Annotated in this window: 88 protein-coding genes and 3 pseudogenes (2 of these 91 cut by a window edge); 42 read left to right on the plus strand and 49 right to left on the minus strand. The window is 37.7% G+C overall.

The features are described 5' to 3' along the window. On the minus strand, positions 1-524 hold the start of the coding sequence (locus IPM92_14080; GenBank protein ID MBK9109460.1) for a YifB family Mg chelatase-like AAA ATPase. 1,033 nt of this gene lie to the left of the window's left edge; only the first 524 of its 1,557 coding nucleotides appear in the window; it begins with the start codon at positions 522-524; the stop codon falls past the left edge of the window. 338 nt (positions 525-862) lie between these two features. On the opposite strand from IPM92_14080, the gene IPM92_14085 reads away from it, so the two are divergent. Then, a complete protein-coding gene (locus IPM92_14085; protein MBK9109461.1) occupies positions 863-2,077 on the plus strand; it encodes an alpha/beta fold hydrolase in 1,215 nt (404 codons plus the stop codon). A 176-nt stretch (positions 2,078-2,253) separates the two neighbouring features. Next, entirely contained in the window at positions 2,254-4,020 is a 1,767-nt protein-coding gene (aspS, locus tag IPM92_14090; GenBank protein MBK9109462.1) for an aspartate--tRNA ligase, read from the plus strand. 706 nt (positions 4,021-4,726) lie between these two features. Here aspS and IPM92_14095 read toward each other — a convergent pair. The 9 genes from IPM92_14095 to IPM92_14135 all read right to left on the minus strand — a co-directional run bounded on the left by IPM92_14095 (position 4,727) and on the right by IPM92_14135 (position 13,819). Continuing rightward, complete coding sequence (locus tag IPM92_14095) at positions 4,727-5,158, minus strand: SRPBCC domain-containing protein (GenBank protein MBK9109463.1); 432 nt, start codon at positions 5,156-5,158, stop codon at positions 4,727-4,729. A gap of 34 nt (positions 5,159-5,192) precedes the next feature. Next, a complete protein-coding gene (locus tag IPM92_14100; protein MBK9109464.1) occupies positions 5,193-5,585 on the minus strand; it encodes a hypothetical protein in 393 nt (130 codons plus the stop codon). A 52-nt stretch (positions 5,586-5,637) separates the two neighbouring features. Further along, positions 5,638-7,080: a hypothetical protein gene (locus IPM92_14105; GenBank protein ID MBK9109465.1), complete on the minus strand. Its 1,443-nt coding sequence runs from the start codon at positions 7,078-7,080 to the stop codon at positions 5,638-5,640. 125 nt (positions 7,081-7,205) lie between these two features. Further along, the gene (locus IPM92_14110) at positions 7,206-8,045 is read right to left on the minus strand and encodes a VOC family protein (protein ID MBK9109466.1); all 840 of its coding nucleotides are present in this window, start codon (positions 8,043-8,045) and stop codon (positions 7,206-7,208) included. A gap of 1 nt (position 8,046) precedes the next feature. Then, positions 8,047-8,514 (minus strand): SRPBCC domain-containing protein, encoded by a 468-nt coding sequence (locus IPM92_14115; GenBank protein MBK9109467.1) that lies wholly within the window; start codon positions 8,512-8,514, stop codon positions 8,047-8,049. Continuing rightward, complete coding sequence (locus tag IPM92_14120) at positions 8,514-8,954, minus strand: VOC family protein (GenBank protein MBK9109468.1); 441 nt, start codon at positions 8,952-8,954, stop codon at positions 8,514-8,516. The genes IPM92_14115 and IPM92_14120 overlap by 1 nt, the downstream gene beginning before the upstream one ends. Before the next feature lie 119 nt (positions 8,955-9,073). Next, the gene (locus tag IPM92_14125) at positions 9,074-9,394 is read right to left on the minus strand and encodes a hypothetical protein (protein ID MBK9109469.1); all 321 of its coding nucleotides are present in this window, start codon (positions 9,392-9,394) and stop codon (positions 9,074-9,076) included. A 338-nt stretch (positions 9,395-9,732) separates the two neighbouring features. Beyond that, a complete protein-coding gene (locus tag IPM92_14130; protein ID MBK9109470.1) occupies positions 9,733-13,014 on the minus strand; it encodes a gliding motility-associated C-terminal domain-containing protein in 3,282 nt (1,093 codons plus the stop codon). Then, positions 12,956-13,819 (minus strand): hypothetical protein, encoded by an 864-nt coding sequence (locus tag IPM92_14135; protein MBK9109471.1) that lies wholly within the window; start codon positions 13,817-13,819, stop codon positions 12,956-12,958. Before IPM92_14135 ends, IPM92_14130 begins: the two co-directional genes overlap by 59 nt. Positions 13,820-13,973: 154 nt before the next feature. Here IPM92_14135 and IPM92_14140 point away from each other — a divergent pair, with 154 nt between their 5' ends. Beyond that, positions 13,974-14,654: a hypothetical protein gene (locus tag IPM92_14140; GenBank protein ID MBK9109472.1), complete on the plus strand. Its 681-nt coding sequence runs from the start codon at positions 13,974-13,976 to the stop codon at positions 14,652-14,654. A gap of 12 nt (positions 14,655-14,666) precedes the next feature. Here the strand turns inward: IPM92_14140 and IPM92_14145 are convergent, their stop codons facing one another. Continuing rightward, the gene (locus tag IPM92_14145; protein ID MBK9109473.1) at positions 14,667-15,728 is read right to left on the minus strand and encodes a serine hydrolase; all 1,062 of its coding nucleotides are present in this window, start codon (positions 15,726-15,728) and stop codon (positions 14,667-14,669) included. 254 nt (positions 15,729-15,982) lie between these two features. Between IPM92_14145 and IPM92_14150 the strand changes: the two genes are divergently transcribed. The 5 genes from IPM92_14150 (at position 15,983) to IPM92_14170 (ending at position 19,323) form a co-directional block, all read left to right on the plus strand. After that, positions 15,983-16,438 (plus strand): DUF1801 domain-containing protein, encoded by a 456-nt coding sequence (locus tag IPM92_14150; protein MBK9109474.1) that lies wholly within the window; start codon positions 15,983-15,985, stop codon positions 16,436-16,438. An 11-nt stretch (positions 16,439-16,449) separates the two neighbouring features. Next, positions 16,450-16,626 carry a DUF1272 domain-containing protein gene (locus IPM92_14155; protein MBK9109475.1) on the plus strand — a complete coding sequence of 59 codons (177 nt, stop codon included), beginning with the start codon at positions 16,450-16,452 and terminating at the stop codon, positions 16,624-16,626. A 33-nt stretch (positions 16,627-16,659) separates the two neighbouring features. Next, positions 16,660-17,220, plus strand: a complete 561-nt coding sequence (locus IPM92_14160) for a GNAT family N-acetyltransferase (protein ID MBK9109476.1) — start codon at positions 16,660-16,662, stop codon at positions 17,218-17,220. Positions 17,221-17,476: 256 nt separating this feature from the next. Then, complete coding sequence (locus IPM92_14165) at positions 17,477-17,863, plus strand: GxxExxY protein (GenBank protein MBK9109477.1); 387 nt, start codon at positions 17,477-17,479, stop codon at positions 17,861-17,863. A gap of 230 nt (positions 17,864-18,093) precedes the next feature. Beyond that, positions 18,094-19,323, plus strand: a complete 1,230-nt coding sequence (locus tag IPM92_14170; protein MBK9109478.1) for an MFS transporter — start codon at positions 18,094-18,096, stop codon at positions 19,321-19,323. 102 nt (positions 19,324-19,425) lie between these two features. Here the strand turns inward: IPM92_14170 and IPM92_14175 are convergent, their stop codons facing one another. From IPM92_14175 to IPM92_14210, 8 genes are all read right to left on the minus strand, one after another. Next, positions 19,426-21,180 (minus strand): PKD domain-containing protein, encoded by a 1,755-nt coding sequence (locus IPM92_14175; GenBank protein ID MBK9109479.1) that lies wholly within the window; start codon positions 21,178-21,180, stop codon positions 19,426-19,428. A gap of 49 nt (positions 21,181-21,229) precedes the next feature. After that, positions 21,230-24,145 carry a T9SS type A sorting domain-containing protein gene (locus tag IPM92_14180; protein ID MBK9109480.1) on the minus strand — a complete coding sequence of 972 codons (2,916 nt, stop codon included), beginning with the start codon at positions 24,143-24,145 and terminating at the stop codon, positions 21,230-21,232. A gap of 692 nt (positions 24,146-24,837) precedes the next feature. Next, entirely contained in the window at positions 24,838-25,422 is a 585-nt protein-coding gene (locus IPM92_14185) for an HD domain-containing protein (GenBank protein MBK9109481.1), read from the minus strand. Between the two features lie 43 nt (positions 25,423-25,465). Then, positions 25,466-26,776: a DUF2236 domain-containing protein gene (locus IPM92_14190; protein MBK9109482.1), complete on the minus strand. Its 1,311-nt coding sequence runs from the start codon at positions 26,774-26,776 to the stop codon at positions 25,466-25,468. Between the two features lie 57 nt (positions 26,777-26,833). Beyond that, entirely contained in the window at positions 26,834-31,936 is a 5,103-nt protein-coding gene (locus IPM92_14195; GenBank protein MBK9109483.1) for an AAA family ATPase, read from the minus strand. A gap of 6 nt (positions 31,937-31,942) precedes the next feature. Continuing rightward, the gene (locus IPM92_14200; protein MBK9109484.1) at positions 31,943-32,797 is read right to left on the minus strand and encodes a class I SAM-dependent methyltransferase; all 855 of its coding nucleotides are present in this window, start codon (positions 32,795-32,797) and stop codon (positions 31,943-31,945) included. A gap of 295 nt (positions 32,798-33,092) precedes the next feature. After that, on the minus strand, positions 33,093-33,842 hold the full coding sequence (locus IPM92_14205; protein ID MBK9109485.1) for a response regulator transcription factor: 750 nt from the start codon (positions 33,840-33,842) through the stop codon (positions 33,093-33,095). 140 nt (positions 33,843-33,982) lie between these two features. Further along, a complete protein-coding gene (locus IPM92_14210) occupies positions 33,983-35,353 on the minus strand; it encodes a HAMP domain-containing histidine kinase (GenBank protein ID MBK9109486.1) in 1,371 nt (456 codons plus the stop codon). A 428-nt stretch (positions 35,354-35,781) separates the two neighbouring features. Here IPM92_14210 and IPM92_14215 point away from each other — a divergent pair, with 428 nt between their 5' ends. From IPM92_14215 to IPM92_14230, 4 genes are all read left to right on the plus strand, one after another. Continuing rightward, the gene (locus IPM92_14215; protein MBK9109487.1) at positions 35,782-38,088 is read left to right on the plus strand and encodes a hypothetical protein; all 2,307 of its coding nucleotides are present in this window, start codon (positions 35,782-35,784) and stop codon (positions 38,086-38,088) included. A gap of 221 nt (positions 38,089-38,309) precedes the next feature. Continuing rightward, positions 38,310-38,558 carry a hypothetical protein gene (locus IPM92_14220; protein MBK9109488.1) on the plus strand — a complete coding sequence of 83 codons (249 nt, stop codon included), beginning with the start codon at positions 38,310-38,312 and terminating at the stop codon, positions 38,556-38,558. Further along, a complete protein-coding gene (locus IPM92_14225; GenBank protein MBK9109489.1) occupies positions 38,558-38,971 on the plus strand; it encodes a PIN domain-containing protein in 414 nt (137 codons plus the stop codon). Before IPM92_14220 ends, IPM92_14225 begins: the two co-directional genes overlap by 1 nt. A gap of 282 nt (positions 38,972-39,253) precedes the next feature. Beyond that, positions 39,254-39,748, plus strand: a complete 495-nt coding sequence (locus IPM92_14230; protein MBK9109490.1) for a TFIIB-type zinc ribbon-containing protein — start codon at positions 39,254-39,256, stop codon at positions 39,746-39,748. Positions 39,749-39,886: 138 nt separating this feature from the next. Here IPM92_14230 and phbB read toward each other — a convergent pair whose 3' ends face one another. Beyond that, positions 39,887-40,630 (minus strand): acetoacetyl-CoA reductase, encoded by a 744-nt coding sequence (gene phbB / locus IPM92_14235; protein MBK9109491.1) that lies wholly within the window; start codon positions 40,628-40,630, stop codon positions 39,887-39,889. Between the two features lie 587 nt (positions 40,631-41,217). Between phbB and IPM92_14240 the strand changes: the two genes are divergently transcribed. After that, positions 41,218-41,763 carry a hypothetical protein gene (locus IPM92_14240; protein ID MBK9109492.1) on the plus strand — a complete coding sequence of 182 codons (546 nt, stop codon included), beginning with the start codon at positions 41,218-41,220 and terminating at the stop codon, positions 41,761-41,763. Positions 41,764-42,007: 244 nt separating this feature from the next. After that, complete coding sequence (locus IPM92_14245) at positions 42,008-42,463, plus strand: hypothetical protein (GenBank protein MBK9109493.1); 456 nt, start codon at positions 42,008-42,010, stop codon at positions 42,461-42,463. 326 nt (positions 42,464-42,789) lie between these two features. Here the strand turns inward: IPM92_14245 and IPM92_14250 are convergent, their stop codons facing one another. After that, entirely contained in the window at positions 42,790-43,956 is a 1,167-nt protein-coding gene (locus tag IPM92_14250) for an SGNH/GDSL hydrolase family protein (GenBank protein ID MBK9109494.1), read from the minus strand. Positions 43,957-44,229: 273 nt separating this feature from the next. Here IPM92_14250 and IPM92_14255 point away from each other — a divergent pair. Continuing rightward, positions 44,230-46,796 (plus strand): annotated as a pseudogene (locus tag IPM92_14255) (cation-translocating P-type ATPase). A gap of 623 nt (positions 46,797-47,419) precedes the next feature. Here IPM92_14255 and bshA read toward each other — a convergent pair. Then, a complete protein-coding gene (bshA, locus tag IPM92_14260) occupies positions 47,420-48,544 on the minus strand; it encodes an N-acetyl-alpha-D-glucosaminyl L-malate synthase BshA (GenBank protein MBK9109495.1) in 1,125 nt (374 codons plus the stop codon). A gap of 77 nt (positions 48,545-48,621) precedes the next feature. Between bshA and IPM92_14265 the strand changes: the two genes are divergently transcribed. Continuing rightward, positions 48,622-49,530: a MerR family transcriptional regulator gene (locus IPM92_14265; protein ID MBK9109496.1), complete on the plus strand. Its 909-nt coding sequence runs from the start codon at positions 48,622-48,624 to the stop codon at positions 49,528-49,530. A gap of 1 nt (position 49,531) precedes the next feature. Further along, positions 49,532-50,191, plus strand: a complete 660-nt coding sequence (locus IPM92_14270) for a YceI family protein (GenBank protein ID MBK9109497.1) — start codon at positions 49,532-49,534, stop codon at positions 50,189-50,191. A gap of 205 nt (positions 50,192-50,396) precedes the next feature. Here the strand turns inward: IPM92_14270 and rfaD are convergent, their stop codons facing one another. Both rfaD and gcvP read right to left on the minus strand, forming a co-directional pair. Next, positions 50,397-51,359 carry an ADP-glyceromanno-heptose 6-epimerase gene (gene rfaD / locus IPM92_14275; GenBank protein ID MBK9109498.1) on the minus strand — a complete coding sequence of 321 codons (963 nt, stop codon included), beginning with the start codon at positions 51,357-51,359 and terminating at the stop codon, positions 50,397-50,399. Continuing rightward, positions 51,359-54,229, minus strand: coding sequence for an aminomethyl-transferring glycine dehydrogenase (gcvP, locus tag IPM92_14280; GenBank protein MBK9109499.1), 2,871 nt, complete (start codon positions 54,227-54,229; stop codon positions 51,359-51,361). Before gcvP ends, rfaD begins: the two co-directional genes overlap by 1 nt. Positions 54,230-54,540: 311 nt before the next feature. Here gcvP and IPM92_14285 point away from each other — a divergent pair, with 311 nt between their 5' ends. Next, positions 54,541-55,431, plus strand: coding sequence for a hypothetical protein (locus tag IPM92_14285; protein ID MBK9109500.1), 891 nt, complete (start codon positions 54,541-54,543; stop codon positions 55,429-55,431). Positions 55,432-55,664: 233 nt separating this feature from the next. Then, on the plus strand, positions 55,665-56,531 hold the full coding sequence (locus tag IPM92_14290) for a hypothetical protein (protein ID MBK9109501.1): 867 nt from the start codon (positions 55,665-55,667) through the stop codon (positions 56,529-56,531). A 10-nt stretch (positions 56,532-56,541) separates the two neighbouring features. Here IPM92_14290 and IPM92_14295 read toward each other — a convergent pair whose 3' ends face one another. The 4 genes from IPM92_14295 to IPM92_14310 form a co-directional block, all read right to left on the minus strand. Beyond that, the gene (locus IPM92_14295) at positions 56,542-57,126 is read right to left on the minus strand and encodes a DUF3828 domain-containing protein (protein ID MBK9109502.1); all 585 of its coding nucleotides are present in this window, start codon (positions 57,124-57,126) and stop codon (positions 56,542-56,544) included. Further along, positions 57,126-57,680 carry a hypothetical protein gene (locus IPM92_14300; GenBank protein MBK9109503.1) on the minus strand — a complete coding sequence of 185 codons (555 nt, stop codon included), beginning with the start codon at positions 57,678-57,680 and terminating at the stop codon, positions 57,126-57,128. Before IPM92_14300 ends, IPM92_14295 begins: the two co-directional genes overlap by 1 nt. 27 nt (positions 57,681-57,707) lie before the next feature. After that, the gene (locus IPM92_14305) at positions 57,708-58,145 is read right to left on the minus strand and encodes a hypothetical protein (protein ID MBK9109504.1); all 438 of its coding nucleotides are present in this window, start codon (positions 58,143-58,145) and stop codon (positions 57,708-57,710) included. A 133-nt stretch (positions 58,146-58,278) separates the two neighbouring features. Beyond that, entirely contained in the window at positions 58,279-58,578 is a 300-nt protein-coding gene (locus IPM92_14310; GenBank protein MBK9109505.1) for a hypothetical protein, read from the minus strand. 184 nt (positions 58,579-58,762) lie between these two features. Between IPM92_14310 and IPM92_14315 the strand changes: the two genes are divergently transcribed. Together IPM92_14315 and IPM92_14320 are read left to right on the plus strand one after the other, a co-directional pair. Continuing rightward, positions 58,763-59,140 (plus strand): hypothetical protein, encoded by a 378-nt coding sequence (locus IPM92_14315; protein MBK9109506.1) that lies wholly within the window; start codon positions 58,763-58,765, stop codon positions 59,138-59,140. 1 nt (position 59,141) lies between these two features. Further along, positions 59,142-59,762, plus strand: a complete 621-nt coding sequence (locus IPM92_14320; GenBank protein MBK9109507.1) for a hypothetical protein — start codon at positions 59,142-59,144, stop codon at positions 59,760-59,762. Between the two features lie 422 nt (positions 59,763-60,184). Here the strand turns inward: IPM92_14320 and mnmG are convergent, their stop codons facing one another. Further along, positions 60,185-62,050 carry a tRNA uridine-5-carboxymethylaminomethyl(34) synthesis enzyme MnmG gene (gene mnmG / locus IPM92_14325; GenBank protein ID MBK9109508.1) on the minus strand — a complete coding sequence of 622 codons (1,866 nt, stop codon included), beginning with the start codon at positions 62,048-62,050 and terminating at the stop codon, positions 60,185-60,187. Positions 62,051-62,157: 107 nt separating this feature from the next. Here mnmG and IPM92_14330 point away from each other — a divergent pair, with 107 nt between their 5' ends. From IPM92_14330 to IPM92_14410, 17 genes are all read left to right on the plus strand, one after another. Beyond that, positions 62,158-62,556 carry a hypothetical protein gene (locus IPM92_14330; GenBank protein ID MBK9109509.1) on the plus strand — a complete coding sequence of 133 codons (399 nt, stop codon included), beginning with the start codon at positions 62,158-62,160 and terminating at the stop codon, positions 62,554-62,556. Between the two features lie 96 nt (positions 62,557-62,652). Next, complete coding sequence (locus tag IPM92_14335) at positions 62,653-64,701, plus strand: S9 family peptidase (GenBank protein MBK9109510.1); 2,049 nt, start codon at positions 62,653-62,655, stop codon at positions 64,699-64,701. Between the two features lie 5 nt (positions 64,702-64,706). Then, positions 64,707-65,267, plus strand: coding sequence for a methylated-DNA--[protein]-cysteine S-methyltransferase (locus tag IPM92_14340; GenBank protein ID MBK9109511.1), 561 nt, complete (start codon positions 64,707-64,709; stop codon positions 65,265-65,267). Between the two features lie 147 nt (positions 65,268-65,414). Then, on the plus strand, positions 65,415-66,908 hold the full coding sequence (locus IPM92_14345; protein ID MBK9109512.1) for a hypothetical protein: 1,494 nt from the start codon (positions 65,415-65,417) through the stop codon (positions 66,906-66,908). Next, positions 66,898-67,944: a hypothetical protein gene (locus tag IPM92_14350; protein MBK9109513.1), complete on the plus strand. Its 1,047-nt coding sequence runs from the start codon at positions 66,898-66,900 to the stop codon at positions 67,942-67,944. Before IPM92_14345 ends, IPM92_14350 begins: the two co-directional genes overlap by 11 nt. A gap of 109 nt (positions 67,945-68,053) precedes the next feature. Beyond that, a complete protein-coding gene (locus tag IPM92_14355; GenBank protein ID MBK9109514.1) occupies positions 68,054-68,359 on the plus strand; it encodes a hypothetical protein in 306 nt (101 codons plus the stop codon). Between the two features lie 17 nt (positions 68,360-68,376). After that, positions 68,377-68,913: a hypothetical protein gene (locus IPM92_14360; protein MBK9109515.1), complete on the plus strand. Its 537-nt coding sequence runs from the start codon at positions 68,377-68,379 to the stop codon at positions 68,911-68,913. 12 nt (positions 68,914-68,925) lie between these two features. Beyond that, the gene (locus tag IPM92_14365; GenBank protein MBK9109516.1) at positions 68,926-70,293 is read left to right on the plus strand and encodes a phosphatidylserine/phosphatidylglycerophosphate/cardiolipin synthase family protein; all 1,368 of its coding nucleotides are present in this window, start codon (positions 68,926-68,928) and stop codon (positions 70,291-70,293) included. 10 nt (positions 70,294-70,303) lie between these two features. Beyond that, a complete protein-coding gene (locus IPM92_14370) occupies positions 70,304-71,017 on the plus strand; it encodes a hypothetical protein (GenBank protein ID MBK9109517.1) in 714 nt (237 codons plus the stop codon). Between the two features lie 31 nt (positions 71,018-71,048). Beyond that, entirely contained in the window at positions 71,049-71,435 is a 387-nt protein-coding gene (locus tag IPM92_14375; protein ID MBK9109518.1) for a hypothetical protein, read from the plus strand. Positions 71,436-71,438: 3 nt separating this feature from the next. Continuing rightward, on the plus strand, positions 71,439-73,724 hold the full coding sequence (locus IPM92_14380; protein ID MBK9109519.1) for a hypothetical protein: 2,286 nt from the start codon (positions 71,439-71,441) through the stop codon (positions 73,722-73,724). 120 nt (positions 73,725-73,844) lie between these two features. Beyond that, positions 73,845-77,450 carry a GMC family oxidoreductase gene (locus IPM92_14385; GenBank protein ID MBK9109520.1) on the plus strand — a complete coding sequence of 1,202 codons (3,606 nt, stop codon included), beginning with the start codon at positions 73,845-73,847 and terminating at the stop codon, positions 77,448-77,450. Positions 77,451-77,645: 195 nt separating this feature from the next. Further along, entirely contained in the window at positions 77,646-78,023 is a 378-nt protein-coding gene (locus IPM92_14390; protein ID MBK9109521.1) for a hypothetical protein, read from the plus strand. 11 nt (positions 78,024-78,034) lie between these two features. Further along, positions 78,035-78,763 carry an N-acetylmuramoyl-L-alanine amidase gene (locus tag IPM92_14395; GenBank protein ID MBK9109522.1) on the plus strand — a complete coding sequence of 243 codons (729 nt, stop codon included), beginning with the start codon at positions 78,035-78,037 and terminating at the stop codon, positions 78,761-78,763. Between the two features lie 372 nt (positions 78,764-79,135). Then, complete coding sequence (locus IPM92_14400; GenBank protein MBK9109523.1) at positions 79,136-79,645, plus strand: hypothetical protein; 510 nt, start codon at positions 79,136-79,138, stop codon at positions 79,643-79,645. Continuing rightward, entirely contained in the window at positions 79,633-81,744 is a 2,112-nt protein-coding gene (locus IPM92_14405; protein MBK9109524.1) for a zinc-dependent metalloprotease, read from the plus strand. Before IPM92_14400 ends, IPM92_14405 begins: the two co-directional genes overlap by 13 nt. A 354-nt stretch (positions 81,745-82,098) precedes the next feature. Further along, positions 82,099-86,280 (plus strand): T9SS type A sorting domain-containing protein, encoded by a 4,182-nt coding sequence (locus IPM92_14410; GenBank protein MBK9109525.1) that lies wholly within the window; start codon positions 82,099-82,101, stop codon positions 86,278-86,280. Positions 86,281-86,405: 125 nt separating this feature from the next. Here IPM92_14410 and IPM92_14415 read toward each other — a convergent pair whose 3' ends face one another. Further along, a complete protein-coding gene (locus IPM92_14415; GenBank protein MBK9109526.1) occupies positions 86,406-87,689 on the minus strand; it encodes a T9SS type A sorting domain-containing protein in 1,284 nt (427 codons plus the stop codon). Between the two features lie 239 nt (positions 87,690-87,928). Here IPM92_14415 and IPM92_14420 point away from each other — a divergent pair, with 239 nt between their 5' ends. Next, positions 87,929-88,564: a hypothetical protein gene (locus IPM92_14420; GenBank protein MBK9109527.1), complete on the plus strand. Its 636-nt coding sequence runs from the start codon at positions 87,929-87,931 to the stop codon at positions 88,562-88,564. Between the two features lie 578 nt (positions 88,565-89,142). Here the strand turns inward: IPM92_14420 and IPM92_14425 are convergent. The 11 genes from IPM92_14425 to IPM92_14475 all read right to left on the minus strand — a co-directional run bounded on the left by IPM92_14425 (position 89,143) and on the right by IPM92_14475 (position 99,960). Continuing rightward, the gene (locus IPM92_14425) at positions 89,143-90,426 is read right to left on the minus strand and encodes a DUF2130 domain-containing protein (protein MBK9109528.1); all 1,284 of its coding nucleotides are present in this window, start codon (positions 90,424-90,426) and stop codon (positions 89,143-89,145) included. A 755-nt stretch (positions 90,427-91,181) separates the two neighbouring features. Then, the gene (locus IPM92_14430) at positions 91,182-91,616 is read right to left on the minus strand and encodes a helix-turn-helix transcriptional regulator (GenBank protein ID MBK9109529.1); all 435 of its coding nucleotides are present in this window, start codon (positions 91,614-91,616) and stop codon (positions 91,182-91,184) included. A 173-nt stretch (positions 91,617-91,789) separates the two neighbouring features. Then, positions 91,790-92,743, minus strand: coding sequence for a PD40 domain-containing protein (locus IPM92_14435; protein ID MBK9109530.1), 954 nt, complete (start codon positions 92,741-92,743; stop codon positions 91,790-91,792). 96 nt (positions 92,744-92,839) lie between these two features. Beyond that, positions 92,840-93,265, minus strand: a complete 426-nt coding sequence (locus tag IPM92_14440) for a DUF1801 domain-containing protein (protein MBK9109531.1) — start codon at positions 93,263-93,265, stop codon at positions 92,840-92,842. Between the two features lie 297 nt (positions 93,266-93,562). Beyond that, the gene (locus tag IPM92_14445; GenBank protein MBK9109532.1) at positions 93,563-94,816 is read right to left on the minus strand and encodes an alpha/beta hydrolase fold domain-containing protein; all 1,254 of its coding nucleotides are present in this window, start codon (positions 94,814-94,816) and stop codon (positions 93,563-93,565) included. A gap of 226 nt (positions 94,817-95,042) precedes the next feature. Further along, the gene (locus IPM92_14450) at positions 95,043-95,585 is read right to left on the minus strand and encodes a cupin domain-containing protein (protein MBK9109533.1); all 543 of its coding nucleotides are present in this window, start codon (positions 95,583-95,585) and stop codon (positions 95,043-95,045) included. Positions 95,586-95,834: 249 nt separating this feature from the next. Next, positions 95,835-96,884 (minus strand): hypothetical protein, encoded by a 1,050-nt coding sequence (locus tag IPM92_14455; protein ID MBK9109534.1) that lies wholly within the window; start codon positions 96,882-96,884, stop codon positions 95,835-95,837. Positions 96,885-97,032: 148 nt separating this feature from the next. Continuing rightward, on the minus strand, positions 97,033-98,031 hold the full coding sequence (locus IPM92_14460) for an NAD-dependent epimerase/dehydratase family protein (GenBank protein MBK9109535.1): 999 nt from the start codon (positions 98,029-98,031) through the stop codon (positions 97,033-97,035). Positions 98,032-98,201: 170 nt separating this feature from the next. After that, positions 98,202-99,272 (minus strand): hypothetical protein, encoded by a 1,071-nt coding sequence (locus tag IPM92_14465; GenBank protein MBK9109536.1) that lies wholly within the window; start codon positions 99,270-99,272, stop codon positions 98,202-98,204. Between the two features lie 169 nt (positions 99,273-99,441). Next, on the minus strand, positions 99,442-99,732 hold the full coding sequence (locus IPM92_14470; GenBank protein MBK9109537.1) for a type II toxin-antitoxin system RelE/ParE family toxin: 291 nt from the start codon (positions 99,730-99,732) through the stop codon (positions 99,442-99,444). Further along, entirely contained in the window at positions 99,733-99,960 is a 228-nt protein-coding gene (locus IPM92_14475; protein MBK9109538.1) for a hypothetical protein, read from the minus strand. 333 nt (positions 99,961-100,293) lie between these two features. On the opposite strand from IPM92_14475, the pseudogene IPM92_14480 reads away from it, so the two are divergent. After that, positions 100,294-103,652: pseudogene (locus tag IPM92_14480) on the plus strand (isoleucine--tRNA ligase). A 338-nt stretch (positions 103,653-103,990) separates the two neighbouring features. Here the strand turns inward: IPM92_14480 and IPM92_14485 are convergent. The 8 genes and pseudogenes from IPM92_14485 to IPM92_14520 all read right to left on the minus strand — a co-directional run bounded on the left by IPM92_14485 (position 103,991) and on the right by IPM92_14520 (position 111,064). Beyond that, positions 103,991-104,182 (minus strand): hypothetical protein, encoded by a 192-nt coding sequence (locus tag IPM92_14485; GenBank protein MBK9109539.1) that lies wholly within the window; start codon positions 104,180-104,182, stop codon positions 103,991-103,993. Beyond that, positions 104,169-104,747, minus strand: a pseudogene (locus tag IPM92_14490) (zeta toxin family protein). Before IPM92_14490 ends, IPM92_14485 begins: the two are co-directional and overlap by 14 nt. Positions 104,748-105,142: 395 nt before the next feature. Next, positions 105,143-105,355 carry a type II toxin-antitoxin system HicB family antitoxin gene (locus IPM92_14495; GenBank protein MBK9109540.1) on the minus strand — a complete coding sequence of 71 codons (213 nt, stop codon included), beginning with the start codon at positions 105,353-105,355 and terminating at the stop codon, positions 105,143-105,145. A 601-nt stretch (positions 105,356-105,956) separates the two neighbouring features. After that, the gene (locus tag IPM92_14500) at positions 105,957-106,814 is read right to left on the minus strand and encodes an SRPBCC domain-containing protein (GenBank protein MBK9109541.1); all 858 of its coding nucleotides are present in this window, start codon (positions 106,812-106,814) and stop codon (positions 105,957-105,959) included. A gap of 690 nt (positions 106,815-107,504) precedes the next feature. Then, on the minus strand, positions 107,505-108,599 hold the full coding sequence (locus tag IPM92_14505) for an aminopeptidase (protein MBK9109542.1): 1,095 nt from the start codon (positions 108,597-108,599) through the stop codon (positions 107,505-107,507). Next, complete coding sequence (gene hflX / locus IPM92_14510; protein ID MBK9109543.1) at positions 108,599-109,807, minus strand: GTPase HflX; 1,209 nt, start codon at positions 109,805-109,807, stop codon at positions 108,599-108,601. The genes IPM92_14505 and hflX overlap by 1 nt, the downstream gene beginning before the upstream one ends. Positions 109,808-109,819: 12 nt before the next feature. Next, on the minus strand, positions 109,820-110,185 hold the full coding sequence (locus tag IPM92_14515; protein MBK9109544.1) for a rhodanese-like domain-containing protein: 366 nt from the start codon (positions 110,183-110,185) through the stop codon (positions 109,820-109,822). 66 nt (positions 110,186-110,251) lie between these two features. Then, positions 110,252-111,064: a sulfite exporter TauE/SafE family protein gene (locus tag IPM92_14520; GenBank protein ID MBK9109545.1), complete on the minus strand. Its 813-nt coding sequence runs from the start codon at positions 111,062-111,064 to the stop codon at positions 110,252-110,254. A gap of 243 nt (positions 111,065-111,307) precedes the next feature. Between IPM92_14520 and IPM92_14525 the strand changes: the two genes are divergently transcribed. Both IPM92_14525 and IPM92_14530 read left to right on the plus strand, forming a co-directional pair. Then, positions 111,308-114,184, plus strand: coding sequence for a CHAT domain-containing protein (locus tag IPM92_14525; protein ID MBK9109546.1), 2,877 nt, complete (start codon positions 111,308-111,310; stop codon positions 114,182-114,184). A 414-nt stretch (positions 114,185-114,598) separates the two neighbouring features. After that, a protein-coding gene (locus IPM92_14530; GenBank protein MBK9109547.1) for a CHAT domain-containing protein crosses the window boundary here: on the plus strand, positions 114,599-115,343 show its 5' portion. Its footprint extends 2,525 nt past the window's final position; 745 of the gene's 3,270 nt are visible here — the first part of the coding sequence; its start codon is at positions 114,599-114,601; the stop codon falls past the right edge of the window.

Here is a 115,343-nt window from a genome sequence, read left to right on the forward strand (position 1 = left end):
AGGCGGCCATCCAGAAAAGCGATCACATCTTTTAAATTATCTACAGCGATAATGTCCAGTTGATCGACGATGGCTGCTTCGCGGGCATTTTCTTTGGGAATGATAATCCCCTGGAACTGTTCTTTGTATGCAAGAATAGCCATTGGCAAGACACCCTTCACAGGCCTTACACCACCGTCCAGGCTGAGCTCCCCCATCATGAGATAATGGCGAATACGGTCTTCATTCATTTGAAGGGTAGCAGCCAATATTCCAATTGCAATGGGCAAATCATAAGCAGAACCCTCTTTGCGAATATCGGCTGGCGCCAGATTGATGATCAGCTTCAAACGAGGATAGTGATATGCACTCGATCGTATAGCAGATTCAATGCGTTGCGCACCTTCTTTTATCGCATTATCGGGCAAACCAACCGTAAAATAGTTGTTTTTACCTGGCGTAATGGCTCCTCCCGGATTCACTTCAATCGTGATAGGACAAGCATCCACACCATAGACGGCGGCAGAGTAAGACTTAACTAACATGTGTCAGTATTAGGGTGTTTTATGAACTATTTGAATTTCAAAGAAACAAGAAATTTAGCTATCAAATTAAGGCATTTATTAAAGTGGGTGATTTATTGATTAAATTGCGTGTAAGGCATATTTAAAAAATTAGTTAAGGTATTTATAGAAGAATCTAAATTTACGAAATAAAGTTCATTTAGTATTATCATCCTATAGTAATGGGAATTTGAGATATTTTATAAATTTATTATATTGAATAAATTGATATGGTTTTTTCAATTATCTTTTAATAAACCAACTCTGAAAATTAATAAATTTTGGACTAATTTTGCAAATAAATTTTAAACAAATATTAAGTGTTAAACCATATAACATATATTAAAGACAAAAGCCTTGATTGGATTTTATTGATACATGGATTTGGAGGATCAACCAATTCATGGAAAAATCAAATATCTTTTTTTAATGAGAAATATAATTTATTAATTGTGGATTTACCAGGTCATGGAAAATCTTTGGTAGATTCTAATGTTGACTTGACATTTGAAAACATTTCTGATTATATAAATGAAATATTATTATTTAATAAAGTAAATAAAGTTAATTTAATTGGTATTTCACTTGGAGCTACAATAGCTCTTTCTTTTGCAAAAATTAATCCTGAAAAAGTAACAAGTCTTATTTTATCTGGTGCCATAGTTTTTATAAATAAGAGACTATCTTTTTTAATATTAATTGCTTCTACACTTTCAAAAATTTTTGGACCAAGGCGAGTTTATAAACTTTCTGTGTTTTTAGTATTACCTAAAAAAAGTCAAGTCGAGTTTCGGAAAGAATTTATAAAAGAATCAATGAATTTAACGAAAGAAGATTATAAGAGTTGGGTTAAGTTGATATTGAACTTAAAGAATAATTTAAATAATTTGTTGTATACACCTTTAAATACTAAGTGTTTAATAACTATGGGAAAATCGGATTATTTCTTTTTGCCATCAATTAGGTATTTTATGGAGAACCATAAATATGTAAAGCTAAAATTGTTTAATAATAGTGGCCATGTATTAAACCTAGAAAACAATGAACTGTTTGTGAAAACATGTTTAAATTTTATTGAATGCAATTCGGGTATTATAGAAGCTGATAATAACATTTATAAAAATGATAAAATTGAATTATTATATAATTATAAATTTAGTGCAGTTAAGGAAGCTGGTGATGGATTGTTCAAAATATTGACTTTATATTTAACAGCGTTATCTGCTATAATTGTTTATATATTTTCTGAAAACCCGGATACCGAAAATATTTACTTTAAATTAATATTTAAAATACTATTTATGGTATCAATATTTGTAATGTTGATTACCCCCTTAATAGTTTATGGCATATTTAAAGGTGTAAAATCTATTGAAAGGTTATTAAAATTTTCGGATTATAGCTTATTTCAGGTTGCTAAAATGGATGAATTCACTCGACGAGGAGTTCGTACTATTTATTTTATTGGCTTAATGATGGTAGTTTTAATCTTGTGTATAATTTTTGTATTATGGCCTTTTATAAATATTCTGTAATAAAAATATTAAATATACTAATTTATAAATAGATGTTTGTTGGTTATTTTAACATATTATTATTTTTAGGAATAGAAAGCAATAAATAGTTCCTTGTTTAAGCAAATAGAGTCTAAATTAAATTCAATTTTAGTTTCATTGATTCAAAGGATTACCTTTGTTGAATATTTTTTACAATGTACAGAACACATACTTGTGGCGAATTGAGAATGCAAAACGTCGGACAAAAGGTCACGCTGGCAGGCTGGGTCCAGATATTGAGAAACCTGGGAGGTATGAGTTTTATCGACTTACGAGACCGGTATGGCATCACCCAGCTGGCGTTTAATATGGAAGATCAGGCGGAATTATGCAATAAGGCCAGACAATGCGGCCGGGAATACGTCATACAGGCCTCGGGCACCGTATGTGAACGCTCCAGTAAGAATCCCAATCGCGCTACCGGAGATATTGAAATCAAAGTAGAAGAATTGATCATCCTCAACAGTTCGGAAGTTCCTCCATTTACCATTGAAGACGAAAGTGATGGCGGTGACGAACTGCGACTGAAATACAGATATCTGGATATCAGAAGAACACCCATCAAAGAAAAAATCATGTTCAGACATCGCCTCGCTTTAGAAATCCGCAAATTTTTAAGCGAGCAAGGTTTTCTCGAAATAGAAACACCATACCTCATCAAATCGACACCTGAAGGTGCAAGAGATTTTATCGTCCCCAGCAGGATGAATCCAGGTCAATTTTATGCACTTCCTCAATCACCACAAACTTTCAAACAAATTTTGATGGTGGGTGGAATGGACAAATATTTTCAAATCGTGCGTTGTTTCAGAGATGAAGATTTGAGAGCAGACCGCCAACCTGAATTTACACAAGTTGATTGTGAAATGGCATTTGTAGAGCGCGAAGATATTTTGCAAATGTTTGAGGCTTTGGTCAAACATACATTCAAGATCTGTTTGAATGTAGAGCTTGGCGAATTTCCCAGGATGTTATACGAAGATGCCCTGGAATATTATGGTTCCGACAAACCGGATCTGCGCTTCGACATGAAATTTCATGACCTGATTTCCATGAAAGGAAATGGATTTTCTTTGATCGATGATGCCCAATGCATTAAGGGATTTGTCGCGACAGAAAGTGATACTTTTTTTACCAACAAAGAATTAAATGCCTTGACAGACTGGGTCAAACGGCCACAGATCGGAGCCAAAGGTTTAATTTATGTAAAATTCGGAAGCGAAGGAATCAAGTCCACCATTGGAAAATTTTATACAGACGAACAACTGTTAGTTATAGGAAATGCAATAGGTGCACAAACAGGAGATACCCTTTTCATCCTTTTAGGCGAACGGGACTCCACCTTAAAGCAATTGGGCGAATTGCGTTTGGAAGTTGCGCGTCGTTTGGATCGCATTCCGGCGGGCGTGTTCAAACCCTTGTGGGTATTGGATTTTCCTTTGTTGGAATGGGATGATGACGCACAGCGGTTTTTCGCCATGCATCATCCGTTTACCAGTCCACTACCGGAAGACCTTGACAAAATGCAAAGCAAAGAAAAAGAAGTGCTGGCCAGTATTCATGCAGCAGCTTATGACATGGTCATCAATGGTTCTGAATTGGGTGGGGGTTCTATCAGAATTCACAACCGGGAATTACAGGAACGAAATTTTGAGATCCTGGGCTTCACCAAAGAGGAAGCAGAGCGCCAGTTTGGCTTTTTACTGGGCGCTTTTGCTTATGGCGCACCCCCGCATGGCGGTATCGCTTTTGGATTGGACAGGCTTTGTTCGGTCATGGACGGAAGTTCTTCCATTCGCGATTACATTGCGTTCCCTAAAAACAACATGGGTCGCGATACGATGATTGATGCGCCTTCAGAAGTCGATGACAAACAATTGAATGAATTGAATATCGGAGTGATACGAACGAATGTTAGTTAGGATGAAGTGAGTAGCGGAGTTTAGGCAAAAGCTTAAAGGAAAAAGGCAGAAGAGGAAAAATATTTTTTATGGTAAGTTTAAATTCATTCCAGACGCTGAGCGTAGTCTTTATCCCGCTTTCTATGATTACTTAAAACCAATGGTGTGTTTAAAAGCGGGATCTGCTTGAATGATTGGAAAACTCCGTTTTCCGAACGAATGATAGATCGAAGTTTCAACATTTTTCATGTACATGGGATAATATTATTTATCCTTAAGTAAATGGATTCTTCAAAAGGCATTTCAGCATAACGGGCAATTTGAAAGTTAACGAATAGGAGATAAAAATTTCGGAAACGGAAATTGCTTTATTAGCTGAATATGGGAATAGTCTATCGCGATGTTCATCTTTTAAAAATGGATTATTTCTGTCTTTTTATGGAATCTGATTCCATAAAATTCCATTTTTTTATCAAATGATAACAAGAATTGCTGGGTAAAAGCTTATGGATCGGGCCTCTAAGTTCAAGGCTGTAGCTGTGACCGGGCCTCGTCAAACGGGGAAAACTACGCTTATTCAAAGTTTAAAGATAAAACTTGAATTTCAATATAAATATTTGCCATAGAAAGCAATCTAATTATAAGTAGGTTTAAAAATGCTTCGGGAATTCAAATTGTGAAAACAGGAACGCAATGGAATACACCAATTGGATTGATTAAATCCCCTTCACACCAAATCCCACAGCTCATAAGGTGTCTCTGCACCCTTTTCTAAATAAAGTTTCAATACCCTTAGATAAGTTGCCCAACAATAGGAAGAAACCCTGAAATGTTTATTGGCTTCTTTCCAATCGCGGTGGGCAAATTCAATTTCCGTGCCGTTATTAACAGAGCGCAATTGTAAACTAACGATTGTATGCATCCAGTCTTCTTGTGCATCTGTCATTAAAAATTCAATGTGGTGTGGGGGATTATAAATGCGGATGCTTCCCTTCCAAATATATTCAGGTGTAAAGAAAAATTCATATTCTTCTTCCGGACCCGGAGTTCCGCGACAGGATTGGGTCCACCATTTGTCTAATCCTGGGGCTTGTGAAACAGCTTGAAATACGGTTTCAAGGGGAGCTTGAATGTAAAATGCATGTAAAATGTCCGGCATAAATCTGAATTTACAAAGTTGATAAATATATAGATCAACGTATAAAATGTGACATCAGATACACAATATATGCAAATCCGGTAAGTGCTAATAACAAGGAAACGATTCCTGCTTTTTTCGAATGCAACCAGCCACTGAGTCCAATGCAGGTGATCAAAGCGACAATTCCCAAAAGAAACAACATGGAAAGTGTTTTGTGATGCTGTCTGAGTAATTCACCGATGTTTTCTGTTTCGCGATGTTCGTTGATGGCGATAAAAGACCAGCCCAATGTGCATACAAACATGCAAATGGTGGAAGCAATGGAAAGCATCAGCACGGGCATATAAATTTTATGTGGTCTGGGTTGAAAGACCACTGCAGCAAAGAAGGTAAATGCAAATCCTCCAAGGATGGATGATATCAGAGCTAATTGTTGGTAGATCATAAAATTTTAACTTCTGTGATCATGCAAATTTTAAAATAAATGTACATTTCATTCAATTTGAAATTAAAATAGGCTGGGTCGAAATGCGATGGTTGGTTTCCAAGCTTATGTAATAAACTGCATTTGACAAATGCGGATTAAAATTTAATTGATACATTGTGGAGAAACTTTTCGAATAAACGAGATGACCAAGGGTTGAAAATATTTTTACTTTTAATGAAGGTGTATAATTTTGAACCTGGATATTTATGATACCGTCTGGACCAAAGCTAATTTTGGCCAGATCATCACTCAATTGTTTATCATTTTGAGAGTTTGTAATCGTACAAGCAGGTATTTCATATACCCTGAATCCGGTATAGTTGGAATGAGGTGGAAAAAATGGAGACCAGATATAACTAAGATAAATCTTTTCATCAAAATAGTCTAATCCCCAGGTACCGTAGTCATCTGCAGCGCTTCCAACAATACCGCAGGTTTGTGGATTGGAAGGATTCTTTACATCCACGATCACGGCATCAGATTTTCCGGCAGATAAATAGATTAAATTACATATAGGATCATAGGCTATTTCATTTGCATGACCTTTGGAAGCGGCCCAGGTATTGAAATCATTGGTTGCCGGAGCCCAATCTTCGGGATGCCACCAGGCTTTGTGCCGGATATTTAAAGGATTCGAAATATCTAAAATTTCCATGCCGTAATAATCGATAGATACATAAGCCAGATGATGATCTATAATAATATGGTTGTAAGCAGTTGCGTAATTGATCAGATTTGAAAAACAATATTTAGAAACTTCTTTTGGTGAATCAGGTTTGGAAACATCAACTACTCTCAGACCACCTCTGTCATAACACACATAAGCATATTGATCTTTCACCCAGATGCCCCTCGCATTGTAGGCTGTAGCATTGCTCGAATCCTTATGTGGAAAATCATTTCCGAATTTGAGCTGGCTCACAAATTGGATATTTCTTTTGTCTTTGATATCCAGAATTATCAATCCATTGCTCATACCGGCGAGATATGCCAGGTCCCCATCTATATAAATGGCGGCCCCACCACCCGGCATCGCATCCAAAAACAGCGTATCGGCAATTTTAATTTGAGCGGGATTGCTTACATCCAGAATAGCAAAACCTACCGTTTCATTGGTATTCCAAATATCACCTAAACTCAAATAGACATAAGCTCCTTCCTGTTGAATAAAAATAACATCCCGGCTGCCGAAAGTGGCAGCATTCATTTGTTGTATCAATTGGGGAACGGTAGAAGTCGTCGAAAATATTTTTAATCCGCCATCTTTGCTTGTTGCATATAACAAATCTCGCCCCAAACGGTCTTTACGAAGCGATAGGAAATTGCCGAATGCGGGGTTGTCAAAATATTCAGTCTGTATTTTGATCTGTGAAGTATCTATTGAACATTGAGCCTTTAGATGAATACAAACAAAGACTAAAGAAATACAGATCCAGTATTTATAAAAAAACATCTAATACAAATGTACTCAATTTGCATTTAATAAATAAGCATCATGTTTTAGTTGATTGTTGAAGTAGTTTATTGGATTTTATTTGCAATTCTCCTTTACAACATTTTCAAGTATTGAGAAAGCCATCAAGCTCTGAGCAAAGCCTCAATCTCAAATTTTCGCATTTGCATAAAAGCGGCAATCACGCGTGGCGCTCTTTCAGGGTCCTGCATGAGTTCTCCAAGAATTTCCGGAACGATTTGCCAGGAAACTCCAAATTCATCTTTCAGCCAGCCGCACATACTTTCACTTCCGTTTTCTGTGAGCGCGCTCCAATAGCGATCTATTTCGGATTGGTCTGCGCATTCAACAACGAGCGATAAACCTTCTGTGAAATGAAAGGCATGCGGAATGGGGCTGTCCATAGCCATAAAGACCTGACCCGATAATGTGAATTGCGAATGTTTTACATAGCTTTCTGGGGCTTCTTCATTTGCACTAAAATTTAAAATACCAACGATGGAGCTCTTTTCAAAAACCGAGGTGTATTTATGGATGGCTTGCTGCGCTTTTCCGGCTTGTTCATTGGTAAACATGAGCAGCGGCGTAAACTTTTGACCTACTTCTTCCATTTTGCCCATATACAATTGCCAGCTTACACCAAATCTATCCTGTACCCATGCATATTTTTGACTCCATTCATATGTATCCAAAGGCATCAGGATGTTTCCGGAATCGGATAAGGAGTGAAAATATTTTTCGACTTCTGCGGCTGTTTCGCAGACTACAAAAAACGAAATGCTGGGATTGGGCGGATACTGTGGTCCGGCATTGAGAAACATAAACTTTTCTCCATGTAAATAAAGCATCAAAACCATCGGAGAATCCGTTTCAACAGTTCCATTTCCGAAAGTATCTATATAAAATGCAGCAGCTTCTTTTGCGTTTCCATTGGACCAAATGCAAGGATAAATTTTTTGTTTCATTTTATTCAGTTGAAATATTTCCTCGATAAATAAATGCGCCCTTTCGAAGATTAATTCCGTATTCCAAATATGCTTTCAAACAAGCTAAAAAATTAGACCAGCCCTCTGTATTTCCTTTTAACCAATCGATTCCCAGTTTTTCAGAATCAGCAGCTTGTTCAGAGATTTGCACAAGCGTAGAACCATCTTTTAAACTTTCAAGTCGCATTTCTACATTTAAATCAATACCGGCCTGATCCCATGTGTAGGAAATATATTCATTGGGGATAAGTTTTCCGATGCGTACCGGAATGTCCATATCAAATTCAGGAAATTTCCAGATCAGCGACTTGCCGGATTCCATCCTGCCGCTACTTTGTGAAATAAAATAGTTGCACATTTTTTCGGGATCGACGATCGCTTCATAAATTTCGTAAGCAGGTTTCTGAATCTGAATACCTACATCTACGGCAAATGATTTCATTTGCATTAAGAGGCTTTTTCTTCACAATTAAACATCCACTGCACGCCAAATTTATCGGTACAGCTTCCATAATAAGCGCCCCAAAACATATCCTGCAATTCCATTTCAACCATGCCGTCTTCAGATAAAGCATCAAATAATCTCTCCGTTTCTTCGCGGGTATCGGGTTCCAGATTGATGTATACATTATTTCCAAAACGCAGTTTGAAGCCCATGGATTCAGGGGCGTCGGTTCCCATCAAGCGGTGTCCGCCTGTGATGGGTAAAGTGATATGCATAACCAACTCCAGATCGGCTTCGTCTATCGGTGGCATTTCATCAGATGGAGGCAGGTCCTTAAACCTGGAGATCCCGCCTTCAAATTCTCCTCCAAAAACAGATTGATAAAACAAAAAGGCTTCTTCTGTATGCCTGGGGAAATTGAGATAAGTGCTGACACTTGCCATAAAACATTGAATTTTTTGGTGAAAAATGAAACACAAGATAAAAAAAAACACCTACCAAGCCATTCCAGCTTAGTAGGTGTAAAAGTTGTGTGGACAGGATTTATATCCTGAACGAAATCTTATTGTTGGTGGTAACCAGCGTTGTGAGCAAGGTCTGATCCGCATTTAGCGCACTTACCTTGAGCACCTGCTCCGCCCGGACATCCCTTAGGACAAGTATAATGCCAAACGCCTTTTGCATTTTGTGCAGGCTCTGCTGTTGGAGGAGCAGTTGTTGGCGGTGGTACAGTTAAAGCCGGATCTGCAGCTGGAGCAGCAGCCGGTGGAGCTGCTGTAGCCTCAGTAGTTTCAGCAGGAGCTTCTGTTTTACTTTGTTCTTTACAAGATGGTAAAACCAGAATTAATGCAAATAGAGAAAGAATGCTTAATATGTTTTTCATTTTCATAATTTTATCCGCAAAGATAGGAATTTCCAATAATTTTAGAAAAAAAATCAAGTTTTAAAGGGCCTGATGATCAGGACTTTTAGCATTAATGATCAAATGGGACCTGATTTTATGTTAAACTGATTTAAAATGATTTTATGGGATGGATTCATCTGCACGAATTATGGCCCGCAAATTTCGCAGATTTTACGCAGAGATCGATTTCTGCTTAATCTGCGAAATCCGCGGGAAACCACAAATTTTGTCTTGAAACGGAATTATAAATGTAAAAACGGATTGATCCAAGCCTAAACTAACATACGTTCGTATACCATAAATCAATGGTTGATCGACTAACGAATAAGTGTCAGATCTCCGCGAAGGATTTGATTGGCTCCTTTCTCAAATCCAACAACAGCCCGATACACATATACTCCCGGTAAAGCGTTTTCATTTTGAAATCTCCCATTCCAACCCAATTCCGGTTTATTGCCTTCAAAATGTTCTTTAGAGAAAACGCGATTTCCCCAGCGATCGTAAATTTCAAGCAGTTTGATCTCGCTGACGTTTCCGAAGAGTGTAAAAAAATCATTGATCTGATCTCCGTTTGGAGAGAATACATTAGGCGCAAAAACTTTTTGTTCGAAAATGCGAATACTTAACGAATCTGTTGCCAAACATCCGTCTTCATTGACAATTGTACAATAGACTTTTATGTTTTTAATAGCCTGCAATTCCGGATCCTCACAATTTTGACAACTCAAAACCACAGGACTACTCCAGTAAATCGTGGAATAATTTCCCGTAATCATCGCATTTAAAGCAACAACTTCTCTTTTGAGAACTTCCACATCCGGTCCCAATTCAAGTAAAGGAATGGCAGGTGCTTTCAAGTTTAAAAGGCTGTCGGTTGTACATCCAAAACCGTCTTTTATAGTTAGGAGATATGCACCTTCTCTCAAATTATAAAAACTGGAATCCTGTTGATAAGGACTTCCATTGAGACTGTATTGTACAGGGCCTGTAAGTGCAGGTACATTGGTGACATTCACAGCACCATAAGGGTTCAGGGCATCGCAAGGAATAGGAGTTAAATTGATATTTCCGAAAAGTGGAGCATTGGTAATGCGCAATAAAATAGTATCCGTGTATTTACATCCAAATTGTTGTGCCTGGATTATGAAGTGATAAATTCCGGGGGTCAAATTTTTGGCATCAACAGAATCCAATTGTATTGAGGGTCCATTCCAATTGTACGAAGGAAGTAAATCCTGAATGAGGGATGTTAAAGAAAAATTTTGCAATTGATTGGCACATTGGTGCAAAACAGTATCTCGCAATATGTTTCTCGGCGGACAGTCGGGCGATTTACAAAATTCTATACCGCTGCTAATCTCCGAGCAAGGGCCTTCATCTTCAAGGCTAAGTTGTATAGCTGCGCTGTCTGTCAAAAATCGCTTGGCAATTTGATAGGTCGTGTCATTGATAAAGGATCCGTTGTTGCCCTGAATGAGATTTAATTTATATTTTTTGACGCGTTGGATTTTTTTCCATCGGAAGACAATAAATGAATCGGTATTTTCACAAGTGATTTCCGGTGGTGGCAGATGTTCCAGGACTTCAATTTCTTTGATTGTTTCATCAAAACATTTGTATTGACTGAGTTTTAATTTCAGTTGTCTTTTTCCGGGAGTGGACCACCGCACATGAACTTCCTTATCGGCATTGAACAATTGAAAGATTCCGTCGCCAAGATCCCAATCAAATTTGGAGGAATCGGCTCTACTCCCATTAAAAAACAATGTGAGACTCGAGTCCTGACAAATAACACTATCCATTACAAAACTGGAAAATGGATTTTCACGAACTACTATAACATAAGATGTAAAATATTTGCAAGCTTGATAATCGAGCAACGCGTTTATTCGATGGTTTCCGGGACCTGCTAGCAGTGGATCAAAAATTCCACTCAAGCTATCAATAATACCTTTTCCCCGCCAGATATATAATCCACCGGAAAGAAGGCTATCACTAACAGCTGTTAGTTTTATAGGATTCATTCCGGGTACAATGCAAATCGTGTCGACGGGTAAAATGGATATAGAAATCGGCGGACAGGATTTGGATTGGCAATTTATTTCTGCAAACAACGAACCACAATATAACGAATGGGCTGTGACGCGGATCCGAATCTCCTGCCCTCTTGAAAGCGAATGAAATAGAATGCTGGTATCGGAAATTCTTAAAAAAGGCCCGCCCAACAAAGTGTCTATTGTATAGGTTTCACTCCCCATTTGATTCCATCTGAAGAACACAGTGCTGTCGGTTGAAAAACATTCGGGTAATGGGATTTGAGGCAATGGGTGAACCCGGAAAGTTGTACAACTCGAATCAACACAATTTTTTTCTTCTTTGCGAATGCAAATGGTAAAGCGGCCGGTATCTACTAAGGTAAAGGACACCGTGGAATCAGGATTTACCCACGGCTGTTCATTCTGTTGAAAACGGAAATAAATGTTTTCAGTGATGAATTTGTTATTTAAAATTAATTGCAAACTGTCATTCAAACAATAGTTCAATGAACTCAATTGGAATCCGGCATCCGGTATCCGCAGTGCTTTAAGCGTAAAACTTGTAAATTCAGGGCATGTGGCCGAATCGGGCAATACATAAATCGAACTATCCGCATTTAACACAAAAGGAGAGTTAACTGAGCAAGAACTATCTTTCATCGCACAATGGTAAAAGATTGGTCCCCCATTAAAATTTCCGTCTTTCGAATATTGAAGTTGATTTAAATCTACGGAAGTACCCTTACAAAAATCCAGATCATTTACATATATATGTTCAAGTGGCTTTATTGTAATTGGGATAGCGATTACATCTTGACAATGGGCAATCCGGGCTTTTAGATAGATAAGAGTGTCGTTAAAAAATTTTAAAGTGGTATCGGAAATCATGTTACTGCTATCACAAGGTAGATTTGTATGAAAAGTTCGCAATGCAAGCGTATTGTTTAAATCTGTTATCGGCAAACTGTAAAGATTTATATCAGACCCCGCACAAAATTGGATAGAATCGGTAAGAAGCAGATCTGGTGATTTAATGGAGCCCTGGACCAAAATGCTGCTGGTATGGGAGCAGGTATGTATGGAGTCTTGCTTATAAATTAAACTGAGGTAAAAGCTTCCGGAAACATTTACTATACAGCTGTCATGGGTAGAAAGCGTATCGCCGTTGTCATCTGTCCAGATAAATTTTACTTTATTTCCATTTTCATAATAGGATGAATCCGAATACAATGTAACCAGCGTATCCTGACAACTCAAGTCGCCACTTTTATGAATCTTCGATATTAATTTTGTATAAAACACATTCAGGAAGACCGTTGAATCACAGAATGGGGAGATTTTTGATTTCAAGTTGGATCTATACCGCCCGCTGGAATCAATTTTTTTATTGCCAAAGAGTAGCGTATCCGGGTAACACAGAAACGTGTCGATATCTGTTTGGAGCAGATCTAAATTTTCAACATAAATGATGGTGTTACTATCGCAGCCAAATTTATTTTTATCGTTAAACTGCCAGGTACCCCGCAGTGAGTAAAATATTTTTGTAGCGATAGGATTCGCCAAAACATACAAAAAAAGGCCCGAGTTCTGTAAGCGGAGATTCTTCTCCAATTTCAACATCAAGGCATACCTCGTTGCCTTCCTTACAAGCGTTAGTTCCTTTGACGCAAATGCGCCCAATGCCCGGATTGTCCCAAAGTACAGTAACTCTGTTGTTTAAAGTTGTGAGAATGTTTCCATTTTCGACGCGCCATTCGTAATCGCAGGCTCCGAAAATATCTGGAATAAAATAATCGGCAGATTCGCCTACACAAACGCGCTGCTTCCCTGTGATTTTTTGATTGGTGTTTGGAGTTGGTGCCATTGTGCTTCCGCTCACTACCGTAAAATCGACCTGGCAGGAATTGGGTCCATTGCCATCAAAGACGAGATAATAGATACAGCCTGGTTTAAGGGGTTCAGTCGTCGTAAACGGCCAGGTTTGATTGTTAAACATATTGGTGTTGCAATTGCTGACCAGGCGGAATGTCTGACAATCATCGGAAGCATAAATTCCCATTTCGACACCATTGTTTTGATTGCATGCAGAAACTCGCACGTTGATGGTTAAATTGGCAGAGCCGGCCACAAATGCAAGCCATTGCATGCTATGCACGACCATGGTACAATATCCGGGAGGCGATTGACCCTGAGTGGTGTTGGTCGTTCTTGCAGAAACGCCATTCAAATCACAAACCAGACAAGCATCTGCGCAGGTAATGGAAAGGGGCACCGGATTTCCGCCGCAAGGAGCATGGCGTTGTGCCGCTAAGTTGTAACAACAAAGCAATAGTCCTAATGAACAAGCCAAGCGAAATCGTCTGTTCATAAGAACAAATCTAATACATTAGATCATTAAAGCCAATACTGATTTCAGTATTATTGCTTTAAACTAACATTGAAGGATGTATGAATTATAAAAGTCATTATGTGTTATCTCGTATTGTTTTATTATATTTATGAATCCATCAAAACACATTTTTATGAAATCTACTGTACAACATGATCCCTTCGAACTGATCCATTTTCTTTGGGTGCGGCGGAGCATTGGAATACTTGGCATTGTTTTTCCATTGATCCTAATTGTTGGAAATGCATTTTTATGTGCTGATAAAAAATGGCTTGATTCCATCAGTGCATATTATCATACAGGAATGCAAAACGTATTCGTAGGTATACTTTGTGTCATGGCTATTTTGTTGTATACCTATTGTGGTCCGAAAGGCGAGGATAAAACTCTGGCCAATATGGCAAGTGCATTTTGTTTTGGCGTTGCGTTTTTCCCAACAAAACTTCCGGATGGTGATTCAGCCTGTTTTGCGGGTTTAGGCAATGAAGTTTATTCACTTCATCTCCTGTGCGCAATTTTATTGTTTGCTTGTTTTGCCTGGTTTACTTTAATCACATTTAATAAAAAGGATGAACGCGGAGAGATTACAGCTGCCCGACTGCGTCAGCGGCCCTGGTTTAAACGCAGCGGATATGTCATTATCGGATCTATGCTGGCCATTGTTATCGGCTGGGGTATTGAAAAATACTTGCAGGTAAACATTCAATTTCCGCTCACATTAATCTGCGAATGGTTGGCGCTCACTGCTTTTGGAATCAGTTGGGTCATTAAGGGCGACTGGATCATATCCGGACATGTGAACGAACAGTTGTAAGTTTTTATAAGGTCACATTTTTGAAATGTAATTGTCAAACAGAGTCTGAGACAAATTACTTCTTTGTAAATTCCAGGCCGTAATCACCACGACAATATCGCGTTCTGGCCAAACAATGATGTTTTGTCCACCGGCACCACGTGCTAGAAATATTTTTTGCGTTCTATTATTTTCATCAGTTCTTAGGACAGGATGACTCCACCAGAAATAACCGTAATCATAAGATTTGTAAAAGCCATTAGGCTCAACATTTTTTACGTGTGGATGAACCGCATGTTTTACAAAATCATTTGACAATAGTTGAACGCCATTCCAACGGCCGCTTTGAAGATAAAGTTGTCCGATCTTCGCCATATCTCTTGAGTTTAATGAAATAAGGGCCATCCCATTGTTTTGTGGGCCGCCATTGCCCGGCCAAAACCAATAATTTTGAATGTCTAAGGGTTCGAAGAGATATTTTTTGGCAAAACTGTCGATGGACATTTGGCTGGCCATTTGAATTATTCCGCTGATCAACAAAGGAGCTGCATTGCTGTAATTGAAGATCAAACCCGGCGAGGTATCCATGGGTGTTTGTAAAACGGATTCATACCAGTTTCCGGGATTTGAAATAATTTTTCTCCAGCTATTGTTGGGATCATTCCAGTCGCCTTCTTTCCAGGACAAACCATGCCTTTGTGTGATCAGATCTTTTATGGTGATTTTATTTTTTAAGCTGTCTTCAAAGGAAGCGATATCGTAATGTTTCGAAATGGGCTCGTCAACAGAATGGATATATCCATTGTTTAATGCGCAACCCAGCAAGGTTGCGACCACACTTTTAGTTGCTGATTGCAATTGATGCAGGGAATCTTTTTTCCAACCATTGTAATATTTTTCAAAAACAAGTTTTCCTTTTTCGACAATGAGGACACTGTGGATGATGCTGTAATCATTATTAAGAATGGCATGATCCATTTCCATACATTTTGGATGCATGAAAGCAGCTGGACTTGGATTCTGAAAATCTATTTGCGCTATGGCAAAAAAGTGCAAGCAGAGTAAACTAATGGAGAGGAGGATTGGTTTCATCATTTTAAATATTCTAAAAGAACGAATAATTGGTGAATTTGTGATGTAAAGGCTTGCAGTTTTGATTCAGCTGTAGATTTGGTTCCCGAAGATTTAGCAGAAATCGATCTCTGCGCTAAATCTGCGAGATCTGCGGGAAACCCACGGATGTTGCTCTGACAACAAATCTCCTTAGACAACTTTTATATATTTTAATTTGTCAAGATCTAAATTTTAAAAATTCAATTTATCTTCGTGACCTTGTAAAGATCTAATATATGCAATCTAAAGCTAAAACCATTCAAGAATATCTAGCCGAAGTCCCCGATGAGCGGAAAGAAATTTTATCAGAAATGCATAAGACGATTGTCAAAAACATGCCCAAAGGATTTCAGGAAGTCATGAGTTATGGAATGATCGGATATGTAGTCCCGCACAGCCTTTATCCGGCAGGATACCATTGTGACCCTAAACAGCCACTGCCGTTTATGTGTTTGGCATCGCAAAAAAATTACATCTCTTTTTACCACATGGGATTGTATGCAGGTTTGTTGCTGGAATGGTTTACCAGTGAATGGCCCAAACATTCAACTAAAAAACTGGATATGGGTAAATGTTGTGTACGGTTTAAAAAGCCGGAGGACGTTCCTTTGAAGCTGATTGCAGAATTGGTCACTAAAGTTAGCCCCGAAGAATGGATTGAGGTTTTTGAAAATGCATTTAAAAAGAAATAAATTAGTTAGAGATGCTCGAAATGCGGACTGTTTGTGAAAAATGTAATACAACACTTGACCACCAAAGTGAAGCTTTCATTTGTAGTTATGAATGTACATTTTGTGGAAATTGCACAGAACAAATGCAAAATATTTGTCCGAACTGCAATGGCGAATTAGTTCAAAGACCAAAAAGATTTAATAATTAATCATACAATGGAGAGACCGCTTATAATTGCAGCATGTTAAACTTAAATTTTAATCCTTTTCCTGAAATTCGCACACAGGACATCGTGCTTAGAAATTTACGCATGGATGATGCCCCTGCAGTTTTTCATCTACGCAGTCATCCTGAAGTGTTGAAGTATTTAGACAGACCACCGGCAGGTTCCTTAGCGGAGGCTGAATTATGGATAGAGACGGTTCTTAAAGGGACCGCAGCAAATACCAGTATCAATTGGGCCGTATGTCTGCCTACTAACGAACGCTTGTTAGGCACTATGGCTTTTTGGAAAATTGATGAAACGAATCACCGCGCAGAAATAGGTTATACCCTGGACCCCGAATGGCAGGGCAAAGGACTGATGTCAAGGGCTATGCAGGAAGTACTGCTATATGGTTTTCACGTGATGAATCTTCATGGGATTGATGCCAATGTCAATCCGAAAAATCAGAAATCCATAAACCTGCTCACCAGATTTGGATTTCAAAAAGAAGCACATTTTAAAGAGAATTATTACTTTGATGGGAAGTACCTGGACTCAGCAATTTATTGTTTACTACGAGATTCAGCTAGACTATGATGGATTATGATGGACTATGATGCGCTATGAAGGGATTTTATGCGCGATTTTGGTAATGCTGGTGTTTTGGGTTGTTTGATATGATGAGAGAAATTGGATGGTCGATATTTTGTTTAATAAATTAGAATGAATCCCGATATTAAAAATACTTAGGTATTCATTACATTGATTGAGTTATGGCAATAATTTATTGAATGAGGGTTTGATGACGGTGTGATATAGCACAGCTTCATTATTTTTCAGGTTGAATGACATCATGAATAAACCTGAATATCTTGAATCTGAACTTACGGGAAAAATAATTTCTTGTGCGATGGAGGTGCATCGTAATATGGGAAATGGCTTCCAGGAAAAAATTTACCAGCGTTGTCTTGAAATAGAATTAAACCAACGAGGATTTACATGTAAACGGGAAATTCAATTAAGGTTATATTATAAGGGCATTTTTGTTGGAATGCGTCGTTTTGATTTTTTGGTTGAAGACAGGATCATGGTGGAATTAAAAGCGGTAATAAAACTAGAAAATGCTCACCTTGCACAAGCTATTAATTATCTCGAATCATCAAATTTAAAAATTGGATTACTTATAAATTTCGGAGCTAAAAGACTTGAGTTTAAAAGGGTCATGAAGCCAAATAAATAATTTAAAATTATAATCTTTTCATTATTAATTCAGAACCATAGTTATTTTTGTTTCTGAAACTTCAACATCAATTCGTTCAGTTATTATTTATTCAACCATGGCCCATCATAATCCATCATATCCCATCACAGGCAATCATAATCCATCATATCCCATCATAGGCAATCATAGTCATAATCCATCATAGTCCATCACAGTCCATCACAGTTAATCATAGTCCATCATAGTCAATGCATAGTTCATCATCGTCTAAAATTTTTAGCATACCGGTTCTTGTTGCCGCCTTAGGATATTTTGTAGATATCTACGATCTACAGTTGTTTAATATCATTGGCAGAGAATCGCTTGAGAAAGGATTAAAATTGCCCGCAGATCAAATTGCCCGATACGATTATCTTCTTTTTCTTTGGCAAATGGGCGGAATGCTGCTGGGAGGAATTGTTTTTGGCATATTGGGTGACAAACTGGGGCGAAAGTCGGTATTGTTTTCTTCGATATTAATTTATTCGCTGGCCAATATTGCCAATGCATTTGTTACAGACATCCACCAATACCAGGCAGTGCGGTTGATCGCAGGGTTCGGACTCAGCGGAGAGTTGGGAGCTGCTATCACATTGGTATCTGAGATCCTCGACAAAGAACGCAGGGGCTGGGGTACGATGATCATTGTTTCTGCAGGGGCTTTGGGAGCCGTTGCCGGAAACCTCATTGCCAAACAAACTGAATGGCAAATGTCGTATATCATTGGAGGTGTTTTGGGTTTGTTGCTGCTTGCATTTAGAGTAGGCACATTTGAAAGTGGGATGTTTGATAAACTGAAAAGAGATACGGTGCAAAAGGGCAATTTTTTTATGCTGTTTAAAAACAGAGCGATTTTTTGGAAATACCTCGCTTGTATCTTAATCGGATTACCGGTTTGGTTTGTCATCGGTATTCTCGTAAAATTTTCAGGAAAATATGCAGCGTTTCTGAATATTCAGGAACCCATCTCTGTGGGAGATTCCATCATGTATGCTTATATCGGATTGTCGGTGGGTGATCTTTTGAGTGGCTGGTTAAGTCAGGTCTGGCGAAGCAGGCGCAAAGTAGTTTTTGCCTATTTGATCTTCACATTTATATTGACGCTTGTTTATTTGTATTTAAAAGACATCAGCAGTTCTAGTTTTTATTTTCTCACCTTTGCACTGGGACTTGCAACAGGTTTCTGGGCCCTATTCGTCAGCATCGCTTCTGAGCAATTTGGCACCAATATTCGCGCAACAGCCACGACCACTGTACCCAATTTTGTGCGCGGTGCGGTGATTCCCATTACCCTTTCTTTTAATTATTTGCTCGAATTGTATGGAATAGAAACAGCCACCTGGATCGTTGGCGGTACCTGTTTGCTGCTGAGTGGAATTTCAACCTGGTCCTTATCCGAAACCTTTGCAAAGGATTTGGATTATTATGAGACGAGTTAGGAGGGCTAGACTAACAATTGTTTGTTTGAGGCTAATGGTGAAAGAAGAAGGAGAATTTTGATTATGGATTATGAAGCAAGGAGGAAGGAATCTGGCTAATGTTTATTGTTTAATAATTTTACAGGTTTTGATGTATTTTTCTTCTTCTACAAACTTAAATAAATATAGGCCACTTATTAAAAAACTAGTATTTACTATATTATTTCCTGTCTTTAAATGTTGGGAAAATACCTTTACACCTAATTCATTATATATATATACTTTTAATTTATTTGGTATATAATTTGTTATTTTAATATTCAAATATTCATGAATTGGATTTGGGGTCACTTGTAATGAATTGAAAATGGATATACCAATATATTCGTTGTTGGCATCAACCGTTCCAATTGTAATTTCCTTACATAATTTATGAGAACCATGCTTATTTGTAACGGTTAAGCAAACATTGAATTTGCCATTGCGTGAAAACTCATGTTTTGGATTTTGCTCTTGGCTTTCATTATTGAAACTTAAAGAGTCCCCGAATGTCCAACTCCAACTGGTAATATTAGGATAACTTAGATCAGTAAAGTTAAAGTTTAATCGATTTAAAGTATCTATCTCATATCTCCAATTTGCAATTGGTAATTTATTTATTCCAAGTGTATCACAAGGACTGTCTTCCAATTCGTACATTCTATAATGAGGAAAATTGGGCATTGATTGCCAATATGAGGATGGAAGTAAAATATCATGCTGTACAAAATTACATGCGTCACCTTTATTATCAGGATTGTGAATTACATGAAGAAAATTTGTTTGGCTACTAGTGTTTCCGTATATTTTATTGTCCGGTCCTAGCATCAATTGGTAAAAAGAAGAATTAAACGTATAGGGCAACTTAAAAAAGTCATTAGTATCAATAACAGTATATGAGTTGGACACATTAGACGGTCCTAATTCGTACTGATATAGAGTAAAATCCGCAGATAAATACAAATAATTACTATTTGGTGAAAAACATATACCTCGAGGGTAAAATCTTGTATCATTGACAGGGCGTACTAGTTCTTGATAATTTGAGAATAGTCCAGTACATCGGTCAAAATTAAATAAATGTACGCCATTTGATTCTGACATTATAGAATACCATTTACCATTAGGGGAAAATGCCGCTTGAGAAGTCCAGTATGAAAATGTCCATTTATAACCTATTTGTTGCAAAATTGGGCCCGTTATTCCAGTTGGAGTTAAAAGATATTTAAAAAAGTAATTGCTTAAAGTCTGATGCAAAATTATCCACCAATCACGACCATTTCCATGACGCACAGCTTGAATTGCACTTACAACTTTGGTTTTACCAATGATGTTATTTTTTGTAATTATTCGAGTTCCATTCATTTCAGAATGTAATAAAGTTGTCATGTAGACAATACCGGGATTACCATCTTCATCATCCCCTACATGAAAGAAATAAAATGTATCTGGGGAGAAACCAGGCAATGCCAATGCAAGTGATCTAGTAGGATAAAAGCCATTAGATCCATTGCAATAATTATTGTACGTTTCTCCTGGATTCAAAGTATCTCCATTCGGTACAATTTTATGATTCGAATTATAAATCGCACAGCCATTTGTATATGCAACTAATTTTCCAGCAGAATCACAAATGGAAGCATTTTCAACTAAGTCGCAATTAATTACAAAATAATTTAATTCTGGTTCATTGTGCAAAAAACTCATTATTGATCCTCCAAGATAATCAATAGGTTTATTAGGTCGATGACCAAATAACCAGATTTGGTCATATTTATCCTGAGCCTGAAGACAAATAGAATAAATTATTAAAGCTACTAAAAAATTAATTTCTTTCATGACATTAGAATACCGAGCCCAGATTAAATCTGGGCTCGGTAAGTTTATTTTATTTAATAAGTTGCTTATTTACTAGGCCTCCGTTACTTAGCATAACGCGAATATAATATACTCCAGGTAAATACTCCTCCATTTTTAGGCGTGTTGATAGAACATTGCCTAAATCTAAAGTATTTATCACAGTTCCTTGCAAATTTAATATTTGAATTTGTTTCATTCCTTTATCTGAACGAATTTCAAGTTGATTTGTGCCAACCGGAATTGGATAAATTTCAACCATCTTTGTTAAATCAATAAATTTGGTATGACTAAGCTCTAAACCTTCACCATTTAATTCACTTTTCTTAGTACCAATTAAACTCTCTTCTTCCTCTTCGTCAAATGGAAACCACACCCTAGCAAATAGCACAGCTATACCACCATCACCATAATCCTTATATGCAATTGTTTGTGCTGAATCATAGTCTTCCGAGTCAACCACATTTAAAATGACTTTCATTGCAAATTCATTCATAAATTTAGAATACGTTTCCCAAACTGAATCGGTAGAAATGGCGCTGTTAATCGTCATTAAGGAATCATATACATCTGAGCGATAATCATAAATCAAATCAATTAAACTATCTTCGATTATTTTCAAACTAGATACAATAAGTAAAAAAGAATCTAAAACTGCATTATAGTTTGAATCCGCTTCAACTGAATCTTGCCAAAAATAATTTTCATTTAACGTGTCAATGGAGTATAAATATATTTCTCTTCTTTCTCTTAGGCCATCCAGAGTATCTTTAATTCCGGTCGGAATTTCAAGCTTAACCCTAATTTCATTTAATACTTGGCTCAATCTACCTTCTGTGGAACTCCTTTTACCAATGAAATAATCCTCTGCTAGAGTATCACACTGAAGTTTAATAGTATCTGTCCAAATATTATATAATTGTTCGAAATCTGCATTATATCTATATAGGCCCGCAACAGGACCACCAGAATAATTGCCCTGAAAGATTGCTGTATCGTGATCTGAAAATCCAAATATCCCTACACATGTATCAGCAAACGAATCTTCAATACAATTATTTGGAGTATTACCAGAGAAATAAAACCAACCCGAACCTGGCTGTATACCTGTTGTTGGAAGCTTAGTGCAGTGATCAGTTTCAATATCAAACCTAGATTTAGTAGGATCACCATAATTTTCCCCTGCATATGTGTTTGCTGAGAGGGGGCAATCCCAAACATTCCCTCGACGGTCCTGCGGCCCTATAAGTCCTGGATCATTATTGGAATAATTTACAATCTTTAAACCACTCGAATTATCAAAAGTACTTGTAGCCAAAATAGTTTTATCGCATCCCCCTTTAAATAAAAAACTCTCAACAACTCTATCAAAAATATTCCCGCAATAAAAAACTTTAGGAAATGTTTGGGCCCAAAAACCAAGATTCATTGTCTTGGTGTTATTAGATTTAAATAAACTATTAATGACTCTATGATTCCCACCTAATTTATCATGTGCTGTAATCGCATTTCTCATACTAAGTCGAGATGAATTATCAAAATCGAATGTATCGGTATCAATTTGGATAAAATTAGAAGTAAAACAATTAAACTTATAACCACAAACCATATCGGCGGTTGATATAATATAGGTTTTGTTTGCATTAAACCTTATGCTTTCACTTCCATAGGATAAACCGCTTTCTACAATCCAAGCACTAAATGCATTCGTATTGGAGCCACCAATATTAAATTTATTTCTATAAATTTCCGTCAACAATCCTGCGCCTCCTGATGGCCGTTGCAACCAAATTCCATAATTCTCTAAAGTGTTAAAATCAGATTTCGAGGTTTGAAAATACCCTGAATTCATGTTAAAGGTATTATCCTTTATTATTGATTTTTCTGCATTTATTGCATACTCGATGAAGATTCCATGAGTACAATGATTAAACGAAGATTTTTGAATATCAATAGGTGATGCATAAGAATGAATACCAGCAAAATATACATCATTAAAAATTCCTTTTACACATTTTATAGTTGATTCTTCAGCATAAATTCCTGCTCCTAGAAAATCTATGGTAGATCCATATATGTTCTCAAAATTACAGCCATTAACTGTAACATGCGATTTTTGAGCAACTATACCATAAACCAAATATTTAAAAGTATTTATGTCATTTTGGCGTCCGATATTTATGGAACAATCATTTAAGAGAAATCCGGCATAAGGTGTTTCTGCATCATAATGATCTTCAACATCAGAATTATAAAATGGTCTCATTTCATTAGAAAGGTCGCCCCTAAATATGTTCTTACCACAGACGCCTAACCTAATAGTATTTTCAGAGTTAGTTATGCATACATAATTTAAGCTAAATATATTATCCCATAAGGACATATTAACTTTTGAGTTTACTTTAATCGCAAATTCAGCGTCCTCAATTTTGCATTTTATAAAATTAAACACATATGCATAATTACACTCTATACCTCTCCACATCTTATCGCAAGAAAAGAATTTGCAATTGACAAAATAATAAAATCCAATATCTGGTCCATTATTTGGGTCTATTTCTGCGAATTTTATTTTTGCACCATTACCCATTTGGAAAATAAGACTATTACCCCTAAATTTATGGTCTATTACAAGTGTTCCATGTATCAAAAAAGTGATGCCAGTTGGAGGTACAATTATGCCATTTCCATCAGGAGAATAATAATCAGTTATATATGAAATAGAAAATTCGTCTTCCCCAATAACTTTAACTCCATCAGGATCGGTACTTCCATAGATATCACAAAGCCTTGTTCCTGTAAAGGAGTGCTTATTTTCTTTGCCAAAAAAACTTCTACCATCTTTCCAAATAAAAGGAGAATTTATTTCTGGAAAAGCAAAACCAATTTGATTTATTAATATCAAAGTTGGAATTAGTATACGATTAACACAATTATTGATTTTCATAATTTGTAATTTAAAATTTTAATAATAAAGACAAAAATGAGCATCCTGAGTACATTCAATTAATATGAATATATATTAGATAAAAGGTAAATGAGGATGCTTAGAAAGCTGATTCAATTGTTTTTGGATCGCACTGTATTTCTTTGGAAGAGTTCTAGCGTTATGTAAACGGTTATGGAGTTCTTGAAAGAATTAATCGGTGTGTGTCAAATGAATCAGCTTTTAATAGCCGGGTGGAGTAAGATCTTGTTTTAGCATTTTTTTAGATTTAAGTTAAAGAAATAATTAAATAGTCGTTTCAATGGAGTTTTATATTTCCTCAGCTTGTTTAATTATTGTAAAACAAATGTAAAACTTTATAATAGGGCTACAATACTAATATTATTCATTACTTCAGCCAAATAATTTATGTTAAATTTTTTGCTTCAAGCTAAAATTCAGGGTTTACCCTGATGAAATTCTCAGGGTAAACCCTGAGAAAAATGATATTGTTAAAAATATCGCTACTGAAAATAGCATTGATCTGAACAATTGTTACAGATTATGAATTAAAACAAACCGATAAACACAAACTAAAAAGAAAGGCAAGTTTATTCCTTCATTTCCAATCGTATAATTTCAAATTAGTATAACTATTCTCCAAACTTGGTAGAGCAAACAACCAACAACTAACATCCAGAAACTAAACTCCCTCACTCCCAGGCCCATTTCTTCTTAATCTCCTGCAAATAAATTTCTTTTTTCGGTGCGCGGTATTTTTTTGCAAATTCCGTATGATAGAAATGTTTGGTAAGGAAATTTACCTGAAGGCGATCCCAGCTCTCTTCATCTTTTACGACTTTGTAAGCAAGGAATTCTTTGTAAAGCGTTTGACTAATTGGATATACGTCGCTGCGTCCCAGATAATCGAGGTCGGCATCGCAAATGATTTGTTCGAGTATGTTTTTCGGACTTTGAGGAATGTTGGTTGCCATAATCATCTTTGAAATTCTTTCAATATCCTTTTTAGAATATCCCATTGCAGGGAGAATTTCTTCCGCATATACGACACTGGCTTCTTCATGGCCATTGTATGTCCAAATGATTCCGACATCGTGTATAAGCGATGCCGTACGCAACAAATATGCATCTTTGGCAGGAATGTTCAATCGTTTGATGTATAAATTACAAACGTTTAAAACATCCAGCGTATGGTGCAGACCATGGTATGTCAATTGTTTGGGAAGCTCCTGTTTAAGTTTGGAAGTAATGAAGCTTTTTAGTTTCCGAATATTCATCTCTTAATCATTCCTGTGCTCAAATATAGTTTCAGTTTCATACTTATTTACCCATGACAGCCTGGTCCTCTACATCGAGATTAAAGCCACCGAGATCCCATTCTTCATACAACAAATTGTTTTCAAAGAAAAATGGTTTTTGAGGATTTAGCGAGTTGCTGGCTTCAAAATTCTGAAGATCGCGTTTGCTCAATTCGTTGAGAATAATTTTCGACACCGTTTCCAATAAATTTGTCTTTGGATACCGGCTGTATTGCTGATCGAGTCCAAATCGTTTACATACAGCATAATTGATGATGCGACTCAGCCAACCATTGCGTATGGTGTTGTTTTCGCGATGAAATAATGTTTGCCAGATTTTCAAAGAGGTTAAAAAATGTGCAATCATGTCAAACATGTGATCACCGAAAGTGGGTTTATGCAATCCCAATGATTTCCATGCGCGTTTATCGTTGATAAAATAATTGGTGATGTCTTCCAACATTTCAATGGATAAAGTTTTATTCACCATTTGTCCGAGCGATTCCAATAAAGCACGCGTAAGTACGGGTCCATCTTTATTGACTGCGTTACTTTGTCTGTGAAGTATCGTTTTGTATTGATCCCATGCATCTTTGTAATCGGGCACATAAAGTTCTTTGCAAATACCCATGGTTTGTCCGATATGTTGCCAGGTATGCAATACGGCTTCACGTTCGTCCGGATAGAGGTGAATACCCATTTCATCGAGCCCCTGAATCATTGACAAACTAAACAAATGATTCGTCAATGCCAGATCCTCCTGATTGATGGGCACGCCCAGATATTCCATATTCCATTTCCGCTCAGGTCGGGGATCGTTCATTAAAGCCATTCTCATCCCTGCATGCATCAATCGCACGCGTTGTATGGATTCTAATCCGGGATTGCCGGGTTTGTGCCAATTGACATTGTTGACTGCGAAAACATATTGCGCAGTTTCCATAACTCTGCGTGCCGCAAAATCTACTAGCAGTTTTGTACTTTCAAGTACATGCCCCGGTTTCGGACACATATAACCCGTTGGAAGTGCTTTGAAAAATAAAAGTCCGCAATAGCAGAATCCATAATTATTAAAAATCTTTGCCGATAGATCAAATTTCTCCTGATCTTCTTTACAGATTTCTACATTTTCAGTAATTTGAAAATAATCACTCACTTCTTTCGGAAAATCTTTCAGATCCAATTTATGATTTCTGCTGATGATTCTTAGCTCATCGATGATTTCTTTGCTGTTTTTATTTTCCCAAAGTGCTTTTGCTGCGCAGTCGGCCACAGAATCGCCTTTAAAACGCATCGTATCGAGAAACTCATTGGTCCATTTGGATTTTGTCATCTTTTATTTGATTCTATTTTTGGTTTACAAAATACATATCGAGTTCGCCTTTGTGTTTCATATTAATTTTACCTCGGTATTCAAAATCAAATTGATTTTTTGTTTTTCATAAGTAGCTACCGAGACATTGATCTTTCCCGGAGCACCGCTGCTTTCCATTCTTGAGGCGGTATTGACGGAATCGCCCCAAATGTCATAGGCAAATTTGTGTAAACCCACGACACCCGCAACGACCGGTCCGGTGTGGATTCCAATGCGCACTTCGCAAAAAGGCAAACCATTTTCATGGCGTTGTTTATTGTAATTGTTTACAAACTCGAGAATTTCAAAAGCAGCTAATATGCAATTAGTAGCATGATCCGGATTTGATCTTGGCAATCCACTCACACACATATATGCATCGCCGATGGTTTTAATTTTTTCGATGTTGTATTTGGCGACAATTTTATCAAATGCTTTGTAATGGTGATCTACGATCTCAACCACTTCTTCGGGACTCAATTTCTCTGACATGGCAGTGAATCCTTCGAAATCAGTAAACATGATGCTTACTTCATCGTGTTTTTTAGGTTTGCTATAACCGATTTCTTTCAACTCGTTTGCAATTTCCTCCGGAAGAATGTTGAGCAATAGTGAATCTGTTTTCTTCTTTTCTTTTTCGAGTTCGACATTTTGTTGCACAATGGTTGCCGTACGTTCTTCCACTTTTTGTTCGAGATTTTGGTAAAGCTGAGCATTTTCAAGTGAAACTGCCATTTGTCCGCTCAACAATTTCAACATCTCAAGTCTGGCAAATGTAAATACATGTGAACTGGCATCATTATCGAGATATAAAATTCCACTCAATTGCCCTTTGCTTAAGATGGGAAGACAAAGAACCGATCGCGCTTTAGAAGTTTTTAATTGTGGATCAAAACTGAATAATGCATCTTGTGAAACGTCTTCGACGATGATGGCTTCTCCGGTGTGAAATACTTTGCGGATAATAGCGTGAGAAATTTCATTGACCGTTTCGAGCGGGACTGATTTAATTTCACAAGTAAAAGCATTTTGCATTTTACTACTCGCATCCAGGTATAGTGTATTGTTTCTCGAGCGAATAAAATAAGCATTTTGCGCGCCAGCATTTTCAATCACAAGCATTAATAATTTCTCGAGCAGTTTTTCAAAAACAACTTCTTCAGACAAAGTGGCAGCAGCCTGCATCACACTTTTCAAATCAAGCGATGAAGAGCTGACGGCACCTGGTTTGGATTTAGCATCTTTCGTATCTGAACCGAGAAAAGTATATCGTGCATTTAAAGATCTCACTTTATGGGGTGCACCCCATTTTTGGTATTCAAGCAGTGCGAATCGCAATTGATTCATGGCTTTATCCTGCTCTTTAGCATGGAAATACATATTAGCCATACGTTCGGCAACATAGGCACTCATATAAGTCATATTGTTTTCTTTAGCCAGGCGGGCTGCATTTTCAAAACATGCAGTGGCTTCTTTGATTTGATTATTGATCAAATGATCTTCGGCTTTGGCCAACTGGTATTTAGCACCATAATTGGAGGGGGCATTCTCTGCCCATTTTTCCAATTGGTCCAGCTGTTGTTTTCTCGTTTTTTGTTGTTTGCCTTGTAAAGTTTTTCCTTCGAGCAGAAGTGCATTGGCTGCAAACAGCATGAATATCTTTTGTTCCGGCCATTCCGGTAAACCCAATACAGCTGCCATCAAGGGTACTGCACGTTCTGCATAATCATATGCTTTTTGAAAATCGCCCATCAGGCAATGGTAAAATGCTTTTGCGGTGTGGTAATTGGCAAGAGGTAAGGGTAAGTTTTGTTCGACCGACATTTTTTCCAGCATTCGGGCATGAGCTTCGTCCTGAAGTAAATCGCCGAAAACCTGATCATCGGGAAGTTTGTCGCGCAAATCTGTTAGCACGCGTGCCCAGGCTAACATTTGATGGTAGGAAATACTGGATTGTATATTTTGAGAAAATCGAATATAGCCTCTCAATTTTTCATAAACGCTGTTCAACTCCTCACCCATGAGGACCTGGCAGCGATTAACAAAGGTAACAGCATAACCAGCATAAATGATATCATTGTATTCAAGGCCGACGTGATGTGCTTCTCTTAAATTTTGTAAATAAGACTTATAGGGAAGACGCCAATGCGCAACGCAACCTTCAGCAATGACCAGAACTTTGGAACGAAGGCTTTTATTTTTAAATTTTTCATTAATGGCCATACCCAATTGGGCAAAAGCATATCCATTTTTATAATCGCCGAGTTGTGCGCTGATCACGTAACCATAAAACGCAAAAGCGAGCGCCGATTCTATGGAGTTGCCGTATTTGATAGACAAATTGACCATCCGCAGAATCTTAAAAGCTAATAAGTTTTGTTTTTGTAATAAATAGCAGGGGCCCCAAAGATTCATGAGGATTTTCATGGTTAGGATTATTTTCTCATCCTCCATGTTTTTATTTTCTAATAATTGTTGCGTCGATTTATTGCGTAAATTAAATTTCACCGTCAGTAATTCCTTCATGACATGCAGGGGTCCTGCATTTAAAGGCAAATTCATGTCCAGCAATTTTAAACCCTGTTTGGCTGCTTCCAGTGCTTTCTCGTGCCTTTGCGTATTTTCGTACAAAGCCATTTTGCGCGAAAGGATATCGGCTTTGGCAATGTGCGTTTCTGCCTCCGACAAAGCTTCGTCGAATAGTTTTTCAGACGCTTCGTAGTTGCCAAGCAAGTATTCGCATTCTGACCTGCTGATCAAAAGTGATTTAAACAATTCAGAATTTTGATTGGACACCAACAGGGCCATCCCTATTTTGAAATAATTTGCTGCAGGCCTGATGGCATTGTTTTTGAGTGCTCTTTTTCCTGCTCTCAGATTTAATTCCGCAAGTTCATTTTTGTCACTAACATCCGTTAGTAACGGAAAGCCAACATTCAAGTGGTTCAGAATGTCAAACAATAGTTCTTCGAGTGCAGGGCCTTCGGCTTTATTTAAAAGTAGTTTTCCGATGTGCAAATGTTTCGAAATTCTGACTTCTTCTGAAAGCATATTGTATGCGGCCTGCTGAATGCGATCGTGCTGAAACCGGAAAGAATAATTGGGCGTTTGATTGTTAAAACTAAAACTATTCCATAGGTCGTCGCTGTGAAATTTTTGCCAACTGCCTATCGGACTAATAAATTCATTGGAAATGATTTCTTGTAAATATTCTGCACACCTCTCTTTGGTATTTGTGGATACAAGTACCAATGAATCCAGATCAAATGTGTTTCCGATACAAGAAGCCAATTGAATTAATTCCTGAGCCGGTTCAGACATTTTTTTAAGTTTCCCCAGGATCAGATCCACGACATATTCCGATAACTCCATATTACCTATGGCATCCAGATCATATACCCAACAAAGTAATTCCCGATCGAAGGTGATGATCTTCTCTTCGATCAATTTTTCGATGAATTGTTTTACAAAAAAGGGATTCCCGCGCGTTCTGCGCATCACTTCTTTGGCCAGCGGTACCGTTGCCTGTGTGCTCATGCGCAGTGAATCTGCAATCAGTTCATTTACGTATTTAAGATCGAGTTCCGAAAGTTTAAGTTTATGGATGTTGTGTTTAAATTCTTTTTCGAGATGATGCATGGTCATCGATAGCGGATGAGCTGCATCTACCTCATTGTCCCTGTAGGCACCAATGAGAAAAATATTATTCAAATGGCTCGATACCATAGCCGATAATAATTCGAGCGAACCCGAATCGGCCCATTGCAAATCATCCAGAAAAATGACTAATGTTTTTCCGTTTTGAGGAATGACTGATAAAAAATTTAAAAAGGTATTGAGAAATCTTCTTTTGCCATCCATGGCACCGATATCCGGACTACTTTGTTGTGGACCGATTAATTTTTCGAGATCCGACATCAAACCGGTCATTAATGCACCGTTGGAATCTACCGCTTTTGAAATCAGGCTTTTCCAAACATTCAATTGTTCGTCACTTTCACTCAGCATTTGTTGCAAGAGCTGGTTGAAAGCCATTGCAAAAGCACTGTAAGGATATTCTTTAGTAAACTGGTTAAATTTTCCGCTAATGAAATATCCATTGGCTTCGAGTACCGGTTTGCGGATCTCGTTGATCAGTCTTGTTTTTCCTATACCCGAATAACCTGATACCAAAAACAATTCCAGTTGGGTTGATTTGATATTGCCCCAGGCTTTGAGCAACATTTCGAGTTCTTTATTTCTTCCGTAAAGCTTTTCTGAAAAAGAAAATAGACTCGTATTGTCTTTTTCTCCTAAATGAAATAATTCGATCTCTCCGTTTTGTTGCCACTGACGCATGCATAATTCAAGATCGGAAAGAATTCCTTCTTCACCCTGATAGCGATCTTCCGAATTTTTCGCCATCAGTTTCATTACGATGTCACTGATGATTTGTGGAATATTCGGTCTTACTTGTCGCGGCTCAATCGGACGTTTCGCGATATGTGCGTGGATGAGTTCGAGTGAATCGGTATAGTTAAAAGGTTTTCTCCAACACAATACCTGGTAAAGAATAACACCTAGTGCATAATAATCTGATCGGTAATCGACCGTGCGGCCAACCCGGCCGGTTTGCTCGGGGGCGATATGCCACAGCGGACCATAATAATTAAATTCGGAATTAAATTCGGGACGTTCTCTTAAAACCCGGCTGGCAGAACCCAGCGTACACATTTTCATGTTGAGCGTTTCCGGAGAGATCAGAATATCTTCAATCACAAATTCTTTAACGAGAATTTTACGCTGATGCAATTCTTTGAGCAGTTGCGTGAGGCGGATGGCCAATTGCAGAAAAAGAGGTACCGTGAATTCTTTGTTGCTGATGTAATTGACCAGAGGAATGCCATCGAAGTATTCTTTAAAAACGACAAAGCCCGATTGGGTGAGCACCATGTCAAGGGCTTTCATGCTGCAATCGGAAGAAATGGACTGGTTGATTTCAAAATCATTTTTGAGATAAACCATATCGTCAAGGCTGGGCTCAGCCTCTTTCAGGACCTGTGCAAGGATTAAGGAGCTGAAGCCCGGTGGTTGCATTTCATAATACTTGCAACTGAATGTTTCAAATTTTGGAGTTTTAGGTAATTCGAGTTGAAGCATGTTTCTTTATTTTTTTTCAAATTGAAGGACCCTATATTCCCAAAGACCTTCTTTTAAGCTTTTGTATTGGTAGAAAGTCGACCACATATTTTTTCCCTGAACTTTTGTGCGTAAACCAAATAAGCGCAGCACAAAATGGCAAACCAATCCCGGATAGAAATAGTAATACAACCTGCGTGCCGATTTGTAAATATTTCGGCTAATGTCGAAATTCCCGGTCAATTCAAGACCGACATTTGATGCCTCCTCAAGGAATAAATGCCAATAGGAGAAATCGGGGATTGCCCAGGTTTGAGCCCATTTCTCCATGAGATATTCTTTTTGGTGATTTTTACTTTTTGCCGTCCTGAAAAAGTCGGCTACAACCAAACGTCCACCTGGTTTTAATAATCTGTATGCTTCACGGAGAAATTCCGCTTTGCTATTGGCATGACAAATGCTTTCAATACCATAGACTCCATGAAAAGAGTCATTTTCAAAATTTGTGTGACAATAATTCTGCACCGCAAAATGAGCCTTGCCCAGCAACGACCGCTCGTTTGCATTTTGTTCTGCTTTTTTACATTGCTTATCACTTAGCGTTATCCCCCAGGCTTCGCAATTCCAATGTTGTGCTGCGTACAAAACGCTTCCACCTACTCCACATCCTGCATCGAGAATGCGATCACCCGATTTCACAATCAGTTTTGAGAGTACAAAAGCATTCATGTTTTTGAGTGCATCGCGAAGCAAGCCCGTTTCTTCAGTCCAATAGCCATAGTGCATCGCTTGTTGTTCGCTTAAATGCCATAACAAGCGGTAATCACTTTCACAGGTATCGTAATATTTTATAATATCTTGTTCGCTTACGTGTGCAGACATGGGGTATAGGCTTCAAGTGGAATGCAAAATACGACAAGATTAAACAGGAATAACAGGATTTGACAAGATTACCATGATTGGAAGAAGATAGCCAGAATTGAGAGAGACTATTTTGATAAAGGAGTTCCTAAGGAATTAAATAACTTAGCTATATAAAATAAGCATATCCTGTTGGGACTAAATCCTGGTAAAACCTTATACCTAAACTCAACCGGGCTGCCTTAGTTACGCAACAAAGAAAGTTGGACCCCCGAACCCCTTTAGCCTTAAAGCTTTTTTGCTTTTTAGCTTTCTCTCAAAGTTCTGAACCCTCTTCTCCTTTGATGATCATTCGGAAACCATTTCCATGAATGTTGACGATCTCGATGTTTTCATCTTTGGAAAGGTACTTGCGGAGTTTGGTTACAAACACGTCCATGCTTCTTGCGGTAAAGTAATTGTCTTCGCCCCAGATTTTGCTGAGTGCTTCAGATCTGGGAAGGATGTTGTTGCGATATTGCGTGAACATGCGGAGCAGCAGCGCTTCCTTTGGAGATAGTTTGATTTTTTCAGTGATCTCTTCGTTTTCTTTCAAATAGAGAACGCGTAAGGGAAAATTAAAACTATATCGTCCAATCGTGTATTCAATAGTATCATCATCAGGATCGTCCTTTTTAATAGTTCGCTTCAGAATGGCCTGAACGCGAAACAGCAGTTCTTCAGAGTTGAAGGGTTTGGTCACATAATCGTCAGCACCAATTCTAAATCCTTCTAGAATGTCTTCTTTAAGGGTTTTAGCAGTCAAAAAGATGATGGGTACATCCGAATTTTTAGACCGGATGTCTTTGGCCAGGGTAAAGCCATCCTTTCGGGGCATCATCACATCTAATATGCACAGATCATATTGTCCGCGGCGATATTTTTCGAATCCCTCTATACCGTCAATGGCCAGATCAACTTCATAGCCGTGCATTTCGAGATAAGACCGGAGTACATCTCCAAAATTGCGGTCGTCTTCGACGAGTAATATCTTAGTAACTATTTGTGTATCAGTTTGAACGCTCATAATTGAAGTGGTTTTTCTTCTTTTAGAACGTTTCGGATGTTAAAATGTACATTAAGAAAAGCTTAAAATTTTAACATTTGCAGGATTTAGGGACTTTTGATCTCAAGCCAATACAATCTCAGCCGAAGTTGGAGGAGGGCTTAAGGCTGAGGAGCAAGCGGAAACGTCAAGGTAAATGTACTTCCTTTACCCAATTCACTATGCAGCTCAACCTTTCCACTGTGAGCTATCGCCATGGCCTTGACATAACTTAGTCCAAGGCCAAATCCTTTAACGTCATGGATGTTGCCGGTCGGTACGCGATAGAATTTTTCAAAAACGAGTTTTTGAGAATCGCGGCTCATGCCAATGCCCTTGTCAGTTACGATGACTTCAATAAAAGCGCCCTTATTTTTGGTTTTAATGCTGATCTCAGGTTTTTCGGGGCTGTATTTATTGGCATTGTCAAGAAGATTATAAATAATATTCGTCATGTGAACGGGATCTCCCATCACTATTGGGTTGAGGGCTTCAAGACTGGTTTCAAGGATGCCTTCGCGTTGTTGTACCTGGAGGTCGATGTTGGCAACTGCCTGGTTGATGATGTCGTGAAGATTGAGCGATTTCAGATTGAGTTTAAAATCGTGTTTGTCGAGCAGGGCCATTTGTAATACTTTTTCAACCTGGCTAAGCATGCGGCGGTTTTCCTGTTTGATGATATCGACAAACCGTTTGATTTTATCAGGCGTGTTGATGATGGTCGGACTGCAGATGGAATCTGATGCGAGAGATATTGTAGCGATCGGAGTTTTAAATTCGTGCGTCATATTGTTGACGAAATCGTTTTTGATTTCAGATAATTTTTTCTGTCGAAAAATCACGATGACTACATAAGAAAAACAAACTACGATCAAAATGATGAGTAACAAACCCAATACTGCAAGGGGCCACACCGAACGCCATAACCAGGTTGTTTTGCTCGGAAAAAATATCTTCAAACTACCGGGACTACCGGAAATACTGGTAAATAAAGCCACCTCGTATTCTGAATTCTGCAATAGCGTTTCTAGAGAAAAACCCGGATCAGAAGCCCGCGTATGTTCTCCGACATCAGCTTGATAAAATCCATTTAAGATAATCATTCGGTTACGGAAATTATCAAATACACCAAAAGAATAATCCAGATCGAGATTCATATCATCAAATTCCTGCATTAGAATTTTGCGGAGAAATAAAGGATCAATTCTTTTTTCTAAAGGATATTTTTGCAGTCGGATCTCGCGATCGATGAGTTCGATTTGTTTTTGTTTTTCATTCCATTCCTCTAGCAAAAAAGTCGAGCTGAAATTCACGCTGGGATCATGTTTTTCAAGCTTTGCAGCTACCCGGTGTAAGGATGCAATGATACTTTCATTAAATTGCTCTTCTTTGAGATTCACAGACCAATTGATCCAGTACAACTGTACGATAGCCGTTCCGATCAATGCTATGGCCATCAACCCGATCACGATCCATATTGCTCTTCGACTCATCTGTAAGGAACCCAAAAGTCTTTAAAAAGATTGAATGGAGTATGTTTTTTAACGGCTATTTAACCGCAACGCTTTTTTGTAAGGAAATAATTAAGAAGTTATTTGGTCGAACTGCAAAATAATAGCTTGTATTACAGTTGATTAATGATTAAATTTTTTCGTTATTTCAAAATATTTGAAATTTTTTCACAAAATATTTGGTGTTGTAAAAGGAAATATGTTTAATTTGCATTAGCTATTGAAAACGTCGAACAGCCTAATAGATACCATTTTTTTATAGCTGTTTGACCAATAAAGTGATTTGAAATTTTTAGGGTGTTCTCATAGTGTTATTTAAAGGATCGGCCCTCCCAGGGTCGATCTTTTTTTATGCCCTGATCAGAATAAAAGATTCACACCAACGTTTATTAGAGATGATGCGAATATGGATGCTTCTGTTTATTTCCGGCTGCCTGTACCTGAACTCTGTAGCTCAAACAAATTTGGCCATTGGTGCGTGGCTTACGCATCTGCCCTATAACTCTGGCAATCAGGTCACAGAAAGTGACCATTTTGTGTATTACGCAACGGATTACGGAATTTTAAAAGTCCACAAGAGTGATTTCAGCTTTGAACGCATCAGTCGCACAGAGGGATTAAGCGGTACACAGATTAATGCCATTTATTTTCATAAAGCAAGCCAACAATTATTGATCGCATATTCGAACGGCGTCATCGATTTATTAGGAGACAACGGAGTGCAAACCGTTGTAGATATTTTAAACTTTAACAACATTCCTGTTGATAAAACCATCAATCGAATTACATTGATGGACGACAATAATGTCTTTATCAGCGGACATTATGGCTTGTCCCAACTCAATGTCAATAATCTTACTTTTAAGTTCACCCTGTTTACGCCCAATATTAAAGTCTATGATTGTGCGGTGGCCGGAAATTTTTATTACATGGCCACAGAAAATGGATTGTACAGTTTCGAAAACAATGGAACAGGTATCATTCAGGCACTGAGTTCATGGACGCTTTTGGGAGGAATGCAGGGTTTACCACAAAATTCGGCATTTTTACGCGTGGCAACTTTGGACGATGAGATTTATGCAAATACATCCAAATCTATTTTTCAAGCTATACCCGGGCAAACTTTTGAATTGTTTTATGCAGACCCGGCATATGATATCAAATACCTCCGTGCCGGAAACGAACACTTGTTAGTTGGATTGAAGTGCAAAAATGCATGCGCAGATCAGCTTGCTTTTTTTGATGCAACAGGTAATTCTGTTTTTGCAAAAGCCGGATGTGCGGATCAAAATCTCGATGCTATTGAATCAGAAAATGGAAACATCTGGATCGCCGATACCCGCTGGAGTTTTCGATTTACAAATTCCATCAACGAAAACTGCAATGAAATTTGGGTGAATGGACCGCTGTCGAATCGCGCCTGGGAAATCGCGACCCTCAATGATGCGGTATATGTTGCTGTGGGTGGTGTTGATGCCACTTTCACCCCAAATTACAACAGCCAGGGAATTGCGAAATTTGAAAAGGGAAATTGGAGTATGATCAATTCCGGTACGGAACCGGATTTACAAAATTTTTCAATCAGTGACATTATCCGCGTCGTGGAGTCTCCTGATAAAAGCAAAATTTATTATGCCAGCTCCGGAAAAGGTTTGATCGAATACAACCGTACAACAGACCAATATAAAGTTTACAATAAAACCAACTCCCCATTAAAAGGCACTGTTGGCGATACCGGAAATATTCGATTAAGCGGACTAGCTTTTGATAAAAAGGGGACTTTGTGGATTACCAATTATCTTGCTCCGGTTGGATTGTTGTCGCTCGATAAGGATGGCAACTGGAAAGAATATGTTTTTCCGAATAACAGCAATTTATTTACCGAAGTAAAAGTCGATCAGAATGGATATAAGTGGATCATCAGCCGATTGAATGGCGGGGTGATGGTTTTTGACGAAGGCGATGCAAACAATCCCAATGACGATCAGCGCATCCAACTCACCAATTCAAATTCTGAAATGACTTCAAATGACGTGCGTACCGTAGAAGTGGACCTCGATGGAGATGTATGGGTAGGCACGGCAGAAGGCCCAGTTGTCTTTGAATGTGGATCTTCCATTTTTTCGGGAAGCTGTAAAGGCAGTCGAAGAAAAGTAGATCAGGATGGCATTATTTATTTTTTGTTAGCCTCGGAGGTGATTACCAGTGTTGCCATAGACGGTGCCAACAGAAAATGGTTTGGTACCAGCAACAATGGAATTTACGTTCAGTCTTCCACCGGAGAATTCGAAATTCACCACTTCGATATTGATAATAGCCCACTGTTGGATAATGCCATTCAGGACATCGCCATAGACCCCAAAACCGGAGAAGCATGGATTGCCAGCAATGGCGGATTGCAGGTTTATCGATCTGATGCGACCCTTGCTAAAGACCAATTCACAGAGACACCACTTGTCTTTCCCAATCCCGTACCGCATGACTACGAAGGTCCTATCGCTATTCGCGGACTTGCGCGTGACGCCAGATACAAGATCACCGACTTCAGCGGTCGCCTTGTTTATGAAAACTTTGCCAACGGTGGTCAGGCTATCTGGAACGGTCGCGACTATCTCGGCCGCAAAGTAGCCTCAGGCATCTATCTCGTCTTTGCCAATACAACTCAGGATTTTGAGACTGCAGATGGATTGGTGACGAAGATCGTGGTAGGCCGGTAGGAATTTATTCCGATATTTAAACTTATGGCGCAAGGAGCATTCACTCATCATGTGATCAATAGTTTATTGGAGTTTACTTATGAATCGAGTATGAATTATTTTGACTATTTTGTTAAGTGAAAATTGTGCAGGATTCAGCCTCAAAACAGAAGGTCTTCTTAGCTTAAAATTTTTGTTTTTACTATTTTAATACGTATATTTGTATATAAATAGATACGTGTATGGATACGAAGCTCACGCTTACGATGAACAAACAAGTGATTCGAAAAGCCAAAAAATATGTAAAAACTTCAGGCCGCAGCCTTTCGGACCTTGTTGAAAATTATTTAAAAAACCTAACATCTTCAGATTTGACTGAATTTGAAATCAGCCCAAAAGTAAAGTCTTTAATGGGAAGTATTAAAGTTCCTGAAGATTTTGATGCCGAAACAGTTCTTACGGAAGAACTCATCCGAAAATATAAAAAGTAATGGATCGGATATTTGTTGATACAGATGTGATTATTGATTTGTTAATTGATCGAAAACCATTCTCAGATCAAGCTGCAATCATTTTGTCACTTTCTGAATATGGAAATTTCAAGGTTTATGTATCCGCATTGACATTTGCCAATTGCTATTATATCCTACGAAAGTTTTCATCACACCAGAAAGTAATATCCAAACTCGTACAATTGTCTCAAATTGTTGAAATAATGAATGTCACAAAGGAATCTATTCTATACTCGCTACATTCCAGTTTTAAAGATTTTGAAGACTCCATACAACATGAAACAGCCAAAAGTGATACCCAAATTAAATTGTTGATAACCAGGAATATTAAGGATTATCGCAAAAGCAATTTATCCATATTAAGCCCTGAGGATTATTTAAAATCGTTATAAACCTTAGGAATTTTATTTACTATATATTCTAATTTCATAGGCGTGTTCATCCAGATTATATTCTAAAAGCAAAGGCATACATGATCATTGATTGACAAGGATGCAAACCAAACTTTCATTTTTGTCAAATCCAGTCATGGGAAAGGAAAAAAATCATTCCAAATAAGTTACTGAAAAGGACATTTTTACAAGTAATCAAAAAATGCATATTTTAAAAGTCCACAATTAGAAACCATTAAAACATAAAATAAATTTGCCCCGCATTCTTAAGTAATCATAAAAGTGAGCAAGCAAACTAGATCCAAAAACAGCTACCATACCACCTTATACCAATTGGCAAAAGACATTTGGGTAGTTTGTCCTCAATGTGAAAAAAGGGCTATCATAGATACCGGAGGATTTCACAGCTTCGAAAAAACAAGCCATACGATCAAATTGGTTTGCAGTCATTGCGGACATAATAAATATCTCGAGAACGTAATACACAGGATAGACCCCAAACAAAAGCAGGGAAAAGTTTTAATTTTTGGCGAGCCGATAGATCCCTTTTTTCATATACCACTTTGGCTTCAGTCAGAATTTGAAGGCAACATTCTTTGGGCCTACAATCTCGAACATCTCCAGTTACTAGAAGAGCATGTTGGAGCTAAATTGAGAGAGCGCAATCAACAAAATTTTAATGTAAGAAGTTTAGGGGCAAGGCTACCCAAATGGATGACCGCAGCGCACAACCGGGAAGCCATACTCAAACAAATCCAAAAACTAAAGGCTAAATAATAAACTAACGAATGTTAGATTATTTGTTTTGAGCCCACACAAAGTAGTCAAAACAATACATTTCATTAAAACAATCCTGACGCATCCTACAAATCACATTTAATCATAGTCCATCCTAGATAATCCGTTAAATCCAGGTCAATAGACGTGTTGCCCACCATTGATCTCATAATTTGCGCCCGTAATAAAAGCAGCTTGCTTACTTGCCAAAAAGCTTACCAAATGGGCGACTTCATAGGTGCCACCTAAGCGACCCATCGGAATATTAGCAACGATTTTGTCTCTGTACTCCTGGGGTACAGCCATGACCATGTCTGTGCCAATATAACCCGGACTGATCGTATTTACCGTAATACCCAATTTGGCAACTTCAATGGCCACTGTTTTCGTCAAGCCATGCATGCCGGCTTTTGCTGCAGAGTAATTGGCCTGACCAAATTGTGCACGTTGCCCGTTAACAGAAGAAATATTGATGATTCGGCCATATTGTTGCTCGATCATAGGATTGATAACACAACGCGTGCAGTTGAAGGCGGAATACAAATTACTTTTAATGACGACATCCCAGTTTTCAAAACTCATCTTTCGAAAGGAACCATCGCGAGTAATACCTGCATTGTTGACCAAAACATCGATGACCCCATGATCTTTTTGGATCTGGTTGATCATTGTTTCAACTTCGTGATATTCTGCAACATCAGCTTTGGCCATAGCGAAATCATAAGCTTCTGCTTTCATTTTTTCATGCCATTGTTCAGCTTTGAGATCAGAGCGGTAATTGGCAATCACAAAATAACCGTCTTCAGCGAGTGTTCTGCACATTTCGGTTCCGAGACCGCCGGTAGCTCCGGTGACGAGGGCGATGTATTTTCCGTCTTTCATAAGGCTTGTGGTTTTAGTTTGGAGCAAGATAGGAAAGCAATGTGGGAAATTTCTGCTTGGTTGATGAAAAAATTATATAACAACAATTTTGAATCGGATTTTGATGGTTCAAGAGTATTGGTCTTCTGACATAAAGTATGATGTTAGTCATAGAAGAGAATCAATTCAGAGGACAAAAGGAGAAGTTGATGTCATCAATGGGCATTGTTGCGTACCTACGGCACGCTGTGATTTTTTCAAGTTTTTTACCAAGATTTAGTCCCTACGGGACAAGGATATTGTTTTCTGATAAAAAAGCTTAGGATATGTTTGAAGCCTTTATTCAGCGGTTGTGTAAGCAAGGTTCGTTGAGGAGATTTTCAAGTTTTTTACCAAGTTATTTTCCTTATGGTCACTAATTCCAAAATGAAACCCCCTTTTGTCTGAAGAAGACCATCATCTGTTTTGTCAACGAACAGCCTTTTTAGTACCGGGGGTATGAGCCATGGATAAGTTGCCCCATTTTTTGAATCAAACACACATTAAACGATTGCAAGATTTGCTGTTTTATACTATAATTGCGAGTACCTTTAATTTCAAATTTCAATATGAATAAGCTATTCAATTCATTCGAAAGACTATTGTCCATTTTTGTCCGTTTGGACCGCATTATATTGTTTATTGTAATTGTGATTCCAGGTTCGGTGAATATTTATTTTTCACAACAAGAGGAGCATCTGGATGCATTAGGATTGATGAAAGCATTTAGTGGCCTGTGTTGGTTGGCATGGATCGTTGCCATAGGTTGTCACGCAAAGGACAAACTTATTGCAATAGGTATCGAATTGCGGGTTCTTCGAAATTATGTTTTGCGGTTTTTTATAGTCGCTGTCATATATCTGTTGGTAAAATGGGTAACAGAAGAAGTAAAAACTTCTTATGGAAATATTACCATAAGATATGACAGTCCTGTCATGTTACCGATCTTATTTGCGATCACTTTTGTAATAACTACTTTGATCGCAGCTAAGGCCTTGGTATCTGCCGAGCAAAAGAAGGAAGCGACGTTTAAAGATTATTTTACGACTTTGTTATTGATGTTGGTTCCTTTTATTGGCGTTTGGAATATACAGCCAAGAGTACAGAGGATTTAATAAGTGGTATTTGTTTTGCGTTGAATATTTTTTTACCAAGATATGGCCCTTAGAGGACATGGAATTTATAAAATAAATAAAATAACGACACAAAAACAAATTATCTTTCATAAAATATTCTGTTTGCAAAATCTCACAATAAGCAACATCAATCCTGACAAATCATTTTAATCAAAGTCCATCATAGCCTATCTCAATGCATCAAAGCTCATCCTAATTCATTACTAGCCATCAAATTCTATTTATGAAGAATTTTCTCAGCACTTCCGACAAAATTAGGCGCATCATTCTTCTTTTGAGTATATTCTTATTTCTGATTTCTTTAACTCAAAAAGGATATTGTACCAAAAACAATTGCAGCGATTCGATTATACTTTTTTTGTTAGGTTGGTTTGGAATGCTTATGGGTGGAGCGGGCATTTGTTGGATTGCCAATCCTGTAATTTTAACTTCCTGGTATTTTACAAAAAAGGCTTCGAAATATGCAATGTATACAAGTTTACTTGCAACCGCGATCTGTTTTTCTTTTCTTTTATTTAGTACGGTTAGTGACAATGAATCAGGACATCAAAATCAGATCATCAGTTATGAATGTGGATATTGGTTGTGGTGTGCAAGTGCGGTGGTTTTGCTGGTGGGAAATGTGATTTTGGTGAGGCAGAAGGTTAAAGCTGAAAGGCAAATGGGGGAATTAAGGTAATACAATGGTTTTATGTGCAACTATGGCGCGCTGTGGAGTTTACTTGTTGCTTTTTACAAGGATTTTGTCCTTACGGAACAAGGTTTTATTTATTAAATAATATTCGGGCTAAGAGGAGATTATCGTTGTAGTTTATTCCATTTCAAATAATAACCCGACGTGCAAAAGTCATGAGACTTGCTCCTGCAATTGGAATTTAAAGGTTAATGGTCAAAGTTGTAGTGGTTGTCAAGTATGCCTTTATTGCGTACCAACGGCATGCCTTGAAGTGTTTTTTATCCAGGATTTGGCCTTTACATCCAGAGAAAATTATTCAATGAGGCTAACTAAAATACATCAATGATTCTTTTCATTATAACTCCTCCCTCATAGCTAAGCCTTAGTGTGTAACTTCCTGGTTTAAAACCCGGCATCGAAATTTCAAATACGTTTGATTCATTTCTTTCCTCCATTACCTGACTTTTTAATAATTGTCCATTGATATTGTAGATCTCGATGTAAACGGGAAACTTTAATTTATCGGGCCATTCTATAAATAAATTTTCCTTGACGGGATTCGGATAAATTTTAAAATCAACTAACGTACGTTCGTAAGTTTTTGTTGAAAGCCCATCCCAACCGGAAAGGCGTGCCATGAGAACCCAAAAGGCTTTAGCAACGCGGATGCCGCCAGCCGCAATACTGCCGAGATGACCTCCTTCCGTTTCTGTAGTGTACTGCGGGCAAATAGCAGGGATGTTCAGCCCATCGTCAGGATGTGTTTCGTCGAAATAGTCTACCCCGTCGCGGTTGTCGTAACAAGCTTTTCCCGAAGGATCGTGAGAGAGAATATCGGCCACATCAAATAGGATGATATTATTGTTGTTCGCATACTCGCGCATTTGGTCGTTAAATGCCTGCGATTCCGGTGAACCGATACCCCGAGCTAATGAGGTCGTCCACCAAATGACTTTTTTATTGGGATTGGCTTTAGAAAATGCTTCGTACACGGATGCATGGTTTCTTCCGGGTTTTGATCCAAAAAAACCGGTCACGGGATCCGCAATTTTGGAACCTTGGATTACTGCCAAATAAGAGAACTGGCACCCAATAATGTCGAATGAATCCAAACGTCCGGACATGAAATCTATGAAACATTGCACATCTTCCGAACAGTTGTTAGGCCAGAATTCGTAGCGCCAATGACTTCGGTCCCATACGCCATTCCAAAAAACTTCGGAAGGATCTACTGCATAAGCAGAATCTCGATGCTGGTAGCGCTTGCAATAATTGGGAGCGCTGGCCCATGGTTTTGCCAGGCAATCGAGATTGGATGAAATGTTGGCACCAACGGAGCGGTCCATAAAAAGCATGCGTTGATTTTGGGCATTGATTTTATATGATTCGGGAATGTGGTCGAAATCTTTTACGGAGTTATGATCGATAATCAGCGATTGGGAAAAGGCGATTGGGTGGATAATAAGAATCAGAAGAAGCTGAAATATAGACTTCATAGAACGCATTGATTTAATGAGAAATTAAAGTTAATCATTTTTGATGATCTCATTGAACTTTTTTAAATCATGGATCATACGAATATTTCCAGCGAATCTCGCAGATTATAATTGTTTCTTAAATTTTTCCATATAATTAAGGCCTCAATCAAAACAGGAATATTACCCAAGACACTTTGTAGATTTAAAACGCCAGATTTAGGATAACATTCCCCACTTCTCTATTTAAAGCTGTTGTACCTTAGTGAAATTCAATATTCTCCTGACATACAGATGAACCCTTATTATTTATTGACAGCAAAGGAATCCCTTGAAGAGCTACAATCATCGGTGAATGGATTGTCCAATGAAGAAGTTCAAAAACGCCTTGAAAAATATGGGCGGAATGAACTGAAAGCAAAAGATAAAATCCCAACATGGATGCTGTTTTTAAATCAGTTCAAAGATTTTATGATTATCATCCTGGCCATTGCGTCACTGTTGTCGGGTTTACTGGGCGATTTAACAGACACTTACATCATTTTGGGTATTATCTTCATCAATGCTGTGGTCGGATTTTACCAGGAGTACCATGCAGAAAAAACAATTGAGGCCCTGAAAAAATTGGCAGTAAGTAGTATTCAGGTTCTACGAAATTCTCAGTTGCAAATGATCAACTCACAAGAATTGGTACCGGGCGATGTCGTACAATTGGAGTCCGGAAATTTGATTCCCGCAGATATGCGCATTATCCAAAATTTTTCATTGAGGGTTGATGAGTCTTCACTCACCGGCGAATCTATGCCTATTGATAAATCAGATATTATTCTTGACGCTGAAAATCTAATGCCTGCAGATCAGCTGAATATGGTTTTCAAAGGGACGATGGTGACACATGGCAGAGCATTATGCCTGGTGTGCGCAATTGGAATGGAAACAGAATTGGGCCAAATAGCAGGCATGTTGCAAGGAGAAAAATTAAGGACTCCTTTACAGGAACGGATGACCAAATTCGGAAAGAGTTTGTCTTATCTGGTACTTTTGATTTGTTTGATCCTATTCATCGCAGGTTTACTGCGGGGAGAAGATCCATTTGCTATTCTTCTCATCTCCATTAGCCTGGCGGTAGCAGCGATACCGGAAGCATTACCGGTATTGATCATGATAGCTTTAGCTAGCGGAGCATCGCGATTGGCTCGCAAACATGCTTTGATACGAAAGTTACCAGCCGTTGAAACACTGGGCTCAGTCTCTTTCATCTGTAGTGATAAAACCGGAACGCTTACACAAAATAAGATGAGTGTTGAAGAGCTTTACGAATGGCCCCAAAATTTACGACCTGATGGTGTTTCGCTATTAAACTTAGCCATGGCTTTGAATCACGATGTGATTATTGATCCTCATGGAACTCTGATTGGGGAAGCTACTGAAAAGGCATTGGTAAAAAAACTTATTGCTACAGAAGGAAAGGATGTTTTTTCAAAACTTATACAAACCTATCCACGTGTAAAGGAATTGCCTTTTGATTCTGATCGTAAGTGCATGACAACTGTACATGAATTTCACGGACGTTTTATTATTTTGACCAAAGGGGCCCATGATGCGATCTTTCAAATTATAAACGGAGCAGATGAGCAAAAGAGATTGTTTGATATTTCCGAAAAATGGTCTCATCAAGGCATTCGCGTGATCGCATTTAGTTATCGATTATTAGATGCCCTTCCTCCAATTTTTGATTATGATTCTGTGGAATGCGATCAAAGTTTTATTGGCTTGGTTGGATTGGTAGATCCTGCAAGAGAAGAAGTGTCTGCATCAATCGACATTTGTAAAAAGCCGGGATTCGTCCGGTGATGATCACAGGCGATCATCCGGCAACAGCGGCATATATTGCCAGAAAGGTCGGAATCCTGAAAGAAAACGAATCTGGCATTTCCGGAAAGGAATTAAAAGAGCTCGATGCCGTTCAACTCCTTCAACACATTGAAGATTATAAAGTCTATGCGCGCGTGAGTCCAGAACAAAAATTGCAGATCGTAAAATTGCTGCAATCCAAAGGGCACATTGTGGCGATGACGGGAGATGGTGTCAATGATGCAGCTTCGCTGAAGGCTGCAAATATTGGGGTTGCGATGGGTATCAATGGTACAGATGTAAGTAAAGAGGCGGCTGATATGATTTTGTTAGATGATCATTTTACTACGATCGTAAATGCGGTGCAGGAAGGGAGAAGAGTTTATGACAACATTCGGAAATTTATCAAATATATCATGACTTGCAACAGTGCAGAAATCTGGACGATTTTATTGGCGCCTTTGATTGGTTTACCGATTCCTTTATTGCCGGTTCATTTGCTTTGGATCAATTTGGTAACAGATGGTTTTCCGGCGTTGGCGCTTGCGAAAGAAAAGGGGGAAATGGATATTATGAATCGGCCGCCACGGAAACCGGATGAAAGTATTTTTTCAGATGGTTTGGGTTTTCACATTATTTGGGTTGGATTATTGATGGCCGGTGTTACGCTAGGAATGCAGGCCTGGGCAAATAATAAGGGTGTTGAAAACTGGCAGACAATGGTGTTTACGGTATTGGCGTTTTCGCAGTTGGGGCATGTACTTGCTGTGAAAAGTGATAAAACATTTTTATATGAACAGGGTTTACTTTCAAATTTATATCTGATTTTGGCGATTGGACTAACGTTTGTTCTTCAGATCATCATCATCTATGTTCCGGTTATGAATTCAATTTTTAAAACAAATCCTTTGAGTTTGGAAGAATTAAGTATTTGTATGTTGATGTCGGTGATTGTTTTTCATGCGGTTGAATTGGAGAAGTGGGTAAAGAACCGGATGAGAAAATAAGTTTGTACTTCAAAGGTGATAATTCTAAAAATAGGCTGGGATGTATAGCCACAAAGTCACGAAGGCACGAAGTTTCACAAAGAAGAACTTAGTGGTCCTTAGTGTCTTTGCGCCTTTGTGGCAATCTACCGGAATGCCCTTTATTAGATAAGTTAAATAAGGAAATAGGTTTTCATTTTAAATAAATGCTTGTAGGGATGTGTAGCCACAAAGTCACGAAGGCACGAAGTTTCACAAAGGAATACATAGTGGTCCTTAGTGTCTTTGCGCCTTTGTGGCAATCTACCGGAATGCCCTTTATTAGATAAGTTAAATAAGGAAATAGGTTTTCATTTTAAATAAATGCTTGTAGGGATGTGTAGCCACAAAGTCACGAAGGCACGAAGTTTCACAAAGGAATACATAGTGGTCCTTAGTGTCTTTGCGCCTTTGTGGCAATCTACCGGAATGCCCTTTATTAGATAAGTTAAATAAGGAAATAGGTTTTCATTTTAAATAAATGCTTGTTGGGATGTATAGTCACAAAGTCACGAAGGCACGAAGTTCCACAAAGAAGAACATAGTGGTCCTTAGTGTCTTTGCGCCTTTGTGGCAACATCAGGATTTTGAAAAGAAAACGAAGCTTACTCGCCAATCAATTCTGCATACAAGTTCTCATACAAAGGCAGTAACTTGATAATGTCAAAATCGTGGGCACGATCAATGCTTGCTTTTCTAAAAGCCTGGTGTGAATTTTCATCAGAAAGTATTTCGAGACACTTTTCGTACATGTAATCAACGTCTCCCACCGGACAAGTATATCCCGTAATGCCATTCACAATAACTTCATTTAGTCCACCTGCGTTTGAAGCAATGACCGGAACTTCACAAGCCATGGCCTCCAGGGCTGCCAATCCAAAACTTTCATGCTCAGAAGGTAGCAGAAATATATCGGAAATTGACAAAAGCTCTTCTACCATATCCTGTTTTCCTAAAAATTTTACTTCATGGCAAATATTCCAATCGCGGCAAAGAGATTCTAATCTTGGCCTTTCCGGTCCATCGCCGACTAATAAAAATTTAGCGGGAATTTTATCAAGAACCTTTTTGAAAACAGCTAATGCATCGTCAATTCTCTTCACTTTCCGGAAATTGGAAACGTGAATGAAAATCTTTTCGTGGTCCTCTGCGAATTGTCTTCTTAAGTTTGGACTTTCCTTTTTTCCAAATCTCTTGAAGTCTATAAAATTTGGAATGACGTGAATGTCTTTTTCCATTTTGAAAGAATCCAGCGTTTGTTGCTTGAGTGATTCTGAAACGGCGGTTACTGCATCCGATTGATTGATACTGAATTCTACAACAGGAAAATAAGACCGATCTGCACCAATTAAGGTTATATCTGTTCCATGTAAGGTTGTGACAAAAGGCAATTTTTTTCCTTTGGTTTTTAAGATCTCGCGAGCCAGGTAACCAATTGTTGCATGCGGTAGGGCATAATGCACATGCAAGACATCCAGATTTTCAAACAAGGCCACATCCACTATTTTACTGGCAAGAGCAGTATCCATAGGCTTAAACTCGAAGAGTGGATATTCCATGGGTGCAACCTCGTGATAAAAGATATCGGGAAGATATTGCCCCAAACGTGCCGGTCGCCGATAATTTATAAAGTGGACCTTGTGTCCGTTTTCAGCAAGGGCCATTCCGAGCTCTGTCGCGACGACACCGCTACCGCCATATGTCGGATAGCAAACAATGCCTATATTCATAAGTTTTCTCATATATTTGATTAAACAATCGGGCATTCTGAATGTTACATTGAACTGCACAGAAAAATCAATTATTTTTGGCCATCTACTCTATAGCGGATCTCGAAATGCTCACAGGCATCAAAGCCCACACCATCCGGATTTGGGAAAAACGATATGCTGTGATCATTCCTAAGAGAACGCAGACCAATATTAGGTTTTATAATGATGATGATCTCAGAAAACTGGCCAACATTGCTTTATTAAATCAGCAAGGCTATAAAATTTCGCAATTGTCGGAAATGCCTGTTCAGGAAATTGAATCAATCGTTGCAAATTTTAATGATGTAGAAGTTTTCAATCGCGAAGCATTGGATGCTTTGACCTTATCCATTTTACAACTCAACGAAAAGAATTTTACACACCTCGTCAATACGAATATTGTTCAACTCGGCTTTGATCATACTTTTAACCATATACTCATGCCACTGCTTGATAAATTGAACGATATGTGGCTGAGTGGAAGTATCAAAAAAGTGCATGAAGAATTTGTTAGTAGGATTATCAAGAAAAAAATAATTCAGGAACTCTGCAAATACGAAACGCAGGATGTCCTTGGAGATGCGAGTTTTCTTTTGTTTCAACCCAATGAAGAAAAACAAGAACTTAACCAATTATTTGTTGAACTTTTTATTCGCAAGCACCAGTTAAAAGTAATTGACCTCGGTTCAGATTTAATGGTTAATGATCTAATGGACGCCATTCAGATTATAAAACCAAAATTTTTATTCAGTATTATACACGAAGAAACATCTGTGACCTTTATTGACGATCTGGTAAAAGCCCTTAACGAACTTACCGATCCGCCGATACTATTGTTGACCGGATACTGTTCAAGTCATTTCAACGAACAAACGCGATTTATCAAAGTTACCGGTGGATTTGAAGATTTGGAACAATTCATTGGTACCGTAAAAGAATTCAACGCAACTAACAAACGATCATAATATGTTGAGAAATCTATTTATATACATTTTATCATTTGCCTTCTTTTTAAGCAGTTGTAAAGATTGTAAAACAACAGAATGTCATGGAAATACTTTAGATTTAAATGCATCAGTTTCTGATAGTTTTCAAGTTGATCCCGAACAATCGTTAGTTTATTGGTCGGGTGCCTCACCTTCGGGTCCACACAACGGACTGGTGAAAATGGCTGGTGGAGAATTGTATTTTCAGGGAGATATGTTGATTAGTGGAGAAATCAGAGTTGATATGCGCACGATTGAAAATCTCGATATTCAGGAAGAAGTAGATCGCAAAGATCTGGAAAGCCATTTAAAAGATGTTGATTTTTTTAATGTTGATACTTTTCCGATGTCCGTTTTCAGGATAACTTCAGCTGAAACATCAGGCAACACCCTCTACAATTTAAAAGTAAACGGTAGCCTTAACATTAAGGGCATTTCTCAAAATATATCGGTGAACGGGAATATTCAAAAAACGGAGCAGCGCGTCTTTGTCAGCATTCCTGAATTCAACATTGATCGCACCCAGTATAATATCATGTACCAATCCAAAAAAATACTGCCATCCATCAAGGATGGATTTATCGATGATGACATCAGTCTAAGCATAAAACTGAGTGGGATCCGAATCTCGGTGAATTAAATTTCAACTTGATTTATAAGATTATAATCAACGAAGAACTTTAGGAGCGTCTGTCTGACGTAAGGCAGGCCTGTCTTACTGCAAGTTGGCTTTCCTTCCTAAATTATTAGTTTGACTATAGTTGAGCTGGTATAGAATAGCTTTCGATTTTTTAATCAGATATAAGATACGCAGATTTTGGTGGATTGCAACTTGACGTGGAAGGTCAATAATAGATTGAATTCTGCAAATAATATTTTACGTAACTGTTTACAGAATCCCTGAAAGGACACATTTTGAGATCGTATCCCGTTTGATATAATTTTTGCATTTCTGCACAAGTATAGTTTTGATAAGTATTTACCAGATCAATGGGCATGTCAATAAATTCAATTTTTTCTGGAAGATCAAGTGCTTCAAAGCAGTACTTTACGAGATCTTTAAAAGTGTTTGCCTCTCCACTACCCAAATTGTAAATCCCGTTTGGTTTTATATTTTTATAAAAAGCGTAAAGTACTTGTAAAAGATCCATTACATAAATAAAATCGCGCTTTTGTTCGCCATCCTTGATGGACGGATCGTTAGAGCGGAAAAGTTTCATTTTCCCTGTATTTTGGATTTGATGAAATGCGTGGTAAATCACAGATGCCATTCTTCCCTTGTGGTATTCGTTCGGACCGAAGACATTGAAAAATTTAAATCCAGCCCACCGATCGGGTTTTTCATCTTGTGTAAGGACCCATTGATCCATGTATTGTTTTGACCATCCGTAAGGATTCAAAGGGCGGAGCTTAGGAATATTGCCATGATCATCGCTGTAACCAAAACTTCCATCTCCGTAAGTTGCTGCGCTGGAAGCGTACACCAATGGAATTCCAAATGAAGCGCAGGATTGCCAGATGTGTTTTGAATAATTTAAATTAAGTTCTTCGAAAATTTGTTCATTCCATTCCGTTGTGTCCGTTCGCGCTCCAATATGAAAAACGAATTCAATCTGAGCTGCATTGTTTTCAAACCATCTAAGAAATAAATCGCGGTCAATGTATTCTCGGAATTTTTTTCCGATGAGATTTGGCGCATTTTTTTTCTCAATTGCATCTACCAGAATGAGCTCTTCATGTCCCTGTCTGTTTAGAAATGAAACTAAACAAGAACCAATAAAACCGGCTGCTCCTGTGACGACAATCATCAGGCGTTCATATAAGATTCTATCGGCGGACAAGTACAAATAAGGTTGCGATCTCCAAAGGCATTGTTTACCCGACTTACACTAGGCCAGAACTTATTTTGTTGTTTTAAATATGGTAAAGGATAAGCCGCTTTTTCGCGCGAATAAGGTAAAGTATAATGATCAGTAGTAATGACAGCAAGTGTATGCGGTGCATTGCTCAATACATTATTATCTTTCGGATAAGTACCACTTTCGACTTCCTTGATTTCATTGTAAATACTCAAAAGGGCATTGCAGAAGCGATCGAGTTCTTCAAGATTTTCAGATTCCGTGGGCTCGATCATTATGGTTCCGGCTACCGGAAATGATAAGGTTGGCGCATGAAATCCGTAATCCATTAATCGCTTTGCGACATCTTCAGCACTCACACCAACTTCTTTAAACGGACGTAAATCGAGAATGAGTTCATGAGCCACACGACCCATTTCGCCGGTATAGAGTACTTTATAATGATTGCTTAATCTGCTGGCTATATAATTAGCATTAAGGATAGCATGTTCTGTAGATTTTTTTAATCCATCCGGGCCCAACAAACGTATGTATGCATAGGAAATCAAAAGGATACTTGCACTTCCATAAGTTGCAGCTGATACAGCGGGCACTGCATCTGAACCCTGATGTCTGTATTGGTATGGATGCGTAGGAAGAAACGGTTTCAGGCTGTCGTTCACACAAATCGGACCCATTCCTGGTCCGCCGCCACCATGAGGGATTGCAAAAGTTTTATGCAAATTCAAATGACAAACATCAGCGCCGATAGCTGCGGGGCTGGTCAAGCCAACCTGAGCATTCATATTAGCCCCATCCATATAGACCAAACCTCCGTTATCGTGAATGATTTTACAAATATCGCGGATGGCCGTTTCGAAAACACCATGTGTTGAAGGATAGGTGACCATCAAACAGGCAAGTTGATCTTTATACTGTTCTGCTTTTGCTTTTAATTCAGAGACGATAATATTTCCCAATTCGTCGCAGGGCGTAACGACAACATCATAACCGGCAACGACCGCGCTGGCAGGATTGGTTCCATGAGCAGAAGCGGGAATGAGAGCAATTGTTCGGTGGTGATCGTTTCTGGATTCGTGATAAGCCCTTATTGCGAGTAATCCGGCAAATTCGCCTTGGGCTCCGGAATTGGGTTGCAGAGAACAAGCTGTGAATCCTGTAATTTCACTTAAATAGTCTTCGAGTTCGTGGATCATTTGTAAATAACCTTCAACCTGATGACCAGGAACAAAAGGATGTATGTTTGAAAATTCAGGCCAACTTACAGGAATGAGTTCTGTTGCCGCATTGAGTTTCATCGTGCACGAACCTAATGAGATCATGGAATGTACTAAAGAGAGATCTTTATTTTCCAGGCTCTTTATATATCGCATCATAGCACTTTCAGTATGATAACGGTTGAATACCGGATGTGATAAGTAATGGGTATTTCGAATCAATTCATTTGGCATAGAAGGGCTGGTAGCCATTGTTATATTTGCTGTTTTCTCCTGGGTAAAAACAGAAACTAACACTTGTAAGTCTTCGATTCCGTGACTTTCGTCGAGGCTGATCTGTACATAAGAATCTGTATACCACAAATTAACGCCAAGTTGCAAAGCTTTACTTTTAATCGCGTCCATTTGTTTTTGATCTGCTTGTATGGAAAGTGTATCGTAAAAGGATTCATTTTCCAGAGTGTAGCCCATAAATTTTAAGGCTTGTGCAAGAGCGCAAGTCAGATCGTGAATTCTTCGCGCAATGGCTTTGAGACCAATAGGTCCATGATAAACGGCGTACATAGAAGCCATTATGGCCAACAAGGCCTGTGCAGTGCAGATGTTGGAAGTTGCTTTTTCGCGGCGAATGTGTTGTTCGCGGGTTTGTAAAGCCATGCGCAGGGCTTGATTTCCTTTTTCGTCGATAGACACCCCTATAATTCTTCCCGGTATACTGCGTTTGAAGTCTTCTTTGGTAGCAAAGAAAGCAGCGTGCGGGCCACCAAAGCCCATAGGCACGCCAAAGCGTTGACTGTTGCCAAAAGCAACATCTGCATCCATTTCACCCGGGCTTTTTAAAAGACACAAGGCCATTAGGTCAGTGGCTATAGCAACGAGGCAATTTTTATCGTGAGCTTTTTTGATGACATTTTCAGGATTGATAATTTTTCCGGTTCTGTCGGGATATTGCAACAATACACCAAAGCAACGATCCGGAATAGGATCGCTAGAGCAGTTGCCCACAACAATATTTATTCCTGCAGGCCAGGCTCTAGATTTTAAAACTGCCAAAGTTTGTTCGTATACGTTTTGATCTACGAAAAATACATCCGGTGATTCTTCTTTGGACTTTGCTGCTTTCTGATGGTAGAACATCAGCATTGCTTCGGCAGCTGAGGTACCTTCATCCAATAAAGATGCATTTGCAATGGGCAGACCTGTAAGGTCGGCTACCATCGTTTGAAAATTCAGCAAGGCCTCCAAACGACCTTGGGCAATTTCAGCCTGATATGGAGTGTACTGTGTATACCAACCCGGATTTTGAAATACATTTCTCAATACTACATTCGGCGTAACGGTGCCAAAATATCCTTGACCGATAAAATTTTTAAAGATTTTATTTTTTGCTGCCAGTTTAGATAGCATTTGGAGGTAATCGAATTCGGAAAGGGATTCCGGAACTTTAAGTCCACTTGTCAGGCGAATGTTATCGGGGACCGTTTGTTGGATCAGTTCGTCGAGACTCTGCACGCCAATGGATTTCAGCATATGTGCAGTATCGTTGCCTACAGTACCAATGTGACGAGATTGGAACTGGTCGTAACGTGGAAAAAGATGCATGTTTTTTGAATTAGGCTGCAAAAATAGGATTTGCATGCATGGAATGCTAATGAAAAAGATAATCCTGAGGATATTTTTGCAGGCTTCAAGTTCTTAAATGCCAGGCGCCATTTCAATTTTACATAAAACATTCATTTTCAATTGAATTATAGATTGAAAACAGATCTCAATTGAAAAGGCTGCACTCCATCAGAAATTTTGTTGAAGACCATGGATTTTTAATGTCTTGATTCGTGAAGCACTGCATTTATTATCCAATCCGGTTTAAACTTTATCGTAATTTTGGAATCTATTCTTAAAAATTATAAACAATGAAAAAAATAAATTTCAATTGGATGTTCATTTGGCTCGCTTGTACAATATGGAACATGCCTGCTTTTTCTCAGTCATCCGGAACAGATTCTACAGGATTGCCGGGTGACCATTTCAGTTTACAAGGGGCATTAGAAATGTTTAAGCAATCAAGTTCGCCGGAGGATTTTGAAAAACGAATTAACACGGAAGACAATAAGGTCAATAATCTGGACTTGAATGGTGACGGCGACATAGATTATGTGAAAGTCATCAGTAAGGTAGACGGCGATGTGCATGTATTTATTTTGCAAGTACCCGTTTCCGAAAATGAAAACCAGGATATAGCTGTGATTGAGCTTGAAAAGGATGGAAAAGAATCTGCAATCCTTCAAATTATAGGTGACGATGATATATATGGCGAACAAGTCATCGTCGAACCACAAGAGGAGATTACATCTCCGGAAAAAGAAGGTGGAGACGAAATGAAAGGTGGAGGACCCAATCCATTTTATGATATGGATGAAGAAATGGCTATTGTTATCAATGTATGGCCATGGCCTTGTGTAAGATTTGTGTATGCACCTGCCTACAGACCCTGGATCTCACCATGGCGCTGGCGTCACTACCCGGGTTGGTGGAGACCCTGGAGACCGTTCAGCTGGCACGTATGGCACCCATTCCACCACCGCTATCACAGACACTATCCTGTAGTCCGCACACATCGCGTAGTTCATGCGCATAGAGTTTATACGCCGCACCGCACCGCATCAGTAACGGTGAAAACAAGACATGCAACAAACCTTGGAAAATACAGAGTGACCCGAACCAAGACCACAAAAACAGTCACCGGACCCAGGGGAAATACGAAAGTAAAAACGACGAAGACCACAAGGGTAAAGAGGAGATAGAAATGTAAACTTTAAGCTCCTGGGCACGCAGGTTTGATAGTTTTTACATCTTAAGCTTTCAAAATTACAAATAAGTGTAATATTTTATTCTGAACTAACACTTGTTAGTTCAGAATTTTTATTTAGAGCTACTTTAAATGAAGGAAATCAGGTCGTGTCATTCAACATGCGAATTAGAATCTTCTTCGCTGTAGAAATTTAACTATTTTTACAGATCATACAGCTTCATTCCAATGACCCAAATCTACAATGGTTTTCTTAAATTTGTTGAACTCCGGAATGAGGGGACAGTACCTGAAGGCCTGGGTACCTTGGTCGTAAAATTTGTCAGATATTCTTCATCTCAGCAATTGGTACTCTGGCTTCCACAAGCTGCACATTTGGGCTATACCGATTATACTCTTACTTTAGGAGACGACATCGTAGAAAGCGGAATAATTTTGGACAAAGTCGGAGGTTCTAAACAAATCATATGGGATTCGCTGTTATTTCAACCCGGGCTATACGCTTTAAAGATAAATCATAATGATGGGTGGTATCATTTGTTCGTTTTTCAAAAACAAGACAACTTAAATTCGGACCTTGTTATAGCGCCTTATGATTCAGATGTGATCGACCATAGGAACTTTCAAAATTATATAAAGGATGCAGATGAAACATTGAAGCAACTTGCACTAGGGCCGATGCCAACAGAACCGGAAACATTTGACCGAGATACATTTGGTGATTTTCAAGACTTTACAACAGGTGAAAAGGAGATCAGAAGAAAAGCTCAAATAATACTTGAAGATGTTTTTTCAAAGATTATGGAAAGTAAGGATGATGAACCACGGCTTGAATACGATGAGCAGGGAAGGTGCGGTACCATTTATTACATTGAAGGAAAAAATCGCCTTCCATTTTATTACGAAATGGGAGGATATCCGGCGCATTTGGTCATTGATATTCCCAAATCTGAAAACTGGGAAAAGCAAACTGGAATTTCTTTAGATAAACGAAGAGAAACCTTATTATTGGTAGCATCTCATGTGCGTCGTGAAAAGGCAACATCCTGGCGTTTTGAAATTAACGACGATTCAATCGTGTATTACGATGCTTGAAAACATTTGATCAACCCCTATCGCATTCGATGTAAGCCATTTTCCAGGAGCCATCTTCGCGAATCAGTGAAAATCTGCGTTCAATTGGTATATCAAATGAAGTACCGATCATTCTAACTGAAGCTGTGTCAGATTGTAAATGATCAAGGGTAATTGCGGTGTTTATCCAGTAGTTCAAATCCCATTCTTGCGCGCAAAAAAAATGATCGCCATCCATGCAGGAAGGAACTTCTCCAACGATTTCATGTTGCCACAATTTTTCACATTCCAGATAGAAATTCTTTTCATTTTGAATAAATGAGCGGCTTAAATACCCACTTGAATATAGCTTATCCAAGTAAAGCTGAAATAAATCAGCAATAAGTCGATATCGATCGCCACGATCATCCACAAAATTGTAATCATTAATGGTATCAGTCGATTTGGAATGATGCCATTGGTAAAATTCATGGATCGTATTCGCAATTTCAATACTATCCTGAGTTCTTGTCCCTTCTGAATTCTGAACGGGAGAGGACAACTTACATGAAATATTCATGAAGCAAATGACTGCGAAGACAAAAATACTTTCATTGATTAAGATGATTGATTTCATTATTGGATTTTATTTTTTTGAAGCCATCCATCTATTGCCTTCACTGCATTGAATTGAATTTTCCTGGCTTCCTGAGGCGTATTATTTTGAATAGCTAACTTTAAGTGTTTCACATTTTGTCCAAAATACTTACCATCTTCTTTAAAATGAAAATTTAACGCTTCGAGCATTAATGGAATATTAAAATGGTCCAGTGTCCAATCCTGAAAATTATTCGCTTCTTTCAGAAATTCTCCAACATCTACTGATAAAGAAACAATACTTTGTAGTAGCGGTTCTTTAAATTTCTCTTTTTGATTTAAAGCGTTGCCGCATAGGAAATAATAGGCTGCTGTATATTGCTCTCTGTTTTTCAATACCTGGAGAATTTGTTCTTCCCAGTCAGTTCGTTCTTTAATTTTTTTCAATGCAGCTTCATGAATGTCCTTAGGTCTGGCGGGAAAAGAATAACTCAGCAATCCTGAGATGTTATCATCAGTTGCATATTTATCAATGGTTTCTAAATTTTGAAGATGATAATGATCGTGTGTTTCCTGCTTTTCGCGACTTATCATGCGCGAAGTCTTCACCTGGTTGACCCTCTACCCATAAAAGCTTAAACCGGAATATAATGAACTAAGCAGGATGCCTACATAGAGCGGATATTTCACATAGCTAAAACTCATGCCTACATCTCCTCCATTTCTTATTAGAAAGAAAAACGGAATCATAACGCACAAGGGGATCCATAGATATATATGTGCCTGTGATAAATACCTTAACAAAAGAGGATATCCGCCATCGCTATGCCATTCTATTTTGAATGTACTGCTGAAAAACACAGATACTATATATGAAATGCAAAACAAGATGGTAAATATATTTGGAAAACTCAAGTGTTCATTCAACCATGAAAAGTATCCTTTACGGCTCATCATCCAAAATAAAAGCAATGTGGTAATGACAAAAAGGACTCCAAGTATGATCATCATCCAGGCCTGACCTACCGCACGATCGCCACCTATATGTTTATATTGCAAAATATTCAAGATTTGACATCCGGTAATAAATGCGCATAAAAAGTAAATAATGTATATCATTAGAAAATTAAATAGCTTACGAATAGAGCGTTTAGCTGTGAGCAATTCCAGTAAATCCTGATTTCATCTAAATTCATTTTCCAAATAAATTAAATACCAATGCCAAAAATCCTGTGATCAAAACACCAATTATAAAGGGAGTGGCCGGAATCCATAGTAAAATATTGGCTAAAGTCATATTTCCTTTATTTCTTAGAAATAAAGCAAGCATGATAAGGAGACTTAAAATAACTGGAATCAGCCAGGCCAGAATTTTACCTTGAGGTGAAAACCCATCCTCGCTGCCACGACTCAAATACATGCCGGAAACAGAAAGGATAATGAGCAAAACATTTGCAACGAGCCCTAATTTAAATATCAAGCCTGAATTCATTCTTGCTGATCATTTAGATGACTTTGAAAGTATCAGAAAATAGGAGACCCTGCAAAATTATAAAGTTTTAGCAATACAGATAGATTCCGATTATTTAACTACACTTTTAAAGATTGCAAACTTATCTTAAATATATTCAAACATTTATTTATCATTACTTTTACTTTAATAAATATGGAATCAAATGAATCGATGGACAAATTATCTCTTGGGGCCAGAATTATATTGGCTGTTGCTTTTTGCTTTGGTAAGTTTAGTGATAAGGCTTACCAATCCACCTGATAAATTTATGGATGAAATCTGGATCAGGATGAGCGTTATCGTTCCGCTGATATTTCTTCCATTGAGTTTCGGATTGTATTGGTTGGCATTTGTTCCTAAAAAATTGCTCTTATTGAGGCTCATTGTTGCCGGGTTTCTGGGCAGTCATTTTGTAATAGAGAAAGGCATCAATGCTTATTCTAATCAAGGTCCTGGAGCAGGAACATCCTATATGGTGGGTATCCTTTTGATGTTGATGGTCTTGCTTGTTCTTTCCATTATTGCTTTATTAAAATTCTGAAATGCCGCTGGTATTTCTCAAATATCCTATCGTAAAACATTACGCTGGAAGTGTATTTGATTTAATTGAAAGTTTCAATCAAGTAGAAGACCAGCCTACTTTGTATGAGCGACAAAATCCTAAACGATTTTATCATTTGCCTGATGATGGCAGGGGAAGGCTCATGGACTTATCTTTTTTGGATACAGAATTGTGCCCTGTTGAAATTTTTGAGGGGGTAGATTTAAATAGTGGTCCCGGCCGTGTAACATCAATCCGATCAGAAGATTCAGATTCTAAAGTCAACTTACTGCATTTATGGACGGATTCGCAAATGTTGAGCTTAAAAGATTCAGAAGACAAGCTAAAACAAATCATACAGATCATTTGGCCAGAAGATTTAGGGCTACCGGCAACCGGTTTATTGTTCGACCGAAAATATAATCATCAAATTGGTGCATCGTTGTTGACTCAATCAAATTTTAATTTTGATCTGAGTAATTTACATCCTGGGTTTTTTGAGATGCAAATTCAAAAAGAGGAAAGAATACTTTTTAGAATCACGTTCATGAAGTGTTTTCCTTTGGTTGTAATTGTTGATCAAAAGAAGCATGGCTTTTCAATTGAAAAGGCGGTATGGTGAGCAAGCTAAGAGCCTAAAGCTAAAAGCTTTGTGTGGTGGTAAATGAAGTGCATCTTTTACTTAAGAGCATACTTGCGTACCTACGGCACGCTAGGAATGATTTTCCTAATCTGCTACCAATATTTTGTCCCTACGGGACATGAATAAGATTAAAGATTAAAGAGCAATATCTTTTAACGAGTAAAGTTCAAAAAAAAATTAAAAAAAATATGTATTTATTTGAACTAACATATGTTAGTCTGTGTTGATTACTAACAGACTAACAGACTAACAGACTAACAGACTAACAGACTAACAGACTAACAGACTAACAGACTAACAGACTAACAGACAAGCAGACTTCTTCCTACAAGCCTAACAGCCAAAAAGGCAAACAGACAACTTCCTGCCTGCCCATATTTCTTACCCCACATTAAATTTACTCATCGCCCCAGATAAACCAGCAATATCGAAATATCTGAAGGTGATACGCCGCTGATGCGACTGGCTTGTCCGATGGAGTTAGGTTTGATTTTACTGAGTTTGGTTTTGGCTTCGTTGCTGAGTGCGGGAATGGCATGATAGTCAAAGTCAGCAAATAGTTTGATGTGTTCTAGGCGAGACATTTTATCGACCATTTCTTGTTCTTTTTTGATATAGCCTTCGTATTTTATCTGGATTTCTGCACTTTGTAATGATTCGTCATCAAAGGATGAAAATTCTGAAGCGATATTTGGAAGTTGCTGAAAAATGGCAGTTAAACTCACATTGGGTCTTGTAAGGATCAGGCTTAACTTTGTTTTGGTCTCGATGGGAGATGAGTCAATACTCATTAAATAAGGATTGATGTTGTCAGCAGAAAGTGAAATGCTTTGCAATAATTTGAATATTTTTGAATGATCTTCCATTTTTTGTTGCACGCGCTTCAATCGTTCGCTTACATTTTGCATCGCTAGTTTTTCGGTCATTGGCGTTAAACGAAGATCTGCATTGTCTTGTCTCAATAATATCCGGAACTCAGCTCTGGATGTAAACATTCGGTAGGGTTCTTCGGTCCCTTTGTTGACGAGGTCATCGATGAGCACTCCAATATAAGCTTCAGATCGCGACAATACGAACGACTGTTCGTCTCTTACGCGCAACGCAGCGTTAATGCCTGCAATCAATCCCTGACAGGCAGCTTCTTCATAACCTGTGGTACCGTTTATTTGACCCGCAAAGAATAGATTAGGAACTAAATGCGTTTCGAGACTCAGAGATAACTGCGTAGGTGGAAAATAATCATATTCAATGGCATATCCCGGTCTGAACATTTTTACATTTTCAAGTCCAGGTATTTTTTGTAGTGCTTTATATTGGACTTCTTCCGGAAGAGAAGAAGAAAATCCATTTAAATAAACCTCATGTGTATCCCAGCCTTCGGGTTCTATAAACAGCTGATGCCGCTCGCGTTCTGCAAAGCGTTCGATTTTATCTTCGATTGAAGGACAATAGCGCGGACCGAGGCCCTGAATTCTTCCGGAAAACATTGGACTTTTATCGAAACCTGTTTTGAGGATATCGTGGACTTCTTTGTTGGTATAACTGATATGGCAACTCAGTTGTTTGTCGGGAACATTGGTATTTAAAAAAGAAAATCGAGAAGGATATTCATCGCCGAGTTGTTCTTCGAGAATTGAATAATTGATGGTCCGACCATCCAATCGCGGAGGCGTTCCTGTTTTCATTCGCCCGCTTTCAAAACCGAGCTGTACGAGTTGCTCTGTAATTCCCGTTGCTGCATTTTCGCCAGCTCTCCCGCCACCAAATTGTTTTTCGCCAATATGAATGATACCATTTAAAAAAGTACCATTGGTAAGCACGACTGTTTTTCCTTCGATCTGCTGCCCCATACCGGTGATGACCCCGCAGGCTTTGCCATCTTTCATGAGCAGACCTTTCACCATATCCTGCCAAAAATCGATCAGCGGATGGGCCTCGAGCATATTGCGCCATTTGCGTGCAAAAAGGTTGCGGTCACTTTGTGCACGGGGGCTCCACATGGCGGGGCCTTTAGAGCGGTTGAGCATTCGGAATTGAACGCGGGTTTCATCAGTAATGATACCTGAATAACCACCCAAGGCATCAATCTCGCGAACAATCTGGCCTTTAGCAACACCGCCCATAGCTGGATTACAGGACATTTGAGCAATCGTTTGCATGTTCATCGTAATCAGCAAGACCCTGCATCCCATATTGCCGGCACTCACCGCGGCTTCGCAACCTGCGTGGCCGGCACCTACTACTATAACATCGTAATTTGCAAACATATTCGGCGGCGAAATTAACCATAATACTGCTTTTAAATGGAATTGAGACGTCTTTTACAGGATTATTGACAAATCAGCAGAAAGCTTATATTCGCAAAAAATTAATAATGAAAAGACTGGTTTATATTGTTTTTGGATTTACTTTTTGTTTTTTTTCTTGTGGAACTTCTAAAACCGTTGAATCTGATGGCTGGAAATTTATCGCTGATAAATGGGTAAATTTTGGCGTAGACAGAGATATGATTCATGTTGGAAATATTGGGGACGAATATTCAAAATTAGTGGTCCGGGTGACCGATGCTCCATTGAGAATGTACGACATGAAAGTATTTTTTGATAATGGCGGTGTACAGGATGTAGCCATTAAATCCATCATTAGGCAAGGTGGCCAGACGCGCATCATAGATTTGGACGGTGGAAAACGCAGACTTTCCAAAATTGAATTTTGGTATGAAACGAAAGGTCGTGGAAAAGGAAGATCCCGCGTAGCTGTTTGGGGAAAATAAATTGAAATTCAGCTCACAAGGGCTAGTTACTTTTCGTTCATTCTGGATAATAACATTCAAAAAATTTTTAACTTCAAAAAACCAAAACTAATATTTATGAAAAAAATATGCCTTGTTATATGCCTGTTGCATTCAGGTTTGTTCATGCTAGCGCAAGAGAAAAAACCCATATCACACGAAAGCATGTGGCTGCTGAAGCGCGTTGGTGCACCAGCCATCAGTCCGAACGGAAGCCAGTTGGTTTATTCGATTTCTGAGCCCTCATACGATGAAAAAGAGCAAGTAAGTGATCTTTGGATCATGCCGGTCAGCGGAAATAAACAAGCAAGAAGACTGACGACGGGAAAAGCGGGTGAAGGAAATTATTCCTGGAGCCCTGATGGCAAATATCTTGCATTCACAGCAAAAAGAGAAGGAGACGAAGCCGGGCAGATTTATTTATTGAATATCATGGAAGGTGGCGAAGCACAACGTTTAACACAAGTCAGTACTGGCGCTTCGGGTATCAGGTGGAGCCCTGATGGCAAAAGGATACTATTCAACAGTTCCGTATTTCCGGGATGTTTTGCAGATAGTTGCAATAAGAAAAAGATTGAAGACAAAAAGAAACAAAAATACCTTGCGAGGGTGTACACCAGTTTTCCCATTCGCAATTGGGACAAATGGAAAGATGAAAAACAAACGCATTTGTTTGTTCAACACATTGATAGCACTCAGGCCAGAGATCTCTTCCTGGATGTAAGGATTGTCAATGAAACAGGGTTCATATTAGGATCTGCCAATTGGACCAAAGATGGCAAAGATATTCTCTTTGCAGCAAGCACAGAAGGAAATACCCAGGCCTACCGGGAACCGGTCTTTCATTTGTATTCCTTATCTGTGAATGGTGGAACAGAAACAAAACTAACGGATGGTAGTTTTGAATATTCGGACCCCACCCTGAGCGATGATGGAAAATACCTGTTATGTCTTGAGAATGCGCATAATAATGGAAAGTTGTACAATCTTCCGCAATTGGTAAGATTTGACTGGCCGACCATGGAACATAAAAAATACATTTGTAAAGACCTTGACAGACCCATCCAGCAATTTACCAGTCATGGTCAAGAAATCTATCTCACAGCCGAAGACCATGGCCGGGATAAATTATTTGTATTCTCGATTCAAGGAGGAAATGCCAAATCCTTTGACCAACTAACAGTTGGTAGTTATTCCAATCTGAGTCTCAGCAATACATACCCTCCGGCCATAGTAAGCAATTGGGAATCTGTGAACAATCCTGCTGAGATCGTGCGAATTGATAAGAATGGACCACACAAGCTTTTATCTGAAGCCAATAAGTCTGGATTGGATAGTCTGAAACTATCTACATACGAGACCTTTTATTTTACCAGTAGCCGTGGAAAAAAAATCCGCAATCTGCTCGTGAAGCCAGCCAATTTTGAGGAGGGTAAAAAATATCCACTGTTTGTGGTTATCCATGGTGGACCGGCAGGAGCCTGGAAAGAAAACTGGTCATACCGCTGGAACTACCACTTATTAGCAAGTCCCGGATATGTTTTGTTATTTACCGATTATACGGGATCAACCGGATATGGAGAGAAGTTCACACAAGATATTATATTGGATCCATTCAAAGGTCCTGCAGATGAGATTAATGAAGCAGCTGCCTATGCCATTAAAAAATATGCTTTCATTGATGGCAATCTACAGGCTGCAGGCGGCGCAAGTTATGGCGGGCACCTCGCCAATTGGTTACAGGCTACGACTTCGCATTATAAGTGTCTGATCAGTCATGCGGGTTTGGTGAACAGTATTTCGCAGTGGGGTTCCAGTGATCATATTTTTGGGCGAGAACTGATGAATGGGGGCACACCCTGGTCCAATTCCAAAATTTGGAAAGAACAAAATCCGATGTATTATGCAGATCAATTCAAAACACCTATGCTAGTAACCATTGGAGAACTTGATTATCGCGTACCGGTCAACAATAGCATTGAAAATTGGAATATCTTACAGCGACAAAAAATACCTTCGAAACTCATTGTTTTTCCTGAAGAGAACCACTGGATCCTGAAAGCGGAAAACAGCCGCTTCTTTTACAAAGAACTTCATGCCTGGCTCAAAACCTATTTAAATCCATAGTGGAAATGGTTTTATGTACAGAAACATCAAAACTAACGAGTGTTCACATCGTAAGTTATGTAAGTCCTATAGGTGATTTATGGGCTGCAGCAACAGACCAAGGGATTTGTTATTTAGAATTTAAAGAAGAAGATATTCAGCGCAGACAACTGGAAGCCTTTTGTATAAAATGGGAATTGGAAGTAAAGGAGCAAACAAATGAATCCCTGGAATTGCTGGTCAAACAATTGGACGAATATTTTCACAAAACAATCAGGCAATTTGATTTACCTCTGCACTTATTGGGTACTGAATTTCAGCAAAAGGTCTGGATACAGCTGCTTCAAATCCCATTTGGACAGACCATCAGTTATGAAAAGCTATCTTTAAAAATGGAACAGCCTCTGGCGATCAGAGCTATAGCAAATGCGAATGGACAAAATCCAATTGCTATTCTTGTACCATGCCACCGCGTCATTGGAAAAGACGGATCGCTCACCGGATATGCCGGAGGGATGTGGAGGAAGCAATGGTTGTTGGAGCATGAATCAAACTTGCCCAAGCAATCTAAGTTGTTCTTTGGATAGGGTTTTGTCAATCTGGAATACCATGTTTTTTCAAATACAGGATAATCCCCCTTCAAATACAGTGTTTATCCCCTCCTGAGGCTTAAGGGCATAGAGTACATTTGATTTGTTTTACAACGATTTGCTTCATCATTAAAAGAATCCACCATGATTCAGGCTATACCCATAGGGGATCATAGTTTTATTGTATCTGACCTTCATTTGGCGGAGGGGAATCTGGACAGAGGCCGGACTTTGGGCACCGAAAATTTTTTTTCTGATACTGAGTTCTCGGAATTATTGCAACACTTACAGCAACGATTTAATGAAAGCGGCGGTACTCCATTATGCCTTATTATTAATGGTGACTTTATAGACTACATCAGGATTACTTTGATTCCGCATAGCAAAGAAAATTTTAGTGACTGGCAAAAGGAGATCCATAAAGTACAGCCACATTTTTCGATTCCTCCTAATTGTGTGAGTTCTAAAGAAAAAAAATACGGGCTTAAAACGAATAATTATAAATGCATTTGGAAATTGATGTGCTGCATGCAAGGGCACGCAGCGTTTTTTCACGCATTGAGTGTATGGGTGGGTGCGGGAAATCAAATCATCATTAATGTTGGGAATCATGACCCGGAATGGTATTGGAGCTGGCTTCAAGATTATTTTAAATTTCGTATATGGGAAATTCATGGGGCGCACATCAATCTGCGTTCGGTTTTTGAAACGAATATTGTTTTTTCGATTAAAGCATTTTCTATCTACGATAAAGTGTGGATTGATCATGGGCATAATTATGAAAAAATGACATCGATTGATCCGGATTATGAATACAATCTCGTAGCGCCGAAGCATCGTTTTTTTAATAAGAAGGAAGCACTTCGTGTAATAAACCCTAGTGAAAAAGAATTATTCATTCCATTTGGATCTTTTTTTAATAGATATCTGATCAATAAAGTAGAATTGGATTTTCCATTTGTGGATAATTTGACGGTAAAGGGAAGTATGATTAATGCATTGATAGACGAAAATTTTAAGAAGGTCTGGAATATTATAAAATCTTATGGTGGGTATGCTTACTATGTGGTCCAGAAGAACTTTCAGGAAAGTTTCCTTCGGGCTTTTTTCTGGATTGTTTTTGTTTTTATACCTCTTGTTTTGTTTGTAGTTCTTTATATCGAGCTACCCACCAATTTTATTGAAAATAGGGATACTAACTCTGTTACTTCAGGTGTTATCATAAAATACGTCAATATTGGATTAAAAGGGTTGTTGAACATTCTTATACCCATAGCTTTTCGGTTATTTTTTAAAAAGCTATTTTTCTGGTTAAAATTATCTGATCCACCTCTTTCTGAATCTGCATTAAAAGACATTGGGAAAGGAGGATCTCTGTCAGCTTTTGACTACATTGTAGTAGGGCACAATCATTATCCACAACATATTGTACAGGATGGGAAAGAATATATTAATTCAGGTACCTGGACCAGTAAATATGTTCAAAAATACGAACGCATTGAAATCGGGATTACCTACAATGTGGTCCACATAAGTTTGGATGGGCAAAGAAAAATTAATGCAGAACTCTTGGAATGGGATGCTCCTAATCGTGAATTAATTCCATTTAACAATTTTATTCCTAATCATGCAATTTAAAGTCATGAACGGAAAATGGAATGGATCTGTCGCGCTGATCTTAAGCATCATTTTGTTTATGATTTTACTACTGAATTCATGCGGATGGGTTAAGAATCTCGGATTTAATAGTGCAGATCGCGTTGGCAATAGCGTTGACCGGATTTCAGAAGAACTTTTTCCTCTTGATAGCGCAAGTCGCAAGTTAATCTTAGGATTGATATCAGGAGCCGCTGACGAAGTTTCAGTTCAAAATCTTGAAAAAGTATCTGATCGATTGATGGATACCCTTTTTGCAAAACTTGCTGTAGGATTGAAGAAATTAGATCTGGATTCTGTCGCCCGTAAAGCCATCGTTGGTGTTCGCGATGAGATTGCTTCAGATTCCGTTCAAAGATCTATAAACATCCTGCGCGTGAATCTTGAACGCGAATTGGACGCATTACTGAAGGGCTTGTTTAAGAGCTTTTCAAGCGAAGAATCCAAAAACAATATTGAAAGGGCATTTGCTTCTATATTATCTGACAACAACAAACAACTGTTAGTAGGCTTTGTATCAGCCGCCATTGATGCCATAGAGCTGGATTCATTGGGATCAGAACTCAGGTCCGGGGTATTGAACGATCAAACCAGAGATGCATTCATTCGAACAGTTATGGCTCCTATTGATGCCACATTATCTAAAATGCAAGCCATCGTAGATTCATTGGAGCAGCAAAATGAAAAATGGTGGGAAAAATATTTTTGGCAACTGATTGCAGGTATAGCTCTACTGGCGGGCATTTTGACCTGGTTGTACATCCTGCGAAGGAAGTCGTTACAAAACCAAAAGGCACTGGAAACCGAAAATACAGAGCTTAAGAAACAATTTAAATTCAATGAACAATTAAATAATATAATGATGGCAGAAATCGACCAAATCAGACAAACGGAAGCTATAGACCAACTTACAAACAGGATAAAGCAAAAAGCGATTGAGCATGGAATTGAACCGGAAGTGCATCAAAAATTGAGCCAGCTAAGAATGATAGATCGGATGAAATGGGAAGCGAAATAGCATGAATTATAATAATATGATAACATTTCAAGGCAGCAATTGAATAGATTTTTATAAACAATAAATAACGCGTATATGTCTTTCATTCATTTTTTAAAAACTAAATTATATGAAGTTTGATATCTTTAAAATTGTAACAGATCCATTATTCATTACCTATATAGGAGCCTTGTGTGGGCATATTTTATCCCTATATTCTTCAGAATTCAAAGGCGCCATTCCATTTCTGGAGAAGATGTTTCCCAATAAAACGGAAACATTTTATTTCAGGGCCAACTTTTTATTAATTCCGGTAATGGGTTGTATTCTGGCATTTCTATTATTAGATCCTGATGATATCAAAGAATCTTTATTTGCCGGTCTGAGCTGGAGCGGTACCATGATGGTCATACTTAAGAAAAATACTGGTAACTAAATTAAAAACAAATTCTTATGAATACATTTGAAATTATCATATCAGTTGGCATACTCTTGCTGCTAGTCATTTTTATATTCATTCTCATCGAAGGACCCAATACAAACTATAATATTAAGCAGGAATCCATGAAAGGAAGGGTTCATAAATATTCACCGCTGATTATTGTAGCTGCTTTATTTATCACTATTATATCTGCATATATTTTTTATACGTATAAGGATAGGAAAAAAGCAGAAACCTATTCAAATATTAAAGAAATCTACGAAAGAAAATCGGCCGAAATTGATTCGATATTAGAAACCAAGTCTATGGATAGTGCTACGGTTGCTGTTATGATTAAGGACGATTTGGATTCGCTCGTGATACAAAAGAGAAGATTGGAGGAGCTGCAGGAGGAATCAAAAACACAGACAAAATTTCTCGGAAAAACGAAGACCCTTGATTCAATTCAGATTCTGGACAGAGATTATGAAAAAAAATTTAAATATCTGGAGAAGAACAAACGCGTAAAAGTGTACAGAGCAGAACAAAAGAAGGAAGACATTAAATAATCAGTGAAGCCGATGAATCATTCACATAACAATACCATAGAGTTTTTGCCAAGCGGAAAACAATCGTACGAAAGGCGCTGGGAACTATTGGAGCTGGCAAAAGAATCCATACATATCGTGACTTTTTCATTTATGAATGATGGTACAACCAAGAAATTATTGGAAATTCTAAAGCAAAAAGCGAAAAACGGTGTCCGGATCCGCATCATATACGATGATATTGTCAACCGTACCACATTTATGACAAGAAGTTTGTCACAACTGCGCAAATACGGAATAGAAGTTTTTGGCTACAATTCATTATTAGACGGGTGGTATGTTGATCGAAAAAAGGGAAGTCCTTTTAAGCAAATCGCAATGAATATTAAATTAAAACTCAAACAACATTTTCATGAAAAGTATATGATTGTTGATAATAAGTATGTCATTCTGGGGGGCATTAACTGGGGCGATAAATATGCATTTGGAGGAATAGAGCCTAAAGCCTGGAGAGATACTGATGTCTATTTACAGGGAGATTGTGTAAGAGATATCCAACTTCAGTTTCTGAAAGACTATGAAATGCAATACGCCTGGAAAGCAAGAGATCATAAGCGATTGAAGACATACATATCGTTTTGTGAAGAATACAGACCAATTTATAAGAATGATCAGTACCATAAAGTTTTGTATCCTGAATATTTTAAAAATGCAAGTAGCTACAATGATTTCGGTAGTGTGGATATAAAATATGTCGTGCACAAGCCTTATGATCTTGCGAAATTGGATTTGACAGATCAGTTGCTTGAGAAAATCGGGAATGCCAAATCCCGCATCTACTGGGGTTGTCATGGAATCAGGCCGCCAAAAATATTTGGAGAATATTTCGCAGCAGCAGTCAAACGCGGCGTCAAAGTTGTTTTGATTACCAATTCAAAGTTATCCTCTAAAACACTTATGCTGAACGGGCTTTTAGGTTGGATGTATGTTGAGTGTACAAAGCACTTTAAGTATCTTTTACAAAATGGCATTGAGATTTATGAATGGCAGAAGGCGGGAGCTTTTCATTCGAAGAATCTGGTGATTGATGATGCCTTTTGTTCTATTGGCTCCTATAATATTGCAAATGGTTCTGCTTTTCACCATTCTGAAAGCAATGTATTGATTCAGGACAAGGCTTTTTGTGATCAGGTATTTAATCAATTTGAAGTAGATCTCCGGGATTGCAAAAAAGTTGAAATGAATGATTTTCAATTTCCAAAAGACGATGCATTTGAACGGATTATTCATGAACGAAATAAACTTATCAGGCAAGATTTATGGACAAGTTCCATTGCGCTAGATATTCAAAATCAGAGATATAAATCATTTCCTCTTTATGAATTTATCGATATTAGTTAAAACATAAGATATGAATATTTTTACATTTATTTACAACAGCTTTCTCAAATTTTTTGGAGACATTAAAGTTTTCAAATTTCCATTTTTTATATTGTACGATCCCGGGAGTTATAAAGTGAAAGGAGCTGAAGTTAGAAAGGTCCTGGATTCTGTGAAAGCCGGTGATATCCTTATCCGAGGTTATACAAACTATTTAGATGGTTTATTCATACCCGGATTTTTTAGCCATGCTGGACTTTATTTAGGCGACACGACAAACTCGCAGTTGTTTATGGCAGATGTCATTGCCAATAAATTTTACACCGGGAAACAAGCAGTTATACATTCTATGGCAGAAGGTGTATTTATGGAAGATCTGATCAGTTTTTGCAAATGCGATTTTCTCATTATCCTTCGTCGCAATCAAACCATTGAACCGCAGGTCGACATTGATTCAAGCCAAAAGATCGTTTTTGAAAAAGCGGTGAAAAACCTGGGAAAAGCGTATGATTTTAAATTTGATTTTTCAAACATTGGAAATCTTTCCTGTACGGAATTGGTATTTAATTGTTGTGACACCATTTTTCCGCTTTATGATGTCAAACTCAAACCCAGATGGATCATGCTTCGAAAAAGGAATGTGTTGATTCCGGATGATTTTGTAACCAATAAGTTTGATGTTGTTTTTAAATCGGCATCCATCCAACAAAAAAGGCTTGATAAAATATTCTTAAAAAACGCATAAGCAATTATTCTTCACTAATAAATTAAATAATATGGCCAAGCAAAATCTTAAAAAGAAGGACGTAAAGCATGTTGAAACCGAAGTGAAAATTCCGGGAGTAAAATTGAAGGACGTTTTTGATAGAAGCAAACATTCAGAAATGCTTTTGAAGCTCAGGCCGGATTTAACGCGGGATCTCGAACACATTTTAAATCATGAGGAGCAGATCATGAAAGCTTTAAAATCGGAAAAGGAAAAATTAATTTTCATGAAGAATCCTATTCAATTTTTTAAGAATGCAAAAATTGATTTAAATTTTTCGATGAAGCAAAAAATGGAGGCATTCAATTATGATGATTTTTCAAAATCAAATTCATTTGTGCTTCCCAATGGACAAACAATTTCTCCCAATATTAAAATAAGCATTAAAAATACATAAATCATGGCTGGTAATCAAACACACGGATACGATATGGTGATAGAAGTCAGTTCTCAATCACTACAAAATTTACTCTCTGCGGTATTTGACAATGATGGCTTTTTGGCCAGTTTGTTGCCTTCGAGTTTAGGAAATCTGCTTGGATTTGGAGTGAGTTTGAGTTTTGACAGACCAGCTGGAGTTCCAGCAAGTATAACAAATCCCATACAATTGCTGATTGACCTTAATCTGGCTTTAGGCTTATCGGGCACTCTGGATTTAGTAGTGGGTATGGATGTAAACAGAGATGATGCCAATCTGGATGTAGTGATTCTCGATTTTCCAAACAAACTCCATAGATGCGATTTAATTGTTACGGGATTACCTACAGTGGTGACCAATGCAGCAGCGAATGTAATTCGGAACGGCTTAGAAAATAATGCCATACCTATAATGCCGGTTCCTGTCAATAGAAGCAGCTCAAATACTTTGGACATTACTAGAGCAGATGTAAAAGTGATAGACGATAGTACGGCAACAAATAACGATGCATTGGGAATTATTTTGACTTTTGGTGGTGGTGCCGCAGGAAATCTGAATGATTTTACCAGGGCATTTGCAAGAGAAGGCGCAGGTGCTGCGGTTGCCATCAATTTTTCTTGGATTTGCAGAAATATAAGTCCAAGAATTGAACAAGGCATTGGAATCCCGGCAGGTTCATTTGCAGGTTGCAGTTTTAATGGAGAACATGAGATTCGGGATGGCGTCAAACTTACGAGTATGTCGATTCGACCGGCAGATGATTTTATACAACTTAGCGGCACTGTAACGAAGAGTGGAACCTGTTATGATGCATCAGGCACATTTTCTGCGCGCATTATGGTTGCTATTGTAGCAGGCGAATTGCGAGTCAGTTTTGAAACCGATAATCCGGATATCGATATCAGCATACCCTGGTATTGTTATTTGGGTGCCGCGGTCCTGGGTGCACTTTTGGGCGGCGTAATTTTTGGCGTACTGGGTGCAATTGTTGGAGGAGTTATTGTGCCATTGTTGATTTACATCGCAGAGTCTGTATTAGAATCAACTATTGAAAACGTTACGCAGGAAGTAACGGATGCCATTAATAGTATTGAAGATATTAATGTAAGGCTGGTAGGCGTAGAAAATATTCTCGATACAGCCTTTATTGATGATATGACCGTCGGTTATAACATGTATCCTAAAGAATATTGGCCGGTAAAAGCGGAAGGGACCGTGAGGCTCAAGCCGGGAGATTATCTGGATTTTGATAATGGCATTGTAAAGCATGAGAATTTTGGGGGCGCAGATATTAAATTAACAGGAGAAGCGCAGTCGCGAAAAATAGAAATCTTATGTGGAACTTCTTGTTCTGTAGGCGGTATATCAAAGGCCTTTCAATATATTCGTCGCTATGATTTGTTGATGCGCAATTATGGAATATTGGGCGAATTGCCCCTGCATCATTTTGCGCAATACATTCCATTACCATTTATTCAAGATGATTATTACGAAACAAAGATCATTTATGCCTACAAAACCTCAGATGGAGCTTTCGGATTTTTTCAGGTAAGCAGTATCAATGATACTGATTTTGTTTTGAGGTATAAAACCTATAAAACATCAGTTCACCGGCTTGATATTTTGGGAAGTTTTAAATGCAGGAGTTTTGAACTGGACAAATCTAAACTAAAATTGGAGTCCATATCATTTACGGATGCAAAAATGATCAATAGCCATTTAAAGAATCATTTGAATGATTTCCAGAATGTGCGCGTGAATAACCCAGAAGTGGAGAAACTGAAATTGATCAGATCCCCATTGCAGGCTTCGAGGCAAGTTCAGGAAAGTAATACAGCAAAAGATGATGCTCAGATACTTAAATACAATAGAGTTGTTGGGAACTGGAAAGGGATTTATTTTCAGGACAGAGAACTTAAAACGGGAATTTTTAAAGCAAAAATTACCGGAAACGTCAAAGTAAATATATGTACCTGGATTGTGGATCAAAACGTATTGGGGCAAAATGCGGAAGGGAAAATAAAGATCAAAAATCAGGATTTCAACTATACGACAAAAGACCAGACGCTAAGCCTTTCTTCAAAATCTGCAGCCGACATTGAAGTCCCCATTAAAATTTTAATTGTATTTGAAAACGGTGAAACGGACCAACTGATCCGCTGTGTTTCTTATAGCAATAAATGCAGGATCGTGAAAAGAGTGACTCCTAAGTTTGAAGAATTTTTGAATGAGTTTGATAAAAATTTCGGGGTGGTGATGCTAAGATGAACGACTGTTAGTTTTCTTTAATTTAGTGCTCTTTAATAAATCGGGTCTTCAGATAACTCATTCTGAAGACCCAATTAAGAAACCGCAAAATGAAATATTTAACTTTAAATTGACGATCATATGATACCAATTTTAAATTTGAGAGCTTACACGGCTTGGGATCCATTAGATGGACTATCTAATGTTAAGAGAACTATACTGCATATGATTGTTTGCAGCTGCATAACGGTAAGTATGATTATTTTGATAGATTCCGTTTTTCATATTGTTTTTTTTAAAAGCCTGTGCTGGCAAATTGCGGAAGTATTTATGTTTGGAGTGTTATATGCCTTGATCATCATTAACACCAGGAAATCAAGTTCAATATTTCATTTCTTGATAATACTCGTTCCGCTCTACATTGGAGATCTTTATTTGGAAACTCATTACATGAGGAGTTTTGATGAAAGAGCAATTTGGAATTATTACCACGGGAGTTTTATATATAATTTTGAACAGGTACCCTTGCGATTTTTAATAACGTTATCATTCGATGGATTACTCATGGGGCCGCTATGTTTATGGATATCTCGTATGATAGCTTCATTTATGGTATCAAGGACCGGGACCCATTACGACGAAAATTATCACCGGTTATTTAATGAAGAGCGCACTAAGGACATCCCGATAGCATTGCCAAAGCGCGTTCAATTGTGGCAATCAGGTGGCACAAAGAATTTTTTATCAAAGATTGATTTTGATTTTTGGATCTTGAGAATTCTGGGTATTTTTTTTCTAATTTATCTGGGAATCCTTCTGGTCGGTTCGGTGGGTACTGTTTCAATGGCAAGTGCGGACCTGATTTGGCCAGAACAATTGGCAAAATTGATTACAGATACCTATGCCAATGCATTCCATCAAACGCATACCATTGGTAAAATCAGCAATTTTATTTTGCTGGCCATGACGGCAGCTTTTCATACAGGAATTCGATATTTAGCCTTGCGTATATTTATGTTGGGCAATCTAGTAGCAGCCATTTGCTCCTTTTACTTATATTACTTTAGTAGTGGTGAAGAATTTTTATTTCAATCGGGAATTGCGGATAGCCTTGTCACGCTCTTGAGTTTTATTCTCTATTTGCGCAGTAAGAAAGATTTTGACAAGAAATTTGTGGAGCAGAAGTACAAATCCAAAGATGCAACCATCGCGGAGCGGTTGTTAATGTATAGCTATTTATTTGTCAGCATCGTCTTTGTTGTTTTAATGATATTATTGGTTGGAGGATTTTTATTGGGAGCATTTCAGGAAGGCTTTTTTGAAAAATGGTTTGCGCTTATCCGCTTACCTGAAGCTATGTTATTGAATTCCATCACCTTTGCATTTACTTCTGCTATGTTAGCTTATTATTGTTATCGCTATAAGGCTGCAAGGAGTATTCTGACACATAATCTCACGGACCCGATACTTTACAGCACGATTGCAGCAGGTATATGGTCTGTATTTTTTTATGTAAATTCTTTAGAAGATCCTGCATATTTAAAGATATATCTTTTGATCTTTAGTTTATTGGGGATTAAGATGATTTGGCTCATTCGCAAGGCCAGGAGTTTATATTACAATATGGATTTTCAAATAACATGTCTGCATCCATCCGAAGCAGACACTGCTCAAGCAGCCGTGACAACTATTTATGGTTTGGATAATGTCAATGCACTATCTGCAGTAAGAAAAATTGACAATTTTATTGCAAATATCAAAGGACGAAAACGTGGACTCATCAACTTTCCATTTTTTATTTTGGAAAATATTTTGTGTTCACTAATGGCATTGCGCCCAAGATTTTCTTCGATGGGATTAGATGAGCGAGCTTATTTTTTACAAAAATACATTTTGAGAAAACCTGCTGATGTAGGAAAAGCATTTATTCCGGCATTTGCAAACGTGGCCAATAAAATTGGAATTTCTATCAAAGCCATAACGTCCCTATCTTTTTTGTCGACAACTGAAGGCAGGGCTTTTGTAGAATATATTGAGCCGGAACGGCGGGACAGATATGCGACAGATACTCAGTTTTCTCCCGCTCCATTTGATATAGTTCCCAAGCTCCCTGAAAATGAAACGGATCCTTTAAACTTTCGCCCAACGGAAACGATCCCACAGAAAACACTTCAGGCAAAGCGAATCAGTACATCTGCAGGTGAAAATAATTTTAAAGACAATTATGATTATATCATTATTGGATCCGGAGCGGCAGGAGCGGTTATGGCATATCGGCTTGCTTCTGATGAAAAAATTGATCCACAAAGAATTTTAGTAGTAGAAAGAGGAAGTCGGCTTTCGAGACATACAGAAATGAATGACGATGAAATGGAAATGCTGGCAAGCTTGTATAAAGAAGGAGGATTGCAGCAGACCAAGAAATTTGATATGGTAGTGCTGCAAGGAGAAACTTTAGGAGGAACAACAGTCATCAATAATGCGGTGTGTTTGCAGATACCCGATGAGATGAAACTAAGCTGGCAAAAGGATTATGGTTTGTCACTAGAAAATATCCAATTGCATTACGATAAGATTAGGGCAGAAATCAACATACATCCAATTGACACAAATGCCATCAATCAAAAGGTAAGAGCCAAATTTATGGATGGAGTCCATGCATTCAATGCAAAAAATGAAAATGTCTTATCCATGATAGACCCGCTCGAAGTTAATGCCCGATTTGAAGACGGAGACGGATTATGGAACCTCGGCAATAAAAGAGGAAAGAAACTTTCGATGGATGAAACCTATATACCTTGGGCTGAGCGCAAAGGCGTTGACATTCTCACCAATGCAAATGCTTTAAAATTTATCACGGGCTCAGAAGATGGTTCAAATCTTGGAAACAGGAGCGCAAAAAGCGTCTTGATTCAACTTCAGGATGGAACCGTGGAAATTAAAATTAATAAAAAACTGGTGATTTGTGGCGGTTGCATTGCATCGACACATTTTATTATGAGAAGCACAGAAGACCGTTTTAAAAATGATGCGGTAGGTAAAAATCTCGCGTGCAATTACGCCTTTCCATTTGCATTTGAATTTGAGGATGAACTGAAGGCTTACGACGGTACGCAAATAACTTTAGGGGCATTGCACAAAACAAAACAATATGTTTTTGAAACTTATTTTAATCCGCCAGCTGCTTTTGCCATTACACTACCCTTTAATTTTGAAACGCACAGAGATGTTTTGAAGCATTATAAATATTATTTAAATTTTGGGATATTATTAGGATCTTCTAACGTAGGGCGCATCGATAAGAAATATGACCCTATCACAGGTCGTGCATTTGAGTTTGATTTAAGTTCTTCAGATGATCTGAAACGAATTAAAGCAGCTATGAGAAATATGATTGAGCTAGGAAAATGTGCTGGTGCGAAATCGGTCATAATTCCATTCAATCCCGGAATGCGAATTGAATTCTCCGATGAAGCAAGTTATCATAAGTTTTTAAATGATTTTGATGACTATGAACTCAGACAAGCAGACCTTATATTAAGTACTGCACATCCACAAGGTGGAAATTCGATGATAGGCAAAAGCTCATTACAAGGTGTTGTTGGTACAGATTTTCGTTTGAATGGATTTGAGAATGTATATGTAGCTGATGCTTCCATTTTTCCATCCAGTATAGGAGTTAATCCGCAGTGGACGATTATGGCATTGAGTTCAATTGCTTCAGAATACGTACGAAAGGAAATTTGAAATGTATTTTATTCCATAATACAATAATGAACATTCATAAAATCTGTATATATGCAAACTGCAACTTTGGCTACAAATGATATTTTGATATCTATTGTTGTGACGCTTTTATGTTAAGCCTCATTACAGAGAAAATATCCAATTTTATTAAATTGAATATCCAATCGCTATCCTTGAAAAACCGGATGATGCAGATTGGGAAAAGAAACGCGAAAAAAGATTCAATTGTTGTCGGGCATAGTTGGTATGCTTGTCGCGATTACTTGTAATGCTGATTTTTTTTATCTGATTAAAGCAGAAGGAAAGATGATCGCATTGAATTCTATAACTGATTTTTCTATAATGGGCATCATTGGATGCATTATTACAGGATTATTTTTAAGTCAGGGATCTAAATTTTTCCACGATCTTCTGGATACTTTGCTGTATTATAAAAATGTGAAGCGAGCATTATATAGTAAGCAGGAAATTGAAAATAAATTGTTGCATTCACCAGACAACTATACAGCTGCAACTTTTATTGCAAAAGTGACTGCTGATCAGCGCCAGGATGATGATGATTATAACGCCTAAAGCTTATATATATGCTAGCAATAACGGAACGATTATTAAATAATTACAACAGGCCCGGAAGAAGTCTTAAAGAATTGAGGGCTATTATAGTTCATTGGACTGCGAATACCAACCGGGGAGCCAATGCGATGGCCAACAGAAATTATTTCAACAGCAGCGATTATATCAGGGTGAATGGCAATATCATATATGCCTCCGCACATTATGTTGTAGATGATCAAACAATTGTAAAATGTTTGCCCGATCATGAAGTGGGATATCACGTCGGCTCTCGAAGGCCATACAAGCCTTTGGTTCACGATACCCTGGGAATAGCTGTTGGCGATTCACCAAATAATTATACCATTGGAATAGAAATGTGCGTGAATTCGGATGGAGATTTTTCAAGAACAAGGCAGCACACCATTGAATTGACGCAGCATTTGCTCAAATTACATCAAATGAATATAACTCAGGTGCACAGGCACTTTGATATTACCGGAAAAGATTGTCCTAAAATGATGTTGGATGATTTGATATGGCAGCAATTTCTAAGGGAGATTGAATCCTATAATCAGCCTGCAGGTAATTTGAAAGTAAATGTGTCAGAATTGAATGTGCGTGCCGGAGCAGGAACGAATTTTCCCATCAAAAGGAAATTGATGAATGGAGAATTCGTCAATAAAATTGGACAGGACGGCTTATGGTATAAAATTGGAACGGATGAGTGGATTCATTCGAATTACGTGATTGTGATGTGACGGTATTATAAAAGCGACGATCTCACAAGTATCACTTCTATAATGTCGGAGATTTTGTGCATAGTTTCAATAGAACCAGATTTGGTTGCAAGGAAATATTTTTAGTGCCTGGGCAATACTGGAGCATTCCAATTCCCCTAAATTGTACGCCTATCCATTTGCAAAACTAACGAATGTTAGGCATAATTTTATGAACTTCTCGTTCATTATATGTGGGCAGATTTAAAGAGCCGAAAACCATTGGCAGAATCAATATCCAGAAATTATAGGCCGGCTTATAAAATCTTTTACGAAAACCTTCGTTGATAGATTTATTGGCCTTATTTTTGACCACTTAAACAAAAAATTTTAATCCTTAAATTATTCAAACGCATGAAAAAACAGTTATATTTATTGTTGATATTCAGCATGTTGTGCTCTGTAGTCCCTTTCAAAGGATTTGCGCAGGCAAAAAAGAAAGCCTCCGTTGAGAAAACAGCTGAAATCAAAAAAGACAGTACTGCCAAAGACACGGCAAAGAAAGTGACCCTTACAGACCAGGTTAAATCCTGTAAGAAAACGGAAGGCTTTTTCACTCTATATCAGGATACGGCTACCGGAAGAATTAAATTATACATCCGTAAAAATCAATTCAACGAAGAGTTTTTATATCAAAGTTTTTCGATGGGAGGTCCCGCAGAACTTTTTCTAAATCAGAATATGATAAGAGAAACCTGGTTGTTTAAGATCCGCAAAAATTTTGAACGCCTTGAATTTGTGCGTTCCAATGCATCATTTTATTATGATCCGAAAAGTCCATTGAGCAAAGCTGCCAATGTAGATGTATCGGAAGCCATTTTCTTTTCAGAAAAATTGCAGCGGAAGATTCATTGGGAATATTAATTAGTGCCGATGATTTATTCCTCAGCGAAAAACTAGACCCGGTAAAACCCTTTTTACCTCCGGGTTTTCCTCCGGGGCTCATCCTTAATTTGGGTTCTATCAATAAGGACAAATCCTTTTACGAAAAACTCAGAAGTTTTCCAGGAAACACGGATATCGTGGTCAATCTTGCCTACGAAAATTCTACTCCGCAAAATTTTGGTGGACTCGACATTACAGATGCGAGGTATATATCAGTGAAGATGCAACATAGTTTTGTGCAGTTGCCGAAAAATAATTTTAAAGCAAGGTTTGCACACCCACAGGTGGGATATTTTACGCAAGAGATGGAGAATATGACTACCACTGAAAATCCCCGCTATCACGACATTATCACGCGTTGGCATTTGGAAAAGAAAGATCCAAAAGCGGCACTAAGCGAACCTATAGAGCCTATTGTATTTTGGGTAGAAAATACGACGCCTGTCGAGCTTCGCCAAACCATTATGGATGCCGGTCACCAATGGAATGCTGCTTTCGAAAAGGCGGGTTTTAAAAATGCAGTTGTTATGAAAATGATGCCGGATGATGCAAATTGGGATCCTGCAGACATTCGCTATAATGTGATTCGCTGGGTTTCATCTGATTTGGGATTTGCCATTGGCCCCAGTTTTATCAATCCGCGCACTGGACAAATATTAGGTGCTGATATCACGATTGATTATAGTTTCCTCCGCGGTTTAGCTACAGAAACTGATTTGTTTGAAAGAATGCATAAATACATCAACTACAGAGCGGATCAAGCGGAGCAAATGGAACAGGATGCTATTCATCATGATCATAGACTGTGTATGGCCGGAAAAGGTTTGCAAATGCAGCAATCTTTCGGAACTGCAGTACTAGAAACGCTGGACGCAACAGAAGAAGAAAAGAAAAATTTATTACATCAGTTCATGACGGAATTGGTGATGCATGAGATGGGTCATACTTTAGGACTTAGCCATAATATGAAATCAAGTCATATGTTGAGTCCAAAAGAATTGAAAGATAAAAATATAACCGGATCATTAGGCGTCATTGGTTCTGTAATGGATTACAGCGTTGTAAATGTGGCCTTAAATAAAGCAGAACAGGCGCATTATTTTACAACCAAGGCCGGTCCTTATGATCATTGGGCCATCGAATACGGATATAAACCTTTTAGTGCTGCTGATGAAGCAGAAGGATTGAAAAAAATTATTTCCAGAAGCACTGACCCAAAACTTATTTTTGGAAATGATGCTGATATCACCCGGCCAGGTAGAGGTATAGATCCGCGCGTGATGGTGTGGGATATGAGTAATGATATGGTAACATATGCAGAAGAACGATATGAGCTTATCAATAAATCCATGATGGGGCTCAAAAATAAATTTACGAATCCGGATAAAACATATGAGAACCTAAACGTCAAATATTATGCGCTGATCAATCAGCGTTATGATATGTCGGGAGCTGTTGCCAACTACATTGGTGGCATTTATTTGGATCGGAGTTTGCCCGGACAGAATTCAGGAGCTTTACCATATACTCCGGTAGATGAAAAATATCAGCGCAAGGCTATGGATCTTTTGGCCAGGCGAATATTTGCTCCTGATGCATTTGATGCTGAAAAATCATTGTATAATTATCTGCAAAGACAAAGAAGAGGATTTCAATTCTTTTTTGGATCTGAAGATCCAAAGCTTGATGTACATATTTTAGGCTTACAAGCCTATTCATTGATTACAATGCTCAATGCAAATACTTTGAGGAGAATCAACAATACGGCACAATACGGAAATACTTATGATGTACATGAGGTATTGATGGATCTTGAAACAGCCATATTTAATGCCGACTGGGATAAAAGTGTGAACAGTCATCGCAAAAATTTGCAGAATTTTTATGTGTCACAATTGCTTGGTATCATGGAGAACAAAATGTCTATGTATGGTACGGACACCAAAGCTGCTGTGTTTTCATCATTGGCCCGATTGGTTAAAAAATTAAAATCCAATAAAGGCTCTGATGAAGCAACGAAGGCGCATCGCGCTTATTTGCATTATCAGATCAATAAAGGAATGCGTTCAAGCAAATAAGATTTTTTTAAATTACATTATAAAAGCCCGTGTTGTGATAACATGGGCTTTTTTGTTTTGGCGCTTACGATTCCTTAACATAAAAAGCACTTTATTTGTATAAATTTACTATTCATTTATAGGCCATACCTTTAATAAATTAGATTTACGCAAGTCAAGTTGTTATTATTATACTACCATATCAGAGGTATGTTTATAAAAATATCCTGACACTTAAAAATAAGCGAACAAAATATTTATAATTTGTTTCAATAATAAATTATCTTTAAGTCCATTACAAGCCTATCCCATAGACTTGTTTTAATACTTAATTTCGAAAGATTTTTTTGTCAAAACTTCAATAACCATATTTCTATGAAAAACATCTTATTATTTCTTCTCATTTATTCAGCCTTTACTGAAATTATAAGCGCCCAATACTTAGAGACCTTTTCTACTACTGATAAAGGATATAAGATCAATTGTGTGAATGACTTTACAGCTATGAATTGGACTATAACAACATGGGATGCTGCAGGCACTTGCCAGATAGCTGATCTTCGGGATCCAACAGATTATTTCAATACAACAGCAGCCGGCGTTTTGGAATGTATTGATCTGGATCAGGAAGTTTGTTGGGAGAGCCCATTGATTAATACAGCTGCTGCAAATCCAATTAGTTTAAAAATGGATCTAAGTTGGGTAGGGTTTGATGTTGATGCAGTAGGAGGAACTTGTATTGGTGATTATATAAGAGTGTATTATAGCGTAAATGGAGGAGCTTATACGATGGTACCTAATGTTAAAGGGGGTAATGCCTGTGCTACTGTAGCTTATCTGTTTAGTGGACCTCCCGGACCACACGATGATAATGTGATGATTAATGTGGCTGGCATCACTGGCGGTAGTACTTTAAAAATAAGGGTTTGCGGATTTACCAATGCAAACGCTGAAAAAATAATCATTGATAACGTCAATGTGCCTGAAACAGGTGTAACTGTAGGATGTGCTGCACCCGTGTTAAGTACTGTTGTCACTCAAGTTGGTTGCTCGAATCCAAACAGCGGGGCCATTGATCTTATGGTGAGTGCGGGTACTCCAGGGTATACATACATCTGGTCAAATGGTGCTACAACTCAGGATCTCATCAACAAACCCATTGGAACTTATACTGTCACAGTTACAGATGCTGCTTCTTGTTCTACAACAACGAGTGCAACAATTACAAATGCTCCGGCTATTGTGCTAACCACTCAGGTATTAGATGCAAGCTGCAGCGGAAACGCCGATGGTGAAATTGGACTAGATGTGAGTGGTGGAGTACCGGGATACACCTATGACTGGAGCAATGATGGGGCTGAAAACCCGGATAACGATGCGGAGGATTTAATAGCAGTCCTAGCGGGCAGTTATACTGTAACAGTGTCCGATGCCAGTGCCTGTACAGCTACAAAAAGTGTAGTCATTGGTGTACAACCATCAGTGGCATACAACGAACAATTTAATATTCCCAATAAAGGTTATCTGGCAAATTTTGTAGATGATTTTTCAGCAGTTGCATGGACAATGACTGCATGGTCACCTCAGCCCCCGGCACCATTTGGGAGAGATAATGCCGACTTTTTTCGCACCAGTGGAGGGGTTCTGTTAGGCGAAGACTTTGATCAGGATATATGTTGGACAAGTCCATTGGTTGACTTGAATACCGGAACACAATTTTCTGTAGACCTCGCATGGACCGGTTTTGATGTTCAGGTTGATGAATATATCAATGTGAAATACAGTATTGATGGAGGTAGTTATGTAACGATTCCAAATTTAATTGGAGGTGGATTAGGAACGATCCAATATAATGCAGGATTAGACCAAGGTGGTTCACTTACGGTTACCAAAACAGGACTTTCTGGCTCGACGATACAAATCCAAATTTGCGCACAGTTCAACGCAAATTTAGAATCAATGACTATTGATAATGTAAGTATTCCTAATAGTAAACCCTATTGTCCAGCTCCCGTACCTAGCCTTACTCCAAGCCATGTAACGTGTAATGGAGCTGCAAATGGTTCGATAACAACTACAGTGGTGAATGGATCTTCACCATATACTTTTCTTTGGAGTAATGGGGCCACTACTCAAAATCTTTCAGGGCTTAGTCCCGGTAGTTATACAATTACAGTGACTGATCAAAATTCATTAACAGGGACTGCTACAACAAGCATTACCCAGCCTTCCGCGATCGTTCTGAACACCGCTCAAGTTAACGTTTTATGTAACGGTGCTGCCACAGGTTCAATAGACTTATCGCCGAGTGGTGGCGTACCAGGATATACTTATATGTGGTCAGGTGGTCAAACAACTCAGGATTTATCAGGTTTGAGCGCAGGAACATATACGGGTACCGTAACTGATGAAAATGGTTGTACAAAGACAAACGCCAGCACAATTACACAAGCTTCTCTAATTGTGTTAAGCTCTACGCAAGTTAACGTTTTATGTAATGGTGCTTCCACGGGTTCAATAGACTTATCGCCGAGTGGTGGCGTACCGGGATATACTTATATGTGGTCAGGCGGTCAAACAACGCAGGATTTATCAGGTTTGAGCGCAGGAACATATACGGTTACCGTAACTGATGCAAATGGTTGTACAAAGACAAACACCAGCACAATAACACAAGCTTCTTTAATTGTTTTAAGCTCTACGCAAGTGAACGTTTTATGCAACGGTGCTTCCACGGGTTCTATAGATTTGACGGTAAGTGGTGGAGTATCACCCTATACGTATGATTGGTCAAATGATGGTGCAGAAAATCCAGATAACGATACACAAGATTTAAATGGACTCGCTTCGGGTGGTTATACGGTTACCGTTACAGATGCAAATGGTTGCACAAAAACGAGTTCAACAACGATTACTGAACCTGCATTCATCGCATTGAGCACTACGCAAGTGAATGTATTTTGTAATGGAGGATCTACAGGCTCTATAGATTTAACAATTAGCGGCGGAGTAACTCCTTATACCTATGACTGGTCGAATGATGGTGCAGAAAATCCAGATAACGATACACAGGATCTAAGTGGACTCCAGGCAGGTGGATATACTGTTACCGTGACAGATGCAAACAATTGTACAAATACCATTTCTGCAACAATCACACAACCCGCTTCACTTGTTTTAAACTCAACGGCAGTGAACCCCAGCAATTGTTTTGTAACAGATGGTTCCATTGATTTAAGTATTGTGGGTGGAACAGGACCGTTTACATACGATTGGTCAAATGACGGTGCAGAAAATCCGGATAACGATCCCCAAGATCTATTGAATTTGGCTGAAGGAACTTATTCAGTTACCGTTACAGATGGAAACGGATGTACAGCTGTGCATTCAAAAACTTTGGATTATATCGATGTTGTCAATCCTGTTGTTAGTTGTCCGTCTTCGGCCTCACGTGATGTTAATGTTGGCACTTGTAAGTACACGATTGTTTTAAGCGAATTCAATTCGACAGCAACCGATAATTGTGGAATCAGCGCCCCACATATTTACACATTATCAGGAGCCACTACAGGCACTAATTCAGGAAGTCTAAATGGGATCATGCTAAATCCAGGAAATACGAACATTCAATGGAAAGTAACGGATATTAACGGGAACATGAAAACCTGTAGTTTTAATGTCAGCGTAACCGATACAGAACTTCCAACTATAACTTGTCCGCCAAATAAAAGTGCAATCACTTCTCCCGGTCAATGCACAGCCATTGTTGATATTGGATCTCCTACCGGGGTTGGTGATAATTGTGGTACACCTACAGTAACAAATAATTCACCAGGAACCTTTCAACTAGGGATTACTCTGGTTAAGTGGAAGGCAACAGATGGGAGCGGAAATACAAAAACGTGTACCCAAAAAATAACGGTATTGCCTTATAATTGTGGCACACCCATTCAGGTTTATCATACCGATACCACAGCTACAACTGCAAAAGTCAAATGGAAGGATGGATTCTGCGCGATAACGTATGAATTGAGAATACGCCAACAAATTACGACTGGAGTTTGGGGATCATGGAGTGACTGGACAGAATTTAGTGGCCCTGCCGGTCCTCCAACATGGACCCATCAATTTGAAGGATTAACTTCGAACAAATTTTATCACTATCAATTGCGTTCACAATGCGGAACAAAACATTCAACAGCGGTTAATGATTGGTTCTGGACATTGAACTCATTTGGTGAAACGAATAACAGAGTTGTCCAGAAAGTTGAAACTTATGTGAACAATAGAAATCAGGGCATTTCAATAAATGTGGAATTGATACCAAATCCTTCCAGGGAGTTCACTACAGTTTTAATAAGTGGATTTGAGCAACAAAATAAAACGGTAAGCATGTTTGATTTGTTTGGTAAATTGGTATTCAGGGTAAACATTGACGCCCATCAAAATCAATTAGAGTTAGATCTGAACACCTTAAAAGTGCATTCAGGAATTTATTTAATCAGAGTATCTGATGACATCAATCAAATAACGAAGCAGCTTATAATTAATCGTTGATGTAGTTTAAAACAAATTATAATGAACCAAAGATTTTGGATTGGTTTATAATCCTTTGTTTATCTTGATTATTGCTTCTTGTGTAATTATCAAGCATTCCTCATTATGCCTAACGTTAAAAGTATTTAATCAGTTTTACAAATTCGACCATTTACTAATTTTCCGTCAATACCTGCTTTAATGAAATAAGTACCAGTTGGGAAAGATTCCAGGTTTATTGTTACAAGGGAGTTGAATTGATTTATGGAAGCTTTCTTGATTTGCATTCCAAGAGCATTAAATACACGAAGCTCAATTTCTTTGTAATGTATTTCGCTGAAGTCGATATTGAAAATGCTATTAGAAGGATTAGGATAAATTGAAATATTTTTGATGGAACTCTTCGTTTCAATATCGCTTATTGTTGGAATTATACTATTAAAATAATTAAACATGCTCGAATCCATTCTGCAATGGCAGGTAAAATATGGAGGAAAAATATTTCCATGACTTAACACACCGAATACCTTACTTTTATTAGTGGAGTCAGTATAAAATAGTCCGCTACCGCTTTGTCCCTGGTAACCAATATTGTAATGGCACATGGTATTTTTTGACTGCCAATAATCCATATTTCCGGTCATGTAATACATTCTTTCTCCTTCTTCAAAAACGGGATTGCCTATGGGATCATATCCGGGGTAACCAAAACTATAAAATACATTGGCGGGAGAAGTAAAGAAACTGGTATCAGCATGATATCCCCAATCTAACCATCCTGAGGCATTTCCAATGGGATTGGATAAACTCAAGATCGCCATGTCGTAATCCAAATTTCCATTTTGGGTCCATTGTGTAAAGGAATACCAGTTTGTCACTGTCGTCAGACCGAAAGGCCGGCTACCCAAATTGTAAGCTGGAATAACCGTGATGGAAACGGCATAACTTGAGTCAAATTTACTTTTGACACAATGCCCCCCTGTCAAAATAAATCCCGGGTGAATCATAATACCTGAGCAAGTGCCAAAGCTATTTTGATTGTTTTTTGGATTAAAAAATGTAATAAACATTTTTACAACAGTTGAGTTGGGGTAATTTGGAAATCCTGCTAGCTGGTCGGCAGGCTGTACATTTGAAAAAGTAAAATCCGGAATGTCTCCATTTTTATTCATTTCGCTGAGCGGCTTATTATTTGGCGGCGAAGACTTATGTTTTGGATGATTCATATAATTTTCGGTTTGAAGGGTGTCAAACTTTTGATCCAGGATATTGAATACGATTAATTTGTTTTCTTTGAAAGCCGTATCCTTTGGTGGTGTATATGATTGCAATGGCAGGGGTACATACCAATCTTTATTAAACGGCTCTTGTCCAAAAACAGTTATCTGGCTAATAACTGTTGTTGCAAAAATGAAAAGTGATTTGATCATTTTATATAATTTAATGAATCAATAACCTAGTATCAAAGATGCCTAAAATCCAATTTTTTTATTGGCGTGCAAGGCTTCTATTTGTTCTTCAAAATCCCCTCTAAAACATAACTGTAAGATCAACCTAAATTCAATTGATAATAATTTATTACAAGATAAAATTAATCTTTATATTTGACTTCGCCTCCAGGAATCCCGGTTTATTTTGCTACATTCGATAAATTATTTAAATTTAAACAATGAAAAATCCAATTACATTCTACATTTCAAACCGATCTATTTTATATAATACCATCAGTTCTATTTGCTTGACATTTTTTCTAAGTAGTTGTGGACTTTTAGATTCTGAAATTAACCAAGAAACGCATAAAACCCAAATCACTGTTAGTTTGGTTGGAAAATTAGCAGCAGACGAAGTTGCCACTGTTTCTTTAAATGGAGAAGTTATAGGCACAGCAAGTAAAAACGAGGTAGCCACCAAAGAAGTTGAACCGGACAAAGATTATAAAATTTCTGCTGTAGATTCAGAAGGCAAATCAGCCTGGTCTTCGGAGACGGTTCAGGTTAAAGCAGGACAAACTTTAAATTATAATTTGAATTGTGATCATGCTCAATTGAAAGTGTATCTAGAACCAAATTGTCAAACACCAGGTAAAGTAGCATATCCTATGAGGGTTAATATTATGAGAAACGGAAAGTTGTATGGCGCTGCTAACGATCATTTATACGAAGGCGACACCGAAACCACGGTGGATCTTCATCATGGTGATATTAAAATCAATATAAATGATTTAAACCAAGTAGTTTACTGGTCTAATGCGGTCACTTATTTTAAATATGGTTCTACATTGACAGTTACAATTAGCTGCCCATAATTATAATTAAATTGATCAAATCAATTTCTTATTTAATTTGGTTGAAGAACATACATTTGAATGTCATTTCCTAACTTTCATTCCAATACCAATAGTATTGACCCACATCTCATCTTGAACATTTGGATTTATTAATGCGAGCTGGTTGTCTGATTATCTAAATGTTTTTGTCACGAAGGGCTACACCCATCGTGAAGGAATCTCGCCCTTTCAGGGCTTTGAGTGATTTTGAAGCGAGGGGGCTACACCCACCGAGTGGGGATTTCCGCTTTTTTTTTTTTGGGGGGGGGGGGGCCCGCCGGGGGGGGGGACGCCTTTATTTTGTCACGAAGGGCTACACCGCCCTTTTTGGGTGTTTTGTTTCCATCGTTTAGGAATATCGTCCTTTCATTTTACCACGAAGGGCTGCACCCATCGTGAATGAATCTCACCCTTTTAGGGCTTTGAGTGATTTTGTTATGAAGGGCTTTATTTTTATTGCCGCAAATGAGTTGGGACTTAAGATAATGTATGACTTATGGTTTTTAATACTCCGGCTATAAATGAATTGATATTAAAAGGGCCTTTCTCCATTAGGTCTATTCTTCTTCGGGATGTTTCGATAATTCTTCAAATTTTGCGGTCATGGTTTGATTGCCGCGGATTAATTTTTTGATGCTTAAGTCTTCCGCTTTGTTGTTGGCTAATCGCAGGTTGTTTTCGGATGACAATAAAGCATCTTTTGTTTTTTGAAGGTGATCAATGGTTTTATCAATTTCATCGATGGCGGTTTTAAATTTGCGACTTGCCAATTCATAATTTCTTGCAAAACCTTCTTTAAAAGTATGAAGGCTTTCCTCAAAATTGGTAATATCAATATTTTGATTTTTTACTAAAGCCAGTTCAGCTTTGTATTTCTGTGAATTCATGGCTGCATTTCGCAGCAGCGTTATGATAGGTATGAAGAATTGGGGCCGCACGACGTACATTTTGGGATACTTGTATGAGACGTCCACAATTCCGGCGTTATAAAGTTCGTTTTCTGCTTCCAGTAAGGAGACAAGTACCGCGTATTCACATTTTTTTTCGTTGCGGTCTTTGTCGAGTTCTTTTAAAAAATCTTCATTCTTCTTTTTGCTTGATGTTTCGTCGCCTTCATTTTTCATTTCAAACATGATGGAAATCATTTCATTTCCTGCATCATCAGTTTCCCTAAAAATATAATCACCTTTACTACCGGACTTCGCATCATTGTCTTTTTCGAAGTATGCTTTTTGGAAACCCGTGGCGCGAAGTTTATTGAACTCTGTTTCACAATGTTGTTCAAGCGTTTCTCCCATCATTTTTGTGGAAAGTTTGAGCTTCATGTCTTTGCGCATTGCAATTTCTTCTTCCTTCAATTTGATGATATGATCTTTTGTTTGCAGCTCGGAAGAAAATTTTTCGATTAATGATTTTTCGAGCAACTGCTTTTCAGTTTCCTTACTTTTCAAATGATTGGCCAGCTCATCCCGTTCTTTTTCGATTTTTTGAACTGCTTCCGTTACTAAAAGTTTTTTCTCTATTTCGGCTCTGTCTATTTTTGACTTCATTTCCGCTATTTCAGCTTCTTTCCTGGCCAGCTGAACAGAAAGTTCGCGTTCATTTCTGGCTCGCAATTCGATAATTTCTTTATCTTTTTTTGCCAGGTCTTCCTGTATCGCGTTTCTAAGATTAGCTTCAGCAAGTTGAACAGCGGTATTTTTTTCTATTTCAGCCTGGTTCAATCGATTTTGCAGTTCTTCTTCAAATTGATGATCTCTGACTTGTTTGAGAATGTCGGCAAATCCGGCCTCATCTACTTTAAAGGCCTTTTTACAATTCGGGCAAATGATTTCGTGCATCTATTTTCAGTTTGGTTATTGTTATTGAGATTAGGCTTGATATAGTTTATAGGATGATATTGATTGAGCCTTAAAATTATTCATTTTTGCTGTCATTTTAATGGAGATAAATTGGAGGTGCTATTAGGCATTTATTGCCACGAAGGCACGAAGGCACAAAGGACCACAATGAATGATATTAGAGATCCAGTTTGGTATTCCCTCCTGAGTGCGATCATTTTTTTAAATTGAAAATCACATCAGTAGTTAAACGCTTTAAGTTCCATTTTTTTCTCGATCTTCGTTGTTGTTAGTTATGGGAAATGTTGGTGTTAGCAGTGTTGTCTAAAACAGCAGGTGACAGACTCGGATATGCACCGTAGATCATTTCAGGATTGCAAACTTGTCCACAAAGACGAAGCCTGTTAAGAACCCAAAGCTTGCGGAAAGCACTGACCGCCCCAAAATTGATACCCAATGTTGGCTATCGTTTTTTAATTAATTCTGTCTTATATACATACAGTGCTATACATAACAATGAAGTCAATATTAACATCAAAGGTATCCAAGTTAAATTTTCCCATAACCAACTCACTTCATTTTCATTTCCACTAATTGGAATGCTAAGGATTTGCAGGAACATTGCGAAGTACAATAAGTTACTTTTCATATACTTTCTTTTTAATAAAAATTTATGGCGCAAGCTCCCTAAAATCAACAATTTGAACAAATAATTTGGGGTTGATAAAGGGTTGGTTTTATTATAATGTTGATTATCAAGATTTTAATTTTGACTTCAACTCATTCCTGCTTTTGATTTCTATTTTTTTATATATCTGATTAATGTGTGATTTCAGCGTGCTTTGCTCGATAAATAGCTCGGTCATGATTTCTTTATTTGTCTTGCCCGAAATAATCAGGTTATACACTTCCCTTTGTCTCTCCGTCAATCCATTTATGAGCGCATCAATTTCTTCACTTTTAATTTTGGACTGCTCCTTAATTTGATTTGAAAGGCTAGAAATTTTCCTTTTATTGATTTGAAAATAGATGGCAACTAAGAAAGAGCTAATTACTACCATCAAAAAGATTAGAGCTGGGTATTTGTGTAATACCAAGTTTATTTTTCCATTACTTGACCTAATTGAAATTGCTATAGACGATAATAAAAGAGCTATTCCTAAAAGATACTTTTGATATTTTGATAACATGTTCTTTATTTTCATCAAAATGTTAGCTAAGGGTTTGAAGCTAGCCGAAGGTAACGATTTAGAAGCACTTTGCTACCATCAAAACACAAACTTTGATAGAAGCACATGCTTGATTTAACCACAGAACCGCTGCTTTTTGGTAAGTACTGTTACCAGCGGGCCTATTTCGTTTTTTAATGGGGTCTCCAAACTGGAGTTTCATTTCTCTTTGGTACATTCGTCAAGCGAATTTTTACTCTTGTTTCAACATTTATCACCCAAACATCATATTGTTCTGATGTTCCGCTTGAATAGGCAATCCATTTTCCATCTGGAGACCATGAAGGGGAATAATCTTCCAAAATGTCATTTGTAAGGTTAATGACATTGCTACCATCGGAATTCATTATAAACAGTTCAAAATTTTTATCCTCTGTTGGTCCGTAGAATGCGATTCTTTTTCCATCTGGAGAAAATTTTGCACCGGAGTCAAAACCTTTCTTAAAAGTTAATCTTTTTTCATTTTTTCCATCAGCATCCATTATAAATATTTCACCATTAGCTGCATGCGATGTGTCGTCCGGCTCTTTAATCTGGCGTGTAAAAAGGATCTTTGTTCCATCTATTGACCAGGTCGGTACTTCTTCAAAAAATTCATTTTTAGATAATCTGACAATACCTGAGCCATCTTCATTCATCGTATAAATTTCCCGGCTTTTATGGTCTCTGTCTGAAGTAAATGCAATTTTTTTGCCATCTGGTGACCATGTGGGTAGATAATCATTCGAAGGATGGTTTGAAAGATTTATCGGATTTTTACCGTTTGCATCCATTCTGAAAATTTCATTGTTGCCGTCACGATTTGAATAAAATAAGATGAACTTACCGTTTGGTGACCAGGAAGACCAAAAGTCCAATGCCTTGTTATTTGTCAGATTTTTAATATTATTTCCATCAGCGGTCATTGTGTAAATTTCAAAATTGCCGTCCCTTGTTGTTAAAAATGAGATGGTACCGCTAGGTAAAGAGTCATTCATGTTTGTTCTCGATGTTTTAGAACTAGTCACACAAGATAGGTGGAAACTAATTGCAATTAAAATAATCGCAGTTGTTGTTAAATGTCGGAGCATAATTATAAATTGTTTCATGCATATATTTTATTCGGACAGTATGCGGTTAGCTGTTCGTTGTTATTTATGGTCAATAGGTGTGTCCTTGTCATACTATTTGTAATTTACTGTTGGTTAAGAGGTCTGCCTAACACCGTCTCGAATGGCAGCTTCAAGTATGTCAATATTTATGTCATTAAGTGTTTTGAACTTAATACAATAAGCGGTTACACTTGCCTTACCTATTGTTTTTGCATAGGTTTGTGGTAAATACTTTTTGTCTTGAATTCCCATAATATAAACAGATATTCCTGTCGTGTTTGCACTGATACCAATTTGATAAAACTCTTTGGTCTTGCCGTCAGCATATTTTATGGTTTGAATTCCGTAACCAATATTAGGATTGGAAACAACTTTGCCTTTATCGTCTTTGCCGTCTAAGAACCACAATTTACATTTGGGCATTACATTTAATATGCGTTTGTGCAAGGATTCAACGTCTTCACGTTTTGGTTCGGCTTGGCTAGCAATATATTCTTTGATTTGTGATTGAATATTCATCTTTCAGGAATTTTCCAAAATATCTGTCGCTGTTTTATTGCCGATTTGTTCTGCCAGTCCAATTAGGAGTCCTTCTGCTCCGCGAATGTAGCAAAAATCAAACTCAGATCAAAGTAATCATATCCAAAACTCCATTCTTTTACAAGTCTGTCTAAAAACAATCTTAACTTTCAAACAACATCCCCATAGATAACAATTCACTCCAAGCGTCCCAACATGAGTTACCGCAAGATTCGTACAACAGCGTTTTCATAGTTCGTACTAAGTATGCAACGAAAACTTAGTTGTTTTAAGCGCTTAATTTTTGATCAGTTTAGTCGTATATGATTTATGTAATTCAAGTTGTCTAATGGTAAGAAAATACAGTCCTGGCATTAAATTAATTTGAACTTCTCCATCGTATGTTTTTTCTTTATAAACCAGCTGTCCGACTGCATTGTAAATTGAGATATCTAATGCACTTTTAACTCCTTCAATTTTGAATGAATTCTCAACTGGATTTGGGAATATTTTAATATTAGGGGTAAAACTATTGTAGTCAACATTTAGTGGTAAAGTGCAATTTGAAGGAATAGAGTCCGTTGTATAAAAGTCAACACAATTATTACAAAAAACACTTTTAAAAAAGCAACTTGCTCTTGCACCTCTGAATACACTACTGGCGTTTCTAAAAATACCGTGTCCGCCAGTTATATCTATTGTTATTTCGCTACAAACATGATTTGATATTAAGTCATAATGAATAGCCCTAGAACCATTTAAAGTATAATGCAAAAAGGAATTGTCTGCATCAATTAAAACTGTTGTGTCAAGTTCTCCATGGAACGCAATTGTTGGAAGCATTTCATCAAAATCTACTTCGCTTTCGGTAATTCCACCCCAATTATTAAAAATTCCTTTGAAAGAATAAGTATTAGTCAAATTATTGCCTGATGTATAAAGTTTTCCTAATTCTACACTTGTAGCAGTTGCATTATACAACAAGGATATACTGTCAAGTTCAAATTGGTCTGCATAAACCATACCGAGAGCAAGCAAAGAACCTGCACTTTGTCCACCAACAAATAACCAACTGGTATCAATTCTAACGGCATTTGCATTGTTAACTACAAATCGCATTGCAGCATGTCCATCTTGTATTGCTCTGTATCTCGCTTTATACTGACCGTATTCGGTAAAATCATAACCAAGTCGATAATTTACAGAAGCACAAACGAAACCTCTCCTTGCCATGAGAATACATAAATCTTTTATGTCCCCAGATTGTTTGTCACCAGATGAAAAACCACCACCGTGAAACAACATAATAAAAGGGCGCTTTGGCGATGTATCAATTCCCAGATTTGGATAATATAAGTCCATAAGTAATGTGTCGGGGTTACCAAAGTGGTCAATGGCAATGCCAAATTGAATATTGGCTCCAGTAGTAATTTCATTAGAATCGAAATATTCAACTTCGGTATATCTCGTATCACTAGTGCAATATTGTCCAAAAGCTTTTACATTTAGAACAAAGAAAACTGCCAATAAGAAAAAATATTTATTTTTCATGTCGTATCTGTATTAATTGCTTATAACAGTTTGCGGCTATCTGAAGGTGGCGATTTCGAAAAACTTTACTGTCAACCAAGTACGCATTTTGAAAGAAATACAAAGCTTGATTTATTCCATGAACCACCACATGTGGGTTAGTGCTGTGTGCGTTCGTGCTACTCTATCAATGCAATCTGACTTAATCGGTTTTTCATAAAGTTGTTTGAATAATTGATTTGCTATTTTAGAACGAAGCTTTGTGGTCTTTAAGCGATTTCACTTTAGGTTTGATAAATAATCCTGCGATAGCTGCAAAAATCGTGAATATAATACCGGGCGCACCAGCAAACTTGTATTGTCCGTGAATTTGTTTGAGTATAAAGTCGAAATCAACTATCATCTGAAAACCCGGCTTATTGGGATTAGATTGACTGTTTAATGAGTCAAAACCCTGTACCAACATATAGTCAATGTCAAGTGCAGGTTTATATGTGGCTCTAAGCTTTGTCTCTCTGTCAAGCGGATTTGAAAAGCTGTGTGCCGTGTTTGCTATAACATTAAAACTTTGTCCTTCTTCAAGAACAATTTTCTTGCCATTAGCCGAAAGTTCAAGTTTGCCTTCAATAACTTCAAAAATTTCATCTTGCAATGGATGGATATGAGGCGGTGGACCTTCTTGTCCAGCCGGAATGATGCAGATAATTTCTGTAAATGCACCTTCAGTGTCTTTACCTGTCTTTACAAAGGTGATTGTTTCACCTGTTGATTTTAGAGTTATAGATTTCATTTTCCCTTATTTAATTCTGTGTTTAAAATTTTTGTTTTTAAGTTCCAGCTTTGTCGTTTATTCCAGATCATTTGATGTTAGCACTTTGGGCAAAAATGATGCAACGGATATTGGCGTAGACGCTGCACCGCCAAACCATTAGCAGCCAAAAAGTAAAAAATAATTATTTCATTACCGTTGAAAATTAAAATAGAATGATTTTCGATGCTTTGCGGTGTAGAGTCTATGCCATGTTGGGCGTTCGTATTTTTAGTTCCAAGGTCCGTTTGTAGTTATGTTTATTGTTTCTCCATTTTTGTCAATTTTGTACAATACACCTGCACACCCTAACCAAATATTGCCTTCGTTATCTTTTAGAAAACTCATTGTCGAAGTGGGTACATCATAATTTACAAACTCTTTTTTTTCGAGTTTATAAACTCCATTACTTATTGTGCTAAACCATAAATCGTTTGAAAGGTCTTTGTAAATTTCATAAACATCATTTTCGCTTAAACCTTGTCTTTCGGAAAAGTGTATGAATTTTTCTCCATCAAATTTATTTAGTCCACCTTGTCCAAATCGCTTTTTTGTATCAGCATTGTCTTTTTCAGCTACTCTTGTTCCTATCCAAATGTTTCCTTCATTATCAGGTTCAATTGATTGGACATTGTTTGAGTTTAATCCTTCTTTCGTAGTAAAATGAACGAATGATATTCCGTTAAATTTGCTTGCACCATAACCATCTCTTCCAAACCAAATATTTCCTTCTGAATCTTCTGCAATTGAGGTTATCCAATCTTTGGTGTCTGGGTTAATTTTAGTTTCTACTTTCGGATAAGGAATTGCAAATATTTTGAATTGAATTCCATCAAATTTGCAAACTCCGCCCCAAGTTCCAATCCAAAAAGTTCCTTTGCTGTCGATAAATAAATTACTCACCATATCGCTACAAAGTCCATCTTTTTCAGAATAGTTTGTAAATGATTTTCCATCAAATTTTGATATTCCACCACCTGTTCCAAACCATAAATTGCTTGAATCATCTTCAATGACCCTTGTTACACGATTGCTCGGCAATCCGTCTTCTGTTGTCAAATAGGTCAATTTGTTTCCGTCATATTTTGCCACGCCTTTCTCTAAAGTTCCAAACCATAGATTTCCTTTAGAGTCTTGGAATGTTTCTACAACATAATCGTCAATTTGCGAAGCGTTTTGTACTTCAGTCGGTTTTTCATTTATTTCAGTTTCCGTTTTCTTCTCTTGCGATATGCAAGAAACCAATAAAACTGTCATTAATGTTAAGAGTAAAATTTTCATTTATGTTTGGTTTTAATATGACGCACAACGGTTTGCAGCTACAAGAAGTTGGCGATTTCGGAGACGAAAACTGTTTGTCAGCACTGAATTTGATGCGAAGAACAAAGCTTCATTTAAGCACTGAACCGCCAATTTGTTGTAGGTGCAGTTAGCTGTTGTTAATATTTATTAGTTTATTTATTAATTGCATTTTAACTATTTCAGAAATTCCATAAATAGGCTCTTTCCACTCTAAATTGTGGTAGTAGTCAAAAGTCTCTTTTATTGAAACATCAAAGTCTGTAAACTCAATGTTTAATCCACGATTCGCTTTGGTGTTGTCATAGGTAAAATAATCACAATCTAACCATAATGGCAAATCAGTCCATTCAGAAATGTTATGGCTTTTTAGAAATCCAGAATCTGCGGCATATGTTTTAGGTTGTTTTCCTGTAATTCCAACAATAGTTGAGATTAATTTTGAAATCGAAAGTTTAGGATACGTTGTAACATTATATATATCAGATTCCATTTCTTCAATCAATGTTCCGATTATTGCCTTTACTAAGTCTTTTACATATGTTACTGAGAACAGACTTTCACCTCTGTTCGGAATCAGTACATCATGTCCGCTTTTTATCTGATAAAGCCAATAATATAATCTATCTGTATTATCATATTGTCCATAGACTAATGATGGTCGTAAAATACTGTATCGCAAACCACTTTGCTGTAATATTTTTTCACATTCTGCTTTTCTTTTTCCATATGTTGCCAATGAAGAATCTGTTCTTTCGTCATCACTGCAATTAAGTGTAGGCGAATTTTCATCACGTAATATGGTTTTATTCAAGTCGTTATTATAAACTGAGCATGTTGAAATAAATATGTATCGTTTTAAAGAATTGTTTAGTTGCTTAGTAATCTTACTCAAGGAGTTTGGGAAATAGCATGACAAATCAACAATATAATCCCAGTTTTGAGTAAAAATTGAATCTATCTCAGGCGTATTTCTATCACCATATATTTTTCTTATCTCATGATATAAATCAGGATTGCTCTTTCCTCGATTGAAGATTGTAATTTCAAAATTATCAAGTGGTAATAATGTTTCAATTAAGTTACGCCCAATAAAGTTTGTGCCTCCTAAAATCAATATTTTTTCCATAATCGATTAATGTCTTGTTTAATAACAGCTAACGTTTTGCAGCTACCCGAAGGTGGCGATTTCGGAGACGAAAACTGTTTGCCACAGTTGAACTTGATACGAAGCACAAATCTTCATTTAAGCACTGAAACGCCAATTTATTGTAAGCGATGTTAGCTCTAGCCATTCTATTATTTATTTGTTGTCATTTCAGTTACTGTTTCTCCGTCATATTTCCATATTCCATTTGCTCCCCCAAACCAAATATTGTATTCAAAATCACCAAGAATGAATAACACATCAGAGAAGGCTTTTCCGTTGTAGTTAAATTCAGAAAACTTTTGACCATCAAAAATGCATAAGTTTCCCATTCCTGTTCCCAGCCAAAGATTGCCATTTTTGTCTTCATAAATTGCACGAATCTGCTTATTGCAAAGTCCGTCTTCAACAGAATAAGTTTTGAATGAGCTACTATCATAAACAGTTAATCCGCTGTTTCTATTTCCGTTAAACCCAAACCATATCTTTCCGGTCTTGTCACAGTAAATTGTTCGTACCTGGTCTTCACTTAATCCATCCTTTATCAAATATTGTGTAAATACTTTACCATCGAATTGACTGACTCCTCCATGAGTCATTGATGCAAACCACATTTTTCCTTTGTTAGCTTTTCTTATAAAAGGAATCCAATTGTGAAACAAACTATCTTCTTGTTTTTGTCCGATTTCGGTTAAATATGATTTGAAGCTTTTCCCATCATAGCAATAAGCACCAGCTCCTCCAGTTCCAATCCATAAATTGTTGTTGTTATCGGTTGCTAAAGCATAAGCTGCATTTGGGCTTAGAGTGGGGTACACAGTGCTAATCCAACCTGTAGTGGTATCTTGGTAGGGTAGAGCAATATGTTCAAACTGTTTTCTGTCGTATTTGGTTAAACCGTTTTGAGTTCCGAACCACATATTATTTCTATGGTCGGAGGTGATGGAATAGACTTGGTTACTGCTCAATCCGTTTTCCTCGGTATAGTTTTTAAATGCTTTTCCATCATAATGATATATACCACCGCCATTACTGCTAAACCAAATAGTGCCGTCTTTGTCCAGGTAAGCATTTGAAAACCCATTTTTGGGAACTGGAAATTTGATTACTTCTATAACTTTCTCATCATCGGATGATGGTTTGTCATTTTTTACTTGTCCGATACAAGAAATAAATGTTGAAACTAAAAACAGTAAAAAGATATTTCTAAATGTGAATTTCATTTTTCGTATTTTATGGTTATAGATAACGGTCCAGCATACACGACGGCCGCCTTCCCTCTATGCCATAAGTAAAACAATCCGTTTTCATTTACAACCATGCCAAACAAAATTCCATCTAGGTCGCATTAGGCGGTTGGCTTGCATGCTATTTTATACCTTGCCGGCCATGTCATGTTGGTCTTATATTTGGATTCCGTCTTACATCAAATAATGAAAGAATAATAAGTTTTTCATCGTGGATCCTATAATATACTCTTATATTTTTAATCAATAAAATGCTATTAATCCTATTCCGAGAATTCTCTAGAACTCCTAGATAAGGATTAGAACTTATTAAATTTATTAGGTGTTCAAGTTTGGACTGGAATTTTATGGCTGCCTTTTCTCCCCATTCATTTGTCAGATACTCTAGAATGTTATTTAAATCAAACGTATCGGCTTTTGCAAAGCGTATTTCCATTTATCGCTTAAATACTTCATTCATTGAAACCAAATTATCGTCATTCTCTGATTCGTTAAAAGCTCTTAGGATGTGGTCTTTTTGGTCTTGGGTTAAATAATTCCAAGTCCTAGTATCCTTTGTGTTTCTATAATATTCAATCAGCTCATAAATGGCTTCCAGTTTATCTAGGTCTTCAATGGATTCCAGTAGAGTGTTAATATCCTTTATCAAAGTATTCTTTGTCATAATTCTACAAAAATAGCAATTTAATTTATTTTGGCCGGTATGGCATAACACGTTTATATCCAGTATATATCTTCTTCCAAAAACCCAAAAAGCCGGATAAACAAAGCTTTATACCGGTATTGTACAAATATACTTTAGTCCGTTAAATTTGACATTGCATAATTGCACTGAATCGTCATGAGACGCAATCTAAAATTTATAAATTTTTAAAATTGCCACCAAATCAAGCTTTCCCCATGCCCTTTCTTAAAAACTCCCCTAAATCCCTCAAAATCAGAAACATAATCTGAAATTACACCTTTCATTATCTTTGCATCCTTTAAAGTCCAAAAAATGATTTACAGAGAGTACAAATCGTTGCAATTACCGGAAATCGATCGGCAAATGTTGGCGTTTTGGGAAGAGCAGGATATTTTCAAGAAAAGCATTGAGAACCGCGATGGTGCTCCTGATTTTGTGTTTTATGAGGGTCCGCCTTCTGCAAATGGGAAACCGGGTATTCACCATGTAATGTCGCGTACGGTAAAAGATATTTTTTGTCGCTATCAAACGCTCATCGGGAAACAAGTTCACCGCAAAGGGGGCTGGGATACACACGGACTGCCCATCGAACTGAGTGTAGAAAAAGAACTGGGAATCACCAAGGAGGACATCGGTGTCAAAATTTCTATCGATGACTATAATGCCAAGTGTCGCGAAACGGTCATGCGTTTCAAAAATGAATGGGACGATCTGACGCGCTGTATGGGTTATTGGGTGGATCTCGAACATCCTTATATTACTTTTAAAAATGAGTACATCGAATCTGTTTGGTACATCCTCAAGGAGATCTACAAAAAGAATTATTTATACAAAGGTTATAGCATTCAACCCTTTTCCCCCGCTGCCGGAACGGGTTTGAGTTCGCACGAATTGAATCAGCCCGGTGCATATCGCGAAGTCAAAGATGTATCGGCCGTGGCTTTGTTCAAGGTCAAGAAAGAATCTTACAATACCGACCAACAAAAATTATTCGGCGATCTCGATTTTTATATCGCGGCATGGACGACTACACCATGGACGCTTCCCAGCAATACCGCTCTGGCCGTTGGTGCATCCGTAGAATATCTCATCGTTGAATGTTACAATCCTTATACCCATCAACTTCAGAATATACTGATGGCTAAAGATTTGTTACATAGCTGGTTTAAACCGGAAAATGAAGTTGAAGATGCATTGCCTGCGGTTGATGAAAAAAGAACCTACTTTCATCGTTTAAATTACAAACTAACGGGCGTTCATATCGAAGGCTTGAAGTATGAACCCTTATTCGATTATGCCATCCCCTCTGATGGAGATGCTTTCAGAGTTTTACTCGGAGATTTTGTTTCTACTGAAGAAGGAACGGGTATCGTCCATATTGCGCCTTCTTTCGGAGCAGATGATATGCGTGTAGCTAAAAAGTATGGCATCGGCAGCCTAACACTCGTTAACCGGCAGGGAAAATTTACTTCGGAGGTTTATGATTTTGCAGGTGAATATGTAAAGGAAGCTTATCTGAGTCATGATGAGAAGGAAGCTGAAAAAAAGAGATTAGGTCTGGAACGCTATTTGTCGGTAGATGAACGTCTGGTCATCAAAATGAAAAAGAGCGGACAGCTTTTACATTCGCAAAAATATGCACACAATTATCCACATTGCTGGCGGACCGATAAACCGGTTTTATATTATCCACTCGACAGCTGGTTCATAAAGGTCACTGCAGTAAAAGATCGCCTGATTGCCCTCAACAACACCATTCAATGGAAACCGGCTGCCACAGGCACCGGAAGATTTGGCAACTGGCTGGAAAATATTCAGGACTGGAATTTATCGCGGTCGCGCTATTGGGGCATTCCACTACCTATCTGGAGAAATGAAGAGGGCTCCGTTGAAAAATGCATAGGTTCAATAGAAGAGTTACAAACAGAAATTGAAAAAGCCAATGTCAAACTGGGTCTTCAACAATCAGTGCCCCAGGATTTGCACAGACCTTATATCGATGAAATAGTTTTAGTATCTGAAGAAAGTAATGAAGTACTCAAAAGAGAACTCGATCTGATCGACGTATGGTTTGACTCTGGGTCGATGCCTTATGCACAATGGCATTATCCCTTTGAGAAAAAAGATTTGAGCAGAGAGTTTCCTGCTGATTTTATCGCAGAAGGTGTTGACCAGACCAGAGGTTGGTTTTATACTTTGCATGCAATTGCAACAATGGTTTTCGATAACGTTGCTTATAAAACCGTAGTTTCAAACGGTTTGGTATTGGATAAGAACGGGGAGAAGATGTCGAAGCGCAAAGGCAATGTGGTGGATCCTTTCAGCACACTCAAACAATACGGCGCAGATGCTACGCGATGGTATCTTTTAAGCAATGCAGATCCCTGGGAAAATCTCAAATTTGACCTGGAAGGAATTACAGAAGTGCGGAATAAATTTTTCGGCACTCTGTTTAATACTTATTCTTTCTTTTCCATATACGCCAATATTGACGCGTTTGTTTTTAATGAAATCAATACCATTCCTGTAGCACAACGCGCAGAACTCGATCGGTGGATACTTTCCAAATTGCAGAATGTCATTTTAGAATACAGGGCAAACATGAATGCTTATGAGCCCACACAAGCTGCACGATCTATCGAGAAATTTGTAGGCGATGATTTGTCCAATTGGTATGTGCGGTTGTCTCGTCGCAGGTTCTGGAAATCGGAATCCTCAACCGACAAACAAGCAGCTTTTGAAACGCTGTTTGAATGTTTGAAGGCAGTAAGTCAGCTCATGGCATCTTTAGCACCATTTATGGGTGACTGGTTATACAAAAATCTAACAGACACTTTGCGAAGTAATGGGCTTTCTGCGAATTCTTCTATGCGCCATGATTCTGTGCATCTCAGCGATTTGGCAGTGGCCAATTTGGAATACGTAGATGAAGCCCTTGAGCGCAGAATGGATTTAGCACAACGCATTTGCAGTCTCGTATTATCATTGCGAAAAGCACAGCGCATCAGAGTCAGACAACCGCTGAAACAAATCCTGATTCCAATTTTCTCCGATGAATTTAAATCGGATATCAAATACGTTGAAGAACTCATCAAAGCCGAAGTCAACATCAAAGAGATCAATTATATTTCTGCTGATACAGATCTGGTGAAAAGAAAACCAAACCCAATTTTAAAACGCTCGGCAAAAAATTAGGCAAACACATGAAAGAGGCAGCAGAGGCCATTCTAGCCTTTGATGCATCGATGATTCAAAAACTAGAAAAAGGAAATGCAGTCGAACTCAACTTTGAAGCCCAAACATTTCCAATCCTACTCGAAGATGTCGAAATTCTTTCAGAAGACATCCCCGGTTGGTTGGTAAGTACCGACGGACCCCTTACCGTCGCACTTGATATATCCATCAATGACGAATTATTGGCAGAAGGTTATGCCCGCGAATTGATCAACCGAATTCAAAACATCCGCAAGGAAAAACAATTTAACGTCACGGACCGGATACAGATTCAAATACAAGCACATCCTGACATTGAACTTGCACTATCCGGATACCTGGATCTCATCTGCAATGAAGTTTTGGCAGATTCGATTATACAGCAAACATCAGACAATCAGGATAACATCGATTGGCTCGATGATCAAAAAATCGGGATACACGTTGAATTGAAATGAATATTAATGAGTCCTCCAGCTGAAGCTGGAGGCTATTGATGGTATTTGGATATAGAAGATATTTTTCATAGAACATCTAATCTAAACCCGCAAGACGGCTTCAGCCGTATTCATAAACGAAAATTTCGGGTTGATAAAAAATGCCGAAAACAAAAGGAGAATCATTAAATTTAACACAAATTATCAATAGGGATGGGTTTCAACCCATCCCGAACCCCATTCCGAACCGGAAATACAAACGCATTTTAATATTTCAACCCATCCCGTACATCAAACCGAACCCAACCTATCTCAAAACGAAGGGTAAAATAATTTTCAACATTTACCCAAAATGAACTTCAATCTCCATTTCGACTGTACATGGTGGTAGGTAAAACATCATTTGGATTTAATTCTACAATTTTTCCATTTCTCATCACTACCAAGGGACTATTCTTTAGTTTTTTAAACTCGATCAATTTTTTATAGCACTCTTCAAGACCCTTAACAATTTTGTCTCTTTCTTCTTTAAATTGTTCATTTGTCGTCATTATATTTTTTTTTAATAGTGTTCCAAATTACGAAATTATGGATTTTTACTTCGTTAATAGTTCCTTCTGAAATTATTTCATATTTATCCCCGGAATTATTTACAAATAACCAATTATCTAATTTAGGCAAAAATAATTCGAAAAAATTATGAAGTCCTCTTTTATAACGCCTTCTTATTATTTCTTCGGGAACATTATGGCCTCCTTCTTTTACTCGAGTCATAACTCTTAATATTGCCAATTCTTCTGAGTGCAACTAAAAAAATAGGCATGTAATCTGATATCCGTTATCCTTAGCAGCTTTAATTAATTCAATATAGCTTCTTGTAGAGAGTGTAGTTTCAAATGCGAAACTAGTTCCTGTCTTTAATAGTTTCTTAATTCTAGCCAGCATTAATTTTCCTGCCTCTATTCCAGCTTTTTCAGGCTGAAATGGGGATAAGCCTTTGGCAATCTCATCTGCATTTACAAATTCTTTGCAATCCAGAATTTCAGGCAAAATTGTGTAAGAAGCTGTTGTTTTTCCTGCTCCATTGCAGCCTGCTATAATAAACAGTTTTTTCATTAATTACAAAAATACTAAATTACTTCGTATAAATTGATTTAAATAGTTCACCTGCGAAAGAGGTTGATGAAGTTTGAATTGCAAATATTAAAAACTGATTTCTGATAAAATGAGGGTATGGGTTTCAGCTTTAAAATACATGCGGCTCTTGTTATAATTGCAATAAAATCTGTCAAACTTCTATGACTATATATAATAGGAGGAATATCATTATAGTACTGTATTTTGTTCAAAGGGAAAAAATAATTTATTTACGCTTATATTGCTTTTATGAAAGCACAATCAATTTATAAAATAACGGATGATGTAAGTTCAGATTTATTTTTTCCGACAAACCAAATCCCTCCTCATCTAAAATTTTGATCAAATATTTAGGACTTAGATTCATTCAATTCCTAATTCAATGAATATTCTAATGTATTGCTATCATCCGGAATCAATTCTCCCCTGTCTTTTAATTCCTCTATATACAAAGTAATGGCTTCTCTGGCCATCGCAACGGCCTCATCCACATTTTCGCCATAGGTAATACAACCAGGAAGGGCGGGAACAATTACAGTATAACCTCCTTCTTCTTCTTTGTGTAAATGAATTTTATAGGTGTACATCTGGAAATGTTTCGAAGGAGTATAAATTGATTTAAGAGTAAAATTACATCAATTTATGTTTCTAAAAAAGAGGAAATTAATTACCCGAAATCTAAACTAAACCCGCAAGGCGGCTTCAGCAGTATTCATAAACGAAAATTTCGGGATGATTAAAAATACCGAAAACAAAAAGAGAATCATTAAATTTAATACAAATTATCAATAGGGATGGGTTTCAACCCATCCTGAAACGAAAACCCATCCCGCAACGAATATAAAAACAAAATTTAAAATTTCAACCAATTCGTGCAACGAAAATAAAACGATTAATAAAATTCAAAATTATAAACAGGATCCTCCAGCTGAAGCTGGAGGCTATTGATGGAAATTGATAAAAATCATGAATTAAAAACGCAAACAAATAAATTGAACCCGCAAGACGGCTTCAGCCGTAATCATAAACGAAAATTTCAGGATTATAAAAAATGCCGAAAACAAAAGGAGAATCATTAAATTTAACACAAATTATCAATAGGGATGGGTTTCAACCCATCCTGAAACGAAAACCCATCCCGAAACGCAATCAAAAACGAAATTTAAAATTTCATGTCAATTTAAAAATTCACCCCTCCTCACAAATCCCCTTCAATATTTCCAATGCCTTGGGCCAGGTTTCTAAAAAATACGCATCAAAACTTTGAATCGTATCCATTTCAACTTTTAAGTTGGTACCCGTTCCACTTGGTAAAAAATAATAACACTCCATAACACCCTTCCAAATTTCAATTTCGGGACCGTCCAGGACTTCTTTACCATCTTGTAAAATTCCAAGATGCTCAATGCATACACAAGAAGCAGGAATGTTTTTTTGGATTCTGCTCACCATGCCGCCTTCATTACCTTGCTCATCCGTGCCGACAAAGTGAATGGCAGTTCCCTCATCCCAACTACCCCTATAATGAGATCCGGGATTAAAAGCAGCCGTCCATTTTTGGTAGGTATCGGGCGCCAACATGAGCTGATATACTCTTTCCGGAGTTGTATTGATGAAATATTCAAATTGAATTTTTTTCAGCGTTAATCCCGCTGCATATTTTGAAAAATTATCCAAAATAGCTTGCCAGCCCTGTTGCTGCAATTCATGAGAATTCTCGCTTTCCGGATCAAAGGACTCCACGATCCTCGTTTGTCCATTTTCATCGATAAATTCCACCCGGGCCTTGCGACCATCCGCCATCGTATATTCGATAAGCTGATTTTCTTCGACGGCATCATATACTCCGGTAAAATCGAATCCCATACTCCCGTCTTTGGCTTCCATCCGCGATGTAAAATGACCGCCCGGCCTTAAATCATTTTCTGCGTGGGGGCAATGCCAATCATCGGAGGCAGCATTCCATTTTGTAATGTGAAAGGGATGGGTCCAGTATTTCCAAACTTTTTGTGGGCTGGTGTTTACCAAGGTAGTTACAGTGATCATAAGCTGAAAGATTGTGTTGGGGTAAAAATAAGAAATATCTTGAAAATATATCGCCAGAATTTAGGCAACAATCAAAGATTTAATATTCAGGTGATGTGTATAAGACTAACGAATGTTAGTAGGTATTTAACTGATGGGGCCTGCTGCTGCTGCGCAAAAAAAATTTAACACCGGTTTATAATCCGTTTGGAAAACGGAGTTTTCCTATCGCCCCAGCGTATCCCGCTTTCTTTAAATTTCTTAATATCAAAATGTATTTCAAAGCGGGATCCGTTCTGGTGATAGCAAAACTTAGTTTTGCGAACGGAATGTTGAATCAAAAACCCAAGCAAATTATTTGAAACTGTCAGACGGCTTCAGCCGTTTTCAAAAACGAGAATTTCAGGATTTTGAATAGTACTGCAAACAAAAAGAGGATTATTAAATTTAAAACGCAACCATCAATAGGGATGGGTTTCAACCCATCCCGAAACGAAATGCGATCGAATTTTACTATTTCAACCCATCCCGCACCGTAAATACGAACGAATTGTAAAATTCCAACCCATCCAGAAATAGAATCCAAAATAATTTTTAACAAATTGCCATTCACAACCCCCATTCACATACCGCCATCTTGAAAATAATCTCAAAACGAAATGCAATATAATTTTCAAATTTTATTCTTGATGAGCTTTGTGCCAAAGATTATTAGATCAGAAATTCCCCATCCCTATAAATCACAACACCATCTGCTACAATCTCCCCACCCTTCCGCATATCGGTGATCATATCCCAGTGAATCGATGAATGATTTTTACCTCCACTTTGTAAGTATGATTGTCCGATAGCCATATGTACCGTACCTCCGATTTTCTCATCGAAGAGAATATTTTTTGTGGGCCTTTGAATGTTTTTATTGGTGGCAATGGCGACTTCTCCAAATCTTCTGCTTCCTTCAATCTGGAAAATGCGATCCAATAATTCCTGTCCGACCTCAGCTTTCCATTCAACCACTTCGCCTGCTTTTACGATGAGCCTAATTCCCTGAACATCCTGTTCTTGATAGATGCTGGGGAAATTAAAATATATTTCACCATCAACGCTATCTTCTACCGGACTCGTAAACACTTCTCCTGATGGCATGTTGGCTTTGCCATCGGAGTTGATCCATGTACGTCCTTTTACAGAAAAAGAAATCTCAAATTGCGGATTGCGATAAATAATATGATCGCAAGTATTGAGGTAATCGACAATGCCCTGTTGATAAGCCGAAAGTTCTTTCCACTTTACAGCCGGATTTTCTTCGTTTAAAAAACAAGCTTGTTGTATAAACAAAGTATATTCATCAAGTGTCATCCCTGCATGAAATGCACCATATGCTGTAGGGTATTGACACAAACTTCTTTTTAAAGAACCATTGCCCAATCTTTCAAAATACAATTGATCGTAAGTTTGTATCGAATGCATTCTTGTTTTTCGGTTTTCAGCAGGTATTTGAAATTTTTGTGCTGATAAATACGGGGCACGAATGACCATTACAGCATCAAATTCTGTCATGGCTTGTTTGAAGGATGCGGAAACATGTGAAAGTTGATGATCTTTTCCCTTGGACAATAATATTTGGTCCTGATTTTCAAAAGATATTTCTGTTTCTACAATAGCGCCGGCTTCTGTTGCTTTCTCAAAAAATGCTTTTAGCAGCGGCTCAGCCAAAGTGGTAGTTCGTACGAACACTCGTTCGCCTGCTTTTAAGTACAAAGAATAATGAACCAGAAGATCGGCATATTTATCAATCCAAGACATTACCAGGTTTTTGCTTTGTAAGGATAGCGAATCAGGTATTGTTTGATGATCGCATCTTTAAGAAAATTGCGAAGCAATTCGATATTCTCCATCGATTTTGCGGAAATGAATAAGACCGGATATGGATAATTGGCCTCCATTTGCCGATGCAATTCCTGTTCGAGATCTTTTTTGACTTCTGCTTCCAGCAATTTATCAAAATATTGTTCGCGGTAAGCATCCATTTTATTACAAACCAGTAGGACCGGTTTTTCACCGGCACCTAATTCCTTCAAAGTTTCCGTTACCGTTTGTATGTGATCTTTGTATTGCGGATGTGAGATATCCACAACATGAATGAGAATATCGGATTCGCGCACTTCATCCAGCGTCGATTTAAAACTCTCGATAAGATGATGCGGAAGTTTGCGGATGAATCCTACGGTATCTGAAAGTAAAAAAGGCATGGCATCCCAAACGACTTTGCGAACCGTAGTGTCTAAAGTTGCAAATAATTTGTTTTCTGCAAATACAGAAGACTTACTCAGTAAGTTCATCAGCGTTGATTTGCCGACGTTGGTATAACCTACCAGCGCCACGCGAATCATTTCGTCCCTGTTTTTTCTTTGCGTAATATTTTGCTGATCGATTTTTTCCAAACGCTTTTTGAGTAGGGATATTTTTTCTTTTACAATCCGTCGGTCCGTTTCAATTTCCTGTTCGCCGGGTCCGCGCATACCAATACCTCCGCGCTGTCTTTCCAGGTGCGACCACATCCCGCGAAGTTTCGGATAGATGTATTGCAACTGTGCCAACTCGACCTGTGTTTTTGCTTGTGCGGTTTGTGCGCGACTTGCAAAAATGTCGAGAATCAAAAAACTACGGTCTATGATTTTAACCATGAGTCCTTTTTTGAGAATATTTTGTTGTTTACCGCTGAGATCATCGTCGAAGATGACCATGTTGGCCGGAAAGTGTTCCATATAATCAGCGATCTCTTTTATTTTTCCGGGACCGATAAAAGAGTAGCTATTGATCGCTGGTAATCTTTGCGTAAATCTTTTGATGACTTGAGCACCGGCAGTTTGTGCCAGAAATTCCAGTTCATCCAAGTGCTCCTGAACCAATTTATCAGATTGGTCCGGAAGGATGATGCCAACGAGGATTGCTTTTTCAGCTTCGCCATTTGCATTTTTATATTCCTGTACATCAAATGACGTTCTCGGCATAAAGAATATCGATTACTTTAAATTTTTAATGCCATCGTATCCTCCAAGGTTGTAGACTTTTTTAAAGCCATTTTTCTTCATGTACTCTACAGCATCACTACTTCTGCCCCCAGCGGCACAATGCAGGTAGTAGGTTTTATTTTTATCCCAAGTGGCCGCTTTTTTTCTGAAATCGTCGCTTAACCAATCTGCATGTATAGCTTTGGTGTGATGACCGCTATTCCATTCTTCAGAAGTACGAACATCAACAATAGTTCCTGGTTCTTTTTTGAGTTGAGTAGCTACATCTTTTACAAATTCCTGGGCATTAGAGGCTTGATTGCAAGCGAAAAAGCTTAATAATAAAAAGGATATTACTGTCGGATTGAAAATTTTCATTTAAATATATTTTGAAGGAAACGAAAGAATGATATATAAAGTTCAAGTTTTAGTAAAAGATGCCAATTATTTAAGCAGAATATGAAGTACTTCTTCGTACAACATAAAACAGGCTACAAAGATGAGGACAAATCCAAATAATCGTTTGAGTTTTTCGGAAGAAAATTGATGCGCAATTTGAGTTCCATATAAACTGGAACTAACGGTAATGAAAGTGAAAGTGCTCAGCAATTTCCAGTCTAAGTGATAAAGAAGTTCGGTTTTTGCCATCAGTCCCATGGCCGTGTTTAAAAATATGATGCACAATGAACTTCCTACTGCAATTTTAAATTCTAGATCTAATAATAATACAAGAGCCGGTACGATGAGAAACCCGCCACCGGCGCCTAAAAGTCCTGTGATGGCTCCTACAAAAAGACCATTTAAAACAAAGGATAGGTTTTGATTTAAATGTTTATCTGTTGCTTTGTGTTCAACAACATTTTTCGAAAGCATTTTGAAAGCCACGACAAACATCAATAATGCAAAAACGATGAGCAAACCTCCGGATTTGCTAATGATGTAATCGTTTAAAGTGAATAATCGATCTGGAATGGCGGGCAAAACGAAACCTCGGAAAATCCAGACAGAGATCAACGAAGGAATACCGAAGGAAATAATGGCTCTGACATGGATCTGCTTCATGCGAAAATATTGGATGGCCGTAGTAAAGCTAGTGAGACAAACCACAAATAGCGAACAAGTAATTGCGTCCAGACCGTTGACTTTCAGAACATAAACAAATACAGGGATAGTTAAAATGGCTCCACCGGCACCGATGATACCCAGAGATAATCCAATAAGGATGGCGCAGAGGAAGGCGAGGAAGAGGAGAAACATGGTGTAAAGTTAAACAGGATTGGACAAGATTAAATAGGATTGAACAGGATTGGCTGGTATATACTGTGATGGGTAAAATTATGGAGGATTTTATTGGAGTTTATCTTTAGGTTTTGATGATTTAGGAGTGAATACTTGAGGACTTTGTTTTCAGTTTAGTAAGATGTAATAATAAAATGAATTTTATTTAAGAATAAGATGTTTGTGAATTTGTATTTTGCGGCAACAATAATAACTCGACCTATGGCAAAATATCTTTTATTCTTCCTTTTTTTATTGCCTTTAACTTCCAAAGGCCAGCCTGTGGATTCTGCAGTTATTAAGCAAGTGGATAGTTTGATAAATAAATCCAAAGAATATGCATCCAAACGAAATATACAATCGGCATTGGAAATGTTGGATAAGGCCGGTGAATCGTCAGCATTACATTTTGGAAAGCTCTCTAAATCTTATGGCAAAATTTGTCACCATTCTGCAAATTTGTTAGCGAAGGGTACTGATTTTTTTTTGGCTGAACAAAAATATCTTGAAGCCATTAAAATTTATGGTAAACCGGAAAATGATGCTCATGCAGAGTATTGTATAGTCTTGCAAGATTATGCCGCTTCCTGTTCTTTGTTTGGTTATTTTGAAAAAGCTGAAAATAATTACATCATTGCTAAAAGTATAATAGAAGAAACGTATGGTCGTTCAACTTCAAAGTATTGCTCAATCCTAAAAAATTATGGCGCATTAAAATATAACCAGAATGATTATAAGGCGGCTGAAAAATTATTATTGGAAAGTTACCGCTGTATGGTTGACAATAGTTTTGTTGACGAGCCTATTTATTTGGATTTACTTGAATCATTGGCAAATCTTTATACGACTATGAGAATTTGGGATAAGGTAATTGATTACCGAAGCCAATGTAAACGAGGTATTGAGAAAAAGTTTGGTAAAAAAAGTTTGCAGTATGCGTCTACACAGGTACAAATTGCAAATACGGCTTTATTCTCAGGAAACCTGGATGAGGCAGAATTAGTATTTTTAGAGGCCAAAAGTTTGTTTGAAGATTCTTTAAAAGTTACGGTCCACCCATATTATATTAATTGCCTGGGCAGACTCGCTGATGTATATTTTAAAATGTATGAATTTGAAAAATCAGAGAAATTGTATATGCAAGTAATTTCTTTTTTTGAAAATACAATCAAAAATAGGGTACATCCATTTTATTTTGAATGCCTTATTTCACTTTCAGACTTACATCTTCAAAGAGGCAATTTTCAGGAAACCGAATCTCGTTTATTAAATTTGAACAAACAAATAATGGAGATTCTTGGAGACCATTCCAATACGTATTATAATTGTTTATTGCTGCAAAGCAATTTATATCATCTGAGCTCAAACACAGGAAAAGGGGATTCGATATTCACTTTACTTATCGACAGAGCACAAGGCAATATTTTGAATGGTGCTAGCCATTTATCGGAAAGTGAATTATTGCAATATTTAAATACCTTTAAAGGAGCCCTAAACAGGGTTTATTCATACGCAAATGATGCAAAAGTTCAAAGTGTTGTTGCAGAGAACTTAAGTTTTGATAATGCGCTTTTCTTTAAAGGCTTCGTATTAAATTCATATGGAGCCATCCAAAGGATTAAAAATAAAGATGAATTCATTAATGATCAGTTCAAAAGTTTAAACGAATGTAAGCAAAATCTTTATAAGGAATATGCCAAACCGCTTAGTCAAAGAACTAAAACAAATGAACTGGAAGCACTGTGTAATTCAAAAGAAAAAGAAATCATTGACAAAGTAGATGGACTTGCAGATTTATTAAAGATGGTAACATGGGAAGAAATGCGAGGATCCTTAAAACCAAAGGAACTTGCAATGGAAATAATTCATTTTAATTATCATAGGAATGGATATAATGGGAATACATTATATGCAGCAGTTTTATTAGCTAAGGAATACGCAAAACCGATATTCGTACCTCTTTTTGAAGAAAAGTCCCTGGATTCTGTATTGAGTCAACATATTTCGAGAAGATCAGATTATGTGAATCTCTTGTATCAAAATATAGATAGAGGAGCTATCCATAAAGACTCAAAGGGAGTTAAGTCATTGTATGAACTTATCTGGGCGCCAATGGAAAAATATTTACATGGAATTGAGAAAATTTATTACTCACCATCAGGATTGTTGCACCGTATTCATCTTGAAGCTATTTCAATATCCTATGATAAGACGATTGGCGATCGCTATCAAATAATCACTTTGAACAGTACCCGGCAATTAGTTATTTCAGGACTAACGAATGTTAGCAATCAGGATGTGGTATTGTATGGAGGCATACATTTTGATGTGGATAGTACTTTTAATGGATCAGAGCCTATTTTAGCTTCAAGATCAAGAGGTGAGTTATCATTTGAATACGTCGATACAAGCTTGCGAGGCGGAAGCTGGAATTATTTGCCGGGAACTGAAAGAGAGATTCAGGCCATAGAAGAAGTGGTAAAATCCAAGGCTTTTAAGGTCATGGTCAAACGTGGAAGTGCGGCTACAGAAGAATCTTTTAAACAAATTGGTGAGAGAACAGCATCACCACGTGTATTGCATATATCTACTCATGGATATTTTTTTCCAGATTCGAAGAAAGAAGTTGGCAATTTTCAGTTGGCAGTTACCAGTGAAGAACCCGCTTTTAAAATCTCAGAACATCCCATGCTCCGTTCGGGCCTTATCTTAGCAGGCGGAAATGCCGGGTGGAAGGGACAACAATCGCTGGAAGTTCGAGAAGATGGTGTACTGACCGCTTATGAAATCAGTCAAATGAATTTATCCAATACCGAACTCGTCGTATTATCAGCGTGTGAAACGGGATTAGGCGATATCAAAGGCAACGAAGGCGTTTATGGATTGCAACGTGCATTTAAAATAGCAGGAGCGAAATATTTGATCATGAGTTTGTGGCAGGTACCGGATCGCGAGACTAAAGAATTTATGGTGAGTTTTTATAAAAACTGGTTGACGAAAAAGAAAAGCATACCCGAAGCATTCAGGATGACACAGAAAGAAATGCGGGAGCGTTTTATCAATCCTTATGCATGGGCGGGGTTTGTGTTGGTGGAATGAATTTCCTCGTGCTCTTCGCTCATTCTCACTCTGATTTTTGGGGGTGCTGACGCATTTGGACAGCATGCAGACAAGCTCCGCTTCGTCAGCATTTGTGTGGGTGGAGTAATTTAGACAAATAAACTCTTATATCTCACTCATTCTTCTAGATATAATTATGCTTAGTGTATTTTGGATTTCTTTGTCGAACTATGTAAATGTGAAATAGATATAAGAATGAATTGAGACCAAGCATTTATTTATTACTAGTTATTTGGTTTTTAGTATGTGAGTAAAAATTACCATCTTTGATTTTCTGTCAACAGCTATTGTTCATCCAATTTTGGGTTTATTGAGTTATTGGCAATGATTATTACAAATTTAAATCATTTTAAGACTTCTTTATAGTTATTTTTATTTAAATACTCAAACTCAGTGAAGACCTTAAACAAGTTTATTTTTATTATGTCTTTTATTCCTTCATTTGTATTCTCACAAATTGTGGATACAAATAGTGTAATCAAAGAAGTGAATAATTTAATATCAGAATCTAGAAAATATTCACTAAAAAGAGATCTAAATACGGCATTAAAATTATTAAATGATGCTGATTCTTTATGTGAAGTTACTGTGGGAAAAGAATCAGTGATTTATGCAAAAGTAATTTTTAATATTGGCAGAGTTCATTTTCTAAAAATGGACTATGCTGCTGCTGAGAAAGGATATTTTCAAGCATTGGAAATTTATAAGCAAAAAAATGCAACAAATGACGAGGAATACCCGGCCATATTGATGCAAGTAAGTGTGTTATACAGAGATCAGCATAAATACGAATTGGCTGAAAATTATTGTCGGGAGTCATTGATCCTAAGAGAAAAGATATTTGGTATTAATAGTAAGCAGTATTGTTCCTCTTTGATAAGTCTGGCGAATATTTTTAATTTGACAAACCGTTTTAAAGAAGCGGAATCAATATATCTGGAGGTCAAGGATTTTTATAAAAAAAATTTAGGAGATACCCATCCTGATTACATTGTGAATTTGCATAATTTAGCATATTTGTATATTAAGCTTGAAAAATTTGAAGAAGCTGAAATCCATTTAATGGAAGCTAAAAGTTTACTAGCAATGACAGAGGGTACAAATAGTGGTAAATATGCTACGTGTATTAATACTCTGG

The organism is Saprospiraceae bacterium (assembly GCA_016719615.1).
Lineage (GTDB): Bacteria > Bacteroidota > Bacteroidia > Chitinophagales > Saprospiraceae > Vicinibacter.

Coding starts and splice junctions, on each gene's coding strand:
- aspS (MBK9109462.1), top strand. CDS start 2,254: ATGTACAGAACACATACTTGTGGCGAATTGAGAATGCAAAACGTCGGA.
- IPM92_14095 (MBK9109463.1), bottom strand. CDS start 5,158: ATGCCGGACATTTTACATGCATTTTACATTCAAGCTCCCCTTGAAACC.
- IPM92_14100 (MBK9109464.1), bottom strand. CDS start 5,585: ATGATCTACCAACAATTAGCTCTGATATCATCCATCCTTGGAGGATTT.
- IPM92_14105 (MBK9109465.1), bottom strand. CDS start 7,080: ATGTTTTTTTATAAATACTGGATCTGTATTTCTTTAGTCTTTGTTTGT.
- IPM92_14110 (MBK9109466.1), bottom strand. CDS start 8,045: ATGAAACAAAAAATTTATCCTTGCATTTGGTCCAATGGAAACGCAAAA.
- IPM92_14115 (MBK9109467.1), bottom strand. CDS start 8,514: ATGCAAATGAAATCATTTGCCGTAGATGTAGGTATTCAGATTCAGAAA.
- IPM92_14120 (MBK9109468.1), bottom strand. CDS start 8,954: ATGGCAAGTGTCAGCACTTATCTCAATTTCCCCAGGCATACAGAAGAA.
- IPM92_14125 (MBK9109469.1), bottom strand. CDS start 9,394: ATGAAAAACATATTAAGCATTCTTTCTCTATTTGCATTAATTCTGGTT.
- IPM92_14135 (MBK9109471.1), bottom strand. CDS start 13,819: ATGAACAGACGATTTCGCTTGGCTTGTTCATTAGGACTATTGCTTTGT.
- IPM92_14140 (MBK9109472.1), top strand. CDS start 13,974: ATGAAATCTACTGTACAACATGATCCCTTCGAACTGATCCATTTTCTT.
- IPM92_14145 (MBK9109473.1), bottom strand. CDS start 15,728: ATGATGAAACCAATCCTCCTCTCCATTAGTTTACTCTGCTTGCACTTT.
- IPM92_14150 (MBK9109474.1), top strand. CDS start 15,983: ATGCAATCTAAAGCTAAAACCATTCAAGAATATCTAGCCGAAGTCCCC.
- IPM92_14155 (MBK9109475.1), top strand. CDS start 16,450: ATGCTCGAAATGCGGACTGTTTGTGAAAAATGTAATACAACACTTGAC.
- IPM92_14160 (MBK9109476.1), top strand. CDS start 16,660: ATGTTAAACTTAAATTTTAATCCTTTTCCTGAAATTCGCACACAGGAC.
- IPM92_14165 (MBK9109477.1), top strand. CDS start 17,477: ATGAATAAACCTGAATATCTTGAATCTGAACTTACGGGAAAAATAATT.
- IPM92_14170 (MBK9109478.1), top strand. CDS start 18,094: ATGCATAGTTCATCATCGTCTAAAATTTTTAGCATACCGGTTCTTGTT.
- IPM92_14175 (MBK9109479.1), bottom strand. CDS start 21,180: ATGAAAGAAATTAATTTTTTAGTAGCTTTAATAATTTATTCTATTTGT.
- IPM92_14180 (MBK9109480.1), bottom strand. CDS start 24,145: ATGAAAATCAATAATTGTGTTAATCGTATACTAATTCCAACTTTGATA.
- IPM92_14185 (MBK9109481.1), bottom strand. CDS start 25,422: ATGAATATTCGGAAACTAAAAAGCTTCATTACTTCCAAACTTAAACAG.
- IPM92_14190 (MBK9109482.1), bottom strand. CDS start 26,776: ATGACAAAATCCAAATGGACCAATGAGTTTCTCGATACGATGCGTTTT.
- IPM92_14195 (MBK9109483.1), bottom strand. CDS start 31,936: ATGCTTCAACTCGAATTACCTAAAACTCCAAAATTTGAAACATTCAGT.
- IPM92_14200 (MBK9109484.1), bottom strand. CDS start 32,797: ATGTCTGCACACGTAAGCGAACAAGATATTATAAAATATTACGATACC.
- IPM92_14205 (MBK9109485.1), bottom strand. CDS start 33,842: ATGAGCGTTCAAACTGATACACAAATAGTTACTAAGATATTACTCGTC.
- IPM92_14210 (MBK9109486.1), bottom strand. CDS start 35,353: ATGAGTCGAAGAGCAATATGGATCGTGATCGGGTTGATGGCCATAGCA.
- IPM92_14215 (MBK9109487.1), top strand. CDS start 35,782: ATGCTTCTGTTTATTTCCGGCTGCCTGTACCTGAACTCTGTAGCTCAA.
- IPM92_14220 (MBK9109488.1), top strand. CDS start 38,310: ATGGATACGAAGCTCACGCTTACGATGAACAAACAAGTGATTCGAAAA.
- IPM92_14225 (MBK9109489.1), top strand. CDS start 38,558: ATGGATCGGATATTTGTTGATACAGATGTGATTATTGATTTGTTAATT.
- phbB (MBK9109491.1), bottom strand. CDS start 40,630: ATGAAAGACGGAAAATACATCGCCCTCGTCACCGGAGCTACCGGCGGT.
- IPM92_14240 (MBK9109492.1), top strand. CDS start 41,218: ATGAATAAGCTATTCAATTCATTCGAAAGACTATTGTCCATTTTTGTC.
- IPM92_14245 (MBK9109493.1), top strand. CDS start 42,008: ATGAAGAATTTTCTCAGCACTTCCGACAAAATTAGGCGCATCATTCTT.
- IPM92_14250 (MBK9109494.1), bottom strand. CDS start 43,956: ATGAAGTCTATATTTCAGCTTCTTCTGATTCTTATTATCCACCCAATC.
- bshA (MBK9109495.1), bottom strand. CDS start 48,544: ATGAATATAGGCATTGTTTGCTATCCGACATATGGCGGTAGCGGTGTC.
- IPM92_14270 (MBK9109497.1), top strand. CDS start 49,532: ATGTTGAGAAATCTATTTATATACATTTTATCATTTGCCTTCTTTTTA.
- rfaD (MBK9109498.1), bottom strand. CDS start 51,359: ATGATTGTCGTCACAGGAGCAGCCGGTTTTATTGGTTCTTGTTTAGTT.
- gcvP (MBK9109499.1), bottom strand. CDS start 54,229: ATGCATCTTTTTCCACGTTACGACCAGTTCCAATCTCGTCACATTGGT.
- IPM92_14285 (MBK9109500.1), top strand. CDS start 54,541: ATGAAAAAAATAAATTTCAATTGGATGTTCATTTGGCTCGCTTGTACA.
- IPM92_14290 (MBK9109501.1), top strand. CDS start 55,665: ATGACCCAAATCTACAATGGTTTTCTTAAATTTGTTGAACTCCGGAAT.
- IPM92_14295 (MBK9109502.1), bottom strand. CDS start 57,126: ATGAAATCAATCATCTTAATCAATGAAAGTATTTTTGTCTTCGCAGTC.
- IPM92_14300 (MBK9109503.1), bottom strand. CDS start 57,680: ATGATAAGTCGCGAAAAGCAGGAAACACACGATCATTATCATCTTCAA.
- IPM92_14310 (MBK9109505.1), bottom strand. CDS start 58,578: ATGAATTCAGGCTTGATATTTAAATTAGGGCTCGTTGCAAATGTTTTG.
- IPM92_14315 (MBK9109506.1), top strand. CDS start 58,763: ATGAATCGATGGACAAATTATCTCTTGGGGCCAGAATTATATTGGCTG.
- IPM92_14320 (MBK9109507.1), top strand. CDS start 59,142: ATGCCGCTGGTATTTCTCAAATATCCTATCGTAAAACATTACGCTGGA.
- mnmG (MBK9109508.1), bottom strand. CDS start 62,050: ATGTTTGCAAATTACGATGTTATAGTAGTAGGTGCCGGCCACGCAGGT.
- IPM92_14330 (MBK9109509.1), top strand. CDS start 62,158: ATGAAAAGACTGGTTTATATTGTTTTTGGATTTACTTTTTGTTTTTTT.
- IPM92_14335 (MBK9109510.1), top strand. CDS start 62,653: ATGAAAAAAATATGCCTTGTTATATGCCTGTTGCATTCAGGTTTGTTC.
- IPM92_14340 (MBK9109511.1), top strand. CDS start 64,707: ATGGTTTTATGTACAGAAACATCAAAACTAACGAGTGTTCACATCGTA.
- IPM92_14345 (MBK9109512.1), top strand. CDS start 65,415: ATGATTCAGGCTATACCCATAGGGGATCATAGTTTTATTGTATCTGAC.
- IPM92_14350 (MBK9109513.1), top strand. CDS start 66,898: ATGCAATTTAAAGTCATGAACGGAAAATGGAATGGATCTGTCGCGCTG.
- IPM92_14355 (MBK9109514.1), top strand. CDS start 68,054: ATGAAGTTTGATATCTTTAAAATTGTAACAGATCCATTATTCATTACC.
- IPM92_14360 (MBK9109515.1), top strand. CDS start 68,377: ATGAATACATTTGAAATTATCATATCAGTTGGCATACTCTTGCTGCTA.
- IPM92_14365 (MBK9109516.1), top strand. CDS start 68,926: ATGAATCATTCACATAACAATACCATAGAGTTTTTGCCAAGCGGAAAA.
- IPM92_14370 (MBK9109517.1), top strand. CDS start 70,304: ATGAATATTTTTACATTTATTTACAACAGCTTTCTCAAATTTTTTGGA.
- IPM92_14375 (MBK9109518.1), top strand. CDS start 71,049: ATGGCCAAGCAAAATCTTAAAAAGAAGGACGTAAAGCATGTTGAAACC.
- IPM92_14380 (MBK9109519.1), top strand. CDS start 71,439: ATGGCTGGTAATCAAACACACGGATACGATATGGTGATAGAAGTCAGT.
- IPM92_14385 (MBK9109520.1), top strand. CDS start 73,845: ATGATACCAATTTTAAATTTGAGAGCTTACACGGCTTGGGATCCATTA.
- IPM92_14395 (MBK9109522.1), top strand. CDS start 78,035: ATGCTAGCAATAACGGAACGATTATTAAATAATTACAACAGGCCCGGA.
- IPM92_14400 (MBK9109523.1), top strand. CDS start 79,136: ATGAAAAAACAGTTATATTTATTGTTGATATTCAGCATGTTGTGCTCT.
- IPM92_14410 (MBK9109525.1), top strand. CDS start 82,099: ATGAAAAACATCTTATTATTTCTTCTCATTTATTCAGCCTTTACTGAA.
- IPM92_14415 (MBK9109526.1), bottom strand. CDS start 87,689: ATGATCAAATCACTTTTCATTTTTGCAACAACAGTTATTAGCCAGATA.
- IPM92_14420 (MBK9109527.1), top strand. CDS start 87,929: ATGAAAAATCCAATTACATTCTACATTTCAAACCGATCTATTTTATAT.
- IPM92_14425 (MBK9109528.1), bottom strand. CDS start 90,426: ATGCACGAAATCATTTGCCCGAATTGTAAAAAGGCCTTTAAAGTAGAT.
- IPM92_14430 (MBK9109529.1), bottom strand. CDS start 91,616: ATGTTATCAAAATATCAAAAGTATCTTTTAGGAATAGCTCTTTTATTA.
- IPM92_14435 (MBK9109530.1), bottom strand. CDS start 92,743: ATGAAACAATTTATAATTATGCTCCGACATTTAACAACAACTGCGATT.
- IPM92_14440 (MBK9109531.1), bottom strand. CDS start 93,265: ATGAATATTCAATCACAAATCAAAGAATATATTGCTAGCCAAGCCGAA.
- IPM92_14445 (MBK9109532.1), bottom strand. CDS start 94,816: ATGAAAAATAAATATTTTTTCTTATTGGCAGTTTTCTTTGTTCTAAAT.
- IPM92_14450 (MBK9109533.1), bottom strand. CDS start 95,585: ATGAAATCTATAACTCTAAAATCAACAGGTGAAACAATCACCTTTGTA.
- IPM92_14455 (MBK9109534.1), bottom strand. CDS start 96,884: ATGAAAATTTTACTCTTAACATTAATGACAGTTTTATTGGTTTCTTGC.
- IPM92_14460 (MBK9109535.1), bottom strand. CDS start 98,031: ATGGAAAAAATATTGATTTTAGGAGGCACAAACTTTATTGGGCGTAAC.
- IPM92_14465 (MBK9109536.1), bottom strand. CDS start 99,272: ATGAAATTCACATTTAGAAATATCTTTTTACTGTTTTTAGTTTCAACA.
- IPM92_14470 (MBK9109537.1), bottom strand. CDS start 99,732: ATGGAAATACGCTTTGCAAAAGCCGATACGTTTGATTTAAATAACATT.
- IPM92_14475 (MBK9109538.1), bottom strand. CDS start 99,960: ATGACAAAGAATACTTTGATAAAGGATATTAACACTCTACTGGAATCC.
- IPM92_14485 (MBK9109539.1), bottom strand. CDS start 104,182: ATGACGACAAATGAACAATTTAAAGAAGAAAGAGACAAAATTGTTAAG.
- IPM92_14495 (MBK9109540.1), bottom strand. CDS start 105,355: ATGTACACCTATAAAATTCATTTACACAAAGAAGAAGAAGGAGGTTAT.
- IPM92_14500 (MBK9109541.1), bottom strand. CDS start 106,814: ATGATCACTGTAACTACCTTGGTAAACACCAGCCCACAAAAAGTTTGG.
- IPM92_14505 (MBK9109542.1), bottom strand. CDS start 108,599: ATGTCTTGGATTGATAAATATGCCGATCTTCTGGTTCATTATTCTTTG.
- hflX (MBK9109543.1), bottom strand. CDS start 109,807: ATGCCGAGAACGTCATTTGATGTACAGGAATATAAAAATGCAAATGGC.
- IPM92_14515 (MBK9109544.1), bottom strand. CDS start 110,185: ATGAAAATTTTCAATCCGACAGTAATATCCTTTTTATTATTAAGCTTT.
- IPM92_14520 (MBK9109545.1), bottom strand. CDS start 111,064: ATGTTTCTCCTCTTCCTCGCCTTCCTCTGCGCCATCCTTATTGGATTA.
- IPM92_14525 (MBK9109546.1), top strand. CDS start 111,308: ATGGCAAAATATCTTTTATTCTTCCTTTTTTTATTGCCTTTAACTTCC.